87 protein-coding genes and 2 tRNA genes are annotated in these 98,793 nt (G+C 32.9%); 70 read left to right on the plus strand and 19 right to left on the minus strand.

The features are described from left to right. Positions 1 to 179 precede the first annotated feature (179 nt). The 19 genes from ACTB1H_RS00005 (at position 180) to ACTB1H_RS00095 (ending at position 22,293) form a co-directional block, all read left to right on the plus strand. Positions 180 to 485, plus strand: coding sequence for a HesB/IscA family protein (locus ACTB1H_RS00005; protein ID WP_463260775.1), 306 nt, complete (start codon positions 180 to 182; stop codon positions 483 to 485). A gap of 171 nt (positions 486 to 656) precedes the next feature. Next, positions 657 to 2,006, plus strand: a complete 1,350-nt coding sequence (gene mgtE / locus ACTB1H_RS00010; RefSeq protein WP_463260776.1) for a magnesium transporter — start codon at positions 657 to 659, stop codon at positions 2,004 to 2,006. A 184-nt stretch (positions 2,007 to 2,190) separates the two neighbouring features. Further along, the gene (locus ACTB1H_RS00015; protein ID WP_463260777.1) at positions 2,191 to 2,427 is read left to right on the plus strand and encodes a Veg family protein; all 237 of its coding nucleotides are present in this window, start codon (positions 2,191 to 2,193) and stop codon (positions 2,425 to 2,427) included. Between the two features lie 106 nt (positions 2,428 to 2,533). After that, positions 2,534 to 3,376, plus strand: a complete 843-nt coding sequence (gene ispE / locus ACTB1H_RS00020) for a 4-(cytidine 5'-diphospho)-2-C-methyl-D-erythritol kinase (RefSeq protein WP_463260778.1) — start codon at positions 2,534 to 2,536, stop codon at positions 3,374 to 3,376. Positions 3,377 to 3,472: 96 nt separating this feature from the next. Beyond that, positions 3,473 to 4,867 (plus strand): sigma-54 interaction domain-containing protein, encoded by a 1,395-nt coding sequence (locus ACTB1H_RS00025; RefSeq protein ID WP_463260780.1) that lies wholly within the window; start codon positions 3,473 to 3,475, stop codon positions 4,865 to 4,867. A gap of 170 nt (positions 4,868 to 5,037) precedes the next feature. Next, positions 5,038 to 6,075: an L-erythro-3,5-diaminohexanoate dehydrogenase gene (kdd, locus tag ACTB1H_RS00030; RefSeq protein WP_463260781.1), complete on the plus strand. Its 1,038-nt coding sequence runs from the start codon at positions 5,038 to 5,040 to the stop codon at positions 6,073 to 6,075. Between the two features lie 23 nt (positions 6,076 to 6,098). Then, complete coding sequence (kamA, locus tag ACTB1H_RS00035; RefSeq protein WP_463260782.1) at positions 6,099 to 7,361, plus strand: lysine 2,3-aminomutase; 1,263 nt, start codon at positions 6,099 to 6,101, stop codon at positions 7,359 to 7,361. Between the two features lie 2 nt (positions 7,362 to 7,363). Then, positions 7,364 to 8,392, plus strand: coding sequence for a lysine 5,6-aminomutase reactivase subunit KamB (gene kamB / locus ACTB1H_RS00040; RefSeq protein ID WP_463260783.1), 1,029 nt, complete (start codon positions 7,364 to 7,366; stop codon positions 8,390 to 8,392). A gap of 3 nt (positions 8,393 to 8,395) precedes the next feature. Continuing rightward, positions 8,396 to 10,021, plus strand: a complete 1,626-nt coding sequence (gene kamC / locus ACTB1H_RS00045; protein ID WP_463260784.1) for a lysine 5,6-aminomutase reactivase ATPase KamC — start codon at positions 8,396 to 8,398, stop codon at positions 10,019 to 10,021. Between the two features lie 13 nt (positions 10,022 to 10,034). Next, positions 10,035 to 11,588: a lysine 5,6-aminomutase subunit alpha gene (gene kamD, locus ACTB1H_RS00050; protein WP_135270429.1), complete on the plus strand. Its 1,554-nt coding sequence runs from the start codon at positions 10,035 to 10,037 to the stop codon at positions 11,586 to 11,588. Next, positions 11,588 to 12,352: a lysine 5,6-aminomutase subunit beta gene (gene kamE / locus ACTB1H_RS00055; protein WP_463260785.1), complete on the plus strand. Its 765-nt coding sequence runs from the start codon at positions 11,588 to 11,590 to the stop codon at positions 12,350 to 12,352. The genes kamD and kamE overlap by 1 nt, the downstream gene beginning before the upstream one ends. A 109-nt stretch (positions 12,353 to 12,461) precedes the next feature. Further along, complete coding sequence (locus tag ACTB1H_RS00060; protein ID WP_463260786.1) at positions 12,462 to 13,649, plus strand: bacterial transcriptional activator domain-containing protein; 1,188 nt, start codon at positions 12,462 to 12,464, stop codon at positions 13,647 to 13,649. Between the two features lie 93 nt (positions 13,650 to 13,742). Continuing rightward, positions 13,743 to 15,560, plus strand: a complete 1,818-nt coding sequence (locus ACTB1H_RS00065; protein WP_463260787.1) for an LTA synthase family protein — start codon at positions 13,743 to 13,745, stop codon at positions 15,558 to 15,560. A 22-nt stretch (positions 15,561 to 15,582) separates the two neighbouring features. After that, positions 15,583 to 17,403: an LTA synthase family protein gene (locus ACTB1H_RS00070; protein ID WP_463260788.1), complete on the plus strand. Its 1,821-nt coding sequence runs from the start codon at positions 15,583 to 15,585 to the stop codon at positions 17,401 to 17,403. Positions 17,404 to 17,416: 13 nt separating this feature from the next. After that, positions 17,417 to 18,508, plus strand: coding sequence for a S41 family peptidase (locus ACTB1H_RS00075; RefSeq protein WP_463260789.1), 1,092 nt, complete (start codon positions 17,417 to 17,419; stop codon positions 18,506 to 18,508). A 202-nt stretch (positions 18,509 to 18,710) separates the two neighbouring features. Beyond that, entirely contained in the window at positions 18,711 to 21,533 is a 2,823-nt protein-coding gene (locus ACTB1H_RS00080) for a hypothetical protein (protein ID WP_463260790.1), read from the plus strand. Positions 21,534 to 21,655: 122 nt separating this feature from the next. After that, positions 21,656 to 21,865 carry a DUF1659 domain-containing protein gene (locus ACTB1H_RS00085; protein WP_463260791.1) on the plus strand — a complete coding sequence of 70 codons (210 nt, stop codon included), beginning with the start codon at positions 21,656 to 21,658 and terminating at the stop codon, positions 21,863 to 21,865. A gap of 20 nt (positions 21,866 to 21,885) precedes the next feature. Then, on the plus strand, positions 21,886 to 22,104 hold the full coding sequence (locus tag ACTB1H_RS00090) for a DUF2922 domain-containing protein (RefSeq protein ID WP_463260792.1): 219 nt from the start codon (positions 21,886 to 21,888) through the stop codon (positions 22,102 to 22,104). A 42-nt stretch (positions 22,105 to 22,146) separates the two neighbouring features. Beyond that, entirely contained in the window at positions 22,147 to 22,293 is a 147-nt protein-coding gene (locus ACTB1H_RS00095) for a YvrJ family protein (RefSeq protein WP_135270438.1), read from the plus strand. Positions 22,294 to 22,302: 9 nt separating this feature from the next. On the opposite strand, the gene ACTB1H_RS00100 is transcribed toward ACTB1H_RS00095, so the two are convergent. After that, positions 22,303 to 24,126 (minus strand): O-antigen ligase family protein, encoded by a 1,824-nt coding sequence (locus tag ACTB1H_RS00100; RefSeq protein ID WP_463260793.1) that lies wholly within the window; start codon positions 24,124 to 24,126, stop codon positions 22,303 to 22,305. Positions 24,127 to 24,276: 150 nt separating this feature from the next. On the opposite strand from ACTB1H_RS00100, the gene ACTB1H_RS00105 reads away from it, so the two are divergent. Next, positions 24,277 to 26,118: a polysaccharide biosynthesis protein gene (locus ACTB1H_RS00105; protein WP_463260794.1), complete on the plus strand. Its 1,842-nt coding sequence runs from the start codon at positions 24,277 to 24,279 to the stop codon at positions 26,116 to 26,118. 193 nt (positions 26,119 to 26,311) lie between these two features. On the opposite strand, the gene ACTB1H_RS00110 is transcribed toward ACTB1H_RS00105, so the two are convergent. Next, positions 26,312 to 29,254 (minus strand): Ig-like domain-containing domain, encoded by a 2,943-nt coding sequence (locus ACTB1H_RS00110; RefSeq protein ID WP_463260795.1) that lies wholly within the window; start codon positions 29,252 to 29,254, stop codon positions 26,312 to 26,314. A gap of 143 nt (positions 29,255 to 29,397) precedes the next feature. Here ACTB1H_RS00110 and ACTB1H_RS00115 point away from each other — a divergent pair, with 143 nt between their 5' ends. The 4 genes from ACTB1H_RS00115 to ACTB1H_RS00130 all read left to right on the plus strand — a co-directional run bounded on the left by ACTB1H_RS00115 (position 29,398) and on the right by ACTB1H_RS00130 (position 34,552). Further along, entirely contained in the window at positions 29,398 to 30,747 is a 1,350-nt protein-coding gene (locus ACTB1H_RS00115) for a tyrosine-protein kinase domain-containing protein (protein ID WP_463260796.1), read from the plus strand. A 138-nt stretch (positions 30,748 to 30,885) separates the two neighbouring features. Then, positions 30,886 to 32,235, plus strand: coding sequence for a hypothetical protein (locus ACTB1H_RS00120; protein WP_463260797.1), 1,350 nt, complete (start codon positions 30,886 to 30,888; stop codon positions 32,233 to 32,235). A 175-nt stretch (positions 32,236 to 32,410) separates the two neighbouring features. Continuing rightward, the gene (locus tag ACTB1H_RS00125; protein WP_463260798.1) at positions 32,411 to 34,147 is read left to right on the plus strand and encodes a 5'-nucleotidase C-terminal domain-containing protein; all 1,737 of its coding nucleotides are present in this window, start codon (positions 32,411 to 32,413) and stop codon (positions 34,145 to 34,147) included. Positions 34,148 to 34,204: 57 nt separating this feature from the next. Next, on the plus strand, positions 34,205 to 34,552 hold the full coding sequence (locus ACTB1H_RS00130) for a cupin domain-containing protein (RefSeq protein WP_463260799.1): 348 nt from the start codon (positions 34,205 to 34,207) through the stop codon (positions 34,550 to 34,552). Positions 34,553 to 34,597: 45 nt separating this feature from the next. On the opposite strand, the gene ACTB1H_RS00135 is transcribed toward ACTB1H_RS00130, so the two are convergent. The 5 genes from ACTB1H_RS00135 to ACTB1H_RS00155 all read right to left on the minus strand — a co-directional run bounded on the left by ACTB1H_RS00135 (position 34,598) and on the right by ACTB1H_RS00155 (position 40,225). Beyond that, positions 34,598 to 35,590, minus strand: a complete 993-nt coding sequence (locus ACTB1H_RS00135; RefSeq protein WP_463260800.1) for an ABC transporter ATP-binding protein — start codon at positions 35,588 to 35,590, stop codon at positions 34,598 to 34,600. Continuing rightward, complete coding sequence (locus tag ACTB1H_RS00140) at positions 35,590 to 36,594, minus strand: ABC transporter ATP-binding protein (protein ID WP_463260801.1); 1,005 nt, start codon at positions 36,592 to 36,594, stop codon at positions 35,590 to 35,592. Before ACTB1H_RS00140 ends, ACTB1H_RS00135 begins: the two co-directional genes overlap by 1 nt. 11 nt (positions 36,595 to 36,605) lie before the next feature. Then, positions 36,606 to 37,541: an ABC transporter permease gene (locus ACTB1H_RS00145; RefSeq protein ID WP_463260802.1), complete on the minus strand. Its 936-nt coding sequence runs from the start codon at positions 37,539 to 37,541 to the stop codon at positions 36,606 to 36,608. Further along, positions 37,542 to 38,471 carry an ABC transporter permease gene (locus ACTB1H_RS00150; protein ID WP_463260803.1) on the minus strand — a complete coding sequence of 310 codons (930 nt, stop codon included), beginning with the start codon at positions 38,469 to 38,471 and terminating at the stop codon, positions 37,542 to 37,544. It lies immediately after the preceding gene. An 89-nt stretch (positions 38,472 to 38,560) separates the two neighbouring features. Then, entirely contained in the window at positions 38,561 to 40,225 is a 1,665-nt protein-coding gene (locus ACTB1H_RS00155; RefSeq protein ID WP_463260804.1) for a peptide ABC transporter substrate-binding protein, read from the minus strand. Positions 40,226 to 40,546: 321 nt separating this feature from the next. On the opposite strand from ACTB1H_RS00155, the gene ACTB1H_RS00160 reads away from it, so the two are divergent. The 5 genes from ACTB1H_RS00160 to ACTB1H_RS00180 all read left to right on the plus strand — a co-directional run bounded on the left by ACTB1H_RS00160 (position 40,547) and on the right by ACTB1H_RS00180 (position 44,396). Next, the gene (locus ACTB1H_RS00160; protein WP_463260805.1) at positions 40,547 to 41,788 is read left to right on the plus strand and encodes a glutamate-5-semialdehyde dehydrogenase; all 1,242 of its coding nucleotides are present in this window, start codon (positions 40,547 to 40,549) and stop codon (positions 41,786 to 41,788) included. Positions 41,789 to 41,795: 7 nt separating this feature from the next. Further along, complete coding sequence (gene proB, locus ACTB1H_RS00165) at positions 41,796 to 42,593, plus strand: glutamate 5-kinase (protein ID WP_463260806.1); 798 nt, start codon at positions 41,796 to 41,798, stop codon at positions 42,591 to 42,593. Positions 42,594 to 42,669: 76 nt separating this feature from the next. Beyond that, positions 42,670 to 43,251 (plus strand): hypothetical protein, encoded by a 582-nt coding sequence (locus tag ACTB1H_RS00170; protein WP_463260807.1) that lies wholly within the window; start codon positions 42,670 to 42,672, stop codon positions 43,249 to 43,251. A gap of 118 nt (positions 43,252 to 43,369) precedes the next feature. Then, positions 43,370 to 43,933, plus strand: coding sequence for a sigma-70 family RNA polymerase sigma factor (locus tag ACTB1H_RS00175; protein ID WP_463260808.1), 564 nt, complete (start codon positions 43,370 to 43,372; stop codon positions 43,931 to 43,933). Continuing rightward, complete coding sequence (locus ACTB1H_RS00180) at positions 43,926 to 44,396, plus strand: peptidoglycan recognition protein family protein (protein ID WP_463260809.1); 471 nt, start codon at positions 43,926 to 43,928, stop codon at positions 44,394 to 44,396. Before ACTB1H_RS00175 ends, ACTB1H_RS00180 begins: the two co-directional genes overlap by 8 nt. Before the next feature lies 1 nt (position 44,397). Here the strand turns inward: ACTB1H_RS00180 and ACTB1H_RS00185 are convergent, their stop codons facing one another. The 3 genes from ACTB1H_RS00185 to ACTB1H_RS00195 all read right to left on the minus strand — a co-directional run bounded on the left by ACTB1H_RS00185 (position 44,398) and on the right by ACTB1H_RS00195 (position 47,081). Then, positions 44,398 to 45,015, minus strand: a complete 618-nt coding sequence (locus ACTB1H_RS00185; protein WP_463260810.1) for a hypothetical protein — start codon at positions 45,013 to 45,015, stop codon at positions 44,398 to 44,400. A gap of 82 nt (positions 45,016 to 45,097) precedes the next feature. Then, positions 45,098 to 46,501, minus strand: a complete 1,404-nt coding sequence (gene nhaC / locus ACTB1H_RS00190) for a Na+/H+ antiporter NhaC (protein ID WP_463260811.1) — start codon at positions 46,499 to 46,501, stop codon at positions 45,098 to 45,100. 160 nt (positions 46,502 to 46,661) lie between these two features. Continuing rightward, entirely contained in the window at positions 46,662 to 47,081 is a 420-nt protein-coding gene (locus ACTB1H_RS00195) for a universal stress protein (protein ID WP_463260812.1), read from the minus strand. A 203-nt stretch (positions 47,082 to 47,284) separates the two neighbouring features. On the opposite strand from ACTB1H_RS00195, the gene ACTB1H_RS00200 reads away from it, so the two are divergent. Together ACTB1H_RS00200 and ACTB1H_RS00205 are read left to right on the plus strand one after the other, a co-directional pair. Continuing rightward, complete coding sequence (locus ACTB1H_RS00200) at positions 47,285 to 49,117, plus strand: NAD(P)-binding protein (protein ID WP_463260813.1); 1,833 nt, start codon at positions 47,285 to 47,287, stop codon at positions 49,115 to 49,117. Beyond that, positions 49,111 to 50,850, plus strand: a complete 1,740-nt coding sequence (locus tag ACTB1H_RS00205; RefSeq protein ID WP_463260814.1) for an NADH-dependent [FeFe] hydrogenase, group A6 — start codon at positions 49,111 to 49,113, stop codon at positions 50,848 to 50,850. The genes ACTB1H_RS00200 and ACTB1H_RS00205 overlap by 7 nt, the downstream gene beginning before the upstream one ends. 38 nt (positions 50,851 to 50,888) lie before the next feature. Here the strand turns inward: ACTB1H_RS00205 and ACTB1H_RS00210 are convergent, their stop codons facing one another. After that, the gene (locus ACTB1H_RS00210; RefSeq protein WP_463260815.1) at positions 50,889 to 51,302 is read right to left on the minus strand and encodes a universal stress protein; all 414 of its coding nucleotides are present in this window, start codon (positions 51,300 to 51,302) and stop codon (positions 50,889 to 50,891) included. A gap of 157 nt (positions 51,303 to 51,459) precedes the next feature. On the opposite strand from ACTB1H_RS00210, the gene deoD reads away from it, so the two are divergent. The 7 genes from deoD to ACTB1H_RS00245 all read left to right on the plus strand — a co-directional run bounded on the left by deoD (position 51,460) and on the right by ACTB1H_RS00245 (position 61,495). Further along, a complete protein-coding gene (gene deoD / locus ACTB1H_RS00215) occupies positions 51,460 to 52,161 on the plus strand; it encodes a purine-nucleoside phosphorylase (protein ID WP_463260816.1) in 702 nt (233 codons plus the stop codon). 50 nt (positions 52,162 to 52,211) lie between these two features. After that, a complete protein-coding gene (locus tag ACTB1H_RS00220) occupies positions 52,212 to 53,159 on the plus strand; it encodes a nucleoside hydrolase (protein ID WP_463260817.1) in 948 nt (315 codons plus the stop codon). Between the two features lie 271 nt (positions 53,160 to 53,430). Beyond that, complete coding sequence (locus ACTB1H_RS00225; protein ID WP_463260818.1) at positions 53,431 to 55,563, plus strand: adenosylcobalamin-dependent ribonucleoside-diphosphate reductase; 2,133 nt, start codon at positions 53,431 to 53,433, stop codon at positions 55,561 to 55,563. Between the two features lie 173 nt (positions 55,564 to 55,736). Next, entirely contained in the window at positions 55,737 to 57,170 is a 1,434-nt protein-coding gene (locus ACTB1H_RS00230) for an alanine/glycine:cation symporter family protein (RefSeq protein ID WP_463260819.1), read from the plus strand. A 71-nt stretch (positions 57,171 to 57,241) separates the two neighbouring features. Further along, positions 57,242 to 58,411: an MFS transporter gene (locus ACTB1H_RS00235; RefSeq protein WP_463260820.1), complete on the plus strand. Its 1,170-nt coding sequence runs from the start codon at positions 57,242 to 57,244 to the stop codon at positions 58,409 to 58,411. Next, a complete protein-coding gene (locus tag ACTB1H_RS00240) occupies positions 58,412 to 58,993 on the plus strand; it encodes an SOS response-associated peptidase (protein WP_463260821.1) in 582 nt (193 codons plus the stop codon). A 153-nt stretch (positions 58,994 to 59,146) separates the two neighbouring features. Then, positions 59,147 to 61,495, plus strand: a complete 2,349-nt coding sequence (locus tag ACTB1H_RS00245; protein WP_463260822.1) for an AAA family ATPase — start codon at positions 59,147 to 59,149, stop codon at positions 61,493 to 61,495. A 29-nt stretch (positions 61,496 to 61,524) separates the two neighbouring features. Here the strand turns inward: ACTB1H_RS00245 and ACTB1H_RS00250 are convergent, their stop codons facing one another. Beyond that, on the minus strand, positions 61,525 to 62,118 hold the full coding sequence (locus ACTB1H_RS00250; RefSeq protein ID WP_463260823.1) for an S-layer homology domain-containing protein: 594 nt from the start codon (positions 62,116 to 62,118) through the stop codon (positions 61,525 to 61,527). A gap of 140 nt (positions 62,119 to 62,258) precedes the next feature. On the opposite strand from ACTB1H_RS00250, the gene ACTB1H_RS00255 reads away from it, so the two are divergent. Beyond that, positions 62,259 to 63,881: a CTP synthase gene (locus ACTB1H_RS00255; RefSeq protein WP_463260824.1), complete on the plus strand. Its 1,623-nt coding sequence runs from the start codon at positions 62,259 to 62,261 to the stop codon at positions 63,879 to 63,881. Positions 63,882 to 63,887: 6 nt separating this feature from the next. Here ACTB1H_RS00255 and ACTB1H_RS00260 read toward each other — a convergent pair whose 3' ends face one another. The 3 genes from ACTB1H_RS00260 to ACTB1H_RS00270 are packed head-to-tail and all read right to left on the minus strand — an operon-like array spanning position 63,888 to position 67,892. Further along, on the minus strand, positions 63,888 to 65,195 hold the full coding sequence (locus tag ACTB1H_RS00260; RefSeq protein WP_463260825.1) for an ABC transporter permease: 1,308 nt from the start codon (positions 65,193 to 65,195) through the stop codon (positions 63,888 to 63,890). Continuing rightward, on the minus strand, positions 65,188 to 67,191 hold the full coding sequence (locus tag ACTB1H_RS00265) for a COG1361 S-layer family protein (RefSeq protein ID WP_463260826.1): 2,004 nt from the start codon (positions 67,189 to 67,191) through the stop codon (positions 65,188 to 65,190). The genes ACTB1H_RS00260 and ACTB1H_RS00265 overlap by 8 nt, the downstream gene beginning before the upstream one ends. Before the next feature lie 35 nt (positions 67,192 to 67,226). Further along, positions 67,227 to 67,892: an ABC transporter ATP-binding protein gene (locus tag ACTB1H_RS00270; protein WP_463260827.1), complete on the minus strand. Its 666-nt coding sequence runs from the start codon at positions 67,890 to 67,892 to the stop codon at positions 67,227 to 67,229. A 206-nt stretch (positions 67,893 to 68,098) separates the two neighbouring features. Here ACTB1H_RS00270 and kal point away from each other — a divergent pair, with 206 nt between their 5' ends. The 19 genes from kal (at position 68,099) to mreB (ending at position 84,159) form a co-directional block, all read left to right on the plus strand. After that, the gene (gene kal / locus ACTB1H_RS00275; RefSeq protein WP_463260828.1) at positions 68,099 to 68,482 is read left to right on the plus strand and encodes a 3-aminobutyryl-CoA ammonia lyase; all 384 of its coding nucleotides are present in this window, start codon (positions 68,099 to 68,101) and stop codon (positions 68,480 to 68,482) included. Positions 68,483 to 68,493: 11 nt separating this feature from the next. Beyond that, complete coding sequence (kce, locus tag ACTB1H_RS00280) at positions 68,494 to 69,318, plus strand: 3-keto-5-aminohexanoate cleavage enzyme (protein ID WP_463260829.1); 825 nt, start codon at positions 68,494 to 68,496, stop codon at positions 69,316 to 69,318. A 167-nt stretch (positions 69,319 to 69,485) separates the two neighbouring features. Then, positions 69,486 to 70,133, plus strand: coding sequence for a fructose-6-phosphate aldolase (gene fsa, locus ACTB1H_RS00285; protein WP_463260830.1), 648 nt, complete (start codon positions 69,486 to 69,488; stop codon positions 70,131 to 70,133). A gap of 11 nt (positions 70,134 to 70,144) precedes the next feature. Then, positions 70,145 to 71,113 carry a class II fructose-bisphosphatase gene (gene glpX, locus ACTB1H_RS00290; RefSeq protein ID WP_463260831.1) on the plus strand — a complete coding sequence of 323 codons (969 nt, stop codon included), beginning with the start codon at positions 70,145 to 70,147 and terminating at the stop codon, positions 71,111 to 71,113. Between the two features lie 18 nt (positions 71,114 to 71,131). After that, complete coding sequence (gene rho / locus ACTB1H_RS00295) at positions 71,132 to 72,535, plus strand: transcription termination factor Rho (protein WP_463260832.1); 1,404 nt, start codon at positions 71,132 to 71,134, stop codon at positions 72,533 to 72,535. A gap of 86 nt (positions 72,536 to 72,621) precedes the next feature. Next, positions 72,622 to 72,822, plus strand: a complete 201-nt coding sequence (gene rpmE / locus ACTB1H_RS00300; RefSeq protein ID WP_463260833.1) for a 50S ribosomal protein L31 — start codon at positions 72,622 to 72,624, stop codon at positions 72,820 to 72,822. 64 nt (positions 72,823 to 72,886) lie between these two features. Further along, complete coding sequence (locus ACTB1H_RS00305) at positions 72,887 to 73,849, plus strand: DUF1385 domain-containing protein (RefSeq protein WP_463260834.1); 963 nt, start codon at positions 72,887 to 72,889, stop codon at positions 73,847 to 73,849. Next, entirely contained in the window at positions 73,843 to 74,706 is an 864-nt protein-coding gene (gene prmC / locus ACTB1H_RS00310) for a peptide chain release factor N(5)-glutamine methyltransferase (RefSeq protein WP_463260835.1), read from the plus strand. Before ACTB1H_RS00305 ends, prmC begins: the two co-directional genes overlap by 7 nt. A 10-nt stretch (positions 74,707 to 74,716) precedes the next feature. Further along, positions 74,717 to 75,238 carry a chromate transporter gene (locus tag ACTB1H_RS00315; RefSeq protein WP_463260836.1) on the plus strand — a complete coding sequence of 174 codons (522 nt, stop codon included), beginning with the start codon at positions 74,717 to 74,719 and terminating at the stop codon, positions 75,236 to 75,238. An 11-nt stretch (positions 75,239 to 75,249) separates the two neighbouring features. Continuing rightward, on the plus strand, positions 75,250 to 75,786 hold the full coding sequence (locus ACTB1H_RS00320) for a chromate transporter (protein WP_463260837.1): 537 nt from the start codon (positions 75,250 to 75,252) through the stop codon (positions 75,784 to 75,786). 92 nt (positions 75,787 to 75,878) lie between these two features. Beyond that, on the plus strand, positions 75,879 to 76,949 hold the full coding sequence (gene prfA, locus ACTB1H_RS00325) for a peptide chain release factor 1 (protein ID WP_463260838.1): 1,071 nt from the start codon (positions 75,879 to 75,881) through the stop codon (positions 76,947 to 76,949). Between the two features lie 43 nt (positions 76,950 to 76,992). Then, positions 76,993 to 78,033, plus strand: a complete 1,041-nt coding sequence (locus ACTB1H_RS00330; protein WP_463260839.1) for an L-threonylcarbamoyladenylate synthase — start codon at positions 76,993 to 76,995, stop codon at positions 78,031 to 78,033. A 17-nt stretch (positions 78,034 to 78,050) separates the two neighbouring features. Then, positions 78,051 to 78,503 carry a low molecular weight protein arginine phosphatase gene (locus tag ACTB1H_RS00335; protein WP_463260840.1) on the plus strand — a complete coding sequence of 151 codons (453 nt, stop codon included), beginning with the start codon at positions 78,051 to 78,053 and terminating at the stop codon, positions 78,501 to 78,503. Continuing rightward, entirely contained in the window at positions 78,500 to 78,946 is a 447-nt protein-coding gene (gene rpiB, locus ACTB1H_RS00340; protein WP_463260841.1) for a ribose 5-phosphate isomerase B, read from the plus strand. The genes ACTB1H_RS00335 and rpiB overlap by 4 nt, the downstream gene beginning before the upstream one ends. A 31-nt stretch (positions 78,947 to 78,977) precedes the next feature. After that, positions 78,978 to 79,607, plus strand: coding sequence for a uracil phosphoribosyltransferase (gene upp, locus ACTB1H_RS00345; RefSeq protein ID WP_463260842.1), 630 nt, complete (start codon positions 78,978 to 78,980; stop codon positions 79,605 to 79,607). Positions 79,608 to 79,635: 28 nt separating this feature from the next. Continuing rightward, complete coding sequence (locus ACTB1H_RS00350) at positions 79,636 to 80,682, plus strand: glycosyltransferase family 4 protein (RefSeq protein ID WP_463260843.1); 1,047 nt, start codon at positions 79,636 to 79,638, stop codon at positions 80,680 to 80,682. Continuing rightward, entirely contained in the window at positions 80,679 to 81,788 is a 1,110-nt protein-coding gene (wecB, locus tag ACTB1H_RS00355) for a non-hydrolyzing UDP-N-acetylglucosamine 2-epimerase (RefSeq protein WP_463260844.1), read from the plus strand. The genes ACTB1H_RS00350 and wecB overlap by 4 nt, the downstream gene beginning before the upstream one ends. Before the next feature lie 70 nt (positions 81,789 to 81,858). Further along, a complete protein-coding gene (gene murA / locus ACTB1H_RS00360) occupies positions 81,859 to 83,115 on the plus strand; it encodes a UDP-N-acetylglucosamine 1-carboxyvinyltransferase (protein ID WP_463260845.1) in 1,257 nt (418 codons plus the stop codon). 18 nt (positions 83,116 to 83,133) lie between these two features. Next, positions 83,134 to 84,159 carry a rod shape-determining protein MreB gene (gene mreB, locus ACTB1H_RS00365; protein ID WP_463260846.1) on the plus strand — a complete coding sequence of 342 codons (1,026 nt, stop codon included), beginning with the start codon at positions 83,134 to 83,136 and terminating at the stop codon, positions 84,157 to 84,159. 23 nt (positions 84,160 to 84,182) lie between these two features. Here mreB and ACTB1H_RS00370 read toward each other — a convergent pair whose 3' ends face one another. The 3 genes from ACTB1H_RS00370 to ACTB1H_RS00380 form a co-directional block, all read right to left on the minus strand. Then, a complete protein-coding gene (locus ACTB1H_RS00370) occupies positions 84,183 to 87,011 on the minus strand; it encodes a phosphodiester glycosidase family protein (protein ID WP_463260847.1) in 2,829 nt (942 codons plus the stop codon). Between the two features lie 133 nt (positions 87,012 to 87,144). Continuing rightward, positions 87,145 to 87,221, minus strand: a tRNA-Pro gene (locus ACTB1H_RS00375). A gap of 86 nt (positions 87,222 to 87,307) precedes the next feature. Then, positions 87,308 to 87,394 (minus strand) — tRNA-Leu (locus ACTB1H_RS00380). A gap of 110 nt (positions 87,395 to 87,504) precedes the next feature. On the opposite strand from ACTB1H_RS00380, the gene ACTB1H_RS00385 reads away from it, so the two are divergent. From ACTB1H_RS00385 to ACTB1H_RS00415, 7 genes are all read left to right on the plus strand, one after another. Then, on the plus strand, positions 87,505 to 88,014 hold the full coding sequence (locus ACTB1H_RS00385) for a type 1 glutamine amidotransferase domain-containing protein (protein WP_463260848.1): 510 nt from the start codon (positions 87,505 to 87,507) through the stop codon (positions 88,012 to 88,014). A 261-nt stretch (positions 88,015 to 88,275) separates the two neighbouring features. Continuing rightward, complete coding sequence (locus ACTB1H_RS00390) at positions 88,276 to 89,598, plus strand: aspartate kinase (protein ID WP_463260849.1); 1,323 nt, start codon at positions 88,276 to 88,278, stop codon at positions 89,596 to 89,598. Positions 89,599 to 89,610: 12 nt separating this feature from the next. Further along, positions 89,611 to 90,591 carry an aspartate-semialdehyde dehydrogenase gene (locus ACTB1H_RS00395; protein ID WP_463260850.1) on the plus strand — a complete coding sequence of 327 codons (981 nt, stop codon included), beginning with the start codon at positions 89,611 to 89,613 and terminating at the stop codon, positions 90,589 to 90,591. Beyond that, the gene (locus tag ACTB1H_RS00400; RefSeq protein ID WP_463260851.1) at positions 90,591 to 91,787 is read left to right on the plus strand and encodes a homoserine dehydrogenase; all 1,197 of its coding nucleotides are present in this window, start codon (positions 90,591 to 90,593) and stop codon (positions 91,785 to 91,787) included. The genes ACTB1H_RS00395 and ACTB1H_RS00400 overlap by 1 nt, the downstream gene beginning before the upstream one ends. A gap of 9 nt (positions 91,788 to 91,796) precedes the next feature. Then, positions 91,797 to 93,263 (plus strand): threonine synthase, encoded by a 1,467-nt coding sequence (thrC, locus tag ACTB1H_RS00405; protein WP_463260852.1) that lies wholly within the window; start codon positions 91,797 to 91,799, stop codon positions 93,261 to 93,263. Further along, positions 93,256 to 94,110 carry a homoserine kinase gene (gene thrB / locus ACTB1H_RS00410; protein WP_463260853.1) on the plus strand — a complete coding sequence of 285 codons (855 nt, stop codon included), beginning with the start codon at positions 93,256 to 93,258 and terminating at the stop codon, positions 94,108 to 94,110. Before thrC ends, thrB begins: the two co-directional genes overlap by 8 nt. Positions 94,111 to 94,167: 57 nt before the next feature. Continuing rightward, positions 94,168 to 95,013 carry a VOC family protein gene (locus tag ACTB1H_RS00415; RefSeq protein WP_463260854.1) on the plus strand — a complete coding sequence of 282 codons (846 nt, stop codon included), beginning with the start codon at positions 94,168 to 94,170 and terminating at the stop codon, positions 95,011 to 95,013. 32 nt (positions 95,014 to 95,045) lie between these two features. Here ACTB1H_RS00415 and ACTB1H_RS00420 read toward each other — a convergent pair whose 3' ends face one another. Further along, complete coding sequence (locus ACTB1H_RS00420; protein WP_463260855.1) at positions 95,046 to 95,633, minus strand: GerMN domain-containing protein; 588 nt, start codon at positions 95,631 to 95,633, stop codon at positions 95,046 to 95,048. Between the two features lie 166 nt (positions 95,634 to 95,799). On the opposite strand from ACTB1H_RS00420, the gene ACTB1H_RS00425 reads away from it, so the two are divergent. The 5 genes from ACTB1H_RS00425 (at position 95,800) to wrbA (ending at position 98,658) form a co-directional block, all read left to right on the plus strand. Further along, on the plus strand, positions 95,800 to 96,306 hold the full coding sequence (locus tag ACTB1H_RS00425; RefSeq protein WP_463260856.1) for a dihydrofolate reductase: 507 nt from the start codon (positions 95,800 to 95,802) through the stop codon (positions 96,304 to 96,306). A gap of 1 nt (position 96,307) precedes the next feature. Further along, entirely contained in the window at positions 96,308 to 96,652 is a 345-nt protein-coding gene (locus tag ACTB1H_RS00430) for a tRNA-binding protein (protein WP_463260857.1), read from the plus strand. Positions 96,653 to 96,712: 60 nt separating this feature from the next. Beyond that, positions 96,713 to 97,414, plus strand: coding sequence for an FAD-dependent oxidoreductase (locus tag ACTB1H_RS00435; RefSeq protein WP_463260858.1), 702 nt, complete (start codon positions 96,713 to 96,715; stop codon positions 97,412 to 97,414). Between the two features lie 128 nt (positions 97,415 to 97,542). Next, a complete protein-coding gene (locus ACTB1H_RS00440) occupies positions 97,543 to 97,944 on the plus strand; it encodes a Fur family transcriptional regulator (protein ID WP_463260859.1) in 402 nt (133 codons plus the stop codon). 102 nt (positions 97,945 to 98,046) lie between these two features. After that, positions 98,047 to 98,658 carry an NAD(P)H:quinone oxidoreductase type IV gene (gene wrbA, locus ACTB1H_RS00445; RefSeq protein WP_276441864.1) on the plus strand — a complete coding sequence of 204 codons (612 nt, stop codon included), beginning with the start codon at positions 98,047 to 98,049 and terminating at the stop codon, positions 98,656 to 98,658. The last annotated feature ends 135 nt before the right edge of the window (positions 98,659 to 98,793 follow it).

Genomic DNA, 98,793 nt, shown 5'->3' on the forward strand with positions numbered 1-98,793 from the left:
GTCTTGTTATTTCCTTTTGGGTCATATTAAAAATCTCCTCTCTCATACTGACATTTTATCAGATTAAATTTAATATGACATTATCATAGAATATTTATACAAAAGAGTATAAATAACTTGACAAAACAAAAATAAAGATTTATTATTAATATACCATATAGGGGTATAGGAGTGATGAAATGGAAATTATTTTAACAGATTCTGCAAAAGAGGAATTAAATAAAGTCCTTGAAAGCAGAAAAAACAAAGACAAAGTATTGAGAATTTTTTTAGCAGGCTATGGTTGAAGTGGTCCAAGTTTTGGAATGGCTCTGGAAGAGCCAAAAGCAGAAGATACAGAAGTTGAGGCTGATGGATTTAAATTTTATATAGAGGATTTGGCTTTTGAAAATTTTGATTCATTTACCATAGACTATAGCAACAATTGGCTAAGACGAGGTTTTAGCATTTTGCCAAATGGTTTGAAAGAACAAACAAGTTGTTAAAGAAAAAAAGGTGGGTACCCCACCTTTTTTTTGTGCTATAATATAGTTGCATTTTATTTTGAAAGGAGTGATGGCTGTGGATTCTAGTCCGCTGCCCGAAGGTAAAAGCTTAATAACTGGAACCACAGCCATTGTCTGTGGTTCCTCAAAATTCGAATAAGGAGGAATACTATGGACAAAGAAAAAGAATTAGAGATGATTTTAGACTTAGTTGCGAGTAAGAAATACGTAGAGCTAAAAGAAATTCTCAAAGATATGAATGAAGTAGATCTAGCCGATATTTTAAATGAAATTGAAGCTCAGACTGCGGTTTTACTTTTTAGAATGCTTCCTAAAGGCCTGGCAGTTGATGTATTTGCACATCTAACTATAGAAAGGCAAAAAGAAATTATTAATGTCATAACAGACAAAGAACTCAAATACATCGTAGAAGAATTGTACTTTGATGACATGATAGACCTTTTAGAAGAGATGCCAGCAAATGTAGTAAATAAGATATTGCTACAGTCCAACAAAGATGAGAGAGATTTGATAAATCAATTTTTGAAATATCCCGAAGATTCTGCGGGAAGCATAATGACTATCGAATATGTGGATTTAAAGAAAAACATGACAGTAAAAGAAGCACTAAAGCACATAAAAGAGACAGGACTAACCAAAGAAACGGTTTACACATGCTATGTAACCGATGAAAATAGAAAGCTAGAAGGCATAATTTCCCTTAGAAAACTGGTTACATCTGAGTTAGATCAAATAATTGAGGACATCATGGAAAGAGATGTAATATACGTAAACACTCATGATGATCAAGAAACAGTTGCCAATATATTTAGGAAATATGGATTTTTAGCACTTCCAGTAGTTGACAACGAAAACAGACTTACAGGGATTATAACTGTCGATGATATAATGGATGTCATGGAGCAAGAAGCCACTGAAGACTTTCAAAAGATGGCAGCTATGGCACCATCCGATGAAGCTTATTTAGAGTCAAGTGTGTTTGAATTAGCAAGACACAGGATATTTTGGCTATTGATTTTAATGGTATCAGCCACTATTTCAGGAAGTATAATAAGTGGAGCAGAAGAAGTTTTAACAGCTATGATAGTATTAAATTCATTTATCCCAATGCTTATGGATACAGCTGGTAACTCGGGGAGCCAATCATCTACATTGGTAATAAGAGGACTGGCAACAGGTGAAATCGAGATGGGAGACTTTTTAAAAGTCTTATGGAAAGAATTTAGGATTTCTATAATTGTAGGTGTTGTCCTTGCTTTTGTAAATTTTTTGAGATTGTACTATCTTGTAAAAGTTGACTTTAGTATTGCTATTTTAGTCTGTTTAACTCTGATTGTGACGATAGTGGTCTCAAAACTATTAGGAGGTACATTGCCATTAGTAGCAAAGAAATTTAAAATTGACCCAGCAATCATGGCAGGACCACTTATCACAACAATTGCTGACGCAACGAGCTTGACAATATACTTCTACTTAGCAAAATTAATATTACAAATATAAATTATTAATAAATTTTAATATATGAAATAACACTTATTATTGACAACATTAGGGTATAAATAGTATAATAGTGAGCGTTTGACATTTTACCCTTTTAGTGTTATACTATACCTATGATGAGTGTCCCTACACTCCTTCTGCCCCGCGTAAGGGAAACTTTTTTTGGAAGGTGGTTTTGATAGGTATGGATAGTATAACTAAGATCAGAGAAGATTTAGAGGGATGCATTGGAAAAAAAGTAAGACTTAAAGCCAACAAAGGCAGGAAAAAGACAACTATCAGAGAGGGAATACTAGAATCAGCATATCCTAGCCTTTTCGTAGTGAGAATCAACAATGACTATGACAACGCTAGAATTGTAAGTTACACTTATTCTGATGTGCTAACATCTACTGTGGAAATCACAATTTTAGAAGATTAGAAATGACATAAATATAGTTAAGGGTCTGCGCAAAGCAGATCCTTTTTAATTTTAAAAATTAAATTAATATGATATAATTAAATAAAACTAGGTTAGGAGAGATATGGTGGTTTATGAAATAGATGCTAAGGCAAAAATTAACCTTGCTCTAGACATAATCAGAAAAAGAGATGATGGCTATCATGAAATCAAATCGATAATGCAGGAAATATCACTATGCGATAAATTGATATTTAAAGAGATAAAATCAGGAGTAAAAATAGTATCAAACAATGAAAGATTGCCTCAAAACAAAGATAATCTAGTGTATAAGGCATATGAAATATTAGCTGAGATAACGAATACCAAGACTGGAATTGAAGTGAATATAATAAAAAATATTCCTCTTTCTGCAGGACTCGCAGGAGGCAGTTCAAACGCAGCAGCTACATTAATTGCATTAAATGAAATGTGGGGTTTGAAATTTTCAGTTGAAAAGCTCATGGAGATAGGAGAAAAATTAGGCTCAGATATACCATTTTGTTTAGTTGGAGGCACAAAATTAGCTGAAGGAAAAGGTGAGAAGTTAACTGATATAAAACCTTTTAAAGATAAACATATACTGCTTGTAAATCCGGGATTTGAAATCTCAACACCCTATGTTTATAGTAAAATAAAGATTGATGATAATAGAATTGACATTGATACGCTCATCAAAGCTATTGAGATGAACGATATTCACACAGTGGCAAATAGACTTGAAAACAAAATGGAAAAAGTAGTGTTAAAAGAATTTCCACTAATAAAAGAGATAAAGGACTTTATGCTTAATAATGGAGCATTAGGAGCATTGATGAGCGGGAGTGGGGCTAGTGTATTCTCGATATATGATGATTATGAAAAGTTAGAATACACTAAGATGAAAATGGAGAAAAAATATCCATATTGTTTCCACACTTTAACTATATAAATTCAGAAAAGTATGAGCAAATACAACTATTTCGGCAGGGGATACCTGCCTAATATTCGGCGGTAAATGCCTAAAATTCGGCACGGAGGTGCGGTTATGAAAGATACTTTTTTAAGAGAAAACATATTTGAAGTACTAGACTATTTAGAAGAAGGAATACATATAATAGATGCTTCTGGTAAGAGCATATATTATAATGCTTTCGCCCAAATGATAGACGGAGTTGAGCTTAATAAAGCTATTGGGAAACATCTGCTTGAGATTTATCCTTCACTAGATGAAGAATCTAGTACATTGCTTACAGCCATTAGAACTGGGGAAGCTATCTTGAGAAAAGAACAGACTTTTGTAAATTACAAAGGGGAAAAGATAACAACTATAAATTCTACCATTCCAATAAAGAGCAAAGGCAAGATAATGGGTGCAATTGAGATATCTAGAGATATCACGCAAGTAAGAGAACTATCTGAAAAAGTTGTTGACCTGCAGAGTCAATTATTCAAGAAAAACGATAAACTCAACCCGACAAATGAATATGCCAAATATACATTCTATGATATTGTCGGCAACAACAAAGAAATATTGAAGTTAAAAGCATTAGCTAAAAAAGCTTCTGAATCAGATGCTCCAGTCATGGTGTCTGGAGAAACAGGAACAGGAAAGGAATTGTTTGTCCACTCTATCCATAGTGGAAGCAAGAGAAGACATGGACCTTTCATAGCTCAAAACTGTGCAGCTTTACCTTCAAACCTCTTGGAAGGAATACTATTTGGAACATCAAAAGGCGGGTTTACAGGTGCTGAGGACAGACCTGGACTATTTGAATTAGCTAATGGCGGGACATTGTTCCTAGATGAAATAAATTCCATGCCACTTGAACTTCAACCCAAACTTTTGAGAGTGCTTCAAGACGGCAATGTAAGAAGAGTTGGAGATACAAAAGTTAAAAATGTAGATGTTAGGATAATCACAGCACTAAATATTCAGCCTGAGGAAGCCATAGAAAAGAAGATGCTAAGAAAAGACCTCTTTTATAGACTAAATGTAATCACTTTAGAGATACCGCCACTAAGAGAAAGAAAAGATGACATAGAGACACTGACTAATCATTTCATAGAAAAGTACAACATGCTTTTAAACAAGGAAACTAAAGGCATATCTAAAAAAGCTTTAGATCTTTTAAAAAGCTACACTTGGGAGGGAAATGTGCGTGAATTAGAACATCTCATTGAAGGAGTCATGAGCGTCTATGATGTAGACATAATAGATATTGAGCATTTACCTGAAAAGATGAAAAGGATTGCAAATAAAAAGAACAAGAAAAAGTTTGAATTAGATTTAAACCAAGTCTTAAGCGAAACAGAAAGGAATTTGATATTAGAAGCATTGCAAGCGACAGATGGAAATATATCCAAAGCAAGCGAAGCGTTAAATATACCAAGACAAACTCTACAATACAAAATCCAAAAGTATAACATTGAGTTAAGATGAGCCTTTGAGGCTCATTTTTTTATACGTGATGCCTAAAATTCGGCAATAAAAACCTTTTCCTGATTTATTTAAATACAAAGTGAGCAAAATAGCTATTTTTTTAACAAAGATATATTGGCACGAAAATTGCAATAAATAATAATGTAAAAAAATATGAGGAGGAGATGCCAATGAAAAAAGGAAGTCCATATGGAGTACACAGAGTTATTGAGCCAAAAGGTGTACTACCACAACCAGCATTAAAGATTGACAATACTATGGAAATTTATGACAATGAGATACTTATCGATGTAAAAACTTTAAATGTTGATTCAGCTAGCTTTACTCAAATAGAAGAGCAAGCAAAAGGTGATGTCGAAGAAATCAAAAAAATCATGATGAGTATAGTTGCTGAGAGAGGGAAACACCAAAACCCAGTTACAGGGTCAGGTGGAATGTTAATTGGAACTGTTGAACAAATTGGATCTGCTTTAGAAGGCAAGACCGATTTAAAAGTAGGAGATAAAATCGCAACTTTAGTTTCTCTATCACTTACTCCTCTAAGGATAGACGAAATACTTGAAGTAAGAAAAGACATAGATCAAGTTGACATCAAAGGCAAAGCAATATTATTTGAATCAGGAATATACGCAAAATTACCAGAAGACATACCAGAAAATCTAGCACTTTCAGTTTTAGATGTAGCTGGAGCGCCAGCACAAACTGCAAAATTAGTTAAACCTGGAGATACGGTAGTAGTATTAGGCGGGACAGGTAAATCGGGCATGCTCTGCTTATATGAAGCAAAGAAAAGAGCAGGAGTTACAGGGAAAGTTATCTGCATAGGCAGTAGAGATGAAACTATAAACAGGGTAAAACAAGCAAATTTAGCTGATGTATATATCAAAGCAAATGCACAAGATGCAGTAGAAATCATGGAAAAAGTTGCAGAAGCTACAAACGGGGAAATGGCAGACATAGTAATAAACACTGTAAACATTCCAAACACTGAAATGTCATCAATCCTTGCAACTAAAGATGAGGGATTAGTATATTTCTTCTCAATGGCAACAAGCTTTACAAAAGCTGCTTTAGGAGCTGAAGGAGTAGGTAAAGACGTTACTATGATCATTGGAAACGGATACACTAAAGGACATGCTGAAATAGCACTTAACTTAATGAGAGAATCTGAAACCTTAAGAAAAATATTCACAGAGCTTTATGCTTAGTAAAAATATTTGGAGGTATTAAAATGAGAAAATACAACGAGATTCCGTTGTGGAAAGATGTAACAGAAAATGAATGGAATGACTGGAAATGGCAAGTAAGAAATAGAGTTTCTGATGTTGAAACTTTAAGTCAAATCATAAATTTGACTGAACAAGAAAAACAAGACATAAATGAAGTACTTAAAAAATTCAGAATGGGTATCACTCCATACTATGCATCATTAATGGATCCAGATGATCCACATTGTCCTGTTAGAATGCAAGCTGTGCCAACAATAGCAGAAACTCACATATCAGGCGCAGACATGGAAGATCCTCTTCATGAAGATGCTGATTCACCAGTTCCTGGGCTTACACATAGATATCCAGATAGAGTATTGTTCTTAATAACAGATCAATGCTCAATGTATTGCAGGCATTGTACAAGGAGAAGATTTGCAGGGCAAAAGGACTCTCCAGCTTCAATGGAAAGAATAGATGCTAGCATTGAATACATCAGAAATACACCACAAGTTAGAGATGTATTGTTATCAGGTGGAGATGCACTATTAATTGGAGATGACAGACTTGAATACATCATCAGCAAATTGAGAGAAATACCTCATGTTGAGATAATCAGAATTGGTAGTAGAGTTCCAGTTGTTATGCCACAAAGAATTACTGACGATCTAGTGAACATGCTGAAGAAATATCATCCAATATGGTTAAATACACACTTTAATCATCCAAAAGAGATTACACCTGAATCAATGGAAGCTTGTAGAAAATTAGCAGATGCAGGCATACCTTTAGGTAACCAATCAGTACTTTTAAGAGGTGTAAACGACTGCCCACATATCATGAAAGACTTAGTTCATGGGCTCGTTAAGATGAGAGTTAGACCTTATTACATTTATCAATGTGATTTATCAATGGGAATTGAACACTTCAGAACCAAAGTATCAAAGGGAATCGAAATCATTGAAGCTTTAAGAGGACATACATCAGGTTATGCTGTACCAACTTTTGTAGTTGATGCTCCTGGAGGAGGAGGAAAGATTCCAGTAATGCCACAATACTTGATTTCTCAATCTCCAACCAAAGTAGTTTTAAGAAACTACGAAGGAGTAATCACAACTTATGTCGAGCCAAATCACCTTGAAGAAGAATGCCACTGTGATGTATGCCAAGGCAAAAAAGAATCTAAATCCACTGGAGTAGCTGAACTTCTTGAAGGCAATGAAGTAAAAAATCTCGAGCCAAGCTATTTAGAAAGACATGAAAGAAGTAAGAAACACAACAAATAGTCATGCAACTATTAGATTTAATTAAAGAACAATACAAGATAATATCAATAATTGGAATGAGCAAAAATGCTGGAAAGACTACCACTCTAAACGAGATAATAACTGAAGCTTACGAAGAAGACATACCAATAGGGATAAGCTCAATTGGCAGAGACGGAGAAAGTTTGGACATAGTCACAGAAACTGAAAAACCAAAGATTTGGGTATCTGAAAACACCTATGTTGCGACTGCTCAAAGTCTTCTACTCTTAAGTGATGCAAATGTGGAGATAATGATGACTACAAACTATCGAACGCCATTAGGAGAAGTAGTCATTGGAAAAGTAAGATCTGCTGGGTACATTCAACTAGCAGGTCCACAGAGTTTAAAGGAAATGAAGAAAGTTTCAGAGTATATGCTAGGCTTAGGTGCAAGATTTGTAATCATAGATGGCAGCCTTGATAGAAAATCACAAGCAGCTCCTACTATTTCAGATGCAACTATTTTAGCTACTGGAGCAGCCATATCAAGAGATCTAAATAGAGTCATCGAAGAAACACTTCATACTATAAACCTACTCAGATTAAAGAAAGTAGAAGATAGATATGAAGAAATTTTAAAGAGTCTTTTATTAGAAAACACAATAGCTGTGGTTGATGAAGAATTAAAAATCGAAAGGTTAAAGTATAAGACTGCTCTGGGAATGGGAAGAGAAATTTCCAAGCATTTAAAAGAAAATTCAAAATACCTTTTGATACCGGGTTCTCTAGTTAAATCGACTGTAAGTGAACTCTTAAGCTCTACACACCATTTTAAAAATGTAACAATTGCAGTATCTGATGGAACTAAAATATTTATCCCCCCCAAGGATTATTTACATTTCATTAGAATGGGTTTAAAGCTAGAGGTAGTTTATCAAATCAATTTAATTGGAGTAACAGTAAATCCCTATTCTCCATATGGCTATTATTTTGAGCCAGAAGAGCTTTTAAAAAAGATGAGAAATTATATCAAAGATATTCCAGTTATAGATATTATGATAGGGGGTTAAAATATGTTTTTAGATCAAAAGACTATTGATGCATTGGATTTTCAGTATGTCTATGACAAGATAGACTGCATAACTCCCTATGGAAATATTTTTAAATCTAGAATGCATTGCTATAAACCTGGGGAAGAGGAAGCTCTTTCCCAGCAGTTTTTGATGCTCGAGTCATTTATTCCATTTATCAAGAACACATCAATCAGAAGTGGATTTAACAATATTTTAAGTCATTTTAAAGATTTGAGGCAATCCATTAAAAGAGCTAATGATGGCTTTATATTAAATGATGTTGAATTTTTCGAGATAAAATCAATGCTTTATTTCTTAAGGGATTTAAGTGAATTTATAAAAGATAATAATATACCCATATACGAGGAGACTAAGATAAAGCCGATTGAACCATTGGAGAAACTTTTAGATCCAGAAAACACTAAAATATCATCCTTTTATATCTATGATATATACTCTGAAGAATTAAAAAACATAAGAGATAAAAAAAGAGAAATAGATAAGAGATTAAAGACAGAGCTAAAAAATATAAGAGAAAGCATCAAAGAGGAATTAAAACTAGATGTTAGACCTGATAACACAGTCGTTATTTCAAAAGACAAGAAAGATATACTAGATAAAATAAAAGAAAATCCTAATCTAAACTATGTATCTGAAACCTATTTAAATGTCAAATTTAGCATAAAAACTACTGAGGTGATAGATAGATTAGAAAAGGAATTAAATTTATTGAGGAAAAAAGAAGAACTAGAAGAGATGAGGATTAGAGAAATCCTCACAAAAGAGATTAAAAAACACCAAAAGGCAATTTACAGAAACATATCAAGCATAGGAAAATTAGATTTGCTCATTGCAAAAGCAAAATTTGCTGTTGACTACAACTGTGTAAAACCTCAAATAGTGAAAGAACATATAATCGAAATTGAAGACGGGATTCACCCAAAAGTAGCTGAGATGCTTTCTAAGAAAGATTTAAAATTCACACCGATATCGATTTCGTTAAAAAAAGGTGTAACTTGCATCACAGGTGCAAACATGGGAGGAAAAACCATCACTTTAAAACTTGTTGGGCTGCTTTCTGCTATGGCTCAATATGGGTTGTTTGTAACAGCTAAAAAGATGACTCTAGGACTTAGTGAATACATAAAGTCATCTATTGGCGATATGCAATCCACAGATAGTGGCTTATCTACTTTTGGTGGAGAAGTAAAAGTAGTAAAAGAGGCAATAACAAGAGCTGACGAAAGAGGACTAATACTAATTGATGAATTGGCAAGAGGAACAAACCCAGAAGAAGGCTATGCCATATCTAAAGCCATAGTTGAGTATTTAAAAGACAAACAGGCGATAACAATTTTAACTACGCATTATGACAACGTAGCAGATTTAGAAGATGTAGTCCATTTACAAGTTGTGGGGCTGTCGAATTTAGACATAAAAAAATTGAAAGAAGAAATGAACGCAGAAGAAGGTTTTGAAATCATCAATAAATACATGGACTATAGGCTAAGGACTGTTGACAAAGACACTCCAATTCCAAGAGATGCATTGAATATAGCCCGTATTATGGGATTGGATGATGAAATAATTTCATTAGCCGAAAAAAACTTAAAGAAGAATTCATGAAAGGAGTGTTAAAGTGGGAAAACTAAATCTTGATGTAGAGAAAATAAACAAATCAAGACAATCGGCTAAGAATATAGCAGATGAAGTACAAAAATTTATAGATCAACACACTACTGTGGCTACAGAAAGAACAGTAGTGAGGTTGCTTGGAGTAGATGGAGTAGACGAAATAGGAAAACCACTTCCAAATGTTGTAGTAGACAATATCAAAGAAGGAGGAGGACTCCAAAGAGGAGCAGCCTACTGGATGGGAAATGCAATTGCTAATTTACAAATAACTCCTCAAGAAATAGCAGAAAAGATTTCCAAAGGAGAATTAGATATAACAAGACTTCCTGCAAAAGATGAAGGAAAGATAAAAGAAGAAATATATAAGATCGCTAAAGAATCTGTTGAAAAAATTAAAAATGTAAGAAAGACAAGGGAGCACTTTCTAAATACGCTCGGCGAAGGGCCAAAACCATATCTATATGTCATAGTAGCAACAGGTAATATTTATGAAGACATCATTCAAGCTAAAGCAGCCGCAAAACAAGGCGCAGATGTAATCGCTGTAATAAGAACCACAGGACAGTCATTGCTTGACTATGTACCATATGGAGCTACAACAGAAGGTTTTGGAGGCACATATGCAACTCAAGAAAACTTCAGGCTCATGAGAAGAGCATTAGACGAAGTTGGCGAAGAAATAGGCAGATACATCAGGCTCACTAACTACTGCTCAGGACTTTGCATGCCAGAAATAGCAGCTATGGGTGCAGTAGAAAGACTTGATATGATGCTAAATGATGCACTATATGGAATACTATTTAGAGATATAAACATGCAAAGAACTCTAATAGATCAATTTTTCTCAAGGGTAATAAATGGGTTTGCTGGCATAATCATAAACACAGGAGAAGACAATTACCTGACAACAGATGATGCAGTTGAAGCTGCTCATACGGTATTGGCATCCCAATTTATTAATGAACAATTCGCTTTAAAAGCAGGTTTAAAAGAAGAACAAATGGGATTAGGTCATGCATTTGAAATGGATCCTTCACTAGAGGATGGATTTTTACTTGAACTAGCACAAGCTGAAATGGCAAGAGAGATTTTCCCTAATGCACCATTAAAATACATGCCACCTACTAAATTCATGACAGGAAATATCTTTAAAGGTCATGTTCAAAATGCGATGTTCAACATGGTTTCAATCATGACTAACCAAGGTATACAATTACTTGGGATGTTAACTGAAGCAATACACACACCTCATTTGCATGATAGATATCTTTCAATTGAAAATGCTAAATACATCTTCAACAACGCAAGGCATTTAAGTGAAGAAATAGAGTTTAAAGAAAATGGAAGAATCCAGCAAAGAGCTAGTGAAGTATTGGATAAAGCTTGTGATTTATTGGCTCAAATTGAAAAAGAAGGATTGTTCCAAACAATAGAACAGGGTAAATTTGGCGGAGTTAAGAGAATGAGAGATGGTGGGAAAGGATTAGATGGAGTTTGCAAAAAAGACTCTGGCTACTTTAACCCATTCATTGAATTGATGCTTGGAGGTGACAAGTAATGACTGAAGCTCAAAAAGTGGATTTAACAAAAGTAATGCCTTATGGTGACACTTTAAACGATGGAGTTATGCAGCTAAGCTTTACACTTCCAGTGCCATATGGAGATGAGGCTAAAGAAGCAGCAAGGCAAATCGTATTGAAAATGGGTTTTGAAGAAGCCTCGGTGGTATACGCACATGACTTAGGAGTAGAGTACACTTATTTTATAATGTACGCTAAGACAAGGCAAACTGTGGACTTTACATCAATTGAAGTTCCTAAAGTAGACGTAGAGGTCATGGAAAAAGAAGACATAGAAAACTTCATCAAAGAAAATATCAAGAGAAATATAGTAGTTGTAGGAGCTTGCACAGGGACAGACGCTCATACAGTTGGAATAGACGCCATCATGAACATGAAAGGCTATGCTGGGCACTATGGACTTGAAAGATACGAAGGCATAGAAGCATACAATCTAGGAAGTCAAGTACCAAATGAAGAACTGGTAGCTAAAGCCATAGAACTAAATGCTGACGCAATCCTTGTATCTCAAGTAGTAACTCAGAAAGATGTTCATATTCCAAATTTAACTGAACTTGTTGAACTGTTGGAAGCAGAAGGCATTAGGGACAAGGTTGTACTCGTCTGTGGAGGTCCAAGAGTTACTTATGAACTTGCAAAAGAACTCGGCTATGATGCAGGTTTTGGCAGTGGATCATACGCAGAAGATGTAGCGACATTTATAGTAAATGAAATAGTAAAGAGAAATTTAATAAATAAATAATACGACAAAAAACTTTCATAGATTATCTATGGAAGTTTTTTGTTTTCGACTAAAAATGATAGTATTATTCTATGAAAAGGGGTATATTAAAATAATAGAGGTGATACTTATGGAGCTTTATATAAAAACTTTTGGCGAGTTTGATGTATTAGTTGGTGAAAAATCAATCATAGATAATCTAAAAAGAAGCTATAAGATTATGAAGCTCCTTCAATATTTTATTACTTTTAAAAACCAGAAAATATTGCCTGAAACCATATATGAAACTCTCTGGGACGAATATGACTCAATGGATACTAAAAATGTGATTAAAGGACAGATTTTTAGATTAAAAAAAGGACTTAAAGAAGCTTCAATAGATGAAGATACTATGACGATAGATTTTGTAAATGGATACTATATATTAAAGACAAATGGCAAGGTTATAGTAGATAGCGATATTTTTGAAAAATTGATAGATGAAGCTAATCGAAATCTCACAAATGATTTCAATGAAGCTTTCAAATTGTACAACCAAGCTTTTAAGATATATGAAAACCAGTATTTAGATAACTTTGGATATGAACTATGGTTAGTGCCAATAAGAAATTATTTTAGAAAATTATATGTAAATGCAGTTGAAAATGTAGTTGAACAATATAAAAAAGCAAGAATGAATAATGAGATTATAAATATTTGCCAAAAAGCATTATCTAAGGAACCATATGAAGAAGAGCTTCACCAGTATCTTATTGAAAGCCTATTGGCTAATGGAGAAATAAAACAAGCGGTAGATCATATAAAATATTTACAAAATGAATTTACAAAAGGCACAGGTATATTTACTATAGACACCATAAATCGGCTTGAGGATATCTTTGAAAAGCACCAAAAAGAAAATAACAATAATGAATCAATTGAAATTGAAAAATTAAAATATTTAGAAGGTGCAATGAAATTAGATGAAGAAGAATTTAAAGTTATTTATCAGGTAACTAAAATTAGAAGAAAAAATCCAAACGAAGGGAATTATCTTTTAATAGTAGAACTCGACGATTTTAAAAAATATGATTCACTTAAGAAAATATGGCAGGATTTCACTTCAACTCTAATTACTAGAACTTTTAGGAAAAGCGATGTATTTACAATTTGGAGGAATGAAAAATTTTTGATTTTACTAAGCGATGTTAAGCATGGAGCGGTTTCAAGCTTAGAAAATCGATTTCTAATTAATTACTATGAAGCCGATGATGAAAAAGCTTTACCCATAAAGTTGAAACACATCTTATTAGAAGAAGACACAAAAATAAAACTTTAGAATTTCAAAAACTTGAAATAAATATAGCCTAGTGCTAAACTATAAAAGAGTAACTGGAAAAACAATTACTCTTTATTTTTTTGAGGTGATTTATTGATAGAATTATTTATTATTTTTAAGACAATTATATATACTGATTTAATTAAGGTTAATAACAATAGAGTTATCATAGTCCTTCTAACATCTTTGATAACACTATCGTTTATATATGTTATATTGAGTTTAAAAACCAACAAAAAATACTTGCTGGTATTTTTGTTTTATACTGTATTTTCAATAATATTGTTTGCAAATGCGATGTACTTTAGCTATTTTAATAGACTTATTTCCTTAGATGTGTTTAAACAGGTAGGGCTTGTTGGAGATGTTAAAGAAAGCATTCAAGAGTTAATTAGCTTTAAAAAATTAGCGCTTTTACTTGACATACCAATTATTGGTATATATTTGTGGCTTTTAAAAAAGAAAAAAATATCGTATAAAGTTTTTAAGATTAGCGAAAATAGAGCAAAAAAGCTAATAAAAACTTCTGTGCTTATGGTCGTAATCCTTTTTGTATACATGTTTTCAAAAGGGCAAATGAAAGCAGTTGTAGCTGATGAAATCTATTCTTTTTATGTCAATGATGTTATCAGTTTGATCAAAAAAGATGATAATTTACAAGATGTATCTGTAAAAGAGGAAAAGTTAAAAGAACTTTTAGATAAAGAATATCCTATAAACGAATACACTGGCATCGGGGAAGGAAAAAACTTGATAGTTATACAAGTAGAAGCCCTTCAAAACTTTGTGCTGTTTGAAGAAATCAACGGATTTGAGATCACTCCAAACTTAAATAAACTCGTTAAAGATTCTTGTACTCTATATTATGATAATTTTTTCCAACTAGTCGGGAAAGGAAATACATCAGATGCAGAAGTGGCAATTTTAAATTCTCTATATCCATCTTTAACTGAGCCAACTAACAATCTTTATCACAGCAATTCATACTATGGATTACCATGGATATTAAGAGATAACAGTTATACTTCATGGGCTTTTCATGGATATGAAAGAGAGTTTTGGAACAGAGATAAAGCATTTAAAGCTCAAGGTTTTCAAAAATTTATTGCCCAAGATGATTTTGTATTTGACAACTACATTGGATTTGGCATACCCGACAGGGAATTTTTCAAGCAGTCACTTGAATACATCAAAGAGCTTGATAGAATAGACGAAAACCCATTTTTTGCATTTTTAATCACACTTACAAGCCACACTCCATTTAAGATGCCGCCAAACGAGATTTACACAGACTTAGGAGAATTAGAAGGTAGCCTCACAGGAAACTACATTCATGCAATTCACTATGCAGATATGGAAATAGGCAGATTTATCGAAAACTTAAAAGAAGAAGGCTTATATGAAAACTCAGTAATAGCCATTTACGGAGATCACTTTGGGATTGCATCATATGATGAAAAAGAAAAAGTAAATGTAGAAAAAGTAATAAAAGAAAGATACGACTTCGACACTATGATGAACGTACCCCTGCTAATCCATGTTCCTGGGGAAGATATAAACAACACTATATCAACCGTTGGAAGTCAATTAGACTTTTTGCCAACTATATTAAATATAATGGGTATAGAAAATGAAAAGGGGATAATGTTTGGTAAGGACTTAAGCAATAAATATGATGAAAGCTACGCCTTCCCAATGGGCTACATCAAAGAAGGTTCAGTCATTTCAAAAGATGAGATGTTAGTAAGAGATAAAGCTCTTTTTGAAAACAGCAGGGCATTTAATAGAAATACAAGAGAAGAAATAGATATAGAAAAATTTAGAGAACTAAGTGAAAGGGCTTTGGAAGAGATCGATCTATCGAATTATGTTTTAGAGTCAAATTATATAGATAGATTACTCAATGATTAACTGGCATTAAGGGGGAATTTAAATGCTAGAGTTGATGATGATAATAAAATCGATTATTTATGCAAATGCGATTAAGATAGATAATAATAAAGCTTATATTGTTCTATTAACCTTCTTTATCTCATGTGCCATTTTTTCATTTATATCGTGGAAAAGCGGGGACAATAAGAAGAGAAATATAATGTTCTTTTATAGTCTGATTTCAATATTGATGTTTGCAAATGCAGTGTATTTTTCATATTTCAATACACTTCTATCTATAAATGTATTGTCTCAAGCAAGGCAGTTAAACACAGTAAAAAACAGCATAAAACATCTTTTGGATTTGAGTAAGATAATATTGCTGTTAGACATACCATTTGTCTACTATTACTTAAACAAGAAAGAAAAACTATTTAACGGAAAAGGTGCATTAAAATCAGAGGACTACAAGAACATATTTAAAACATCATCAGTATTTGTATTGAGTATATTTATATATTTATTTGGTATAGGTGAATTAAAATCAGTTATCAACCAAGAGTTTTACTCACACCAAGTTGTGGATTTCTACAACATAGTAAAATCTGATAGAACAACTTTAGCTGAGGAACAGACGATGGAAGATGGGCTCAAACAAATCGAAAAAAGGATGAAAAATGAGGGGCAGAACTATCATGGGATTGGAAAGGGGAAAAATCTCATTGTCATACAAGTAGAATCTCTAGCGAATTTTGTCATGTTCAGGGACTATGATGGACAAGAGATAACACCTAATCTGAATAAATTAGCATCATCGCCTCACAGCTTATATTACAACAACTACTTTCAACTAATAGGCAAAGGAAATACTTCAGATGCTGAATTTGTATCTTTAAATTCACTCTATCCATCCATGGAAAAACCAACTTATTTTCAATACGCAGACAATAAATTCTATGGCCTGCCTTGGCTAATGAGGGACAATGGCTACACTGCATGGGCATTTCACGGATATCAGAGGGATTTTTGGAATAGAGACGAAGCCTATATCAACCAGGGGTTTGAAAGATTTATAGCTGAAGATAATTTTAACTTCACTGAAGAAATTGGCTTTGGGATAACTGATAAAGACTTTTTTAATCAATCTATGTTTTATATAAACCAATTAGATCAGAAAGATGAAAACCCATTCTTTGCATTTTTAGTCACATTGACAAGTCACAACCCATATGAAATGCCAGAGGAATACCAAAAAATAAATATTAAAGAAGAGCATAAAGACTCTTTAACAGCTAATTACCTTCAATCCATACACTATACAGATGAAGCTATCGCAGAATTCATTCAAAACTTAAAGGACAACGGGATTTACGATGATTCGGTTATAGTGATTTACGGGGATCATTTTGCTATAAATGCAGGACTTGAAACAGAAGAGGAGATATTAAATTATTTATTAGGTAGACCTTATGATTACGACATGATGATGAACATACCTCTGATAGTTCATATACCTAATGAAGATTTAGGAGAAACAGTTACAATTGTTGGCAGTCAATTGGATTTTTATCCAACAATAGCAAATATTATGGGATTTAAAAATACAAAAGGAATTGTATTTGGAATGGACTTGAACAATCCATCCAGAGAAAATTATGTTTTTCCTCAAACTTATTTGTACAAAGGATCAGTTATAACAAAAGACTATATTTTCGAGTTTTCGAGAGATGGAGTCTATGAAAATAGCATTGCAATAAATAGAATAAACAGAGAAGAAGTGGATATAAATAAGTTTAAAGATATTTATCAAAGGGGTATAAGAGAAATAGATCTGTCTGATTATATTTTGAAAAGCAACTATTTCATGGAATACATCAAATAAAGGGATGATATGAATGAAAAAGAAAACCAATAAAATACTAGTACTTTTACTCACGCTTACACTTCTACTGCCAAGTTTTAGTTTTGCTCAAACATCAGTAGACTATAGCTATGTGGATTTTATAGTTGAATATATAAATGCTCATTACATTAAAGACATAGACTACGAAACTCACCAAAACAACATATTAAAAGGTCTACTGCAAAACTTAGATCCATACAGCGACTACTACACTAAAGAAGAGTATGAAGAGTTTATAAACAGTTTAAATCAATCATTTTCAGGTATAGGCATAGTCTTAAAGCTTGAAAATAACAAAGTGGTAATTGATAGAGTCTTAGATGACACACCTGCAAAAGCTCAAGGTCTAAAAGCAGGAGATGTTATAGTAAGCGTCAACTATCAAAAAGTAGAAGGACTTAGCTTGGAACAAGTAACTTCTCTATTGCGAGGGAAAGCTGGGAATATAGTTCGCATCGAGATAAAACGAGAAAATGAATTAAAGGTCTTTAAAGTAAGGAGAGAAAAAATTGAAATCTCACCAGTAGAATACGATGTATTCAAAGGAGTAGGCTATATAAAATTAAACAGCTTTGGTGACAAAGCGAGTGAAAAAGTAAAGGAAGCACTTAAATATATAGATACTGTTGGAACTAATAAAGTCATACTTGACTTAAGAGATAACCCTGGGGGATATTTAGATGAGGCAGTAAAAGTAGCCAATCTATTTGTTCCCAAAGGACCTATAGTCCATATAAAAGATAGATATGGAAATGTTCAAAGCTATTATTCCGATTTAGAAAAGGTTAAATATGAACTTGTTGTATTGGTAAATCAAAATAGCGCAAGTGCATCAGAAATAGTAGCAGCAGCTGTTAAAGACTCAAAAGCAGGTTACATCATTGGGACAAAGACCTACGGCAAAGGAACGGTACAAAATATAGTTACTCTTCTTAGAGGAGATGCGATTAAACTTACAGTTGCTGAATACTTTAGTCCAAACTGGGTAAAGATAAATGGAGTAGGAGTAAAACCTGATTTGATAGTTGAAAACAAAACCTTTGATACTCAACTTGAAATGGCTATAAAGCACTTAAGTGACTAAGTTGCTTAAATGTAACAAACTTGTAACACTAAAATCAAAAAATTAGTGTATAATCAAAGTATAGTAACTACTTTAGCAAAGAATGCAATATATTTACATTTTGTTGACCAACGCTAAAGTAGGTGTTATAATAACTGTAAAGTGCGAGTTACTGTACTTAACAGTACAAATCAAAACAAAATTATAAGGAGGTAATTAGAACATGAAGAGAACCCTATCATTGGTGTTAGCTTTAGTAATGGTTCTAGGAATGATTCCTGTTTATGCACAAGCTGCAACTCCTCAAGAGGAAGCAGGGGAACTTCTAGAGCAATTAGGCGTTCTTAAAGGAGATCAAAACGGCAATTTAATGCTAGATAAGACTCTTTTAAGAAGAGACGCAGTAGTAATGCTAGCTAGACTTCTAGGCGAAGAAGAGGTAGCAGAGAATTATCCAGACGCTCCAACATGGAAAGACATAACAATCAATTATTATATACCTTTCCTAGGATGGGCACAAGCAGAAGGATATTACAAAGGATATAACGATGCAAAATTCGGATTTGAAGATGACATAACTGTACAAGATTACGCTCTAGTATTATTGAGAGCACTTGGCTATACAGATGTTGAGTGGGAAGATGCTTATACAACAGCTAAAGACTTAGGTCTATTAGAAGGTGTAACTCTTGAAGCTACAGCAAAATTGCCAAGAGGAAATATGTCAGTTATGACAGTAACAGCACTTAATACAAAAGTTAAAGACAGTGAAAAGACATTAGCTGAAACTTTAGAAATTGAAATGCCTGCAGAATTTACTATGACTGCACAAGCAACAGGAGCTAAGAAGATCACTGTAACATTTAACAAACCAGTAGACAAGACAAAAGCAGTTATTGAAGTTACTAGAGGGACAGTAAAACCTTCAGTAAAATCAGTTACATGGGCAGATGATAATAAATCAGCAGTAGTTGAATTTAATACAAACATGCTTGCTGGAGATTACACTGTAAAAGTAACTGGATTAACCGATGAAGCTTTGATAGCTACTCTAAAAGTAGAAGCTGCAAAACTTACTTCCATAGAAATTAAGGGAGATGTCTTAGTAATTTCTAATGATCCTGGAGTTACTCCAAATACTAAAGTTAAAGCAGGAGTTGTAGGATTAAATCAATACGGAGAAGAAGTATCATTAACTGGCGCAAATGTTTCTTCATCTAAGGGTACTGGATCAATTGTTTCAGGACAGTTGGTATTAACTGTATCTCCTGGCGCATTTGTAGTTGGAGAAACTGTTGTTGTTACTATAGTTGACCAACAAACAGGTGTTGTAGCTACTAAGACTATGAAAGTTGCTCAAGGGGCACAAGTAGCTGAAATAAAGATTGGTGAACTTAAAACTGATGATCCAACATTAGCTACAAAACCAATAAATGTAAGTAATTTGAATGGTACTAATGGCAGTAATTTAGAAAAGTATTATATTCCTGTTGAAATAAAAGACCAATATGGTAATTTATTAAAAGCAGGTGAATTAAAAACAGGAGTTGAGATCTACACTTCAAATGCACAAATATTAAATCCTAAAGGATTTAAGGATTTAGCAGATGGCAGAACCGTAATTGAGTTACAGACTGCTTCTCCATCAGCATTATCAGGAACAGTTGTATTGACAATAGTTGCTCAAGCAACAGGGAAAACAGCTTCTGCTACATTTAACGTACTTGCAGATGCAAAAATAGATATTGTTACTGTTGGTAATCCTGATTCTGAATTAAAAATCAATAAGGCAACAACATTACCTGTAACTGTAATTGACACATATGGCAATGAGATTGCTCTTAAAGATATAGAAATTACTGGCTCAGGTACTAACTCAGGTACTAATAAGTTAACTTTAAAAATTAATGATACAGACAATGATACTACCATATCTGTAACAAATGCAACTTTAACTACAAAAACCAACTATACAACTGGTGTTGTAACAATCCAAATAACACCAACTGCATCACCAATATCAGTAATAGTAGTTACTGGAACTGGTAAAACTCAAACTCTAACATTGACAGCACTTCCAGCACCTGTAGCTGCATCTATAAAAGGAATGAGTTCTGATTTCGTATCAATGTTAGCAAATGATCCAACCATGGAAACACAAATAGAAGGAAATGTAGTATTCCTAGACCAATATGGTGAAGAAATAGAAGTAGGTACTACAGTTGGGACTGGATATTACTATACAGTTACACCTAAATCTGTCTCATCAACTACAATGAGCGGTATAAAGATTAAAGCAACAGCAACAGCTGGATCTGATGTTTATACTGTTAAATTGTTTAAAGATGATACAGCTGATGTACTTCTAGATCAAATGGATGTAACAATAACAGTAGTAGATCTAGATGATATAACTCAGTTTGTAATAAATGATATGAACAAAATTTATACTGGTACTGGAGATGCTAGACAGCCAGAACACAATCAAACAGTGACAGTCTACGGTATGTATAATGGCAATAAAGTAGAAGTTCCACAATCTGTAATAGTTACAGTGTATGACAATGTTGGATTGACAACTGGAGGAGCAATCACAGGATATACGACAACAAGTGGAGCTGAAACAAATGGAGCCGACAAAACTGCAACTATTACAGTTTTAGTAGAAGCTGGTACAAAGAGCTATACTTTAACTAAAGATGTTGTATACAGTGACGCTGCACCAAAAGCACAATCTCTCACTGTTAAATCAGATGGTGTAACAGTTGAAGGTGCTGTAGAAATTCCAGTTAATGAGATTAATAATCTTAATTTAATAACAGGTTCAGCATTGCAATTTGTTGCTATTGACCAATATGGAGTAGCTAAGACATCAGGATTTAGCTTTGCAGTAACAGGAGTACCAACAGAACGTACAGTCACTGTAGATGATAGTAGAACTTTAACAGCAACTGGTTTACAAGCAGGCGATAGTTTCGTTGTTCATGGATTCGTAGATGGACTTAACAAACAAATCACTGTTATTGCAGTACCAGAAGAACGATAATCAATAAAAAATAAACCACAAAAAACCTCGGGTTTCCTGAGGTTTTTTTATGCCCAATTTTTGTTGAAACGTAGTACATATTACTCCCTTTTCATATATATAAAGTATAGGGAGGTGAGAAAATGGTTGAGATAACAAAGAAAAGTTTAAAGCTTGAGTTAGACGGTGGAGTAGTTGACGGAAAACAAAAGATCGACTCCAAAACCTACTCAAATATCAGTTTAACTGCAACAGATGAAAATATACTGTCTGCAGGAGAATTGATTTCAGGACTTCAAGAAAAAGCACTTATCAATGTTAAAAGAATCGAGGAAGCTATCATTACAGAATAAAATAAGAAAGGAGAGAATTTATGGAAAAGACTAAATTAATCATGCAGTTTTTAGACGCTGCAAACAGAGCATACAACATATCAGTCGACAACCCCAGAGCTGATTTGACTCAAGAAGAGATACACCAAGCTATGACAGGGCTTGTCGGACTAAATACCTTTGTATCAAGGAATGGTCTATTGACAGCACCAAGCAAAGCTAGCATAGTTACAACATCAACTACAGAAATGGAATTTTAAAAAAGGGAGCCTAGGCTCCCTTTAATTTAAAGAGGTGAAAACATGGAAGAGCTCTATACAAACATAGCCAATTTAGGTTTTCCTATAGTTATATCGCTATTTTTGCTAGTGAGAATCGAAGGAAAGCTAAATGAGTTAACTAAAAGTATAACTGAGTTATCTAAAGTCATAGAAACTAAACTAAATTAAAGGGATTGATTAATCAATCCCTTTATCAGCTTCAACTACTTTTCTATTGATAATAAATCCAGTCCCCAACAGAACCCAAAAGATAGGCGCAACAGACACTATGCTATCATTTGATAACCCTGTAAATAGATACATGCAGATTGCAAAGAATATTCCAAGTCCTGCAGATTCCATAAATGAATTGTATTGACTCTTTTTAAAATATGCTTTAAAGCTTGAAACAAAATACATTAAAAACAAAGCCAATTCTGCTAACAAAGACAATAGTCCTGTAGTTATTGCAGTATGCAAGTACATATTGTGTGGTTTATCAACCACTGTATAAATACTATTTAACCCCTTTATCTTTCCTACAAAATCATTGTTAGGGAAGTATATCCCATAGGTATCAGGACCAAGTCCAATAAATATTGTATCCTTTATCAAAGGAATAGACCTAGACCATATATAACCTCTATTAGATGCCATATATTCTCTACCTTCAAAGTTAAAGTACTCAGCCCTAATCTCTTCATTTCCAAGGAGTTCTCCTCTATACCCCAATGCTTTTGCATTGTTATTTTCATCATATGCAAATCGGATGGATTTTGCTCCTTTATTTGTTGCCAAATTAGCTTCTACTACAAGCCCACTAGCATCAGACATTAACAACTTAAATGTATGCTTATTATATGGCTCATTTTTTATCTTATATACGCCTTCTTCAATCATTTCAACTTCGAGTGGTGAATTGTTTTCATCGTAAAAGCTAAAAAATCCATTTTCATTGACTACTTTTATTTCATGGTCATTAAATTTTATATTTATATTATTTTCATCTAATACTATATCTTCAAAATCTATGTAGCTCACTTCTACTAAAGACTTAACCCCTGATATCAATCTATCTGTTACTGTTCCATCTAAAGCAGTGTTTACTCCGAAGAATATAACTAAGATGATGGCAAAAGACAGCGCAAAAAATTTTAAATTGTGCTTAATTTGTTTTCTATAAAAGATTAGTGCAAGTACTACATAAACTCCAAGACTTAAAAGTGCCGCTCTTGATCTAGAGCCAAGTAATGTCAAGAAGTTTGCTGCACCTACTATCAAGAAGAAGAGTTTTTCTTTTCTATTCTTCAATAGCAGTACTAGAGTGAGCGATATGGTAAATAGCATACTAGTGTAGACTCCGACATAGTTGATGTTGTAAAGCGTGCCGTATGTTGCTTTACTTTCTGCAAATGTGAAGTTTAGGGTGTCTTTTAAATGCTCATAAGCACTTGGAAGGATCAAATTCTTACCAAAATCTGTCATAAAGATATCTCTTCCTAAAAATTGTGTCAATCCTATCAGACTCATGACAATTGATGAAATAGATAGAGCATAAACTAATACTTTCACTTGTTTTTCATTGTCAATAGTGTTGTATGCTAAAAACATCAAACTCAAATATGAAAGAAGTGCATACATCCCCTCATATCTATCAATAAACCCTTTTGTTGCGACGGATCTATAGTTTGAAAAAATAACTGAAAGAATTATTAAGATTGCATAAATTAGCATCGGATAATAGAACTTATCTTTTCTTAATTCGATTTGTCTATTTAAATAGCACCTTGAGAAAAACATGAATAGTCCGACAGCAGTTGTTATGGTTAACCAAACCATTTTGTAATATGAGAAAAAGTCAGCATTATCCTGACCATTTGTGAAATACTTCAGCTCTTCAGGTACAGGCACAACCTTGAGGTAGATTATTAAAGGAATAATTGCTACTGCGACAATAAGGGGTAGTATGATCCATATGTCATATTTGTACTTTTTCTTTATAGTTTTATCTTTCTTAGCCATGTATGCCTCCTTAAATTTTTTAGTATATAAGTATTATACATCATTTAAAGCGTATTTTTAAGGGAATAATTTAAAATTAGTCAATGTTTATTGAAATAAGGAAATTTTTGTTGTAGTATATTCTAAAAGGCTAAAAGGAGGTGAATTGACATGCGGTTTAGTAAAAAGATCCTGCTTATGATTATTATTGATTTTTTAAGTATTAATATTTCTGCAATATTATCTCTATTATTAAGGTTTGAAAGCATAACGAATCCTCAATTCTTAGATTATTTAGAAGTGTATAAGAGCACATTTCTGTTTATTTCAGTTTCGAAGATTTTAGTATTCTATTTATTTGGACTTTATAAAAGTATTTGGAAGTACGCAAGTATAGATGAAATGCTAAAGATAATAGGGGCAGGCGTCGTCGCAAATATAGCAGCTATTGCAGTAATTACATTTTTACAGACATCACTACCTAGGTCTGTTTATGTGATGATGACAGTATTTGATATTGGATTTATTGGGGGTTTTAGATTTCTCTTAAGAACTGCTAATGAAAAATTAACTCACAAAGTCAAATCTAATGACGACAAAATCACAAGAGTTATGATAGTGGGAGCAGGCGATGCAGGTGCGATGATATTAAAGGAGTTTAAAAATCACTACTCCTATGCATATAAACCTGTGGTTTTTGTAGACGATGATAAAAGTAAGAAAGGGAAGGTAATTTATGGAGTGCCTGTGGCTGGGACTAGAGAAGATATACCAGTACTTACAGAGAAATACAATATCGATGAAATAGTTATTGCCATACCGTCAGCACCTAAATCTGAAGTAAGTAAAATAGTCGAAATAGGGAAAAACACTAAAGCAAGGTTAAAGATTTTGCCCGGCATGTATGAACTCATAGATGGGGTTGTAAGTGTAAGTGCGATAAGAGATGTGCAGATCGAAGACTTACTAGGTAGAGAAGAGATCAAAACTGATTTATCAGAAATAAGTAAATACCTAAATGGAAAGGTAGTTTTAGTTACTGGTGGAGGAGGGTCAATTGGCTCTGAACTAGCAAGGCAGATTTCAATACAAAACCCTAAGAAGTTAATCATATTAGATATATATGAGAACAATGCGTATATGCTTGAAAACGAACTGAGAAAGAGATTTCCAAATTTGGACTTGATTGTATACATAGCTTCAATTAGAGATGAGCAGAGAATCAGAGAAATTTTAAGAAGAGAAAAAGTTGATGTGATATTTCATGCTGCGGCACACAAACATGTGCCTTTGATGGAAACTAGTCCAAAAGAAGCAATAAAAAACAACGTATTTGGTACTGTAAATTTAGCTAAAGCTGCTGTAGAAAACGGAGTTAAGAAATTCGTGATGATATCGACAGATAAAGCTGTAAATCCCACCAATATAATGGGGGCATCAAAGAGAGTTTGTGAACTTGTAATCCAAGCTTTTAATGACAGGTACGATACAGAATTTGTTGCAGTAAGATTTGGTAATGTGCTTGGCAGCAACGGAAGCGTAATACCCCTATTTAAAAAACAGATTCAAGAAGGAGGGCCTGTCACAGTTACACATAAAGATGTCGTTAGGTACTTTATGACCATACCCGAGGCAGTATCATTAGTCATCCAAGCAGGTGCGATGGCAAAAGGTGGAGAGATTTTCATATTGGATATGGGAGAGCCAGTTAAGATTATAAAACTTGCTGAGGATTTAATTAAATTATCAGGATTTGAGCCCTACACTGAAATACCAATTAAAATCACAGGATTAAGACCAGGAGAAAAGCTGTATGAGGAATTAATACTTGACGAAGAAGGAGTCAATGCTACAAAGCATAAGAAGATATATGTTGCAAAGCCCACGAACATTGATTATGAAGAATTAGAAAGCAACTTGAAGGAATTGAGAAAAGCAATTAATGATCTTAGTGATGATGAAATAAGGTCATATGTAAAAAGAATAGTAAAGACATATAAATTTGAGGAGTGAATACTCCTCTTTTTTGTATGTATTCTATAAATATTTGTAGATAGAATAGATTAGTTAATAAGTAAGAAATATAACTAAAAAATTGACGATTTCAAACTATGTAATCACACAGATAAGAATAAAGAATTTTAAGCTGAACATTTCGTAAATAATTTTAAAAAACCACAGTGAACGAATTGTTCACTGTGGTTTTTTAAAATGGCTGAATTGTTTCAATCATTTGAGAGGGCTTTACTAAATTCCCTGCCAAATCTCTTATATATATAGGGTTATCAATAACTCTAATTGAATATTTTGACTGTATAGGTTTAGATTTTAATGTGATGACTAAAGTTGATTTATCTGTTGATTTTACAGTTGTTGTGTAATCATCTGTACTTAATACTTTATTGTCAGCCAGTCTAATTATTTGAAGATCTCTTCTATAAAGGCTAGCTCCCTCTTCTTCTAAAGGCTCACTAAAGGTTATCTCCATATTGTTTCCATTTATCATCACTAAATTGCTCTTTAGAACTGGGCTTACTTCATCCACTACATTAAATAGCCCTGGGTCTACATTTGTTCCAATTGATGTCTTTATTTTATTAGTATTTGGAATGACAGTTGTATTTGGTTGAATATATGTCGTGCTATCAGCGAGCACTATTTGCACTGTATTTGATCCGTCAACTATTACTCTTGAAATAGTGTGTCCTGCAACTACAAAATCCGATATATCAGCTTTTATTATAGGCATATTGAACTTTACTTTAATGAGATTAGGTTCTGTCAATACAGCTTGTTTGCCTGTTATATTTGGATAGTAGTCAACAACTTTTCCATTTCCAGTTGCACTGCCTTCAAATTTTAAACTCAATATCAGAGGATCAGTGAAATTGCCAGATGTATCTTTTAAACCTCTTACTTCAAGATTTGTCAAGTTATCAGCAGCACCTATCATTACTTTTTTGCCATACATATAGTCTGGAAGTACGATAGTTAAAGTTTTCAAGTCTGGACTTAAATTAATTTGAGTACCTTGTATTAGATAAACTTCAGTCCCGCCAATTTTTGCGATGTAGTTATATAAATAACTAGTGGTTTTTTCGTCCATTGGCTTTGAAAACTCCATGATAATTGTATTTCCGTAGCCTGAATAATTTAATAATCTTGGACTTTCAAAATCTTTTACATTGAGTGTAGTGGTATATGGCTCTATCTTCGTTCCATTTACATCTTTAATTTCTGATACCGTAAGTTTTACTGCGCCTTTTGGCAAGGTACTGTAAAAGTTAATCGTGTATTCTCTTCCACTTCCAACTACATCTTTTATCAACACCATACTTCCATTAGCATCTACTACGCTATAACTACTTGGTACATTTCCAAGTACTGCTTTATTGTATATAACTTTTATGAACTTACCTGTATCTCCTACCATGACAGACACCACTTCAGGTTTTCTTGTATCTACTGTTGGAGTTACTTTTATCAATACTTGAGATATTTTATTGTCAGAATAATCGCCTATTCCTTCGATGAAAATGCTAGTTTCTTTATTTGGAATAGGGTTTGTGTTAAAGGTTGCAATTACTTTTTTTCCATCCACAGTAATTGAATCTGGATATTTTCTGTATACCCCATCCTGTTTCCAGTAGATGCTTTCTTTAGTAACTGTTATTGGATTTATGAGCTCATTGAATTCAACTGTCAATTGATCCACCGAAGCTGTCGATTTAACTATCTCAGGAGCAGAAGTGTCCTTTACAACAGTAAATGATCTTGTATCAATGTTTATTTTATTTCCTGCAAAATCTTCTAAACCTTGTGTCAGTATGGTATATGTTCCAGGGGCTAATGTAGTTGATGTAGAGTATCTTAACTCTATGGACTCATATGATAGCACTGGATTTGACAAAGATGTGGTTGCATTAATGTTGAAGTTGCTCATTGAAGGAACTGTTTTTATAGGCTCTGAAAAATTGATTCTTATTCCAGTAGTTCCCAAAACATCAATACCAGTCACTCTAGGAGGAGTTGTGTCATTTGCAGTGAAAGTTTTATTGCTAAACTCTACAACTTCATTTGTGGTAGATCTGATATTTTTAGCTGTTAGAGTATATTCTTTACCATTTTCCATTGTGCCGTTTAATACAAGTACAATTGTCTTATCTACATTTTCATAGTAAACTCTGTTTATAGCACCTGCATTTGTCTCATAGTTATATACAAAACTTGAAAGATTTGTATCTACAGGTTTATTTAGATTTATCTTTATTTCTTTTAAATTGTCAGCAAAGACACTTGACAGGTCAAATTTTATATTTGTGATCGAGAAAGTCTTTATTTCTGTAGATTTTGTTCCACTAAAAATAATATAACTGTATTCTCCTAAGTTTAAATCATTTTTTGTAAAGTCAAAAGAACCATCATCATTTAAAGGGATATTTAAAGTTTGTATTCCATTGTTGGATTTTAAGTATAGCTTCAACTCACTGACATCTTTTACAGAACCCTTTAAGTTTAAAGAGTCATTTACCACTTTTGCATCATAGCTAATATCAAGTGGAATTAAATTCAACACTGCCATGAGGGAAATAGTACTTCCCTTCACAGGCAGTGCTAGTGCATTGTATATCATAGCAGAAGCTTCTCCACGAGTTAGTGTCTGAGATGCAGCGAAATTTAACCCCTTCATAATCCCGAGATTTTGGGCTAGAGTTGGCACATTAGACCAGTTTTTTGCCTCATCTGTATAACCCAAAGCTCTTAGGAGAACTGTTTGAAACTGTTGAACTGTAACAGTTTGACCATATCCAAATTGAGTCGTTGTCATACCTACTATGAGGCCTTCGTTTTTTGCCCACAGTATATAGGGGATGTAGTAAGCTTGGTTAGAACCCAAGTCTTTAAATACATTTACTCCTTTATAGTTTTTCGCCTCATCTTCTTTGCCATATAGCCTTGATATGAGTACTACCATTTGCTCACGGGTAAGTTTAGAATCGAGATTTAGATTTCCATTTTCGTCACCAAGAAGCACTCCTAATTTATTTAGAAATTCCCCTTGTTCTGTGTAAGGATTGTCTGCAGATACTATTGATCCTGTACTCATCAGTAGTATCAATGCCAGCACAAAAGACATAATGCGCTTCATAAAATCACTCCCTTTAGTTTTATACTGTAATTATACACCAAAACACAGTATTTTAATATTACATTTAAGTTAATTTAGTATTGTGAATGATCAGAGTGTATTGTATAATCGAATTATCATATTATTTTAGGGAGGATACTTTCGTGGAAGAAATAAGCTTAAAAGAAATTCTATTTTTGTTAAATAAACATAAAAAATTAATCATCATGATTACTATCATCGCTACTTTACTAGGTTTGGCATTCAGCTTATTAAAGAGTTATGAATATGAGGCTTTTACAACTTTAATGATACAAAGGCCTGAAAGTGAAGAGGTTGAAATAGTTAATGATTCTCAAGAACTTCAAAAAGAACAGAGATTTATTGCTACTTGCATTGATATTTTGAGATCTAGAAGCATGTTTGATGAGGTTAGCAGAAACTTAGGACTAGATATGAAATACAAGGATTATCAAAAAAATATAAGTATATATCAAACTAGTTCTGCACCAATAATTGGAATTTCTGCTAAAAATGAGGATCCTGAGATTGCGGCTTCAATTGCTAACGAATTAGCTACTTTATTTATAAACAATGCAGGCCGTTATGTTGAAATTGAATCAGTATCATTAATAGATAAAGCTATCATACCAAAAGATCCAGTTGAAAAAAATACAATTCTTAATATATCTATTGGGGCTATTTTGGGATTAATGTTGGGTGCGTTTTTATCTTTTGCGATAGAATATCTAGATGATACTATAAAAACTCCGATAGACGTTAAAAATTATCTATCATTGCCTGTAATAGCTACTATACCAAGCGAAATTACCCCGGCAGATATAAATAAAGCAAAAAACAATAAGTCCTTAGAGTCTTTTAGGATCATGAGAGCAAATATTAAATACAACAAAAATAGAGATTTAAAAAGTTATGTCATAACATCTACCATACCTAAAGAAGGAAAGTCTTACATTGCTGAAAATCTAGCAAAATCTTTTGCCGGTTCAGGAGATAAAGTTCTGATTGTAGATTTTAACCTTAGGAATCCTAGTTTAAGCCAAAAATATAATTTAGAAGAAAAACCGGGGATGATAGATTTACTACAAAACAAAATTAAAATCGAAGATCTATTATTCAGTCATAAAATTAGTGATAATCTTTACCTAGTTCCCAGTGGGAAAGAAGACAATATAAATGGTACGGAGCTTTTAAATACTGACATAATATTGAACATTAAAAAAATCATTCAAGAAAACTTTGATAGAATCATAATTGATACTCCTGCATCTACTACAGTTGCTGATGGAGTTGAATTGACGGCGATTTTTGATGCAACTATTTTAGTTGTTGGAGTAAACGAAACAAAAGTGGAACTTGCTAAACATACTGTTGAACTACTTAATAACGTAAAAGCTAATTTAGTAGGGGTTGCACTGAATAAAATACCTCTTAAGGAAGAGAAATATTTAGGTTATTCACATCTTTATGTAAAAGACTATAATGAAATATAACTCTAATTTTAAAGCATCATTTCGAAACATATAGAAATGGTGCTTTATTTCATTATTGTTACAGTTTCCATAATCTGATTAAATTTAAACTCAAAGTGATATAATATAATTGAAGAAAATTATAAAGGGGTGGAAACAATGAAAAGATTGTTAAAACTGACTGCTTTAAGTTTAGCATTTGTTATGACACTAAGTTCAGCAATAGCATTTGCTGATAGTCCAAATGGCAAATCAAAAGCTAAAGTGGATACTAAAATTGTGACTAAGCTATCTACTAGCGATCAAATATTACAAGAACTCAAAGGCAAAGTAAAAGTTGAAAATTTAGAGTTAAAAGAAATGAAAGCTAAGAATTTGATTCAAGTAAATGGAAATGTCAAAATTGATGGCATGGATTTATCTCAATTCAAGGGAAACACAAAGATAAAAGTTAAATTAAACAATGTTGTAGTCAATCTAGATAAAAATGGCAATTTTAGCCAATTGATGAACAAAAATAACCTAGAGAAACTTGTACTTGGAGTTTATGTAGGGAAAGTTAAGCTCTATGAGCAAAACGTAGATGTTAAGACATTGCCAACTTTGACATTAGAGAAAGCTTTTCAAATTGCTAGAGAAAAGGTTGCTAAAATTCCTACCTTGGAAAATTTAAAATTAACTGACAAACAAACAGTAATTGAAGCAAGAGACGCACTAAATGATCTGAGACGCTTACTTGGGATGAGTGCAGCAACAAATGTGGAATATCAAACGATGTTAGCTAAAGTAAATCAAGCATTAGAAAGAATAAGATTTTTAGAATCAACAACATTGAGATGGGTTGAAGAACCTAAACTCATTAAATATCAAGATAACAATGTTTTAATTGGGAAGCTTTTTATACCGGAAAAAGTATCAAATGTAGTTGTTAAAGTCAATGGAGAAGTTGTAATGACTGCATTGGGAGCATTCAGATATAATGTGAACACAAATGCAGAAAATTTGATTGTAACTGTTGAAATAAACGGTGTAGTGAACAGTGAATTAACTAGGATTATTAAAAATGACACAAATACGATTACTGTTCAATATGTGATGGATTTGATCAATGCTTTACCATCGAAAGATAATGTTAAATTGTCAGATAGGGATAGTATAATTAAAGCAAGAGCTAGTTATGAAAAATTATCTCAAGAAAATAAAGCTTTAGTAACTAATTTGTCTAATCTAATCGAAGCCGAGTTAAAACTGAGAGAGTTAGAAATGGCACAATTATCTTGGGTATTTAAGCCAATCGCATTTTCAGACGGACAATATATTGGCAAATTAAATCTTAATAATATTGATAACGACAGAGTAAAAGTAAGACTTGGAACAGCTCCAAATGATGATTTAGCTGTATTAAACAACGGGTTTGTCTTCATATCAAAAACAGGGACAGAGTTAGTTGCTGTTCACGTTTATTTAGATGGGGTTATTGTACCAAGCTTAAGTGTAACAATTAATTAAATATTTTTATAAAGCACACTCCTAAGTAGCAAAGGGTAATACCAAACTACTTGGGAGTTTTTCATTTTTTTATAAATTTTTAAAGATGATTTTATTAATCATGTGTATTTTTTACAATTCATGGGTATATAAAAGACGCAGTAAAAAACGCAATAAAAAATAAAGGGGGATTTTTATGATTACCAGGAATAAAAAGTTTCTAAGTATTGTTCTTTCTTTTGCAATGGTTTTAGGCTTTCTAATTGTACCGACAAATGTTACTCAAGCTGCTAGTAGCGAGAGCTTGACTATTCTTCATGTAAACGATATGCACGGAAGAGTCGCAGAAAATGAAGGAAGTAGTGAACTAGGATTTGCAAAACTTGCAAGCGTTGTCAATGGATTGAGAGCTACTGATCCAAATGTGTTGTTTTTAAATGCTGGAGATACTTTCCACGGAACAATTGACGTTAATTTAACTCAAGGTGAAGAAATAGTAAAGATCATGAATAAAATGGGATTTGATGCAATGACTCCCGGAAATCACGATTTTAACTATGGATATAACAGATTATTAGAGTTAAAAGAAATGGCTGAATTTCCAATTTTAGGGGCAAATATCGTAAAGGAATCAGACAAAACATCAGACTTTGAGCCATATATCATTAAAGATATGGAAAATGGGCTAAAAGTAGGTATCTTTGGACTTACTACAGATGAAACAAAATATAAATCACACCCATCTAATACAATAGGCATAGAATTCGCTGATGCTGTAACTACAGCAGATAAGTATGTCAAAGAATTAAAAGATAAAGGTGCAGATGTAATAATTGCATTAGTACACTTGGGCATAGATGAATCAAGTGTCAACACTGCAAAGAAATTAGCTGAAAATGTAGAAGGAATTGATTTAATCGTCGATGGACATAGTCATCATATGCTTGAAGAAGGTATGATCGTAAATGACACTTTGATAGTTCAAGCAGGGTCATATACTCAAGATGTAGGATTTGTTAAATTAGAATTTGACAATGGTAAGATTGTTAAGAGAACTGCTGAAGTAATGACTTATGAAGATTTAAAAGAAACTGAGCCTGATGAAGAAATAGCAAAGATGGTAGAAGAATTAGTTCAGAAAAACGAGCCTTTAAAGAATGTTGTTGTTGGAAGAACTGAAGTAAAACTTGAAGGAACTAGAGAACTAGTTAGAACAGGAGAAACTAATCTAGGTAATTTAATCACAGATGCTATGAGATCATTTACTGGAGCAGATTTTGCTCTTACAAATGGCGGAGGGATTAGAGCATCTATAGATGAAGGCGAAATAACATTAGGAGAAATACTGACTGCGTTTCCATTTACCAATACTCTTGCAGTCATAGAAGTTACTGGTGAAGAAGTATTACAAGCACTAGAACACGGTGTTGATGCTTATCCTGAACCAGCAGGTCATTTTCCACATGTAAGTGGTTTAACCTACACTTTTGATCCATCAAAACCAGTTGGGCAAAGGATAGTTTCTGTTACAATAAATGGGGAACCAATTGATAAGACTGAAACATATACTATGGTTACAAATGACTTTTTAGCTGCTGGTGGAGACGGATACACTATGTTTACTAACAAACCATTTGTAGGTGAGGGTGGTTTATTATCAGACGTACTAGCTGAATATATTTCTCTAACTGAGATGATAGGACCAAGAGTTGAAGGAAGGATTAAAGCAGTAAAAGCACCTACAGAGCCTACTACTCCTACTGAACCAACTGAACCAGCAGGAGATATTAAACACATTGTAGAAAAAGGAGAAGTTCTTTATAGAATTGGGTTGAAATACAAAGTTCCATGGCAAGAATTAGCTCAATACAATAAATTAAAGAATCCTAACTTGATTTATCCTGGACAAATCATATTAATTCCAACTAAATAGTTGATCTTAGGCAGCCCGTTGGGGCTGCCTAATAGGTGTATAACAGAGGAGGCCAATATGGTAAAGCATTTTGATGATTTTGAGGTAGAGGTAGTACAGAATTTAAAAGGTGGCAAAGGGTATGTGACGATAATTAGATTATTAGAAGAAGAAGAATTTTTAGGAAAGGGTAAATTATTTGGAAAAGCTATTATCAAACCGGGAAATTCAATAGGTTATCATCAACACAAGAAAGACCAAGAAACATATTACATATTAAATGGTCATGCAATGTATAATGATAACGGAAAAGAAGTGTTTTTAGAGTCTGGAGATTTTACTATTTGTAGACCCGGTGAATTTCATTCTATAGAAGCAATTGGAGATGAGGACTTAGAATTTTTGATGCTCATATTAAATGAATAAAACAAACTCCCAATATTGGCAATCTGCCTTATTGGGAGTTTATTGTTATTTTGTCATAGCTGCAGTACCTGCTAGGATTTCGCCTGATCTATGGCAAGCGACAAAATGTTCAGGTCTTACTTCTTTGAACTCAGGAGTTACCTTTCTGCACTCATCTATAGTATAGAAACACCTATCTGCAAATCTGCATCCTGGAGGTGGGTCAATAGGAGAAGGTACATCTCCTTCAAGTATTATTCTCTTTCTAGCCCTTTGAATTTCTGGGTCAGGGATTGGGATTGCTGAGAGCAGTGCTTGTGTATATGGATGAATTGGGTGGTCATATAATTCTTCGGATTTAGAAAGTTCCATCATCATACCTAGATACATTACACCAACTCTATCAGAGATATATCTTACCATAGACAAATCATGTGCTATGAAAAGGTAAGTTAATCCCATTTGTGTTTGCAAATTTTTAAGCAAGTTTACGACTTGGGCTTGTATAGATACATCTAGTGCGGAAATAGGTTCATCACATACGATGAATTTTGGATTTAATGCTAAGGATCTGGCAACGCCAATTCTTTGTCTTTGACCTCCTGAAAATTCATGAGGAAATCTTAATGCATGCTCTTCGTTTAACCCAACTAGTTCCAACAACTCAAATACTCTTTCTCTTTTTTGCTTATCTGATTTATATATACCGTGAATATCAAGTGGTTCAGCTATAATCTCTTCAACTGTCATACGTGGGTTAAGTGATGCATATGGATCTTGGAAGATCATTTGGATATTTCTTCTAATAGGCTTCATATTATGTCTTGATAATTTATATATATCTTCACCTTCAAAGTATAGCTCTCCTTCAGTAGGCTCATAAAGTCTTATTATTGTTCTGCCTGCAGTTGTTTTTCCACATCCAGATTCACCAACTAGACCTAAAGTTTCACCTTGATATATATCAAAACTAATTCCGTCAACTGCTTTTAGTGTTCCTCCGCTAACATTAAAGTATTTCTTGATATTTCTTGCTGATAAAATAGGTTCTGTCATCATTAAACACTCCTTTCATGTCGGATGTCATTAGCCAATGGGTGATTTAACCAACATCTGCTATAATGCTCTGAACTATGGTATTCTGGGTCTGGCATATAGTCTTTGCATACTTTCATAGCATAATCACATCTATCAAAGAATGCGCACCCTTTTGGAGGAATATATAAATCTGGAGGAGTGCCTTCTATATAACTTAGACTTTCATCACGTTTCATATCTAGCCTAGGAACACTTTCAAGTAATTTTATCGTATATGGGTGTTTTGGATTTTTAAATATATCATTTACATTTCCTTGCTCTACTATTTGGCCTGCATACATTACTATGACTTTGTCGCTCATATCTGCAACTACACCCAAGTCATGTGTGATTAATATAATTGACATATTCAATTTATCTTGAAGTTCTTTCATAAGATCCAAAATTTGTGCTTGAACTGTAACATCTAGAGCTGTAGTTGGCTCATCTGCAATCAAAAGTTCTGGATTTGCAACCATTGCTAGAGCAATCATAACTCTCTGTCTCATTCCACCTGAGAATTCATGAGGATATTGGTTGACTCTTTTTTCAGGCTGAGGTACTGAAACTAATTTAAGCATTTCTATAGCTTTTTTATGAGCTTCCTTACTCGTCAATTTTTGGTGTTTAATAAGACCCTCAACTATTTGTTTACCAACTCTCATTGTTGGGTTTAAGGAAGTCATTGGATCTTGAAATACCATTGAAATTTTACTTCCTCTAATATCTTGCATTTCTTTATCTGTCTTTTTTACTATATCTTCACCTTTAAAAAGGATTTCTCCACCTTTGTAGAAAGCTGGGGGCATAGGCAAAAGCTGCATGATTGAACTTGCAGTAACACTTTTACCACAACCAGATTCTCCTACTATTGCCACGGTTTCTTTTTTCCCGACAGTAAAACTAATATCTCTAACAGCCTCAACTTCACCAAAGAAGGTCTTGAAGGAGACTTGCAAATTCTTAACTTCTAGTATGTTTTCCATTTTTCCCCCTCCTATTTCCTAAGCCTTGGATCTAATGCATCTCTAAGTCCGTCTCCTAATACATTGAAGGAGAACATTATTAAGGATATCAAAAGTGCAGGGAATATAATCTGGTAGGTTAATCCAACTGCCATTCCTGCTAATCCATCATTTGCCAGTGTACCAAGACTTGATTTGGGAGCTTGTAGACCTAAACCTAAGAAACCCAAAGTTGCTTCTGCAAATATAGCTCTTGGTATAGTTAAAGTAACATTTACAAGTATTGGGCCAAGAGTATTTGGCAATATATGTTTTCGCAGTATCCAGCCTTGATCAGCACCCAAAGATTCAGATGCTAGAGAGTATTCTGCTTCCTTTAATTGAAGTACCTGACCTCTTACCAAAATAGCCATAGGTACCCAGTCAGTTATAGTCATAGCAAGTATTATTACAAATAAAGAAGTACCAGAACCTTGGCTTGAGAAAACTACTGACATCAAAATTACTACCAATAGATATGGAATACTATATATTACTTCAGCAATACGCATCATTACGGAGTCAACTCTCCTTGATGAAACTCCTGCTATACCACCATATAATATACCAACTGTAAAATCAATTGCAGCAGCTAAAACACCTATCAAAAGCGAATATCTAGCTCCATACCATGTTCTAGTGAAAAGGTCTCTACCTAGTTCATCGGTTCCAAACCAAAACTGAGAATTAGGTTTTACATTTATATTACTATAATCTTGTTGAAAATAGGTATAACCACTTATCATAGGCCCAATTATAGCCATCAATGTGATTAAGATTATTAAAGTTAAACCAACCATAGCTAATTTGTTTTGTTTTAACCTTCTCCATACGTCAGGCCAATACTTTATGCTAGGTCGTCTTATTTTTTCTGCATTTTGTTGCTCTTCTGTGGCTCTTTCAAACATCTCTTTAGTAAGCTCAGCCATTTAATGTCCCTCCTCAGTTAGTCTTATTCTTGGGTCAACAAGCATATATGTTATATCTACTAATAGTAACATCACAACGAGTATAAGTGCATAAAACACAGTAGTTCCCATTATAAGCGTGTAATCTCTGTTACTGATTGATTTAACAAAGAACATCCCCAAGCCTGGGATACCAAATATTTTTTCGATAACAAAACTTCCTACCAATAGGTTAGATATAGTGATACCTAATACTGATACAACAGGAAGTATTGCATTTCTAACAGCATGTTTCATGATTACTGCAAACTTGGATAGACCCTTAGATTTCGCAGTTTTGATGTAGTCCTGATTTAGAACTTCAAGCATGCTAGACCTCATAAGCCTTGCCATTGTAGCTAGCGGCATAAGACCTAATGCAAAAGATGGCAGAATTGTATGCTTAAATTCTCCCCATCCTCCAATTGGTAAAAAACCGATATTTCTTGCCACAAACTGTATAAGAAACGTACCCATTACAAAACTAGGTACTGATATACCTATAATAGCTACAATCATCGATATGTAGTCGGGAATTTTATTTTGATAAAGAGCAGCCATAGCACCAAGTGCTGGTCCAAAAATTATAGCAAATACTAAAGCTTGAGCACCCAATCTTGCTGATACTGGGAAACCTCTTGCTATCATCTCATTAACTGTTTCAACACGAGACTTCATACTCTCGCCAAAATCACCTCTAAGTAGATTACCTAGATATATAAAGTATTGTTGATATAATGGCTTATCAAGTCCATATTTTTTCTGAAGGTTTTCATAGACTATAGGCGGCATTTTTCCTTCTTGGGCAAATGGATTACCAGGGATAGAATGCATCAGTATAAATGTTATGGTAACTATGGCCCATAGAGTAACTATTGCCATACCAAACCTTTTAAGCAAGTATTTTTTCATCGTTTAGCTCCTTTCATATATTTTAATAAGAGAAAATCAGAAAGCAGAGCTCCTGATTTTCTCTAAAAAAATATAATATTTCTGAAAGATTATCTATTTATGTCAGCGTATGTTATTGTAGGATAGTTTAGTGGAGTCTTGTATATTCCAGATACATATGGTTTTACTGCATATGGTTGAGTATAGAAATATACTGGGACAATTGGTACATCTTCCATCAATATTTTTTCAGCTTTTCTCATAGCATCAAATCTTACGGGTTGATCAGCAGTGCTTTTTGCTAGATCTATAAGTTTATCATATTCAGGATTGTTGTAGTTAGCATCGTTGAAAGGTCCTGTTGAGTACCACAAATCTAGCATAGTCATTGGATCACTATAGTCTCCGATCCATCCAGCTCTTGATATATCATAGTCGCCAGCTTTTTCTCTGTCTAGTTTTACTTGGAATTCAACATTCTCTAGACCTATCTCTATACCTAGGTTTGTTCTCCACATTTCTTGAGCAGCTTGAGCTATTTTCTTATGTGCTTCGGATGTGTTATAAAGTAAAACAAACTTTTGTGCATTGAAATCTGCGACTGTCATGCCTTCTTCAGCAAGCCCTTCAGCAAATAATGCTTTAGCTTTTTCAACATCGTATCCTATTAAGTCGCCATTAACTTCCCTAAAGTCTTTTCCATTTTCATCCAATAGTCCTGGAGGTACAACGCCTGTTGCTGCAATTTGACCACCTTGAGCTATCTTTTCAACGATAGTTTGTCTATCTAGTGAATATGCCAATGCTTGTCTTACTTTCTTGTTGTTGAAAGGTTTTTTGTCATTGTTTAGGTTGTAATAGTAAGTTCCAACTTGTGGACCTATTTCAAGCTCTGGACTATTTTGAGCTTTAAGCTGTGCTACTACAGCTTGTGGAAGAGTTACTAATATGTCATACTCTCCGCCTTCATATTTTTGCCATGCTGTATTTTCATCTTCAATTATATCGAAGTCAATTCCTGTTAATTTTATACTGTCTTTGTCGTAGTAATTTTCATTTTTAGCTAATATTATTTTTGCATTATGTTGCCAAGTTTTAAGCATGAAAGGCCCATTGCAAACATAAGTTGATGGGTCTTTTGCCCAATCTGGATTAGCTTCTACTACAGATTTATTTACTGGGTAATATGTGTAGAATGCACATAGATCTAAGAAATATGCAGTAGGAGTTTCAAGTGTTACTTCTAGAGTTTTGTCATCAAGAGCTTTTACAGCTACATCATCTACTGTTCCTTCTCCGGAGTTATATGCTTCTGCACCTTTGATGTAGTATAGTTGGAATGCATAGTCTGCTGCTAGTTCAGGATCAAGAGCTCTTTTCCATGCGAATTCGAAATCTTGAGCAGTTACAGGATCTCCATTTGACCAATAAATATCATCTCTAAGAGTGAATGTGTAAGTCAAATCGTCCTCTGATAAAGTGTATTCTTTTGCCATTCCTGGAATAACTTGTCCTGTTGAATCATGTTTCATAAGGCCTTCAAACAAATTGTTTAGTATCCATGATTCATGAGTACCTTGAGCAAGTGCTGGGTCTAATGAACCGGGTTCACTTGAGTTGTTAGTACGAAGTATTTTTTCAACTGGTTTTTCTTCGCCTGTAGTTGGAGTTTCAGGTTCTGGCGTAGCAGTGTCTTCGCCTGAACTACAAGCTGAGACAAATACTGAAACGACTAAAAGCAAACTTAGCAATATCAATAATTTTTTGCTCTTCATATAATTTCCCCCTTTTTTAAATTGCACTACGACAAGATAAGTTTAACATTATTTTAATATTTTGACAAGAGGCAATATATTAGCAACCTTTGCCAATTTCTTATCAATTTAAAAATTAAGAAAAATTAGAAAATGTATAAAAATATGGAAATAGAATGTTATTTATTTCATATATGGACTTAACTCTATAAGATATTGGAAGATATTGCAAAAAAATGCAATTACAAAGTCAATTTAGGGAAAATTCACTATAATCAGATAATAATTCACAAACTATTATATATCTGCTATAATAAACGAAAATAAAAGGTGGTGGGAAAGTTGTTAGATGTATATTCTATGGCTGTTAAATTAAAAAATGCTCAAAAAAATCTCGAAATCTCAAGTCTTGATGATAGAAACAATGCACTTTTGAGTGTTTCTAAGCATTTGTGGTTAAGGAGAGAGGAAATATTAAAAATGAATGAAGTGGATGTATCAAATGCAAAGATAAAGGGAATGAAAGAAGGATTGATAGATCGGCTTTATTTAGACGAGAATAGATTATCTAATATACTTGATAATATTCGCTCTATAGAAAAACTCAAAGACCCTTTGTGGAAGTCAGAAAAGGTATGGACTCACAAAAATGGGATGACAATTTCGAGGATGAGTGTTCCTATCGGTGTAATAGGTATAATTTATGAATCTCGCCCAAATGTTACTATAGATGCTTTCAGTTTAGCGATAAAATCTGGGAATTCAATTCTTTTAAAGGGAAGTTCATCATCTATAAATACAAATATTGCAATTGTAAATATTATAAAAGAGGGATTGAAAAATTCAAGCATATCCGAGGATGTAGTATTTTTTGTCGAGGATGAAAGAAGAGAAGTAGCTGATGAGATAATGAATTTGCAAGGGTTAATAGACCTCTTAATTCCAAGGGGAGGTAAGGACTTAATCAATTATGTGGTAGAAAATTCAAAAATTCCTACATTAAAAACTGGAGAAGGGAATTGTCACATATTTGTAGATGAATCTGCTGATTTTAAAATGGCTATTGACATAATAAAGAATGCAAAACTACAAAGAGTAGGAGTTTGTAATGCTTGTGAAAAAGTACTTATTCACAAGCATATAAAAGATAAATTCTTGCCTCTATTATATAAAGAACTTAATGACAAAGTTGAACTTAGAGGATGCGAATTGACGAAGGAGATTGTTGATGTTAAATTAGCATATGAAAATGACTGGTACGAAGAGTATTTAGATTATATACTGGCGATTAAAATTGTGGATGATTTAGATGATGCAATAGAACATATAAATAAATATGGAACTAACCATTCAGAAGCGATAATTACAAATAATTTAAGAAATTCTTTAATCTTTCAAAAAAGGGTAAATTCAGCTTGTGTCTATGTTAATGCATCAACTCGATTTTCAGATGGTACTGAATTTGGATTTGGAACTGAAATGGGTATAAGCACGCAGAAGCTACATGCTAGAGGACCAGTAGGATTAGAACAATTAGTAACCTATAAATATGTGATAGTTGGAGATGGACAAATTAGAAAGTAGGGATAAAATGAATAGGGAAATATTAAAATCCGCTCGTAAAATTGTCATAAAAATCGGGTCAAGTACTTTGACTGATGAATCTGGGAAAATTGATAAAGAATTCATCAAAGGATTATCCGATGAAATCAAAGAAATTTTAGACAGTGGCAAGAAGATAATAATAGTATCTTCAGGGGCAAGGATAGCTGGGGTTTCCACTATTGGCAGATGGTCAAGAAAAGAGGATATTCATTATAAACAGGCTCTTTGCGCAATTGGACAAGTAGAGCTCATGGATTCCTATAGAAAGATATTTTGGGAGAAAAACTTACATGTTGCTCAAATTTTACTGACTAAAGATGATTTTGAATCAAAGACTAGAACTTTGAATATCAGAAACACAATATTTACTTTAATAGATGAAGGAGTTATTCCTATTATTAATGAAAATGATACAGTCAGTGTAGATGAGATAAAAATAGGTGATAATGATATGTTGGCAGCATATTCTAGTGTGCTGTGGGGAGCTGATTTACTTATATTGATGAGTGATATTGATGGGATTTATGATAAAAGCCCTAAGGAGTATGAAAATGCCGAAATTATTCATAATATAGATGATATAAAACAGATAAAAAATATGATCTCAATAGGGAATAAAAGTTCATTTGGCAGTGGTGGAATTGAAACTAAATTAATGGCTGCAGAATATGTAAATAAATTCAATATACCACTAATAGTACTTAAAGGGAAGGAAAAAAGAGTTATTTCGAGGGCTATATCAGGCGAAGATATAGGCACATTGATATTTGATGAAACAAATTAAATATTGACATCGAACAAATGTTCTGATATATTCATCTCATAGTTATCGAAAGAGTGAATATACAGGAGGTAAGACTATGCAAAAATCGGATGAAATATATGATGAAAAGCTAGTAGCTATTATCCCATATTATGACAGTATTTTAGGAAACTCAACAAAATTATACTATACAGATGGAGAGAAACTTATATATAAGACTATCAAAACTGTGATTAGAAATTTATGCATACATTATCAATTCGACATGAAAGCATCTAACAAATACTATAGCAAGATGTTATCGAGCAAATCACAATTACCTGTTGCTATATCAACAGGTCTTATTTTTATACAACTAAAAATAAGGGAACCAATTGGTAAAGATGATGGGGCAATGGGATTTTTCAAATTAAGCTTTATAGATAAAATATATTCAGCTAATGGAGATGTGATTATTCGATTAAAAAATATGAACGAGTTTAAGCTTTTATGTACTTTAAATACTGCTGAAAAACAGTTTAAGAATGGACAATTAGTAGAGAAATTACATAAAGATGTCGAGAAAGACAAAGTAACTGAAGCATTGGTATATTATCAAAAAGAAGATTCACCAGCCATGAAGTCAGATATAGCAAGGCTTTTTATGAAAATTGATGACATATTAGAAAAAATAAAATAGATTTTAAATAAGTAGAGTAAGAACAAAGAAAACTCTACTTTTTATTTTTTTGTAAATCTATATTAAGCTTATCTCACCTAGGAATAATAAAAGAGCGCTCTTTAAAAAGGAGCATATAGTGAGAGAAATCGAGAGACTTTATGAAGAATCGATTAAAAATGATGATGATGCTAAATACGAATTAGTAGAAAAATTTTATCCATTGATTATTTCGTCAATAAAAAAATACTACAATTGCTACTATGAATATGAGGATTTAATAGAAGATGGGAAAGTAGTTGTCTTAGAATGTATCAGAGATTTTGATAAGAGTAAAAATGTGCATTTTAGTGGTTATGTTAAGACAAGATTAAAATATTTTTACTTGAATAAGCTAAATACCAATAGGGAAATTTTAACATTAAATCAAAAAAATGAGGAGGGAATTGAGTTGGCTGATTTAATACCGAGTGAATATGATTTAGAAGAAGAAGTGGTTATTGATGATTTTTCTACAAGAATGCAACTTCTTTTTAAAAATTTATCTTTAAAAGAAAAAGAGATAATACTAGAGTTTTACTATAAGGGATTATCTATCGATGAAATAAGTACAATACACAATATCAATTATAGAACTGTGCTTGAATTAAAAAGAAGAGCTCATAAAAAACTTAGAGAGATGATGGAGGGACATAATGATTGAGAAGATGTTAATAAAGAATAATTTCTCTGCTAGAAATAAAGAGAAAATAAAATATATTGTAATTCATGACACCGGAAATGAAAATAAAACTGCAAATGCCATTAATCACTATATGTATTTTGATAGACCAAAAGTCTTTGCTTCATGTCATTATATAATTGATGAAAATCATATACTTCAACTTGTGGAAGATAATAATTCAAGTTTTCATTGTGGAGATGGCAAAGGAAAGTTTGGCATAACTAATTCTAATTCTATAGGAATTGAATTGTGCATAAATCAGGGGAATGATTGGGATATAACTAAAGAAAAAGGATTGTATTTAATTAGGACTCTCCTTATGAAATATGATTTAGAGAAATCCAGAGTGGTAAGACATTTTGATGCTTCATTAAAAATATGTCCAAAAAGAATGAGTGATATGGGGTGGAGGGAATGGACTTACTTTTACGATAAAATATAAATTATTTTGCATTTACAAGTGCCATTCCCTTGTCTATCAGACTATTTTTCTTTACTGATTTGACATTTTTATAGTAACTTACTATTTCATCTTTTAGAGAAAGGTCTAGAGAGTTTTTCTTGAGATCTTTCTCTAATTCATCTACTAATGCATAAAATTTTATATCAGATTCTTTTTCGATTTTATAACCCTTATCCAGATAAAACCTAGCAAGATCAAATTTGCTGTAATTTCCAGTATTATAATCTGCTATGGCATCAGCAACTAAATTATCGAGTGTCTTGTTAAATTCATCTTCTAGTAATTTGAATTTTGGGTTATATATTACAGCAATTTCATCCATAGACAATGTATTTACATTTTTGTCTATTTTAGAATCGTTATTTTTTATGTTATCTACTTTAACTGAACTATTTGTATTAGTATTTTCACTAATGTTTGAATCGATATCATTTAGATATTTTTCTAATGGGTTTTCTAATATTATTTCATCTTCAATTTTAGATTGAGTTATTCTTGAGTTTGCAATAGACCCTAAAAATTTAATCTCTTTTCTAAAAAATAATATTGGAATTAATAAGATGATTATTAATATTAAAAATATGTATCTTTTTTTCAATTTCACACCTTCTTTCTTCTAAAAAAAGAATACTATATAGTTTGTTAAAATGCAATAAAAAAGGCAGCGAATGCTGCCTTTTTTACTTAGTTTTATTCTTCTTTGGCTTTTTAGGATCGTTTATACTTATTCCAGTAAATCCATAGAATACTGCAACTAATGGATTAATTAAGTTTAAGAATGCATATGGAAGATAAGCAAGAGGGCTTACTAAAAGCACGCTATACATATATGCTCCACATGTGTTCCATGGGACAAGTGGGGATGTAAGTGTTCCTGCATCTTCAAGTGTTCTGGATAATAATCTTGGCTCAAGACCCATTTCATCGTAAGCTTCCTTGTACATTCTTCCGGGAATAACTATAGATAAATATTGGTCAGCAGCTAATATGTTTATGGCTATAGAAGATAGAATTGTAGCTAAAACTAGTGAACCAGTTGAGTTTGCAACAGAAAGTATCTTTTGAGCTAATGCGCCCAACATTCCACTCTTTTCCATAATTCCGCCAAATGTCATGGCTAAGAGTATCAAAGATATGGTCCACATCATGGAATCTAGACCGCCTCTGTTTAGCAATTCATTGATTATTTCAGTTTCGCTTTCAATTGAAAAACCATAATGTATTGTATCGACGATTTGACCCAAACTAGCTTTTTGGAATATAGCTGCAAATAATGCACCTAGACCAGTTCCTGCCAATAGACCTGGTAAAGCTGGGGCTTTAAAAGCAACCATTAAAATAACAATTATTGGTGGTATCAACAAAACAGGTGATATATAGAAATTTGCTGATAAACCATTTAAGATTATGTCTATGCTTGAGGTATCTAAAGATTGGCCTGCATATCTAGATCCTATAATAGCATAAAGGATTAGAGCGATTATTAAACTAGGGATTGTTGTATAAAGCATATATCTAATATGTTCGAATAAAGTTGATCCAGCCATTGCTGGAGCTAAATTGGTGGTATCAGAGAGAGGTGACAATTTATCTCCGAAATATGCACCTGAAACAATTGCACCTGCAACTATTTCAACCGGGATTCCCAATCCTCTACCTACTCCGATAAGAGCAACCCCTACAGTACCTGCTGTAGTCCAAGAACTACCAGTTGCTAATGAAACTACACTACAGATTAATGTAGTAGCTACAAGAAAGATTCCTGGAGATAGTATTTTAAGACCATAATAAATCATTGCAGGGACAGTACCGCTTAGTATCCAAGAACCTACTACTGTACCTATAACCATTAAAATAAGTATTGCTTGCATAGACATCTGAATAGTTTCTATTGCGCCTTTTTCAATTTCAGCCCAAGAAAATTTCAACATCAATACAGACACTAGAGAAGCTACTACTATTGCAACTAGTAGCGGTATGTGAGGGTCTGCGCCAAGTACTATTATTCCATAGGAAAGACATATAATTAGAACGACTATTGGAATAAGAGCGTGGAAAATAGTAGGCTGTTTCTTTTCCTTCATTATCAACACCTCCGTTTATTGAGTTGTTTAATTATAAACAACTATTTATAATAGCTTACAATAAAATATGCAATATTTCAATATTTTCTAAAAATTAAAGTAATAGCCATTTAACTAAATAGCTGTTTTAATATTCAAATTTCAATATTTATGAAGAATATTAAGGTTTCTTAACAATGAGAACATTTGTTTTTGCAACCTGTGATATCTTTTGACTTACACTTCCAAGTATAGCTCGTGAAAATCTTCCCATGCCTTTACTGCCTATAACTATTAAATCAAAATCACCTTCTTCAGCTAGATTTAATATCTCCTCTGAAACATCTCCTGTTTTGCACACTGTTTCTATTTCTTTCCCTAGATCTTCAAAAAATTTCTCTGCAGTTTTAAGTAGTTCTTTAGAATATGCTAGATCTTTTTGAACAGCATTGTATCTGTATTCCATATCTAGATATTTTATGCTATCCACTACCGTTATTACAGTTATTGAACTATCAAAAGCTTTAGCTAATTCTTTAGCCTTTTGCATAGCTAATTGAGAGCACTTAGAGCCATCGATTGGAACTAATATTTTTTTCATTAAAATCCCTCCCTTTACAATAGTTATACCCTGATATTAAATATCTTCACTTTGAAATTAAACATTTCTGAATAGAATGAAATTTTACAAAGAAATTAGTGGCGCTATCAGTATTTTAAAAATTAAGAAAAATATTCTTTATTTAATTTACATAATGCTATATAATTTTGTTAGATAAATATCAAATAAAGGAGGAGGATTATGTGAGCAGATTAAGTATTATAACAAAAGATAAAGCACAGTCTACTGTCGAAGAGATGTATAAAGATCTTGAAAGACGTATTGTTGCTTCGCCACCTGGACTGTGTCCAATCGATTTGACATTATCTTTTGTCAACATGGCACATGCTCAAACTTGTGGGAAATGTGTTCCCTGTAGAGTTGGGCTGGGTCAATTGGAAACCCTTCTAAAAGATGTCCTAGATGGAAGAGCTACCTTAAAGACGATTGATTTGATAGAAAAAACAGCAAACAGTATTTATCTATCATCGGATTGTGCAATTGGTTATGAAGCTGCAAACATGGTTTTGAAAGGTTTAGATGGATTTAGAGATGATTTTGAGGAGCATATCTTAAGAGACAGATGCAATTTTGGGATTTATCAATCAGTTCCTTGTGTTTCTTTATGCCCTGCAGAGGTAGATATTCCAGGTTACATCGCACTTATTTCAGAGGGAAGATATGATGATGCTATTAAGTTAATTAAGAAGGATAATCCTATGCCTGCAACATGTGCATACGTTTGCGAGCATCCTTGTGAGACAAGATGTAGAAGAAATATGATAGATGATTCGATAAATATTAGAGGACTAAAAAGATTTGCTGTGGATAATGCAGAATATATAGAAAATCCTAGAAGGATGGACTTAACGGGTAAGAAAGTAGCAGTGATTGGCGGAGGTCCAAGTGGTCTTACATGTGCTTATTATCTTTCTATGATGGGACATCAAGTAGATTTATACGAGAGTAAAAACAAATTAGGTGGTATGCTAAGATATGGAATACCTAGCTATAGATTACCTAGAGAGATATTGGATAAAGAAATTGAAAGTCTGTTATCTTACGATGTCAATGTATTTACTAATGTTACTGTAGGAAAAGATATTTCTGTGGTGGATTTGAAAGATAAATACGACAGTGTGTACATAGCAATTGGTGCGCAAATTCACAAAAGCATGGGCATAGAAGGAGAAGATGCTAAAGGAGTATATTCGGCTGTTGATATTTTAAGAGATATTGGTGATGGTATTTATCCTGATTTCAAAGATAAAAAGGTTGCAATAATCGGCGGAGGGAATGTAGCAATTGATGTTGCTAGATCAGCTGTTAGGCTAGGTGCTAAAAATTCAAATATCATATATAGAAGAAGAAAAGATGACATGCCAGCACTTAGAGAAGAAGTTGAAGCAGCTATTTCTGAAGGATGTGAAGTATATGAACTTTCAAATCCTATAAAGATTGAAGCAAACGAAGATGGGGAAGTCAAAGCTTTAATAATACAGCCTCAGATTGTTGGAATGATGGAAAATGGAAGACCAAAGACACAAGATGCAAAGGAAAAACCAATTCAAATAGATTGCGATGTTGTTGTAATAGCTATAGGGCAAGGTATAGAATCTAAAGATTTTGAAAAAGAGGGGATACCTGTAAGAAGAGGTGTGATAGATGCACTAAGTTCTGCTGGGGTTAAAGATATACCAGGTGTCTTTGCAGGAGGAGATTGTATTTCAGGACCTGCGACAGTTATACAAGCTATCGCTGCTGGCAAAGTAGCTGCTGCTAATATAGACAATTATCTGGGATATCATCATGTAATAGAATCAAATGTGAATATTCCTCAGCCTAGATTGGCAGACAGAGTTCCTTGTGGTAGGGTAAATATGAAAGAAAGACCTGCTGATGAGAGAAAAGAAGACTTTTTATTAGCAGAATGCCCAATGAGTTTCGAAGAAGCAAGCCAAGAGTCAAAGAGATGCTTAAGATGCGATCACTTTGGTTTTGGAGTATTTAAAGGAGGGAGGACTGAAAAGTGGTAAACGTTACTATAAACAATAAAAAAGTCTCAGTCCCAGAAGGCACTACAATACTAAAAGCTGCGGAATTAAACCATATAAATATACCTAATTTGTGTTATCTTGAAGGATTAAATGAAATAGGTGCCTGCAGAGTTTGTGTTGTTGAGATAGAAGGAGTTAATAGACTTATACCTGCTTGTAACAATGTAGTTGAAGAAGGGATGAAAATTTACACTAACAGCCAAAAGGTTAGAGAAGTGAGAAAAACGAATGTAGAACTTATTTTATCTCAACATGATGCAAGATGTGCAAGCTGTGTTAGAAGTGGGAATTGCAGTTTACAAGATATAGCAAATGATTTAGGGATATTAGAAGTTCCATATGAGTTGCAGTTACCTAATGCTAAATGGACTGAAGGATTTCCTTTAGTTAGAAACTATGAAAAATGCATAAAATGCATGAGATGTATAGAAGTATGCGATAAGGTGCAGGATTTAAAGATATGGGATATTGCAAATACAGGGTCAAGGACAAGAGTTGATGTATCCAAAAACAGAAGAATAGAAGAAGCAGACTGTGCGCTTTGCGGGCAGTGTATAACTCATTGTCCAGTTGGAGCTTTGAGAGAAAGAGATGATACAGAAAAAGTGTTTGAAGCTCTTTCTGACAAAGAAAAAATAACAGTAGTTCAGATAGCCCCTGCAGTACGAGCGGCATGGGGAGAATCATTGGGACTTAATAGAGAAGAAGCTACAGTGAAAAGATTAGCTAGTGCACTAAAAATGATGGGTTTTGACTATGTATTTGACACAAACTTTGCTGCAGATTTGACGATAATGGAAGAAGGTAGTGAGTTTGTTGAAAAACTTAAAAACAGGGAAAATGAAAAATTCCCTATGTTTACCTCATGTTGTCCAGGTTGGGTCAGATTTATAAAGACTCAATACCCAGATATGATTGATCAATTATCTTCTGCAAAATCTCCACAGCAAATGTTTGGAGCTATAGCAAAGAGCTATTATGCTGAAATACATGATGTTGATCCATCTAAGATATTTGTGGTCTCAATAATGCCATGTACAGCTAAGAAATATGAAGCAGGAGTTAAAGTTTTAAATGACGCAGGTGCAGGACAAGATGTAGATGTAGTTTTGACAACAAGAGAAGTTGATAGAATGATTAGGGCTGAACATATCGATGTAAGATTTTTAGATGAGATTGAATTGGATCAGCCTCTTGGGGTTAGCACTGGTGCAGCTGTTATATTTGGAGCAACTGGTGGCGTTATGGAAGCAGCACTTAGAAGCGCTTACTATCTAGTAGAAGGCAAAAACCCAGATCCTGATGCATTTAAAGAAGTAAGGGGCAACAAAGAGGGCTGGAAAGAAGCTAAGTTTTCTATAGATGGAATAGAATTAAAAGTTGCAGTTGCAAGTGGACTTGGAAATACCAGAAGATTGATAGAAGCTATCAGAAATGGCAAAGCTTCATATGATTTTGTAGAAATAATGGCATGCCCTGGTGGATGTGCTGGAGGCGGAGGGCAACCTATTTGGGATGGTAAAGAACTGGCTGAAGAAAGAGCACAGATTCTATATGGATTAGATGAAATCAACGAATTGAGATTTTCTCATGAGAATCCAGCTGTTGTTGAATGCTATGAAAGATATCTGCAGAAACCTCTATCTCATACATCCCATAAATTATTGCATACTAATCAAAATGAATGGAACTTAAATCCTTTGGAAAAATAAATAAATAATGATTGGCATATCTTTAGATATGCCAATCATTATTTAACAACTAAGACCGATCTATCAGCATGTGTTACGACCTTATGCGATACTCCTCCAAGTACAGCTCTTTGGAAAGCACCCAATCCTCTTGTCCCTATAACTATCAAATCTACATCCTCTTCATCAGCTGTATCAATGATTTCACCAGGAACATCTCCAAATTTAAATACAGTCTTTACTCCGTAAGGGTAATCGCTTAGATCATTTTTAGCATTTTGCAACAATTCTTTAGCATTTTGTTCTAATATCTTGATTAATTCATCTTTGAATTCTATGCTAAAAAATCTTCCATTGTCAATAACAGTTAAGATAATCAATTCAGCATGATATAATTCGCCTAGCTCTTTTGCTCTTTTTAATGCTCTTTTTGAGTTTTCAGATCCATCGATAGGTACTAAGATTTTTTTCATTTTAATCACTCCTTTCTTTAAAAATTACTACTATATTTGTATTTACATAATACCCAGATTTTAGAAATTAAATAAATATTTATCAATTTTTTATAATGCTATTTTATCAATATTTATGGTATTATATAAGATAAGTAAATAATAAAGGAGTGATTAAATGACAACACCTCACAATAGTGCAAAAAAGGGCGATATTGCTGAAACTATTTTGCTTCCAGGTGATCCTCTAAGGGCGAAGTTTATTGCTGATAATTTCTTGGAAAATCCAGTTCTATTTAATACAGTAAGAAATATGTTTGGATACACTGGAACATACAAAGGAAAACCTATATCTGTTATGGGAACGGGAATGGGAATACCATCTATCGGAATATATTCCTATGAGTTAATACATTTTTATGGTGTTAAAAACCTAATAAGAATAGGTTCCTGCGGGGCAATACAAGAGGATTTGAATTTATATGATGTAATCATCGGAATGGGTGCTTGTACAAACTCAAATTATGCACATCAATATAATCTTCCAGGCACATATTCTGCAATCGCTTCATATGAATTGTTGGAAAAGGCTGTAAATGTTTCTAGAGAAAAAAACATACCAGTAAGAGTAGGCAATATTTTATCTAGCGATACCTTCTACTCAGCAGATGAAACTGAAGTAGAAAGATGGAAAAAAATGAATATATTAGGAATAGAGATGGAAGCATATGCACTTTATTGCAATGCAAATTATGCAGGAGTAAATGCCTTAACTATTTTGACAGTAAGCGATTCTATAGTTAAAAAGGAAGAGACAACTGCAGAAGAAAGAGAAAAAAGCTTTACAAAAATGATGGAAATAGCTTTAGAATTAGCATAAACAGAGGATGCACTGCATCCTCTTGATTTTATTTAAAGGAGGATTTATATATGCAAAAAATCAATGTTCTTATTGATTGCGACCCAGGCCATGATGATGTAATGGCTATTTTATTGGCTTTGGCTAATAGAGATAAATTGAATATTTTAGGAGTTAGTACAGTTGCAGGAAATCAAACATTAGATAAAGTCACTTTAAACGTAAGAAAACTATATACATATTTAGGGATAAAAACACCCATTGCAGTTGGGATGGAAAGACCCATCATAAGAGAATTAAAAACTGGGGATTTTGTACATGGGGAAAGTGGACTAGACGGGTTTGAATTTCCAGAGCCGACAGTTGAAGTTGATTCAACAAATGCAATCATATTTATGAGAGAGAAGCTTCTAAGTTGCCATGAAAAGAGCGTGCTGATAGCTACAGGGCCATTGACTAACGTAGGATTGCTTTTAAGAACTTTTCCTGAGGTTAAAGATAAGATCGAATACATATCTCTAATGGGGGGTTCCATATTTAAAGGAAATGTTACACCTTTTGCTGAATACAATATTTATGCTGATCCTGAAGCGGCACACATAGTATTTAACAGCGGGATACCAATTGTAATGAGCGGATTAGATGTAACCCATAAGGCATATATAACAAACGAAGATATTTTAGAACTTGAGAGAATAGATGGTAAAGTTACAAGAATGTGTGCTAAATTATTGAAGTTCTTCACAAAATTTCATACTAATGAGGGCTATAAGAATTTTCCTCTGCATGATGTATGCGCAGTTATGTATGTGCTCAATAAAGACATATTTGAGGGACAAAATTTATTAGTCGATATAGATACTTCGGATACAATGCATAGAGGAAGGACCGCTGCAGATTTAAGAGAATGGGTAATTCATGAAAATACCAATACATTGGCTCTGTTGGATGTAGATAGGGAAAAATTTATTCATGAGTTATTTGCTGCTTTTATAAAGCTTGATAAAGAACTCATTTAAATTTCTATTTAATTTTTATTGAGTTTTAATAAACTTTTAATAATAATGTTTCATAAAAACACTATTTATAAAATGAATAAAAGAAAAATTTATTTTATTTTTAGTACTTTCTCACAAATCATATAAATTTTTTAGTGAAAAATGAAAAAACATTAATAATTGTCCTCTTGTTTTAGTTGTTTTAAAGTGCTATATTATACATATATAGTATAAAACAATAAATATCATACAATATATAGTATATATGTATTGAGGATAGAGGAGGATTATAATGGTACGAGTTGAGAAAAGGAATGGCAAAATTGTTGACTTTGAAGGCGAAAAGATAGAAATAGCTGTAAAAAAAGCCATGGAGGAAACAGAAAAAGGAATAGATGAGGAATTAGCCAAAGAAATAAGCCAAAAAGCTTTTGAAACTTTCAAGGATTTAGATGTAGTAAATATTGAACAGATTCAAGACTTTGTTGAAGTAGAACTGATGAAATCAAGACCAGAGGTTGCTAGAAAATATATTATTTATCGTGAAGAAAGGGCGAAGTTAAGAGAACAAGGCTGGAGCATGTCTGATCTTCAAAGAGATATTTATGAAAAGAAATACAGATATGATTCTGAATCCTTCGAAGATTTTCTAGAAAGAGTAAGTGGAGGAAATGGACCTATAAAAAAAGCTATAAAAGATAAGAAATTTATGCCAGCAGGTAGAATTTTAGCTGGTAGAGGTCTAGATAAGCTAGGAAGAAAAGTAACGCTTAGCAACTGTTATGTTATGCCAAAGGTCGAAGACAATATAGAATCTATTTTTGATACTGCAAAATATATGGCTAAGACATATTCCTATGGAGGCGGAGTAGGATTAAACATATCAAAACTAAGACCAAAAGGTGCTAAAGTAAACAATGCTGCAAGTACTACTACTGGTGCTGTAAGCTTTATGGATCTATTTTCTATGGTAACGGGGCTCATTGGCATGAGAGGCAGAAGAGGTGCTCTAATGTTAAATATGGACATAGATCATCCCGATATCGAAGACTTTATAGATGTCAAAAATGACTTATCTAAAGTTACCTATGCTAATATTTCAGTTAATATAACTGATGAATTTATGAGAGCTGTAAAAGAAGACAAGGATTTTAAACTATATTTTAAAGTAGAAGCAACAGGAGAAGAAATTCAAAAGGTAGTAAAAGCAAGAGAGATATTTAGAAGAATAGCCAAAAATAACTGGAACATGGCTGAACCTGGGGTATTGTTTATAGATAGAATAAATTCATGGCATTTGTTAAGTGAAGATGATGAATTTGAATTTGCTGGGGTAAATCCTTGTGCAGAAGAAACTTTACCTGCATTTGGAAGCTGCAATCTTTCTTCAATAAATTTGAGTGAATTTGTAAAGCATCCTTTCACTAAATATGCTAGATTTGAATTCGAAAAATTTGGTGAGATGGTAAGAAATGGTGTTATCTATTTAAATGAAGTTTTGGATGAAAATATGAATTTGCATCCACTAAAAGAACAAAGAGAGATGTCAAAAGCATATCGACAAATAGGCTTAGGAATAATGGGGCTTGCTGATATGTTTATAATGATGGGAGTCCGTTATGGAAGCAGTGAATCCATTTCGCTAATCCATCAAATAGGAAGGATAATGATAAATGAAGCGCTAAGACAGTCTGCTCTTTTGGCTGCTAAATATGGTCCATATCCAAAATATCGAAAAGACGCAGTTTTGGCATCTCCATTTCTAAAATCTAATGCAGATGATGATGTTTTAGAACTCATTAAAGAGCATGGACTAAGAAATAGCCAACTATTAACTATACCTCCTACTGGTAGTATATCAACTCTTATTGGTTGCAGCAATGGAGTAGAACCTATATTCCAAGTATCCTATATAAGAAAATCAGAATCACTTCATGCTGAGGATACTTATTATAAAGTGTTTACACCTATTATCAAGGAATATATGGATAAAAACAATCTATCTTATGAAGAAGAATTGCCAGATTTTATCGTTACGACATCAAATCTAAATTATAGAGAGAGAATAGAAGTCCAAGCTGCATGGCAACAATACATTGATGCAAGCATTTCTTCAACTGTAAATGTGCCAAATGAATTCACTGTTGAAGAGGTTGAAGATTTGTATATGTATGCTTGGGAAAGAGGACTTAAAGGAGTCACTATTTATAGAGACGGATGTGCAAGGAGTGGTATTTTAATCACTGACAAAAAGAAGAAGACAAATCTTGAAAGAATAGATGAACTAAAGGAAGAAATCAACAAATTAGCTGAAGAAGAATTAAAGAGAGACCCTGACACATGCCCTATGTGTGGCGGGAAAATGAATCATTCTGGTGGATGTGAAGAATGTCAAGACTGTGGATATAGCCCTTGTGCAGTTTAATTAAATAATCTATTAAAATAAATCTCTAACTTTTTAGTTTAAAGTTAGAGATTTATTTATTATATTAAGCTTTAATAGATTTTAAAAAATCAAAGATATTATAAATTTAATATTTACATTGAACTAATTTACAATTATAATGGACTATAAAAATACAAAGGGAGGCGAAATAAATGCATATTTTAGAAATGGTAGTTGGTTGGCTCTGGGGATTACCCCTTATAATAACCATATTAGGTACAGGGATTTATTTCAGTATCAGGTCTAATTTTTTTCAGTTTTCACATTTTAAGCATATCATGAAAAACACCTTTGGGAAGATATCTTCAAAAAATAAAGGAGAAGGAGACAAGGGAATACTTTCTCCATTTGAAGCAGTTTCTACCGCTATAGGAGGAAGCATAGGTGTAGGAAATATAGGCGGGGTTGCTACAGCAATTGCTGCAGGAGGCCCTGGTGCAGTATTTTGGATTTGGGTTGCAGCATTATTTGGCATGATGATAAAAATGGTTGAAGTTACTTTGGCTGTCTACTATCGTTCAAAAGATGATGAGGGCAATCCATATGGTGGGCCGACATATTATATGGAAAAAGGTCTGGGGGAAGAGAGAAATATTAAGATATGGCCAGTGATAGCTGTTTTATTTGGATTAGGAATCTTTTCTACCTTTTTTATCACGATGCAAAACTATACTGTTTCTGAAGCAGTAGGAAATACATTTAATATACCAATTTTAGCAGTATCGATAGTTTATATTATTTTTATTTATATAATAATAAATAACGGGATCCCTGGATTAGGAAAAATTGCAAGTAGAATAGTTCCTTTTATGACTATGTTTTACCTTTTAGCTGGTATATTTATAATTTTTAAGAATATAGCATATTTGCCATCAGGTTTAGCTGAAATATTTCAATCAGCATTTACTGGCACAGCTGCTGTAGGAGGATTTGCAGGAGCAGCAGTTGCAAAGACAATACAGATGGGAATGGCTAGGAGTGTATATTCAAATGAAGCTGGTTGGGGAACATCTCCTATGATTCATTCTACTGCTAGAACAGATCATCCTGTAAAACAAGGATTGTGGGGAGCTTTTGAAGTATTTGTGGACACTATTTTAGTTTGCACAATTACAGCATTGGTAATTGTGCTGACAGGAGCTTGGAAAACTGGAGCTTCTGGTGCTACATTAACTCTTACTGCTTTTGAAATGGAAATTGGTTCAATAGGAAGATATATAATAGCTATATCAGTATTTTTGTTTGGATTAACCACGACTACTGGCTGGTATGCATATTATGAAATACTTTTAAGACATCTTATGAAGAACAAAAAGGCTTTAAGGGATAAAATCCTGAGATTTTTTAGATTGTTCTATCCAGTGCCTGGAATCATTATAGTACTAATAGCTGTTTTTGGAGAACTTCCAGGGACAACACTTTGGCTTTTTGCTGATTTGACATCAGCCATACCTACATTTTTAAATGTTATAACTATATTGATTTTAAGTCCGGTATTTTTTAGACTTTTAAAAGATTACAAGAGCAGATATTTAGGCATAGGGGAAATTGATCCAAATGCTAAGATATTCTATGAAGAGGAATAATCGTAAAATATATCTTCATTATAAAATAATTATATGTGATATAATTATTAAAAACATATCAGGAGAAGGCTATGAGTTTTAAAAAATTAATGATATTTGCTTCATTTATGTGGACTTTAATGAATTTTCATCATCCTGTAAATCCTGCTTTTTTTGAAGAACTGAATTTGCCTAGTCATGTTTTTGGGACTTCTTATGCTATGATGGTGTTTTTTTCATTTTTGTCTTCTCCATTCTGGGGTGCTATAGGAGATAAAAAAAGCAGAAAGAAAACATTAGTTATATCCACTTTTTTTTACGGACTAGCACAATTTTTATATGGATTTTCTAACAATTTATGGCAAATATTATCTCTTAGAGCTATGGCTGGATGGTTTACCGGAGGGATGGTTGTTGGGCTGATGGCTATGATAGTAGAGGTCTCACAAGCAAACAAGCTATCTAAAAACATGGCAACATATTCAGCCATATTGAGCATATTTACTTCTATTGGATTTCTGATAGGAGGATTATTAGGATATCTTCCTATCAGATTTGTTTTTTACATCCAAGGCTTAGGGATGATGTTAATTAGCATACTTATAATGATATTTTTAGAAGATGTTAAAAAGGAAACAAGAGATGCTGATTTTAATTTCGGCACTGGATTGACTGATCTAAACACCATAAAAACTATAAAATCACCTTGGATAATAACTTTTTTATCTTTAACGTTTCTCATATTTTTGGCTTTTTCATCTACAAACAATGCATTTAATTATTATTTGAGAGATGAGCTTCTGTTTATGCCCATAATAAATGGCATTTTTAAAGCACTGACTGGCATCTTGGGACTTGTTTGCAATTTGACTATTAATGTTTATTTGATTAGGCATTTTGATTTAAAGAAAGCATTGTTAAATTCTATATTAATCTCGATTATAATTACAGTAATCATATATATTGCGACCGATAGCATTTTGTTCTTAGTCTCAAGCTTATTATATTTCATATTAAACACTATCCAATTGCCTATACTCCAAAGTTTTGCTGTAGAAAACACAAAAGACAACGCAGGATTATTATCAGGAATATTCAATGCATTTAAATCTCTTGGGGAGATGTTTGGAGCACTTATTGCTGGGTTTATATATGCACTAAATAGTAAGTTTCCGTTTTTAGTTTCAATGATAGCATTATTTATTGCTTTTATTATATTAATTGTATACTCGAAATATAAAAAAAGATTAGAGGCGATATAAATGTGTGGTAGATACTCACTTGATAAGGAAATGGATGAGATTCTCATAAGATATAAGGCTATAAACAAAGCTAATGAATATAAACCTAAAAGAGAAATTTATCCAACTGATGAGGGATTAGTGGTTTTGGAGAATGAAGAAAGAGAAATTATGTATATGAAATGGGGATTTTTAACATCCTTTTCGAAAAGGCCTATAATAAATGCTAGAAGCGAGACTATTTTTGAAAAGGCAACATTTAAAGATTCTTTTTTAAATAGAAGATGCATTATACCTATTGATAGTTATTATGAATGGGAAAATGTAGATGGTAAAAAGATAAAAAGGAATATAAGAATAGAAGGAGATTCCATATTTTCTTTAGCAGGAATTTATAATATTTTTAAAATAGGTGATGAAAAGCATCTAGCTTATGTTATAATAACAACAAATGCAAATAAAAAAATATCTCATATTCATGAAAGAATGCCTGCAATCTTAAGTAAAGAAAACGAAGATATTTGGTTAAATTCAAAAGAAAACAATGTGAATGTACTAAAAGATATGCTTAAGTCTTATGATGGCGATTTTATAATTGGTTAGGAGTGATGAAATGTTAAACAACAAATTAATCTCCCGAGTTTTGGTAGTTATTTTAGCTGTTTCTATGGTTTTACCAATACTCATAAGTGCACTTAATTATTAAGTGCATATTTTTTTTGGGTATATAATATCTATCTTAGGAGGGGAGATATAATGGATAAAGATTATAAATTATCTGCTGGAGAGTTAAAAAGTAATTGCTCTTTAGAAGAATATGATTTTGAAACGACTCAAGAACTTGAACCTTTAAGGGGTATTATTGGGCAAGAAAGAGGAACTAAAGCCCTGCAATTTGGGCTTAGAATGGGGAAAAAGGGATATAATATTTATGTTTCTGGGATGAGTGGAACAGGAAGAAGCAGTTTTGCTTATTCAATTGCTGAGGAATTTGCAAAAAATAGACCAGCACCAAAAGATTGGGTTTATGTATACAATTTTTCAAATAGCAGCTCCCCGCAAGCATTGTCTTTTAAGGTTGGAATGGGCAAGGAGTTTAAAAAAGATCTCGAAGGGATGATAACTGATTTAAGAAAAGAAATACCTGAAAAATTTCAAGGGATTGAATATGAAACAAGAATGAATGACATATTTAAAGTGATCAATCAGAAGAAAGCAGATATAGTGAAGAAATTGAATGAGAAGTCTATGCAATATGGTTTTGTTTATACACCAAGCGAAACTGGTCTGGTTTCTGTTCCTGTTAGGAATGGCAGGCCAATGAGTGAAGAAGAATATGCTAATCTTTCTATTGAAGAACGTGAGAAATTAATAACTTCATATGAAGAGTTAAGAAGTGCTACAGTTGAGGAATTTGATGCTTTAAGACTATTGGATGAGGAACTAGAGAAGAGTCTTATACAATTAGATAAGACATTAGCTAGTGAAGTAGTTTCTTATCAAATAAATAAACTTTTAAATAAATATGATGGTTCAGAAAAGACTAAGGAATTTTTTGAGAAATTAGAATTGGATATAATGGAAAACATCAATAGATTTAAAAAGAAATCAACTCCTATGAACTATGGGTTTCCTTTCTACGAAAATATTGAAGAAAGTTTTTTCACGAGATATATGGTAAATTTATTTGTTGACAACTCTCAATTAAAACATGCGCCAATTATAAATGAAACCAATCCTGTTTATATAAACTTAATGGGAAATATCGAGTATAAAAGTTTAATGGGGGTTTTGACAACTGATTTCACGCAAATAAAAGCAGGCTCTCTTCATCAGGCTAATGGCGGATATATAATATTTCAGATGAGAGAGATACTAAATAATCCCATATCTTGGGAAATGTTAAAAAGAGCATTAAAGACTGAGGAGATAAATATTGAAAACTATAATAAACTCTTAGGATTAGCATTGACTGATTCTTTGAAACCAGAACCAATTCCTTTAGATGTAAAAGTTATAATAATTGGCGATATATACACTTATGATTTACTCTACACATATGATGATGATTTTAGAAAATTATTTAAAGTAATGGCAGATTTTGATGTGGAAATGGACAAAAATAAGCAAAATTTAGCAAATATGGGCTATTTCATAGCTAATCAATGTAAGACAAATAACCTTAAACACTTGGATAAAAGAGCTGTTGAAAGGATTATAGAATATAGCTCAAGAGTTGCAGAGCACAAAGATAAATTGAGTACGAACTTTAACCAAATAATTGAGATATTATATGAAGCTGACTTTTGGGCTAGTGAAGATAATGCTGATATGATAAATGAACATCATGTACTAAAAGCAATAGAAGAAAAAATATATCGATCTAACAAATATGAAGAGAAAATAAACGAGATGTTTAAAGAAGGAACATTGATACTTGATATTAAGGGAGAAAAAATAGGGGAGATAAATGGACTTGCTGTTATAGGCACTGGAGAGTATTCTTTTGGAAAGCCAAACAAAATAACAGCTACAGTTTATAGTGGCAAAGAGGGTATATTGCATATTGAAAGGGAAACAAAACAAAGTGGCCCTATTCATACTAAAGGAGTTCTTACACTAAATGGTTATATCGGAGAACGATATGCAAAGATAAAACCTCTTGGGGTCACTATTGGGCTTGGTTTTGAGCAAAGCTACTCATATATTGAAGGGGATAGTGCTTCATGTGCAGAACTATATGCTATACTTTCAGCATTGTCAGGATTTCCTATTAAACAGTCAATAGCAATAACAGGCTCAATGAATCAAAAGGGTAGAGTTCAACCTATTGGAGGAGTAAATGAGAAAATAGAGGGTTTCTTTAGGTTGTGCAAAGAAATTGGTTTTACTGGAGAACAAGGGGTTATAATTCCTAAAAGCAATGTAAAGAATTTGATATTGAGAGATGAAGTCGTTGAAAAAGTTTCAAAGGGAGAATTTAGCATTTATGCAATCGAAGATGTAGAGGACGGCTTAGAGATATTGTTTGGCAAGACAATAGAAGAATTGGATAAGGCCATTTTTGAAAATTTAAAAAAGATCAGAGACGATAAAGAAAGTTAATATAAAAGTGGAGGTAATTACCTCCACTTTTATATTTCTAATTTTAATACTTCGGCTAATTTTAGGGGGCTGCCTTTCATACGTAAGTTAAGAGCGTTGTTTATCATAACGCACATATCTCCTCTAGTCAAATTATCTTTATGAGATAAATGAGAAAGGCCTTCCATGAGTCCTATTTTCTTTGCGATATCTGGCACAGAATCATAAAGTTTAGCTTCTTCAGTGTAGTTTAATGCTCTCATCAATACAGTTTGAAATTGTTGGACAGTTACCAATTGATTAAATCCAAAATTATTTCCACCTACACCAGCTATTAGTTTCTTATTTACAGCCCAATTGATATAGCTGTGGTAAAATGAATTTTCTTGAGTAAAGTCATCAAATTTGATTACTACAGGATATGATTTGGCAGTATTTTCCTCTTTATGAAGTCGACTAATTATTACTACCATATCTTGTCTTTTTAAATATTCATCTAGTCTTAAATTACCAGTTTCATCACCTGTTATAATTCCAATTCTATACAAGTTTTCAGCAATTTTTGCACTATCAGCATAACTCACATTAAGTGGAATTCCTAAAAATAGAGAAAATATCAGTAAAAATACGATCAATTTCTTCATATTATCCCTTCCTTTAACTTAATTATACTATAATATAAACGCTCTTTATATTAAATTAATATTACAGTTAATTAAGACTTGTCATATTGTATAAAAAAGACTATTATCTTTAATAGGATTAATCAAAGAGGAGGATATTTATGAATACGAAATATATATTTGTAACTGGAGGAGTTGTATCTTCTCTTGGAAAAGGGATAACAGCAGCAAGTCTAGGACAACTCTTAAAAAGCAGAGGTTTAAAGGTTACGATACAAAAATTTGACCCTTACATAAATGTAGATCCAGGGACTATGAGCCCTTATCAGCATGGGGAGGTATTTGTAACAGAAGATGGGGCAGAGACAGACCTTGATTTAGGGCATTATGAAAGATTCATAGATGAAAATCTAACTAAAAACAGCAGTGTTACGACAGGAAAAGTTTACTGGTCAGTGTTAAATAAGGAAAGAAATGGAGAATATGGAGGTAGAACTGTTCAAGTAATACCACATATAACAAATGAGATAAAAGAAAGAATAATTAGAGCTTCCAAAGACAGAGAAGTTGATGTTGTAATAACTGAGGTTGGAGGTACTGTAGGAGATATAGAATCTTTGCCTTTCTTAGAGGCTATCAGACAGATTAAATATGATGTTGGTAAAGAAAATGTAATGTATATCCATGTAACATTGGTACCATATTTGAGTAAAGCTGGGGAATTGAAGACAAAACCAACACAACACAGCGTTAAAGAATTAAGAAGTATTGGAATCCAGCCAGATGCTCTTATTTGCAGAACTGAAAAACCACTAGGTGAAGATTTAAAAGCGAAGATAGCACTTTTTTGTGATTTAGAAAAGGAAGAAGTAATAGAAAATGGAGATGTAGAAAGCATATATGAAATCCCTCAAAAATTAGAAAATGAAGGATTAGGTAAATTAGTAGTAAGGCATCTGAATCTGGATTGCAAAGAGCTTGATTTATCAGAGTGGAATAAAGTAGTGGAAAGAGTTAAAAATTTAAGTAAACAAGTAAGAATAGCTCTAGTCGGTAAATACGTAGAGCTAAAGGATGCTTATCTTTCTGTTATAGAAGCTCTAAACCACGGGGGGATTTACAATGATGCAGAAGTCATAATAGACATGATATCCTCTGAAGAAATAACAGATGAAAATGCTGAAAAAATCCTAAAAGATTACGATGGAATAATTGTCCCTGGTGGTTTTGGAGATAGAGGCATAGAAGGTATGATTAGCTCAATAAAGTATGCAAGAGAAAACAATGTGCCTTATTTTGGAATATGTTTAGGCATGCAACTTGCAACAATTGAATTTGCGAGGAATGTATTGGGACTAGCAAATGCAAATAGTACTGAAATTGATAAAGACACTAAGTATCCGATCATAGATTTAATGCCCGATCAAAAGGAAATATACAGGATAGGCGGAACTCTAAGGCTCGGGGTATATCCATGCAGATTAAGCGAAGACACAAAAGCTAGAAATATATATAATGAAGAAATAATTTATGAAAGACATAGGCACAGATATGAATTCAATAACGAATTTAAAAAACCAATGGAAGACAAAGGTATGGTTTTTTCGGGAATGTCTCCTGATGGAAGATTGGTAGAAATGATAGAAATAAAAGATCACCCTTGGTTTATTGGATCTCAATTCCATCCTGAATTTAAATCAAGACCTACTAGAAGTCATCCACTTTTTAAAGACTTCATAAGAGCAAGTTTAGAAAATAAAGTGGAAAAAAAGTCGGATCATTAGATCCGACTATTCTGTTCTTATGGCATCTATCGCTGACAATTTCATCGCTCTTCGGGCAGGGTAATAACCTGAGATTACTCCTATCAATGCAGAAAATGCAAGACTTGCAAAGACCAACCAAATTGGAATAATTGAAATTTTACTATCCAAACCAGTACCCATAAAGTTTCCAAAACTGCCTCCAAATCTGTTTATAAAGAATGATAAAAGATAGCTTACACCAATTCCAAGTATTCCGCCTAAAAGTCCTATCAAAGCTGATTCAAACAAAAATAATTTTTTGATATCATTGATAGAAGCACCAATTACCTTCATAATGCCAATTTCTCTTGTCCTTTCGTATATGCTCATTACCATGGTGTTGGTTATTCCTATAGCAGCTACCAATAAAGAGATGGCACCTATTCCACCCAATGCTAATTGGATAGATCTTGCAGTTTGTTTCATTGCCTCAAGTTGATCGTTTAGGCTGTATGCTTCAAAACCCAAAGCTTTAATTTGATCTTGGACTTCTTTTACATTGTTCATATCATCAACTTTAACCGTTATATTTTGGTATTCATCTTTGCCTTTATTTGGTGTAGGTTTTTGATTTTCTGCTTTTTCTTTATCTTTTATCATTTTTTTAACATCTGCCATAGGCATATAAACTGCATAACTATGTTCATAGTTTTCTTGTGTTAATATACCTGCGACCTTTATCTTATAAGACTTATAGTTAACGGTATCTAAATTAGGATCAGACCAGCCATAATTTGGATTTAATGTGATCATTAACTTATCTTTCATAAGATCCACTTTTGGCTCTCTCCAAACAGTAGCTTTTGGATTATAAAAGCTCATCGCTACTTGCCCGCCAAAAACTGCAGTCATTTCATCGGAAACTTCCAACAATCTTCCTTCAGCTATCTCAAATCCAAAATCCTGCATTACCTTTGGATCTATTCCGCGAATTGGGATACTTGTTATATATTTTCCGTTTATAACTGTACCATAGGTTTCCACGATTGGATTTACTGCAACAACATGGGGTATAGCTTTAAAACTAGCTACTGCTTCATCATTCAAATAGACTTCTTTATTTCCTCCTCCGGGAATCCCTGGATCTGACCATTTAGGGTAGATATTTATGTTAGTTAAACTTCCCCATTGAGAAAGCTGATCTTCAAAAGCTTGAGTTAAGCCAAATCCTATGCTAAGCATAACGATAATTGAGGCCGCACCAATTATTACACCAAGAACTGTAAGAAAAGTCCTAAGTTTTCTTCTCCACAAATTTTTAATTCCCATATAAATGAGATCTAGACTATTCATTTAAATCCAAGTCCTCTATTTCTTTTTTAGATTTTCTTTTCTTACGGATTATAAGACCGATAACAACCAGTGCAGCTGCGCCTAATCCTACAAACATCCATATATTTGGCCCTCCATTGTCAGGTTCTATTGGAGGCAATTCTGGATATTCAGGTGATGGAGCCATTTCCATGACATTTAGTGTAAATTCCTTTCTGATCTCTTGCATTTGACCTGTGGAGTCTTCAAATGAAAAGACCAAAGCTCCTTTAACTTCACCAGATTGATATGGTATTACATATCCTTCAAAATATTCACTACTTCCAGATTGAAAGTTTCCTACAAAATATTGTCCGTTTTCAGTTTGAAAGTCTCCCTCTAATTTTACCATCATATTATATAAAGTTACTTTCCCTGTGTTAAAAAATTCTACAGAAATAGGAGTTGGCTGGCCTACATAAGCTTCTTGAACATATCCTATTTCACTTGTTTCTAGTTTAGATTCTTGTACCACTGGTACACCAATCAATTCAGTCGCAGTATATTCATTTCCATTTGTATCTTCATATTCAAAATGAGCAGTTAAAGTATAAGTTTTGGCTTGAGCATCAGGTACAGTAAACATTACTATATTTTTTTCCACTTTTCCTTTTGGTGCAATAGAATCAATATAAAAAGTATTAGAGCTATCTACAGGTGTAAATACACTTCCTCCAGAAGACTGAGTATCTGGGTTTGTAACAGTATCTGCAGTTAAAAATATCTTTATATTTTTAACTGTTTTAGTGCTGTTAGTATTAAAGAATGATAAACTCATAGTGAAGTTTTGACCTGCTTTGACTAATTTTGGCTCAAAACTGTATTTGTCTACTATCAATTTTGGTTTGCCTTTTGTAGTATCTTCTCCTGGCCTGTCGGCTACATAAGCATTTAGTCCGACATATTGCTCAATACTATATTTTTCATTTCCACTGTAAATATCTTGATATTCAACCGTTATCTTGATTGGATAATTTCTTGTAATAGCATCTTGAGTTGGAGAAAACAAAAACCTGATATTTTTGCTTTCGCCAGATTTCAAACCATCTATTTTTATGATTGAATTGCTTTTGGGGACAATTTGAGGGTCTTGGCTTTCAGCTCTTATTATTATATTTGATGCAGAAATTGGTCCTGAATTTAGCAAATTAAAACTTACTTGAAAATTTTCATTAGGAGTTATTTGTTTTGTATCAAAAACCATATCTTTAATCTCTAAATTTGAGGATTGTGTAGATGTCTGACTAATTGTAACATACACCTTTTGAGTTTCCTCTATTCCATTGTATTTAAAAGTTATTTCCAACTCATAGGTTCCACTGCTTATTGAGGACGCTGCTTTGAGATTGTAAGTGATATATCCAGTTGAATTAGCTTTTATATTGCTTATAAAACCTGCATCGGAGCCGGATTCTAAAAATATGGTATCTTTACTAAGACCAGATAGTTTAGTTGATATGTTTGATATGTCTGAATCTCCTATATTTTTATAGAAGATACTAGCTTGAAAACTTTGCCCTTTGGCAATAAACTCTGGATTTGTTGCAAGTTTGGTAACTAGTATCTTAGGTTGAATTGCTGAACTGTTTATCTTGACATATATAGTTATATCTTTGCTTCCATGTTCTATGACTATGCTGTCATTAGATGCACTAGTTACATAATCATATTGAAAATTTAACTTCAATGGGTAAATACCAGATGGTGTATTAGGTAGTACATTTAATTTCAATTCAAAAGGTTGATATGGATTTGTTATTGCAATACTTTCTGTTATATTACTTGGCAAAAAAGGTGTACCTTCGCCTAGTTGTGGTGTTAATATTATGTTTGATGCTGAATTTATATTGTCAAGTTGCAATGATATTGTATTGACTTTTCCAGCTTGAAGTTGAGGCATATCCTGATTTTTTATTGTGATATTTGGTGCGGGAATTATGATTGAAGCTAAAGATATATTGCTTATCGGTATAAACATAAAAATAAAGACAAGAACAAAGCAAATTACTCGTTTCAATTGACAACATCTCCTTTAAGTAGTAGTTCTTCTACATTTTCAATTTTGCCATCTCTCATATGAAAAATTCTATTAGCATATCTAGAAATTTCATTATCATGAGTTACTATTACTAGGGTTTGATTCAATTCTTTAGACATTGAAGTTACTAAATCCATGATTTCAAAAGTTGTTTTTGTATCGAGATTTCCAGTCGGTTCGTCAGCAAAAACAATTTTAGGGTTACCTACGAAAGCTCTTGCTATACTTACTCTTTGTTGCTGTCCACCACTCATTTCAGATGGTTTATGATGAAGTCTATTGCCTAATCCAACATTTTTTAGCATCTCGGTAGCTTTTTTATCACGAATTTTTCTAGGAACTCCCCTAAATGTCAAAACCAAACTCACATTTTCTAAAGCTGTTAGAGTTGGTATAAGATTATATGACTGAAACACAAACCCTATGTTTTTTTGTCTGAATTTAGTCAACTGCTTTTCATTCATATTTTCCAAATGCATATTATTGACAATAATTTCACCTTTTGTAGGTTTTTCAAGTCCTGCCATCATATTTAGCAAAGTACTTTTTCCAGAGCCAGATGTTCCTATAATGCATACAATTTCCTTTTTATATATTTCTAAATTGACATTATTTAAAGCTATTATCTTTTCATCACCCATTTTATAGATTTTAATTAAATTTTTTGTAGCGATTATTTTATCCAGAATTGATCACCTCCTGATCTTTATCTCAGTTTACCACAATTAGTGGCTAAAGTAGTTACAAAATGTTTACGAATTGTAAAAATAAGTAATATTTACCGTATAGAAGAAACGTTTTCTCTATGTTATAATTAAGACAAAGATTTGATATAGGAGGAGTCTAAATGGAAAAAGCTATGGTAAGGATGAGAATGAGTGCACATGATGCTCACTATGGTGGAAATTTAGTGGACGGAGCTAGAATGTTAGGTTTGTTTGGTGATGTTGCTACTGAGCTACTAATAAGACTAGATGGAGATGAAGGCCTATTTGTTGCATATGACAAGGTTGAATTTAAAGCACCGGTGTTTGCAGGGGATTATATAGAAGCTTATGGTGAAATAGTAAATATTGGGAACACATCAAGAAAAATGAAATTCGAAGCTAGAAAAGTTATTCAAGCTAGACCGGATATTAACGAATCTGCTTGCGATGTTTTAGAAGAGCCTATCATAGTATGCATAGCTGAAGGAACTTGTGTTGTCCCTAAAGACAAGAAAAGAAAATAGAGGTGATTAAAATGGATAAACTTATTATAACAGCTGCAATCTGCGGAGCTGAAGTGACAAAAGAAAACAATCCAAATGTACCATATACAGTAGAAGAAATAGCTAGAGAAGCAGAAAGTGCATACAAAGCTGGTGCAAGTATAATTCATCTACATGTCAGAGAAGATGATGGGACTCCTACTCAAAGAAAAGAAAGATTCAAGGAATGTATGGATGCAATAAGAACAAAATGCCCAGATGTTATAATACAACCCTCAACTGGTGGAGCTGTCGGTATGACTGACGAAGAAAGACTTCAACCTACAGAATTATATCCAGAAATGGCAACTCTTGACTGTGGGACTTTAAATTTTGGTGGGGATGAAATATTTGTAAACACTGAAAACACTATAAAAAATTTTGCTAATATAATGAATGAAAGAGATATTAAACCTGAGATAGAAGTTTTTGACAAAGGTATGGTAGACTATGCAATAAAATATCATAAACAAGGGTATATCAAAGCACCTATGCATTTCGATTTTGTGTTGGGTGTTCAAATGGCTGCGACAGCCAGAGATTTAGCGTTTTTAGTAGATTCAATACCAGAAGGCTCGACTTGGACAGTCGCAGGGATAGGTAAAAATCAATTTCCTATGGCTACTTTAGCAATCGTCATGGGTGGACATGTAAGAGTAGGATTTGAAGATAATACCTATATTTCAAAAGGAGTATTGGCTAAATCTAATGGGGAATTAGTAGAAAAAGTAGTAAGAATTGCTAAAGAATTAGGGAGAGAAATTGCTACCCCAAATGAAGCTAGAGAAATATTGGGATTAAAACCATTAAAAGCTTAACAATTTATAAAGATATGATATAATTGATACTAGGAATACTGGTATCAATTATCTTTTCTTAAGGCTTGTATAAAAGGGCTCATATTACTTGCACATTTTTTTCCTTTTTTATATTCAGGTCGTTTTCATTAAATTGGTCTTTATATCCAAATGAAAGGAGAATGATTATGAAGTTATTTATCGACACAGCAAACATTGATGAGATTAAAGAAGTCAATAGTTGGGGCGTACTAAGCGGGGTAACAACCAATCCAAGCTTGATTGCAAAGGAAGGAAAGGTTTTCGAAGATGTTGTTGAGGAAATAACAAAGATAGTAGATGGCCCGATTAGTGCAGAAGTAATCTCATTAGAAGCCGAAGGAATGTTAAAAGAAGCAAGAGAACTTGCAAAAATCCACAAAAATATAACTATAAAAGTTCCTATGACAAAAGAGGGACTTAAAGCAGTAAATGTTTTATCAAAAGAGGGCATAAAGACAAATGTGACCCTTGTTTTTACTCCTAATCAAGCGCTATTAGCAGCTAAAGCTGGAGCTAATTTCGTAAGCCCATTTATTGGTAGGCTTGATGATATTAGCACAGAAGGAATACCACTAATAAAAGATATAGTCCAAATATTTAATATTTACTCGATTCAGACTGAAGTAATAGCAGCAAGCATTAGACATCCTATGCATGTAATCGAGTCTGCGAAGGCTGGAGCTCATATTGCTACAATACCATATAAAGTTTTTATTCAGATGTTAAATCATCCTTTAACTGATAGTGGTATTGATAGGTTTTTGAAGGATTGGGAAGGAGTAAAAACTAAATAAGGAGGAAAAAAATGGATAGAAGTCTTGCGATTAATTTAGCTAGAGTAACTGAGGCTGCTGCACTATCAAGTGCTAAACTCATGGGAAGAGGAGACAAAAATGAGGCAGATCAGTTGGCAGTTGATGCGATGAGAAGGATGTTTGATACTATAAACATCGATGGCGTTGTGGTCATAGGAGAAGGTGAAATGGATGAAGCTCCTATGTTATACATCGGAGAGCAGATAGGGCATTCTACTGATGGCTGTATGAAAGTTGATATAGCAGTTGATCCACTTGACGGTACTCAGTCTGTAGCAAATGGATATCCTAATGCTATATCTGTTGTAGCTGTCGCACCTAGAGGGTGTTTGCTTAATGCCCCAGACATGTATATGGAAAAGATCGCAGTGGGGCCAAAGGCTAAAGGAGTTATAAACATCAAGGCTTCTGTTAGAGAGAATATATTAAATGTCGCAAGGGCACTAAACAAAGATGTATCTGAGGTAACCGTCTGCGTGCTTGAGAGGGAGAGACACAAAAAATTAGTTGAAGAGATAAGAGAAGCTGGTGCTAGAATAAAATTCATAACTGACGGGGACGTCTTAGGAGCGATGAACACTTGTTTTGAAGAAGCAAATGTTGATATATTACTCGGTAGCGGTGGAGCGCCTGAAGGAGTACTTGCAGCTTGTGCTTTGAAATGTTTAGGCGGAGAAATACAAGGGATATTACTTCCAGAAAATGAAGCACAAATCGAAAGATGCAAAAAAATGGGAGTAGATATAGATAAAGTATACACAATAGACGATTTGGTTAAAGGAAATGAAGTCGCATTTTCTGCGACAGGAGTTACTTATGGGGAGCTTCTTGCTGGAGTTAAATATTTAGACAACAACAAAGCAATCACAGAAACATTAGTTTTAAGAGCAGAAACAGGCACAGTTAGATTTATAAAATCTATACATCAATTAGATAAAAAGCCTGGATATGCAAAATAATAGTTAAGAGGTGTAACATTGGATCAGGATATTTTATACAATAAGAAACTACAGGAATTAAGAGAAATAGCTAAAGCATACAATATCCCAGGCTACTATAAGTACAAGAAAGAAGAGCTCATCAATCTAATTATGGGAAAAGACCCTTATGAAGATGTTGATGATGAACTGGATATTTATGATGAAATTGATACAGAAGTTGTTCAAAATGAAGATCAAACAAAAGAAGAAATAAAAATTGATTTAAAAGACATAGATATAGAAGATCTTTCGGAAAATGCTAGTAGCGAGATGGAGCAACTAGAAGACATCGACTTATTAGAAGGAGTATTGGAACTACATGCTGACGGATATGGTTTTTTAAGGCGTCAAAACTACATGCCTGGAGATGATGATGTTTACGTATCCCCTTCTCAAATAAGAAGATTTCATTTACAGACTGGAGACAAAATAACTGGGATAACCAGACCACCTAAACAAGGTGAAAAATTTAGCGCTCTGCTTTATGTAAAAGCTGTGAATGACATGCCGCCAGCAACAGCTATCAACAGACCTGATTTTGAAAGCTTAACGCCTATTTATCCTAATAAAAGGTTGAAACTTGAGACAAGCCCAACTGAATATGCTACCAGGATAATAGATTTAGTAGCACCTATAGGAAAAGGTCAAAGAGGAATGATAGTCTCTCCTCCAAAGGCTGGTAAAACAACACTTTTAAAAATGATAGCAAACGGTATTGCTCAAAATCATCCTGAAGTCGAAATGATCATTCTCTTGATAGATGAAAGACCTGAAGAAGTAACAGATATGAAAAGATCTGTTAAAGGGGATGTTATATATTCAACATTCGATGAACTGCCTAAAAATCATACAAGAGTCGCTGAGATGGTTTTAGAAAGGGCAAAGAGATTAGTAGAGCATGGCAAGGATGTTGTCATACTTTTAGATAGCATAACAAGACTTGCAAGAGCTTATAATTTAAGCATTCCACCAACGGGTAGAACTTTATCTGGAGGACTTGATCCAGGAGCTCTTCACAAACCTAAGAGATTCTTTGGGGCTGCGAGAAATTTAGAAGAGGGTGGAAGCCTTACGATTTTAGCTACTGCACTAGTAGATACGGGCAGCAGAATGGATGATGTTATCTTTGAAGAGTTTAAAGGAACGGGTAATATGGAAATACACTTAGACAGAAAGTTATCTGAAAAAAGAATTTTCCCTGCAATAGATATTTATAAATCAGGTACAAGAAAAGAAGAATTGTTGATGAACCAAAAAGAACAAGAAACCGTCTGGGCTATTAGAAAAGCTTTTGGAAATGCATCCACTCAAGAGGTAACTGAATTTTTGATAAATAAAATTGTATCGACAAAGACCAATGAAGAATTTATTGAAGAAATGAGAAATAAAATTTGGTTCTAGTTGAAATATATAAAATTTTGTGATACAATAATTTAGCTAATGTTTAGAGTTAATTGTACGAAACTCTTCGAAGAGAGGTGAAAAGAATGAAATCAGATATTCATCCAGAATACAAACAAGCAACAGTAACTTGCGCTTGTGGGAATACTTTTACAACAGGCTCAACAAAAGAAGAACTAAGAGTTGAAATTTGTTCAGAATGCCACCCATTCTTTACAGGCAAACAAAAGCTTGTAGAAAGAGGTGGACGTGTAGAGAAATTCAAGAAGAAATACAGCATGGATTAATTTCTCAAAGACTAGGTTAGCTGCGTGTGCATCTAACCTTATTTTTTTAGAAGGGAAGAAGATTATGTCAGAGAACATTAAAGTTATAACAAAACCTATTCATAAGACATCAATTGGTGGACAGGCTTTGATCGAAGGCATTTTAATGAGAGGACCTGAAAAAGTTTCAATTGCTGTTAGAAAACCTAATGGCGAAATAGACTTAAAAGTAGAGGAGTCGTTGCCATTAAATAAGAAAAACAAAATATTATCTCTACCTATAATAAGAGGAATGCTAGGGCTGATAGATTCATTAAAAATTGGAATGAGTGCTTTGATGTATTCAGCTGAATTTTTTGATGAAAATCCAGAAGATGATAAGAAAGAAGGTAAAGATAGTTTATTTAACCGAATATTTAAAGAAAAATCTGAAGATGTAGCAATGGGATTAACAGTATTTTTATCTATAGCTATTGCTATTGGTGTTTTTATGATACTTCCAAACTTTTTGACAAATTTATTTGCTAATAGAGTCGAAAGCTCTGTTTTTTTAAATTTAATAGAAGGGATAATAAGGATTTTTATTTTCTTCTTATATATAGTTTGGGTTTCAAAACTTGAAGATGTAAGAAGAGTATTTGAATATCACGGTGCAGAGCATAAAAGTATACATGCATACGAAAATGGTGTTCCATTGACAGTTGATAATGTAAAGAAATTTTCTATTCTTCATCCAAGATGTGGAACAAGCTTTTTATTTATGGTCATGATAGTTAGTATAATAGTATTGTCGTTTTTCGGCTGGCCAAATCCAGTCATGAGAGTTGTGACTAGAATAGTAATGTTGCCTGTAATAGCTGGCATATCATATGAAATAAATAGATTCATAGGCAAAAGCAACTCAAAACTATGTTATTACCTTTCTTATCCTGGGCTTATGATACAAAAATATGCTACCGTTAAAGAACCCGATGAATCACAAATTGAAGTTGCCATAAAAGCATTAGAAGCTGTAATACCTGAAAACAAGGAGGCAGATTTGTGGTAATTAAAGATTTGCTTGTTGAAGGTGTAGATTTATTAAAGCAAAACTCGAATATAAATCCATTGTTTGAAGCGCAAGTAATATTGTCAAAACTCTTGAATGTTGATAAATCTTTTTTGATTGCTCATGAAGATTTAGAAGTAAAAAAAACAATTGAAGATGAATATTTTAACATCATCAAGAATAGAAAAGAAGGATACCCTCTTCAATATTTATTGGGAGAGGTAGAATTTTATGGATATAAATTTAAGGTCAGAGAGGGAGTTCTCATCCCTCGTCCTGACACTGAAATATTGGTTTCGTTCATAATAGAATATATAAACCAAAAAAAATTAACAAATTATAGGCTACTAGAGATAGGGGTAGGAAGTGGAGCTATAATTCTCTCTATTGCTAAAAGCTGCCCTAACGGAAACTTAGTTGGAGTAGATATATCTGAGATTGCTTTAGAGGTTGCCAAAGAAAATCAAAAAAACTTAGGGATATCAAATGTAGAATTAATTAAAAGCGATTTATTTGAAGCTTTTCATTCAAATACTAATGATACTACCGAAAACTTTGACATAATAGTTTCTAATCCACCTTATATTGATAGGGAAGAAATGTTAAATTTACAAAGAGAAGTAAAATACGAACCTCAAATTGCACTTTTTGGGGGAGATGATGGACTTTTTTACTACAAAGCTATAGCAGATGAGGCTAGGTATCATCTGAAAAATGGAGGTATATTAGCATTCGAGATAGGACTAAAGCAAGGAGAAAAAGTCAAGGAGATATTGTTAAACTTTGGTTATAGAGATATTTCCATATTAAAGGATTTTGAACAAAGAGACAGAGTAGTAGTTGCATATAAAGATTAGAGGTGGTTTTATGCCTGTTTTATTGGAATTGTTCCTATCTTTTTTTAAAATAGGGGCTTTTAGCTTTGGAGGAGGCTATGCTATGCTTCCTTTCATTGAAGAGGTAGTCATAAATGAACAAAATTGGCTTAGTACTACTGAATACATAGATATATTGGCTATAGCTGAAATGACGCCAGGACCCATAGCTATAAATTCGGCCACATTTATAGGATATAAAGTTGGAGGTGTCCTAGGCTCTGCTGTTTCGACACTCGGAGTAGTATTGCCTTCGTTTATAGTCATTAGTTTGATGTTTTACTTAATTTCAAAATATCAAAATACTAAAATTGTCGATTGGATTTTTCAAGGTATTAGACCACTCATATCCGGACTTATTTTAGCAGCTTTTTTTAGTGTTTTTAACAATGCTGTCATGGATTTCAAGGCTGTGATCATTTCGATTTGTGTATTCTTTTTAGTTTTTGTAAAGAAAATCAATCCCATCTTGTGCATTTTGATCGCTGGACTACTAGGGATAGTTCTTTACTAGGAGTGATAATATTGAAAAAATATTTAAATTTATTTTCCATATTTTTTAAAATAGGTGCCTTTACATTTGGAGGAGGCTATGCAATGGTACCTATCATGGAAAGGGAGATTGTAGAAAATAAGAAACTTATAAATAGCGAAGAATTTATCGATATGTTAGCGTTGGCTCAAGCTTCTCCCGGCCCTATCGCAGTAAATACGAGTATATTTATAGGGTACAAATTAAATGGAATATTGGGTGCTTTAACCTGCCTTTTGGGGACTGTCCTACCATCATTTTCAATCATTTTAATTGTAGCAATATTTTTTAACCAGTTTAAGAATATATCAATCGTAAATAAAATATTTTCAGGGATTAGACCTGCTATTGCAGCGCTTATTTTATCAAGCGTCATAACTATGATAAAAAAGGGAGATAATCTAAAAAATAGAGTTATCTTAGCTTTGATTGTAGCGACTTTAGTTGGATTTTTAGATATAAGTCCAATATTGATTATAATTTTTGGTGCGATATTTTCAGTGACAGTTAATTATTTTAGAATTAAGTAAACCTTTAATATTGAAAAAAAACAAAATTTAAAATATAATAGTAATATGGATTATTGTGTGTAATATTATTATTAAGATAAGAGGGATATGAATTGTTAGAAAAACTAGATTTTATAGAAGCAAAATATAAAGAATTAAATAAAAAAGCTATGGATCCTAATCTATTAAGTGAAAACAGAGAAGAATGGCAAAGAGTCATGAAGGAGCAAGCTGATTTAGAGCCAGTTGTTAATAAATATCAAGAATATAGAAAAGTTAAGGAAGATTTAGAAACAGCAAAAGAAATGCTTTATGAAAAAATAGATGAAGAAACTAAAGAATTTCTTAAAGAGGAAATTAAGGAATTAGAAGAAAAAAAAGAATCACTAGAAGAAGAACTAAAAGTGCTACTTCTTCCTAAAGACCCTAATGACCACAAAAATGTTATAGTTGAGATCAGAGCAGGAGCAGGTGGGGATGAAGCAGCATTGTTTGCTGGTTCTTTGTACAGAATGTATGTAAGATATGCTGAAAGAAATAACTGGAAAGTAGAACTGATGAGTTCTAACGAAATAGGCATAGGTGGCTTTAAAGAAGTTATATTTATGATTAGTGGAAAGGGCGCCTATTCAAGATTAAAATATGAATCTGGTGTGCATAGAGTTCAAAGAGTTCCTGAAACTGAATCAAGCGGCAGAATTCATACATCAACTGCTACTGTTGCTGTGCTTCCAGAAGCTGAAGACATAGACATTGAAATAAATCCTTCTGATTTAAGAATTGATGTATTCAGATCATCAGGAAATGGGGGTCAATCCGTAAATACTACAGATTCAGCAGTAAGGGTTACGCATATACCAACAGGCATAGTTATATCTTGTCAGGATGAAAAGAGTCAATTAAAGAACAAAGAAAAGGCATTAAAAATATTAAAATCTAGGCTTTATGAGATGAAACTCAGAGAGCAAAATGAAGAACTGGCTCAGATGAAGAGAGGGCAAGTTGGTACAGGAGATAGGTCAGAGAGAATAAGAACTTATAATTTCCCTCAAGGAAGAGTTACTGATCATAGGATTAATTTAACCCTATACAAGTTGAACAACTTTATCGACGGAGATCTTGATGAGATGATTGATGCTCTTATTACCACAGATCAAGCAGAGAGATTAAAAAATATCAGCTAAAGGGGACATCCCCTTTTTTTTTAAGTAAAAATGGAGGAATTCTATGGAAACAAAAATTTTAAAAGTTGACCCTCTAAATCCAGAAGATGATTTAATGAATATAGCAGTTGGAATATTAAAAAACAAAGAATTAGTAGCATTTCCTACAGAAACAGTTTATGGACTCGGGGCAGCTGGACTTATTAGTGAAGCAGTAGAAAAAATTTTCATAGCTAAAAACAGACCTCAAGATAATCCTTTAATCCTACATGTATGTTCAATAGAAATGGTTGAACAGATTGCTGAAGATATATCTACAGATGCAAGGAAACTTATGAATGAATTTTGGCCAGGGCCACTCACGATAATATTTAAGAGAAAAGCTAATGTTCCTGATGTCATTACAGCTGGATTAGATACGGTGGCCATCAGGATGCCAGATAATAAGATAGCTCTAAAGCTAATTGAAAAACTTGGAATGCCAATTGCTGCACCTTCGGCGAATACATCCGGAAAACCTAGCCCAACTTGCGCTAAAGATGTATATGAAGATATGAAAGGTAGAATACCATTGATAATAGATGGTGGAGATGCTAGGGTAGGTTTAGAGTCTACTGTTGTTGATTTATCTAAAGGAAATGCGATGATACTAAGACCTGGGGAAATAACCATAGATGATTTAAAAAAATATTTTGAAAGAGTAGAACTTGATCCTGCATTGTTAGATGGAAGAGAGATAAAAAAACCTATAGCACCTGGTCAAAAATACAGGCATTATGCACCTAAAGCTGAAATGATTTTATTTACCTATTCAGATGACATGACTTCAAGAATAAATAAAAAATATGATGAATTAACTAATCAAGGAAAGAAAGTTGGAATACTTACCGTTGATGAAAATTTAGGTAAATATGATGCTAATATTATATTTAGCCTTGGCACAGAAAAAGATTTAAAAACTGTTGCTCATAATTTATTTAAATCAATTAGAGAAATAGATAATTTAGGTGTTGATGTGATATTATGTGAAGGAGTAAAAGAAGACGGAATAGGACTTGCCATAATGAATAGGTTAAAAAAATCTAGTGGAGGAAATATTGCTTAAATTTTGGAGGATATATGATGAATGTATTATTTGTATGCACTGGAAACACATGCAGAAGTCCTATGGCAGAAGCTTTATTGAAAAGCAAATCAAAGAGGCTTAATAAGAGAATCAATGTTAAATCAAGGGGATTATATGCGATAGATAATGATTTGCCAAATAAAAATGCTTTGTTGGTGATGAAAGGCATAGCAGATATATCTAAACACAGAGCTAAGAGCATAACTGCTGATGATATGTCTTGGGCAGATTATGTATTGGTAATGACTAAATCTCAAAAAAATCAGTTATTAATTCAATACCCTATGTTTAGAAATAAAATAAAGTTGTTAAGCGAGATAGCGATTGGCAAAGAAAAAGATATAATAGATCCATTTGGAGGCTCTATCACTGATTATAAAAGGACAATGGAAGAATTGGAATACTATATTGATAAATTTATTGAAAAAATTGAGGGGGAGAGAGAATGAAAATAGGGATTGGTTCAGATCATGGTGGATATGAATTAAAAGAAGAATTAAAAAAATATATGATTGAAAAAGGAATTGAAGTAGTAGATTTTGGAACTAACGATTTATCTTCGGTAGATTACCCTGATTATGCAAAACTAGTAGCAGAAGCGGTTATCAATAAAGAAGTTGAAAGAGGTGTTGTAATTTGTGGCACAGGAATTGGAATTTCAATTGCAGCAAATAAAATAAAAGGAATAAGATGTGCACTTTGTTCTGACACTTACTCTGCTAGAATGAGCATGGAGCACAACAATGCTAACATGATTGCATTAGGAGGAAGAGTGTTAGGAGTTGATTTAGCTAAAGAAATATTAAATGCTTATTTATCTGCTAATTTCGAAGGTGGTAGGCATTTGAGAAGAATAGAAAAAATTAGTGCTATAGAGCAATCTATGTTATAATACTTAAAGTGAATTTTGAAAGGAGAATGTTATGTCAAAAGTAATACTATTAGATCATCCATTAATTAAACACAAGATAACTATTATTAGAGATAAAAATACCGGCTCTAAAGAATTTAGAGAACTTGTAAAAGAGATATCTACGCTAATGGCTTATGAGGTTACAAGAGATTTCCCTCTAGAGGAAATTGAGATAGAAACACCAATTACAAAAATGATGTCACCTGTCATATCTGGGAAAAAAGTAGGCTTAGTGCCAATATTAAGAGCTGGATTAGGCATGGTCGATGGTATGCTTGATTTAATTCCTGCAGCAAAAGTTGGACATATAGGAGTCTATAGAGATCCTGAAACTTTAAAACCTGTGGAGTATTATTGCAAACTCCCTCAAGATGTCAAGGAGAGGGATTTGATACTACTTGATCCTATGCTTGCAACAGGAGGTTCTGCCTCTGCAGCAATTGAAATTTTGAAAAATAGTGGAGCTACAAACATAAAACTAGTATGTTTAATAGCAGCACCTGAAGGGATTGAAGTAGTTCAAAAAGCTGCACCAGATGTAGACATATATTTGGCAGCTATCGATGAAAAGTTAAATGAACATGCATATATAGTTCCTGGATTAGGAGATGCAGGGGATAGACTTTTCGGAACAAAATAGATAAAACTAGTTTAATAGGAGAAGAAAAATGAACATTACGATAATAGCTTTCTTTACTTCCTTTATTATTTCACTTTTATTAACTCCAGTTATGATAAAGGTTGCCCCTAAATTAGGAGCTTTAGATATTCCAAAAGATAACAGAAGAATGCACAAAAAACCCATACCATTATTAGGCGGAGTGTCTTTGTATATTTCCGTAATAATTGGTCTAATACTATTTGTGCCATTATCAACTGAAATGAAAGCAGTTATAGTAGGGGCAACAGTGATGTTTTTGGCTGGTATAAAAGATGACATAAAGGGAACAACTGCAAAAGAAAAGCTAATCTACCAGTTAATAGCAGCTTCTATAGTTATTGCATTTGGTGTAAAGATAGAGTTTCTGACAAACCCATTTTCCTCAACTGGTAGCATAATTTATTTAGGGTGGTTAAGCATTCCTTTAACATTTTTCTGGATTGTTGGCATAACTAATACTTTAAATTTAATTGATGGATTAGATGGACTTGCAGCAGGAGTATCATTTATATCAAGTCTATCTTTTATCATAGTTGCTGCACTTTATGGCCATTTTGGGATTGCTACTTTAGCTAGTTTAATTGCTGGAGCGACCTTAGGATTTTTGCCTTATAATTTTAATCCTGCAAAAATATTTATGGGAGATACAGGAGCACTTTTTTTAGGATTTATCCTTTCTATAATTTCGATTGAAGGAGTCATGAAAAGTGTGGCTACTATCTCATTTGTAGTGCCAATAATAATACTCGGTTTACCAATTTTTGACACTACCTTTGCGATTCTAAGAAGATTTATAAATGGACAATCAATAATGGAGGCAGACAAAAAACATCTTCACCATAGATTGCTAGAGCATGGATACTCACATAAAAAAACAGTGTTAATTCTATATATGATTTCAGCTATATTTAGCTTTTTTGCAATCATGGTATCTCGAATAAACTCGAAATTTGCTCTATTTGTCGCAGCTGGAGTTTTCGTTGTTGCAGTACTTTTAGCTTCTCGCATAGGACTGTTTTCATCTAACTCAAATAAAGGGGTGGATCAAAAATGAAGGTGATGAGTGTATTTGGGACAAGACCTGAAGCCATAAAAATGGCTCCTATCATAAAGGAACTTGAAAAGAGAAAAATAAATCAAGTTGTTTGTGTAACTGCTCAGCATAGACAGATGCTAGATCAAGTTTTGGATTTATTCAAAATAGAACCAGATTATGATTTAAATATATTTAAACAAGGGCAGACGCTTACAGATATCACTATAAATGCATTAAAGGGTTTAGAAGAAGTTTTAGAGAAAGAATCCCCAGATATTCTTCTGATTCAAGGGGATACAACAACAGTATTTGCTGGAGCACTTGCAGCATTTTATAAAAAGATAAAAATAGGGCATATTGAAGCAGGCTTAAGAAGCTACAATATTTATTCACCTTATCCAGAAGAAGCAAATAGAAAATTAACAGGTGTGCTAACAAACTATCATTTTGCTCCTACCGATTCGAATAAGAAAAATCTGTTGAGAGAAGGATATGAAGAAAAAAACATATTTATAACTGGAAATACAGTTATAGATGCATTAAAATACACTGTAAAAGAAGATTATGTTTTTAGTGCAGATAAGCTAAAAAATATCGATTTTGAGAAGAAAAAAGTCATATTACTAACTAGCCACAGACGAGAAAATATTGGGGAAAAAATGGAGAACATTTTTAGAGGAATAAAGAGAGCAGTTGAAGAAGTAAATGACGCAATTGTAGTTTTTCCAGTGCATTTGAATCCTAAAGTAAGAGAAATTGCAAATAGGGTATTTGATGGAAATGAAGATATATACCTTATAGAACCTTTGGAATATGAGTCATTTACAAATTTAATGGCAAAATCATTCATAGTAATCACTGATTCAGGCGGGTTACAAGAAGAGGCACCAGCTCTTGGAAAACCAGTTCTGGTTATAAGAGATGAAACAGAAAGACCTGAAGGTATAGAAGCAGGAACGGCTAGATTAGTAGGTACAAAAGAAGAAAATGTTTATATAAATTTAAAAAGACTATTGACAGATAACAGAGAATATTTAAAAATGGCAAAAGCTGTAAATCCTTATGGTGATGGAAATGCTAGCAAAAGAATAGTTGATATTTTAGTGGATAAATTATCTAAATAAACAGTTTTAGAGAAATAAGAAATACATATAAATGAAAATAACGACCTAAATATATTTGGAGGAGATTTGTTTGGAAAAGATTGTAGTTGAGAAAAGTCCGCCTTTGCAGGGAACTGTAAGAGTAAGTGGTGCTAAGAATGCTGCTTTGCCTATTTTAGCTGCTTCACTTTTAGGCACTGAGGATATAATATTAGATGAAGTTCCAAATTTAAAAGATGTGGAGATAATGTGTGAGGTCCTAAAATCATTAGGAAGTTTCGTTGAATATTTAGAGCCAAATACGATAAGAATAAATTCAAAAAATCTTAATAATTATGAGACAAAATATGAACTTATGAATAAAATGAGAGCTTCTTTTTTAGTTATGGGACCACTTTTAACAAGGCTTGGAAAGACTAAAAATTCTCTTCCAGGAGGCTGCGCAATAGGAGCTAGACCTATCGACTTGCATTTAAAAGGTTTCAAAGCTTTGGGGGCTGATATCAAACAAAATGATGATGAAGTGTCTGCTTACTCTGACAATTTAATCGGCAATACTGTATATTTAGATTTTCCTTCTGTTGGAGCTACAGAGAATATAATGATGGCTGCAACTATGGCTGAAGGAGAAACAATCATAGATAATGCTGCAATGGAACCTGAGATTGTTGACTTGTCTAATTTTCTTAACAAACTAGGCGCCGATATTAGAGGTGCAGGTACTTCGACTATTCGAATCAAAGGTGTGAAACATCTAGGTGGGGCAAGGCACTCGATCATTCCAGATAGAATTGAAGCGGGTACATTGATGATAGGTGCTGCAATAACTAAAGGTGATGTAACAGTAGAAAATGTTATTACAAGCCATTTAAAACCAATTACTGCAAAATTGAAGGAATGCGGGTGTATAGTAGAAGAAGATATTGACAGTATAAGGGTAATAGGAAATAATAATCTAAGAGCTATTGATATAAAAACTATGCCTTATCCTGGCTTTCCTACGGATATGCAGGCCCAATTTATGGCACTTATGACTATACTAGAAGGGAAAAGTACAGTTATAGAAACAGTATTCGAAAACAGATTTATGCATGTAGAAGAACTTAAGAAAATGGGTGCTAATATAACTATAGAAGAAAGATCTGCTACAATTGTAGGAATAAAAAAATTAATTGGTGCTGAAGTTAGGGCTACAGATTTAAGAGCTGGAGCAGCATTGGTATTAGCTGGATTAGTAGCAGAAGGGAAAACATATATTGACGAAATATATCATATTGACAGGGGTTATGATAAAATAGAAGATAAGTTTAGAAAACTAGGAGCTAATATCTATAGAATAGAATTATGATAAATGGAGATGATTTTAATGAGTGCACTTAGAGCCGATGTTGGAATTGATTTAGGTACCGCTTCAATTTTAGTGTATATCAAAGGGAAAGGAATAGTGCTAAGGGAACCATCTGTTGTTGCAATTGACCAGTATACCAATAAATTTTTAGCTGTAGGAGAAGAAGCTAGGAGAATGATTGGTAGGACTCCGGGAAATATTGTAGCTATAAGACCTTTAAAAGATGGAGTAATATCTGATTATGATATCACGCAGAGAATGCTAAAGTTTTTCATTCAAAAAGCTATAGGAAGAATGATCTTAAAGCCAAGGATTATAATTTGTGTGCCTAGTGGAGTAACTGAGGTTGAAAAAAGAGCTGTAATGGAAGCAAGCAGTGAAGCTGGAGCAAGCAAAACTTATTTAATAGAAGAACCTGTAGCTGCAGCTATTGGAGCAGGACTTGACATTACCCAACCAAGTGGAAATATGGTAGTTGATATTGGTGGTGGGACTACAGATGTAGCTGTTATTTCTTTAGGAGGAATAGTGGAAAGCAAATCAATCAAAGTAGCAGGAGATGAATGTGACGAGGCGATAGTAAAATATATCCGTAAGAAATACAATATGATGATTGGAGATATGACTGCTGAAAACATAAAAAAAGAAATAGGATGTGCATATCCATTTGAAAAAGAAAAGTTTGCTGAAGTAAAAGGTAGGAATTTGCTAAATGGATTGCCATTGACTATAAAAATATCGTCAAATGATATGCTTGAAGCTTTGAGCGAGCCGGTTAGGGAAATAATTGATGCAGTGCATTATGTGCTTGAGAGAACACCACCTGAATTAGCAGCAGACATAAGTAATTTTGGGATTTATTTAACTGGTGGGGGAGCACTACTTTATGGGCTTGATAAATTGATTGAACATGAAACTGGCATAAAAACCAAAATTGCAGATAATCCAATAGAATGTGTAGCTATAGGCACTGGAAAGTCATTAGAATCATTGAATTTATTGGAAAAAAATTCGCAAAAAATCGAAGAAAGTAGATATAGATAAAAAGGAGATGCTAAAGCATCTCCTTATTTAAATGGATAGACTAATTTATAATTAATTGCAGATCCATTTAATACAAATTCTACATATGAATAATTTTTTAAACCTTCGGGCGTTGATACATTTGAATCGTTTATTGTAATATACCTAACACCATCTTTTAACTCAGTTCTGCTTGTGTTTCCTACTTGCACCAAGAAAATATTTTTTCCTGTATTGCTAGCTTTGCTCAATACTTCATGCAGCAAATCTGACTCTAATTTATCAGCGAAATTTTTGTATGAAGCTGGTAGGGTTATTATTATATTTTTTTCTGGTCTTGTGTTTAAGTCATTTATTAATTTAGTCCACTGACTGCTGTCAAATGCTCTTATTCCTTCGTTATTAGATCTTAATGTGATAAAATAAGCATCACCATTTTTTGAAGTGCCATAGGATTTTGTTCCATCTATGATTGCATTGTGATTTATTCCGTTTCTAAACCCTGCACTCATATTACCCATTTGTATGCCTATGTTAGATGTTGAAAGTGAATTTTTAAGTCCTTTTAGCCTGCTAGTGTCGATTATTTTAGACATAAGTGTATTTCCAGTTATCTTCGGTTCTGTGTATACAGCAATCTTTTTGCTTTCATTAGTAGTTTCAACATTTTTTTCTAAGGGGTCAGTTACTTTAGTAGAAGCTGGATAACCATTAGTCATATACGGCGTTTGAGTATAAGATGTTAGTGCATCTATTAATATAGTTCCTGAAGGCTTTCTATCTGAATTAGTTTCTGCAACATAAATACGTTGTAAACTTATAGGATAGGATATTCCACTAGGGACACTTGCCTCTAAATATCTCCAATCATTAAAATCAATTGATTTAGAAAAGTCGATAACATATGACTTTCCAGCTTTGTCTATTATTGTACCTCTAAGCCAAGTATTTGAATTATCTCCCTTTACCCAAATTCCGATTTTGGGGGGATTTCCACTTAGAGGATAACCATTTTTTGTATGTGAAAAATTTAGATAAGCAGCTCTTGTGCCACTTCCTTTTGACATATCATATTTTAGTGCAATGCTTTTATTGCCATGTTTTGCTTCATTTACTAATGAAACACTTCCTGTTACATCATTAGGGTAGCTGGTAAAGTTAATATTTGTTTCAGTTTCAAAGGAGTTAACAACATTTTGAGTTGAACCAACTGAAACTAATATGCTCGAAACAGCATTTTGACTTCTTACAACTATAGCACCTGATCCATTTTTATTTGATGCATAGAATACACCATTTTTTACTTCTCCAATATCTCCTATCACTTCAAAACTTAAATTTGACAGACTCAAAGCTCCTGTTTTACCTTCTTCATCCTTTCCTACAAATGATCCAAGCGACCGTGAACCTCCTGGAGAAATATTGAATTTTTCTACAGATGGATTTATTTCTTTAACCTCTCCCAAAACTTCGACTTCTGCAGAAGTTTTTATTCCTTCATATTCACAAGTAATAGTTACTAAACCCTTGCTATTTGCCTTAAATACTAAATTTTCGACATAAGAGTCATCTGTTGAGGTAGACCATATTAACTTTTGTTTATCAATGTCAATTGGATTGTAATGCTGGTCAAAGCCTTGCACAGTAAAACTTACTTCACCCCCAGCAAATATTTTAGATGATTTAGGAATTATTTGTAAGTATGTTAAATCGCCAATAGGTGCATTTGAATACACGCCTAATCCATTTACTACTAATCTCTGGCTGCCTTCACTTGGGATATTCACTAGATATGGTTTTGAAACTCCTTTTGGTTTTAACGCCATAGTAGTAGAGCCACCGCCATCTAAATTTACGCCATTGTAAGCCCCTAAATCCTTTAGTACTGCTCCTAACATTGGTTGCTCAATTCCTTTAAAGGAGCTATGTCTACCATCTACTGTAACAAGATAAACTACATCATTGTCTTTATTTATTCCTATACCTGTTCTAGGATGTATACCAGCGCTTTGTATATTTGTTGAAGTAACCTGTCCGTTTTTTAGAACTATGCTGCCAGCACCTAATGCAGTTTTTATATTAAAGATGTCAGGTTTTATTTGTATATCAAGTTTTACTTCATCACCAATTTCGAGATCATTCAATAGATGGTTTTTTACTGCAAGTACATATGAATTATCTTCTCTAGGGATATTAAAAGGTTCCCCTCCAACTCTTTTCTCAGTGACGATGCCATTTACAATAAGAACCTCAACTAGCTCTTTATTATATGTACCGCCTAAAGATTTTGGACCCCAATTTTTGTCTAATAATGTTACAACAGTTTGATCTGTTGAAACTTTATTATATGTGCTTATGTTTATTGTTTTACCTGTCCTTAGATTTTTTGCAGACATGGTTTGATCCACATAATCAATGAAAGCATTATTGTTATAATCTATATAAAATGTTGGTAAAGTATAAGGACTTCTAATTGGTGATGTTATCAAAGTACTATCATTTATCAGAGTCCCTAGGGAATTTGGTACTGGATTATAGTTAAAATAATCTCCGTTTATCCCAGCGATAGCACCTGTTTTATCAACCATATTTGTTACAGTATCTCTTAAGCTCAATCCTTCTAGATTATACATTGCTTTAACTTGAGTGTACTCATCATTTAAATTTATCTTTATTACATTTATTTGCATCCAACCAGCTGTAGTAAATCTTTGTATCCTTTGATGAGTAGCTCCCAAAGAAAGAGGGGTCTCTTCAACTCTTTCATATATAGTGGCAGGCAATGTTGCAGTACTTGATGCTAATGTATAAGAAGGCATCACAATAAAAACAATAAATAATAATAAGGCTAAGCTAAATATTCTTTTTTTCATATCTTGCTCCTTTCTGTTTACACACTGCCTACATTATAGAGCATATATATTATTAAAGAGTTACAATTATATTACAAATATGTTACAAATAAAAAATCGCAGTCAAAAGACTGCGATTAAATCATTTAAAATATGGTCGGGGTGAGAGGATTTGAACCCCCGGCCCCATGGTCCCAAACCACGTGCGCTACCAAACTGCGCTACACCCCGACATCTTACCGACTTTTATATTATATAATATTAAAAAACAAAATGCAACAGTTTTTTTTAAATATATTTTATTTCATAATATGATTTGGTGCAGGTAACAGGAGTCGAACCTGCATGAAGATACCTTCACTAGAACCTGAATCTAGCGCGTCTGCCAATTCCGCCATACCTGCAACTAAATATAATTATATATAAATAGAAATAAAGATTCAATACAATTTTAGATTAGAAAAAAAATATTTCGGGTACATAATGAATGTAAAAATTTACAGGAGGGATCATGATGAAAAAAGTAGCAATATTGATTGAAAACATGTTTGATGAACAGGAATTGATATTCCCATACCATAGACTTAGAGAAGAATTTGAAGTAAATCTAGTCGGGAGTGAAAAAGATAAGGTTTACGAGAGTAAAGCCGGATTTAAGATTAAAAGCACTCACAGTTCTTCTGAGATAGATCCTGAAGAATATTTAGGACTAATTATTCCCGGAGGATTTTCTCCTGATTTTATGAGAAGAAATGAGAATACTAAAGAATTAGTAAGGAAAATCAATAAATTAAATAAGCCAATAGCAGCCATTTGCCATGGGCCTTGGATGCTCGCATCTTGTTGTGATCTTAAAGGAAGAGAGGTTACATCTTTCTTCAGCATAAAGGATGATTTAGTAAATGCAGGTGCAAATTGGGTGGATAAAGAAGTTGTTGTTGACGGGAATTTAATAACTTCAAGAAATCCTAATGACCTTCCTGCATTTATGAAAGAATTTTTAAAGTTAATTAAAAATTCTTGACATTGTTAATTTAACGCTATAAAATAATAAAAAACGATGAGGGTTGAAAGTAAGTTAGACCATGACTAAAAGAGAAGAAAGTTCACCGGCTGAAAGACTTTCTTAGTTAATACTAACTGAAATACCGCTTCCCGAGTTCTCATTCTGAACATAAGTAAGTTTGAGCGTGTGCTAACGTTAAGGTATTTTGATATTTAGGTGGATACAAGTATGTGCTTGTCCTTTTTAGGACAAGCACTATTTTTTTAGGAGGTGGATTTTATGACAGAATTTTTTGTTTCTAAGTTTGGAGGAAGCTCATTAGCCACCTCCAAGCAATATAAGAAAGTAAAAGAGATAGTAAATAAAAATGAGAATATAAAAGTGGTAGTGCCCTCTGCACCGGGGAAAAGAGATGAAAAGGATCATAAAATTACTGATTTGCTATATATGTGTCATCAATTATCTTCACATGGACTTAAATTTGATGATATTTTTAAGATGATAGCAGAAAGGTTTTTTGAAATCCGAGATAATCTTTCCATAGATGTAGATTTAGAAAAAATATTGGATGAAATAAAGACCAACATAGAAAATAATAGAAGCATAGATTATTGTGCAAGCAGGGGAGAATACCTCAATGGGATATTGCTTGCAAAATATTTAGGTTTTGAATTTATTGACGCAGCCGAAGTTATATTTTTTAATGAGATGAATGAAGTCGATGAAAAAAAGACTATTGAAGAATTGCAGAATAAAATCAAATTAGGAGACAAAAAAAGATATGTAGTTCCTGGATTTTATGGTTCATTTAAATCAGAGATTAAAACTTTTTCAAGAGGAGGTTCAGATATAACTGGTTCAGTAATAGCCAATGCTATAGACGCTAAGATTTATGAAAACTGGACAGATGTTTCAGGATTTTTAGTTGCAGATCCTAAAATTGTTGAAAACCCAAAAGAGATAGAGCATATAACATATAAGGAATTAAGAGAGTTATCTTATATGGGAGCTAAAGTATTGCATGAAGAGGCAATTTTTCCAGTAAAAAATAAAGGAATACCCATTCATATAAAGAACACAAACAGACCTTATGATAAAGGTACTTTAATCGTGCCAGATACTTGGAATTTTAGTAAAGAAAACTTGATAACTGGTATCGCAGGTAAAAAAGGATTTACTGTTATTACAGTTGAAAAAACTCTAATGAATAGCGATAAAAGTTTTTTGAGAAAATTGGTATCTGTGTTCGAAACAAACGATATTTCAATTGAGCATATGCCTTCAGGAATTGATTCAATTTCCATTATTGTTTCTGATATAGATTTAAATGGAAAACTTTCAAAAATCATTGAAGAAATACGCATTTATTTAAATCCTGACAATATAATTTCATCGTCAAACATGGCATTAGTTGCAGTAGTAGGTAGGGGGATGATTAGAACAAAGGGGATTTCAGCAAAAGTGTTTACAGCTTTATCTGATGCTGGAGTTAATATTCGAATGATATCACAAGGTTCGAGTGAATTAAACATAATCATAGGGTTAGAAAATAGTGATTTTGAAACAGCTATCAGAGCTATTTACAAGTCATTTTATAACTAAGGAGGGTTAGTTATGTTAAAAGTAGGCGTAGTAGGTGCATCTGGACTTGTTGGAAGAAATATCATAAGTATATTAGAAGAAAGAAAATTTCCTATTAAAGAATTAAAACTTTTTGCATCATCTAAATCTAAGGGGAAGGAAATATATTTTAACAATGATATCATATACATTGAAGAATTAAATGAGACATTTCTTGAAACTGATTTTGATTTGGTATTTTTTGCAGCTGGATCTAATATAAGTGAAAAGTATATACCTGAATTGATGAAAAGAGGAGTAATAAGCATAGACAATAGTTCATTTTTTAGGATGAGAGAAGATGTTGGGTTGGTAGTTCCTGAAGTAAATCCTGAGGATTTAAATATCAATAAAACTTTGATAGCAAATCCAAATTGCTCTACAATCCAAAGTGTAGTTGCCCTAAAACCGTTATATGATAAATATGGCATAAGAAGAATAATATATTCAACTTATCAAGCAGTTTCTGGTTCTGGTCAGAAAGGATTAAATGATTTAGCTACTGGCAGAAGTGATTTTTATCCATTTCAAATAAAAGGCAATGTTATTCCTCATATTGATTCATTTTTAGATAATGGCTATTCTAAGGAAGAAATGAAGATGATAAATGAAACAAAGAAGATACTTCATGACGATGATCTGAAGATAACTGCAACTACGGTAAGAGTTCCGGTTAGAGTTGGACATAGCATATCAATTAATGTTGAATTGAAAAGAGATTTTGATTTAAATGATATTAGAGAAACTTTAAGCCAATTTAATGGAATTGTGGTAGTTGATGATGTAAAAAACAATAAATATCCTATGCCAATTCATGCTGAGGGCAGAGATGAGGTTTTCATAGGTAGGATTAGAAGGGATTATAGTACAGAAAATGCCTTAAACTTATGGGTGGTAGCAGATAATGTTAGAAAAGGCGCAGCGACAAATGCTATTCAGATCGCAGAAGAACTTCTTAAGAAAGGAGATATCTAATGATTAATATAGCTCTTTTAGGGTTTGGAACTGTAGGGATTGGTGTTTACAACATGATTATGGAGAGGAAAGATTATCTTGAACTGATTTTAAAAAATCAGATAAACATTAAAAAGATCTTGGTAAAAAACCTCAATAAAGATAGGAAAGTAACGGTAAAACCTGATATTTTAACGATTGATGAAGACGATATATTTTTAGATGAAGAAATTGACATAATAATAGAACTTACTCCAAGCATAGATGATGCTTATAGGTATGCTAAAAAAGCTCTTTCACAAAACAAACATTTCATTACTTCAAATAAAGCCTTAGTCAGTGCATATTATGAAGAGTTATCTACATTATTTGAAGATAAAAATTTAAAATTTCTTTATGAAGCCAGTGTAGGTGGTGCAATACCAATCATTAGAGAATTAAAAATCCAAATAAAGTTAAACGAAATAACCAACATTCGTGCTATTTTAAATGGAACTACAAACTATATACTTTCAAATATATATGAAAAAAACATAAGTTTTTACGAAGCTCTTAAAAGAGCTCAAGAATTAGGATATGCAGAACAAAATCCTAGTGATGATATAGATGCAATAGACTCAAAAAGAAAGATTAGGATACTTTCTACACTTGGATTTGGTACAAGCATAGTTGAAGATGATATTTTATTTCATGGAATTGGGAATATATCATCTTATGATATAAATATATTTAAAGAAAGAGGACTTAAAGTCAAACTTATTGCAAATGCAAATGCTTTTAATGGAAAATACGAAGTAAGTGTATTTCCTACAGCAATAGGCGCAAAAGATATTTTTTACAATATAGATTATAGAAAAAACATAATTAGTTTTACAGGAGATAAGGTCGGTGAATTGAGTTTTATTGGCGAAGGAGCAGGAATGTATGAAACAGCAAATTCGGTATTATCTGATTTAATTGAAACAATTTTAGACAAAGACTTTTCAAATCCATTGAGAGCTAGGGGATTTGAAAACGCAATATCCAACTTCAAAGGCATTTTTTATCTAAGAATGAGTAACGAAAAAATAAATATACCTAAAGAGTATATTAAAGAAATCATATCTGAAGAAAAACCGTTTGTTATCATTACAAATGAAATCAATATTTTAGACTTAATAGAGTATATCAAAGAAATTAAAAATGAAGATTACTCTATCATAAAGGTTGAAGAATAGGGTGATGAAATGCGATATATTAGCACAAGAGATAAAACAAACATTGTTAGTTCTTCGAAAGCTATAATTCAAGGGATTGCTGAAGACGGAGGTCTTTTTGTACCTGAAGAATTTAGGAAAATAGAGAATTTAGATTCATTTATTGGATATTCATATAATAGGCTTTGTAAGTACATTTTAAATTACTTCTTTGACGATATGAAATATGGCATAGATGAAGCTGTTGATAGAGCTTATGATGCAAAATTTAAAGATCGTGTTATCGAGCTAAAAGATTTTGGAGACATTGGATTTTTAGAACTTTATCATGGAGTTTCTTTATCTTTTAAAGACATTGCACTATCTATACTTCCAGAACTTATGAAGTTAGCAATGGAGATAGAAAAAACAGAAGAAGATATTCTAATATTGACTGCAACATCAGGAGACACTGGAAAAGCTGCACTTGAGGGATTCAAAGATTTAGAAAGATTTAAAATAGCAGTATTATTCCCGGATGATGGAGTAAGCTTTATTCAAGAAAAACAAATGATCACTCAAGAAGGAAAAAACACTTATGTTTTTAGGTTTTTGGGAAATTTTGATGATGCTCAAAGAGGCGTTAAAAAGTTATTTTCAGATAAAGAATTTATAGAGGAATTAAATAAAATGAATTTAAAGATCTCATCAGCTAATTCTATCAACATAGCAAGACTAATTCCTCAGGTTGTATATTATGTATACACATATTTAGAGAGTTTGAGAAAAGGAAAATTATCAAAAGCCGATAAAATTAATTTCTGTGTGCCAACTGGAAATTTTGGAAATGTTTTAGCAGCTTATTATGCATATAAAATAGGTGTGCCAATAAATAAGTTAATTATAGCCTCAAACGAAAACAATGTGCTTACAGATTTCTTTAGAACCAAGAAATACAATACTAACAGAAATCTTGTCAAAACCATATCTCCTTCTATGGACATTTTGGTATCTAGCAACTTAGAGAGGTTGCTATTTGATCTAACCAATGATGATAAACTGATTAAGGATAAAATGAAAGAACTCTTTGAAGTAGGCTCATATAGTATAAATATTCAAAGTGATTTGTTTTTTGCTGACTATATAAAACAAGAGGAAACGAAAAACAATATAAGGATTGTATTTGATAAGTATAACTATATAATCGATCCACACACTGCTGTTGCATATGGAGTTTATCAAAAATACCTAAATGAAACTAAAGACAAAACTTATACTGTGATAGTATCAACAGCAAGCCCATATAAGTTTCCAAATGAAATAATGGATGCATTTAAAATAACCTATAAGGATGAAATAGATAGCATAAATAAGCTTTCGATATTATCAGGAAATGAAATTCCTAAGCAAATAATGGATATTTTAAATAATCATAAATCAAAGGAAATAGTTGTTAGTAAAGACAATATGAAAGAAAAATTACTAAATACTATAAAACAAGGTGGTTCAAATGTTTAATATAAAAGTTCCAGCTACTAGTGCAAATCTCGGGGCAGGTTTTGACTGCCTGGCTATTGCCATTGATTTGTACAATACCTTTAAAATTGAAAAAGCACCCAAAGGATTTAAAGGGGACAATTTAATTTATAAGTCATATTATGAGGTATTTAAGCATTTAAATGAAGAAATCATAGACATAAAAATAAGTTCAGACAGCAATATACCAATAAGCAGAGGATTGGGTTCATCTGCAAGCTGTATAGTTGCAGGAGTTTTGGCAGCTAATAAAATCTTAAATTTTCCTCTAAACAATGAGGAATTGCTCAATCTATCAAATTCGATTGAAGGGCACCCTGATAATGTATCTGCTGCACTATATGGAGGATTAACTATAAATGCAGTTAAAAATGGCAAAGTGTTAACAAATAAGATAATACCAAATGAGTCTATTAAATTTACTGCACTTATACCAGGCTTTGAATTGTCCACAAAATCATCCAGAGAGGTAATACCTAGAGAGATTTCATTGGATACAGCAGTATTTAACATTCAAAGAACTGCTTTGCTCGTATCTTCATTAATAAATGGGAATCTCGATTTACTTAAGTGGGCAGTAGAAGATAAAATTCATCAGCCTTATAGAATGGATTTAATAGAAAATTCTAATATAGTATTTAATACTGCATATGAGTTAGGTGCATTAGCTGTATTTTTAAGTGGAGCAGGGCCAACTATAATGTGTATTACTCATATTAAAAATAAAGAGTTTAAAGACAATATAAGTTCTAGATTAAAAAAAATATCTGGAGAATGGAAAGTGTTTGAACATAATATTGATTTAGAGGGAGCTAAAATAATTAATTAGTTTAATTATACATATACGGGGTATATTATTCTCACCAATATATAGAAGGTGATCGATATGTCAAGATATCATAGACATCCATTAAGTTATCCGGCTAATTTAAAACTAAAAGTGATGGATTTAGAAAAAAGTTTAAAGTTCTATACAGAAATACTAGGTCTTACAATCATCGAGGAGGGAGAAGAATATAAGCTGTCAGCAGATTTAATAAATCCTCTAGTGATAATTACAAGGCCTAACAATGCGATCATAAAACCACCCCACACTACAGGATTATATCATTATGCGATTAAGTTGCCTTCAAGACTTGATTTAGGGAAATTCATAAATCATGTAAAAGACAAAGACATAGAAATAGTAGGTGGAGCTAATCATGGCGTGAGTGAAGCATTTTATATCGAGGATTATGAGGGAAATGGTATCGAAATTTATGCTGATACTGACGAAAAAAATTGGTTTGTTAACGGCAAGCTTAAGATGGTGACAGATCCTCTAGATTATAGAGAATTAATGAGTTTAGCACAGGGAGATATATGGGATGGGATGCCAAAAGAAGCAGTTCTTGGGCATATGCATCTTTATGTTGATAATTTAGAAAAAAATGCTATATTTTATGAACTGTTAGGTTTTGAGAAGACATTAGCATTGCCTAATTCAGCATATTTTTATTCTCAAGGAGGTTATCATCATCACATTGGGTTTAACGTATGGAATGGAAGGGAAATTCCACCACCACCTGAAAATGCTATCGGTCTAGATTATTATACTATTAAAGTTTCAACAAAAGAAAAACTTATGGATTTAGAAAAGAAATTAATTGAGAATAATTATTTAACCCAAAAAAATGATGAAAAAATTCTCACTAAAGACCCAGCTGGTAACAAAATAATTTTAGAAATATAATAAAGCGTAGCTTAGCTACGCATTATTATATTTTATTCAAAAGACTCAAAAGGTTCTTCTATACTTATATGACCCATTAAAGTTTCAGCAGGCTTACCGTCAATTAAAAATTGGACTCTATCGACACTATCCAAACCTACTAATGAATTTACAACTTGGGCAATTATATAACTTTCTTCCATGCTACCACCGTACAGACCATCTTGAGCAAAATTAACATAACAAGTCTTGTTTTCATCTACTTTAACATCTATTAACTTAACAGTACTAGGAAAACCTGTGCTCATATTTTCTGTGTCTACAGGACCTTTCATAAGTTCGCGGACAACAGCTTCTTCTAGAGTAGTTCCTTCAAAATTAATTTCTCTTTTTTCTTCTATCAACCAATCATATTCTTCATTCCCTGTTTCAACATAATCATTGTTGGCAAAATAAAGAGTGACTTCTTTTGTATAATTTTCTTCTGGCTCTGGCTCAGTTGTATTTCCGTTATCTGGATTTTCAATAGGAGTTTCATCTATTGGAGTTTCAGGTTCATTCACTTCATCATTGTTGGTTGAGCATGCAGACAGAGAAAGAATCAAAAGCACTGACAAGCTCAAAATCAAAAACTTTTTCATAATAATCTCCTTTCTATATTGCTATTTTCAAATAAATCATATCATGTTTACAATAAATAATCAATTTACGTTTATATTACAATACTTGTTCCTTTATAGTATAATTAATTTAAATATGAACTATATTCAGTTATAATCAAAGAAATCAACTTAGGAGTGATAGGATATGAATTTGATATTCGCAGTAGATGGAAATTGGAGAATAGGATCAAACGGGAAGATGTTAGTTACCATAGAGGAGGATTTGCATCGATTCAGAAGAATAACTGAAGGGCATATTATAATCATGGGTAGAAAAACTGTTGAAGCATTACCTGAAAAAAAACCACTTGAGAACAGAGTCAATATAGTTGTTACAAGGAATAAAAGCTATAATCAAGAAGGATTTATAGTCCTAAATTCACTAGAAGATTTGTTTCCGCTACTTAAAGAAATAAATCCCAATAAAGAAAAGGAAGTATTTGTAACAGGTGGAGGAACTATCGCTAGGCAATTGTTGCTTTTTTCTAATAAAGCATATATAACAAAAATATTCATGGATTTTCCAGAAGCTGATACATTTATACCCAATCTAGATTTAGATCCTGACTGGAAAGTTGTCAATGAATCTGAAGTATTCGAAGAAAATGGAATATATTATAGATATGTCGATTATGAAAGGATAAGGTGGTAACATGAATATAAAAGAAACCATAACCTTTGAAGATTTTGCCAAATTAGATATAAGAGTTGGAGAAATCATAGATGTTTTTAAATTTGAGAAAGCAAAAAAACCAGCATATAAATTGGAAATTGACTTTGGGGAAGACATTGGCATAAAAAAATCAAGTGCTCAAATAACAGAACATTATACAAAGGAAGATTTAATTGGGAAACAAGTATTAGCTGTAGTAAATTTCCCAGTTAAAAATATCGCTGGTTTTCAATCTGAAGTTTTAGTGCTTGGGACTTATTCTGAAGGAGGAGTTGTTTTAGTCGTTCCTGAAAGGAAAGTAAAAAATGGAGATATTTTAGGATAGAATTGGTGATAAAGTTAAAAATCGGGTATTAATATACAGTAAATGAAAGGGGCAAATAGTATGGAAAGTTTAAACAAAGAAATTATGCTAAAAAGAGTTGTCAAAGAAACTAGTGATATATACTCATTTGTATTTGAAAAGCCTAAAGATTATATTTGGGATGCTGGACAACATACAATTTTTAAATTTAAAGAATTAAAAATTCCATTAGCTGAAGATGAAAAAGAACATAGAATATTTAGCATAGCTTCTGTAAAAGAAGAAGAAGACTTCATGTTTTCAACTAGAATTGTAGGAAACTGTACAAACTTCAAGAAAAATCTACTTAAACTCGTTCCAGGGGATATAATGCTCATAGACAAACCTATGGGTAAATTTTTACTAGAAGATTTAGATAAACCAACTTTACTTATAGCTGGAGGTATAGGAGTTACTCCAATGAGAGCATTTTTAAAAGACATTGAATTGAATAATAAAAAGGTTAAAAAGATTAGACTTCTTTACTCAGATGATAGAAATGAATTTGCTTATAAAGAAGAACTTATTGGAATTGGAGAAAAAGTTAAAGGAATAGAGGTGTTATTAATCTCTAATAGAGAAACTTTTATAAACGAGTTAGATAAATTCACTAGTGAATACTTAAATGATGCATACTATTATATTTCAGGCTCTCCAGGAATGAACAAGATGTTTACAGAAAAACTTATTGATATGGGAGTAGAAAAGCAAAATATCAAGACTGACTCTTTCCAAGGTTATTAGAATCCAGATTTACTGGATTCTTTTTGCTTTTTTATAAGTAAAAAATTAAATTTATTAAAAGTAAAATTAATTGACCAATTATTACAAATAAGTTATTATATTAACATAATATAAATGGAGTTGTTGATATGAATAATGAGAATATTGTAACCGTATTAAAAGAGAATAAAATGCGACCTTCTTTTATAAGAGTTAAGATATACACTCTTTTAGTGGAATCCAGAATCCACCCTACTGTAGATGAAATATATGAACAACTTTCAAAAGAAATTTTGACTTTATCGAAAACAACAGTTTACAACACTTTAAAATTATTTATTGAAAAAGGAATAGTAAAAGCTATAAACATTGAAGGAAATGAACTGAGATTTGAAGCACAGAGGGGTTTTCATGGACATTTTAAATGCAGAGAGTGTGGAAATATTTATGACATACCAATGAATGAAAAAGAAATAACAAGCGTATTGGAAGGTTTTAACATAGAAGATATGCAAGTATTGGTATCTGGCATATGCCCAGACTGCGAATAGAAATAATTCCTACAAAAATAGTAAGAATTTGTTTATAGAATTTCCTCCTAGGGTATATTAGTCTTACGATAATAATACATTAATATATAGGAGGATTATTTTATGGACAAGGTAAAGTTGGCAGTAATATTTTATAGTGGGTATGGCACAAACTTTAAAATGGCTCAATGGGCAAAGGATGAAGCTGAAAAAGCTGGAGCAGAGGTTAGGCTTTTGAAAGTTCAAGAATTGATTCCTGATGAAATAATCAATTCAAATGAAGGTTTAAAAGCTATGAAAGAAGCAACCAAAGACATTCCTGTTGCTACTTCTGATGATTTAGTTTGGGCAGATGCTTTTATTTTTAGTGCAGGAAGCAGATTTGGGAATGTTCCATCGCAACTTAAAAACTTTCTAGATATGCAAGGAGGGCTTTGGGCAAAAGGTCTATTAGCAAATAAGGTAGTTTCTGCAATGTCTTCAGCACAAAATCCTCATGGAGGACAAGAAGGCACAGTAAAAGCTATTCTAACAACTATGATGCATTGGGGAGCAATCATCGTAACTCCTGGATTTATAGATGAGTCATCATATGGAGCTGGCGGCAATCCTTATGGGACATCTGCTACCGTTGCAATGGATGGAAGCATAGTAGATAATGTCGAACCTGCAGTAAGATTCCAAGCTAGAAGAACTGTTGAAGTTGCTAGTTGGATTAAAAAGGGAAGAGAATAAGAATAAATCCTAAGGCATTAATGCCTTAGGATTTATTTTGTGCGCCCAGCATGGGCGTAAACTAGTCGGTGAAAGTCCGATACGGAGGTTGATAGTGCCAACCGTTAGCTTAAGACAAGGGTGTCCATCGTGAGG

The sequence above is a fragment of the Soehngenia sp. genome (assembly GCF_055108775.1).

Coding starts and splice junctions, on each gene's coding strand:
- mgtE (WP_463260776.1), top strand. CDS start 657: ATGGACAAAGAAAAAGAATTAGAGATGATTTTAGACTTAGTTGCGAGT.
- ACTB1H_RS00015 (WP_463260777.1), top strand. CDS start 2,191: ATGGATAGTATAACTAAGATCAGAGAAGATTTAGAGGGATGCATTGGA.
- ACTB1H_RS00025 (WP_463260780.1), top strand. CDS start 3,473: ATGAAAGATACTTTTTTAAGAGAAAACATATTTGAAGTACTAGACTAT.
- kdd (WP_463260781.1), top strand. CDS start 5,038: ATGAAAAAAGGAAGTCCATATGGAGTACACAGAGTTATTGAGCCAAAA.
- kamA (WP_463260782.1), top strand. CDS start 6,099: ATGAGAAAATACAACGAGATTCCGTTGTGGAAAGATGTAACAGAAAAT.
- kamB (WP_463260783.1), top strand. CDS start 7,364: ATGCAACTATTAGATTTAATTAAAGAACAATACAAGATAATATCAATA.
- kamC (WP_463260784.1), top strand. CDS start 8,396: ATGTTTTTAGATCAAAAGACTATTGATGCATTGGATTTTCAGTATGTC.
- kamE (WP_463260785.1), top strand. CDS start 11,588: ATGACTGAAGCTCAAAAAGTGGATTTAACAAAAGTAATGCCTTATGGT.
- ACTB1H_RS00060 (WP_463260786.1), top strand. CDS start 12,462: ATGGAGCTTTATATAAAAACTTTTGGCGAGTTTGATGTATTAGTTGGT.
- ACTB1H_RS00070 (WP_463260788.1), top strand. CDS start 15,583: ATGCTAGAGTTGATGATGATAATAAAATCGATTATTTATGCAAATGCG.
- ACTB1H_RS00075 (WP_463260789.1), top strand. CDS start 17,417: ATGAAAAAGAAAACCAATAAAATACTAGTACTTTTACTCACGCTTACA.
- ACTB1H_RS00080 (WP_463260790.1), top strand. CDS start 18,711: ATGAAGAGAACCCTATCATTGGTGTTAGCTTTAGTAATGGTTCTAGGA.
- ACTB1H_RS00085 (WP_463260791.1), top strand. CDS start 21,656: ATGGTTGAGATAACAAAGAAAAGTTTAAAGCTTGAGTTAGACGGTGGA.
- ACTB1H_RS00090 (WP_463260792.1), top strand. CDS start 21,886: ATGGAAAAGACTAAATTAATCATGCAGTTTTTAGACGCTGCAAACAGA.
- ACTB1H_RS00095 (WP_135270438.1), top strand. CDS start 22,147: ATGGAAGAGCTCTATACAAACATAGCCAATTTAGGTTTTCCTATAGTT.
- ACTB1H_RS00100 (WP_463260793.1), bottom strand. CDS start 24,126: ATGGCTAAGAAAGATAAAACTATAAAGAAAAAGTACAAATATGACATA.
- ACTB1H_RS00105 (WP_463260794.1), top strand. CDS start 24,277: ATGCGGTTTAGTAAAAAGATCCTGCTTATGATTATTATTGATTTTTTA.
- ACTB1H_RS00110 (WP_463260795.1), bottom strand. CDS start 29,254: ATGAAGCGCATTATGTCTTTTGTGCTGGCATTGATACTACTGATGAGT.
- ACTB1H_RS00120 (WP_463260797.1), top strand. CDS start 30,886: ATGAAAAGATTGTTAAAACTGACTGCTTTAAGTTTAGCATTTGTTATG.
- ACTB1H_RS00125 (WP_463260798.1), top strand. CDS start 32,411: ATGATTACCAGGAATAAAAAGTTTCTAAGTATTGTTCTTTCTTTTGCA.
- ACTB1H_RS00130 (WP_463260799.1), top strand. CDS start 34,205: ATGGTAAAGCATTTTGATGATTTTGAGGTAGAGGTAGTACAGAATTTA.
- ACTB1H_RS00135 (WP_463260800.1), bottom strand. CDS start 35,590: ATGATGACAGAACCTATTTTATCAGCAAGAAATATCAAGAAATACTTT.
- ACTB1H_RS00140 (WP_463260801.1), bottom strand. CDS start 36,594: ATGGAAAACATACTAGAAGTTAAGAATTTGCAAGTCTCCTTCAAGACC.
- ACTB1H_RS00145 (WP_463260802.1), bottom strand. CDS start 37,541: ATGGCTGAGCTTACTAAAGAGATGTTTGAAAGAGCCACAGAAGAGCAA.
- ACTB1H_RS00150 (WP_463260803.1), bottom strand. CDS start 38,471: ATGAAAAAATACTTGCTTAAAAGGTTTGGTATGGCAATAGTTACTCTA.
- ACTB1H_RS00155 (WP_463260804.1), bottom strand. CDS start 40,225: ATGAAGAGCAAAAAATTATTGATATTGCTAAGTTTGCTTTTAGTCGTT.
- proB (WP_463260806.1), top strand. CDS start 41,796: ATGAATAGGGAAATATTAAAATCCGCTCGTAAAATTGTCATAAAAATC.
- ACTB1H_RS00170 (WP_463260807.1), top strand. CDS start 42,670: ATGCAAAAATCGGATGAAATATATGATGAAAAGCTAGTAGCTATTATC.
- ACTB1H_RS00180 (WP_463260809.1), top strand. CDS start 43,926: ATGATTGAGAAGATGTTAATAAAGAATAATTTCTCTGCTAGAAATAAA.
- nhaC (WP_463260811.1), bottom strand. CDS start 46,501: ATGAAGGAAAAGAAACAGCCTACTATTTTCCACGCTCTTATTCCAATA.
- ACTB1H_RS00195 (WP_463260812.1), bottom strand. CDS start 47,081: ATGAAAAAAATATTAGTTCCAATCGATGGCTCTAAGTGCTCTCAATTA.
- ACTB1H_RS00210 (WP_463260815.1), bottom strand. CDS start 51,302: ATGAAAAAAATCTTAGTACCTATCGATGGATCTGAAAACTCAAAAAGA.
- deoD (WP_463260816.1), top strand. CDS start 51,460: ATGACAACACCTCACAATAGTGCAAAAAAGGGCGATATTGCTGAAACT.
- ACTB1H_RS00220 (WP_463260817.1), top strand. CDS start 52,212: ATGCAAAAAATCAATGTTCTTATTGATTGCGACCCAGGCCATGATGAT.
- ACTB1H_RS00225 (WP_463260818.1), top strand. CDS start 53,431: ATGGTACGAGTTGAGAAAAGGAATGGCAAAATTGTTGACTTTGAAGGC.
- ACTB1H_RS00230 (WP_463260819.1), top strand. CDS start 55,737: ATGCATATTTTAGAAATGGTAGTTGGTTGGCTCTGGGGATTACCCCTT.
- ACTB1H_RS00235 (WP_463260820.1), top strand. CDS start 57,242: ATGAGTTTTAAAAAATTAATGATATTTGCTTCATTTATGTGGACTTTA.
- ACTB1H_RS00240 (WP_463260821.1), top strand. CDS start 58,412: ATGTGTGGTAGATACTCACTTGATAAGGAAATGGATGAGATTCTCATA.
- ACTB1H_RS00245 (WP_463260822.1), top strand. CDS start 59,147: ATGGATAAAGATTATAAATTATCTGCTGGAGAGTTAAAAAGTAATTGC.
- ACTB1H_RS00250 (WP_463260823.1), bottom strand. CDS start 62,118: ATGAAGAAATTGATCGTATTTTTACTGATATTTTCTCTATTTTTAGGA.
- ACTB1H_RS00255 (WP_463260824.1), top strand. CDS start 62,259: ATGAATACGAAATATATATTTGTAACTGGAGGAGTTGTATCTTCTCTT.
- ACTB1H_RS00260 (WP_463260825.1), bottom strand. CDS start 65,195: ATGAATAGTCTAGATCTCATTTATATGGGAATTAAAAATTTGTGGAGA.
- ACTB1H_RS00265 (WP_463260826.1), bottom strand. CDS start 67,191: ATGTTTATACCGATAAGCAATATATCTTTAGCTTCAATCATAATTCCC.
- ACTB1H_RS00270 (WP_463260827.1), bottom strand. CDS start 67,892: ATGGGTGATGAAAAGATAATAGCTTTAAATAATGTCAATTTAGAAATA.
- kal (WP_463260828.1), top strand. CDS start 68,099: ATGGAAAAAGCTATGGTAAGGATGAGAATGAGTGCACATGATGCTCAC.
- kce (WP_463260829.1), top strand. CDS start 68,494: ATGGATAAACTTATTATAACAGCTGCAATCTGCGGAGCTGAAGTGACA.
- fsa (WP_463260830.1), top strand. CDS start 69,486: ATGAAGTTATTTATCGACACAGCAAACATTGATGAGATTAAAGAAGTC.
- glpX (WP_463260831.1), top strand. CDS start 70,145: ATGGATAGAAGTCTTGCGATTAATTTAGCTAGAGTAACTGAGGCTGCT.
- rpmE (WP_463260833.1), top strand. CDS start 72,622: ATGAAATCAGATATTCATCCAGAATACAAACAAGCAACAGTAACTTGC.
- ACTB1H_RS00305 (WP_463260834.1), top strand. CDS start 72,887: ATGTCAGAGAACATTAAAGTTATAACAAAACCTATTCATAAGACATCA.
- ACTB1H_RS00315 (WP_463260836.1), top strand. CDS start 74,717: ATGCCTGTTTTATTGGAATTGTTCCTATCTTTTTTTAAAATAGGGGCT.
- ACTB1H_RS00330 (WP_463260839.1), top strand. CDS start 76,993: ATGGAAACAAAAATTTTAAAAGTTGACCCTCTAAATCCAGAAGATGAT.
- ACTB1H_RS00335 (WP_463260840.1), top strand. CDS start 78,051: ATGAATGTATTATTTGTATGCACTGGAAACACATGCAGAAGTCCTATG.
- rpiB (WP_463260841.1), top strand. CDS start 78,500: ATGAAAATAGGGATTGGTTCAGATCATGGTGGATATGAATTAAAAGAA.
- upp (WP_463260842.1), top strand. CDS start 78,978: ATGTCAAAAGTAATACTATTAGATCATCCATTAATTAAACACAAGATA.
- ACTB1H_RS00350 (WP_463260843.1), top strand. CDS start 79,636: ATGAACATTACGATAATAGCTTTCTTTACTTCCTTTATTATTTCACTT.
- wecB (WP_463260844.1), top strand. CDS start 80,679: ATGAAGGTGATGAGTGTATTTGGGACAAGACCTGAAGCCATAAAAATG.
- mreB (WP_463260846.1), top strand. CDS start 83,134: ATGAGTGCACTTAGAGCCGATGTTGGAATTGATTTAGGTACCGCTTCA.
- ACTB1H_RS00370 (WP_463260847.1), bottom strand. CDS start 87,011: ATGAAAAAAAGAATATTTAGCTTAGCCTTATTATTATTTATTGTTTTT.
- ACTB1H_RS00385 (WP_463260848.1), top strand. CDS start 87,505: ATGAAAAAAGTAGCAATATTGATTGAAAACATGTTTGATGAACAGGAA.
- ACTB1H_RS00390 (WP_463260849.1), top strand. CDS start 88,276: ATGACAGAATTTTTTGTTTCTAAGTTTGGAGGAAGCTCATTAGCCACC.
- ACTB1H_RS00395 (WP_463260850.1), top strand. CDS start 89,611: ATGTTAAAAGTAGGCGTAGTAGGTGCATCTGGACTTGTTGGAAGAAAT.
- ACTB1H_RS00400 (WP_463260851.1), top strand. CDS start 90,591: ATGATTAATATAGCTCTTTTAGGGTTTGGAACTGTAGGGATTGGTGTT.
- thrC (WP_463260852.1), top strand. CDS start 91,797: ATGCGATATATTAGCACAAGAGATAAAACAAACATTGTTAGTTCTTCG.
- thrB (WP_463260853.1), top strand. CDS start 93,256: ATGTTTAATATAAAAGTTCCAGCTACTAGTGCAAATCTCGGGGCAGGT.
- ACTB1H_RS00415 (WP_463260854.1), top strand. CDS start 94,168: ATGTCAAGATATCATAGACATCCATTAAGTTATCCGGCTAATTTAAAA.
- ACTB1H_RS00420 (WP_463260855.1), bottom strand. CDS start 95,633: ATGAAAAAGTTTTTGATTTTGAGCTTGTCAGTGCTTTTGATTCTTTCT.
- ACTB1H_RS00425 (WP_463260856.1), top strand. CDS start 95,800: ATGAATTTGATATTCGCAGTAGATGGAAATTGGAGAATAGGATCAAAC.
- ACTB1H_RS00430 (WP_463260857.1), top strand. CDS start 96,308: ATGAATATAAAAGAAACCATAACCTTTGAAGATTTTGCCAAATTAGAT.
- ACTB1H_RS00435 (WP_463260858.1), top strand. CDS start 96,713: ATGGAAAGTTTAAACAAAGAAATTATGCTAAAAAGAGTTGTCAAAGAA.
- ACTB1H_RS00440 (WP_463260859.1), top strand. CDS start 97,543: ATGAATAATGAGAATATTGTAACCGTATTAAAAGAGAATAAAATGCGA.
- wrbA (WP_276441864.1), top strand. CDS start 98,047: ATGGACAAGGTAAAGTTGGCAGTAATATTTTATAGTGGGTATGGCACA.